The sequence below is a fragment of the Streptomyces sp. NPDC059355 genome (genome assembly GCF_042752335.1).
Classification (GTDB): Bacteria; Actinomycetota; Actinomycetes; order Streptomycetales; family Streptomycetaceae; genus Streptomyces.
Genome location: NZ_JBHYXN010000018.1, coordinates 23,348 through 138,690, shown reverse-complemented (window position 1 = coordinate 138,690; position 115,343 = coordinate 23,348). Strand labels below are relative to the sequence as shown.

General features: G+C 71.5%; 95 protein-coding genes and 2 pseudogenes (1 of these 97 cut by a window edge). 39 read left to right on the top strand and 58 right to left on the bottom strand.

What is annotated here, in order from left to right:
- From ACFXGI_RS19200 to ACFXGI_RS19185, 4 genes are all read right to left on the bottom strand, one after another.
- Window positions 1-394, bottom strand: the start of a protein-coding gene (locus ACFXGI_RS19200; protein WP_384707717.1) for an Ig-like domain-containing protein. 851 nt of this gene lie to the left of the window's left edge; the window shows 394 of its 1,245 coding nt (coding positions 1-394); its start codon is at window positions 392-394; its stop codon lies off the left edge, out of view.
- Between the two features lie 111 nt (window positions 395-505).
- Window positions 506-1,228: a L,D-transpeptidase family protein gene (locus tag ACFXGI_RS19195; protein WP_384707714.1), complete on the bottom strand. Its 723-nt coding sequence runs from the start codon at window positions 1,226-1,228 to the stop codon at window positions 506-508.
- A 127-nt stretch (window positions 1,229-1,355) separates the two neighbouring features.
- Window positions 1,356-3,545, bottom strand: a complete 2,190-nt coding sequence (locus ACFXGI_RS19190) for a choice-of-anchor A family protein (protein ID WP_384707711.1) — start codon at window positions 3,543-3,545, stop codon at window positions 1,356-1,358.
- A gap of 188 nt (window positions 3,546-3,733) precedes the next feature.
- Window positions 3,734-4,954: an Ig-like domain-containing protein gene (locus ACFXGI_RS19185; protein WP_384707770.1), complete on the bottom strand. Its 1,221-nt coding sequence runs from the start codon at window positions 4,952-4,954 to the stop codon at window positions 3,734-3,736.
- Between the two features lie 181 nt (window positions 4,955-5,135).
- Here ACFXGI_RS19185 and glgX point away from each other — a divergent pair, with 181 nt between their 5' ends.
- Window positions 5,136-7,433, top strand: coding sequence for a glycogen debranching protein GlgX (glgX, locus tag ACFXGI_RS19180; protein ID WP_384707708.1), 2,298 nt, complete (start codon window positions 5,136-5,138; stop codon window positions 7,431-7,433).
- 135 nt (window positions 7,434-7,568) lie between these two features.
- Window positions 7,569-8,291 (top strand): CDP-alcohol phosphatidyltransferase family protein, encoded by a 723-nt coding sequence (locus ACFXGI_RS19175; RefSeq protein WP_384707705.1) that lies wholly within the window; start codon window positions 7,569-7,571, stop codon window positions 8,289-8,291.
- On the opposite strand, the gene ACFXGI_RS19170 is transcribed toward ACFXGI_RS19175, so the two are convergent.
- The gene (locus ACFXGI_RS19170; protein ID WP_384707702.1) at window positions 8,272-8,742 is read right to left on the bottom strand and encodes an adenylyltransferase/cytidyltransferase family protein; all 471 of its coding nucleotides are present in this window, start codon (window positions 8,740-8,742) and stop codon (window positions 8,272-8,274) included. The genes ACFXGI_RS19175 and ACFXGI_RS19170 overlap by 20 nt on opposite strands.
- A gap of 172 nt (window positions 8,743-8,914) precedes the next feature.
- Between ACFXGI_RS19170 and ACFXGI_RS19165 the strand changes: the two genes are divergently transcribed.
- The 3 genes from ACFXGI_RS19165 to ACFXGI_RS19155 are packed head-to-tail and all read left to right on the top strand — an operon-like array spanning window position 8,915 to window position 13,121.
- Window positions 8,915-10,120, top strand: a complete 1,206-nt coding sequence (locus ACFXGI_RS19165; protein WP_384707767.1) for a glycosyltransferase family 4 protein — start codon at window positions 8,915-8,917, stop codon at window positions 10,118-10,120.
- Window positions 10,117-11,901, top strand: a complete 1,785-nt coding sequence (locus tag ACFXGI_RS19160; protein ID WP_384707699.1) for a lipopolysaccharide biosynthesis protein — start codon at window positions 10,117-10,119, stop codon at window positions 11,899-11,901. Before ACFXGI_RS19165 ends, ACFXGI_RS19160 begins: the two co-directional genes overlap by 4 nt.
- The gene (locus ACFXGI_RS19155) at window positions 11,898-13,121 is read left to right on the top strand and encodes a hypothetical protein (protein WP_384707696.1); all 1,224 of its coding nucleotides are present in this window, start codon (window positions 11,898-11,900) and stop codon (window positions 13,119-13,121) included. The genes ACFXGI_RS19160 and ACFXGI_RS19155 overlap by 4 nt, the downstream gene beginning before the upstream one ends.
- Window positions 13,122-13,152: 31 nt before the next feature.
- On the opposite strand, the gene ACFXGI_RS19150 is transcribed toward ACFXGI_RS19155, so the two are convergent.
- Complete coding sequence (locus ACFXGI_RS19150; protein ID WP_384707694.1) at window positions 13,153-14,673, bottom strand: hypothetical protein; 1,521 nt, start codon at window positions 14,671-14,673, stop codon at window positions 13,153-13,155.
- Window positions 14,674-14,788: 115 nt separating this feature from the next.
- On the opposite strand from ACFXGI_RS19150, the gene ACFXGI_RS19145 reads away from it, so the two are divergent.
- Window positions 14,789-15,328, top strand: a complete 540-nt coding sequence (locus ACFXGI_RS19145; RefSeq protein WP_384707691.1) for a WcaF family extracellular polysaccharide biosynthesis acetyltransferase — start codon at window positions 14,789-14,791, stop codon at window positions 15,326-15,328.
- Window positions 15,325-16,440 carry a glycosyltransferase gene (locus ACFXGI_RS19140; RefSeq protein WP_384707689.1) on the top strand — a complete coding sequence of 372 codons (1,116 nt, stop codon included), beginning with the start codon at window positions 15,325-15,327 and terminating at the stop codon, window positions 16,438-16,440. The genes ACFXGI_RS19145 and ACFXGI_RS19140 overlap by 4 nt, the downstream gene beginning before the upstream one ends.
- Window positions 16,441-16,444: 4 nt before the next feature.
- Here ACFXGI_RS19140 and ACFXGI_RS19135 read toward each other — a convergent pair whose 3' ends face one another.
- The 4 genes from ACFXGI_RS19135 to gmd all read right to left on the bottom strand — a co-directional run bounded on the left by ACFXGI_RS19135 (window position 16,445) and on the right by gmd (window position 21,578).
- On the bottom strand, window positions 16,445-16,657 hold the full coding sequence (locus ACFXGI_RS19135; RefSeq protein ID WP_384707685.1) for a hypothetical protein: 213 nt from the start codon (window positions 16,655-16,657) through the stop codon (window positions 16,445-16,447).
- Window positions 16,658-16,782: 125 nt separating this feature from the next.
- Window positions 16,783-17,460, bottom strand: a complete 678-nt coding sequence (locus tag ACFXGI_RS19130) for a hypothetical protein (RefSeq protein ID WP_384707683.1) — start codon at window positions 17,458-17,460, stop codon at window positions 16,783-16,785.
- Between the two features lie 82 nt (window positions 17,461-17,542).
- Window positions 17,543-20,320, bottom strand: coding sequence for a LamG-like jellyroll fold domain-containing protein (locus ACFXGI_RS19125; protein ID WP_384707680.1), 2,778 nt, complete (start codon window positions 20,318-20,320; stop codon window positions 17,543-17,545).
- A 244-nt stretch (window positions 20,321-20,564) separates the two neighbouring features.
- Window positions 20,565-21,578: a GDP-mannose 4,6-dehydratase gene (gene gmd, locus ACFXGI_RS19120; RefSeq protein ID WP_030857276.1), complete on the bottom strand. Its 1,014-nt coding sequence runs from the start codon at window positions 21,576-21,578 to the stop codon at window positions 20,565-20,567.
- A gap of 207 nt (window positions 21,579-21,785) precedes the next feature.
- On the opposite strand from gmd, the gene ACFXGI_RS19115 reads away from it, so the two are divergent.
- Complete coding sequence (locus ACFXGI_RS19115) at window positions 21,786-22,730, top strand: GDP-L-fucose synthase family protein (RefSeq protein WP_384707677.1); 945 nt, start codon at window positions 21,786-21,788, stop codon at window positions 22,728-22,730.
- A gap of 22 nt (window positions 22,731-22,752) precedes the next feature.
- On the opposite strand, the gene ACFXGI_RS19110 is transcribed toward ACFXGI_RS19115, so the two are convergent.
- Window positions 22,753-24,240, bottom strand: coding sequence for a sugar transferase (locus ACFXGI_RS19110; RefSeq protein ID WP_384707674.1), 1,488 nt, complete (start codon window positions 24,238-24,240; stop codon window positions 22,753-22,755).
- Between the two features lie 380 nt (window positions 24,241-24,620).
- On the opposite strand from ACFXGI_RS19110, the gene ACFXGI_RS19105 reads away from it, so the two are divergent.
- Window positions 24,621-26,891, top strand: a complete 2,271-nt coding sequence (locus tag ACFXGI_RS19105) for a M4 family metallopeptidase (RefSeq protein WP_384707671.1) — start codon at window positions 24,621-24,623, stop codon at window positions 26,889-26,891.
- Window positions 26,892-27,647: 756 nt separating this feature from the next.
- On the opposite strand, the gene ACFXGI_RS19100 is transcribed toward ACFXGI_RS19105, so the two are convergent.
- Both ACFXGI_RS19100 and ACFXGI_RS19095 read right to left on the bottom strand, forming a co-directional pair.
- Window positions 27,648-28,094, bottom strand: a complete 447-nt coding sequence (locus ACFXGI_RS19100) for a hypothetical protein (RefSeq protein WP_384707668.1) — start codon at window positions 28,092-28,094, stop codon at window positions 27,648-27,650.
- Between the two features lie 166 nt (window positions 28,095-28,260).
- Complete coding sequence (locus tag ACFXGI_RS19095) at window positions 28,261-29,805, bottom strand: DHA2 family efflux MFS transporter permease subunit (RefSeq protein ID WP_384707665.1); 1,545 nt, start codon at window positions 29,803-29,805, stop codon at window positions 28,261-28,263.
- Window positions 29,806-29,953: 148 nt separating this feature from the next.
- Between ACFXGI_RS19095 and ACFXGI_RS19090 the strand changes: the two genes are divergently transcribed.
- On the top strand, window positions 29,954-30,976 hold the full coding sequence (locus ACFXGI_RS19090) for an Lrp/AsnC family transcriptional regulator (RefSeq protein ID WP_384707662.1): 1,023 nt from the start codon (window positions 29,954-29,956) through the stop codon (window positions 30,974-30,976).
- 28 nt (window positions 30,977-31,004) lie between these two features.
- Here the strand turns inward: ACFXGI_RS19090 and glgP are convergent, their stop codons facing one another.
- Both glgP and ACFXGI_RS19080 read right to left on the bottom strand, forming a co-directional pair.
- Entirely contained in the window at window positions 31,005-33,659 is a 2,655-nt protein-coding gene (gene glgP, locus ACFXGI_RS19085) for an alpha-glucan family phosphorylase (RefSeq protein WP_384707659.1), read from the bottom strand.
- Window positions 33,660-33,869: 210 nt separating this feature from the next.
- Window positions 33,870-36,614 carry a PKD domain-containing protein gene (locus ACFXGI_RS19080; protein ID WP_384707656.1) on the bottom strand — a complete coding sequence of 915 codons (2,745 nt, stop codon included), beginning with the start codon at window positions 36,612-36,614 and terminating at the stop codon, window positions 33,870-33,872.
- 536 nt (window positions 36,615-37,150) lie between these two features.
- Here ACFXGI_RS19080 and ACFXGI_RS19075 point away from each other — a divergent pair.
- The 4 genes from ACFXGI_RS19075 (at window position 37,151) to glgB (ending at window position 44,714) form a co-directional block, all read left to right on the top strand.
- Complete coding sequence (locus tag ACFXGI_RS19075) at window positions 37,151-39,145, top strand: alpha-1,4-glucan--maltose-1-phosphate maltosyltransferase (RefSeq protein ID WP_384707652.1); 1,995 nt, start codon at window positions 37,151-37,153, stop codon at window positions 39,143-39,145.
- Entirely contained in the window at window positions 39,142-40,836 is a 1,695-nt protein-coding gene (gene treS / locus ACFXGI_RS19070) for a maltose alpha-D-glucosyltransferase (RefSeq protein ID WP_384707649.1), read from the top strand. The genes ACFXGI_RS19075 and treS overlap by 4 nt, the downstream gene beginning before the upstream one ends.
- 153 nt (window positions 40,837-40,989) lie before the next feature.
- Window positions 40,990-42,435 carry a maltokinase gene (locus ACFXGI_RS19065; protein WP_384707646.1) on the top strand — a complete coding sequence of 482 codons (1,446 nt, stop codon included), beginning with the start codon at window positions 40,990-40,992 and terminating at the stop codon, window positions 42,433-42,435.
- Complete coding sequence (glgB, locus tag ACFXGI_RS19060; protein WP_384707643.1) at window positions 42,432-44,714, top strand: 1,4-alpha-glucan branching enzyme; 2,283 nt, start codon at window positions 42,432-42,434, stop codon at window positions 44,712-44,714. The genes ACFXGI_RS19065 and glgB overlap by 4 nt, the downstream gene beginning before the upstream one ends.
- On the opposite strand, the gene trxA is transcribed toward glgB, so the two are convergent.
- Window positions 44,704-45,060 carry a thioredoxin gene (gene trxA / locus ACFXGI_RS19055; RefSeq protein WP_384707640.1) on the bottom strand — a complete coding sequence of 119 codons (357 nt, stop codon included), beginning with the start codon at window positions 45,058-45,060 and terminating at the stop codon, window positions 44,704-44,706. The genes glgB and trxA overlap by 11 nt on opposite strands.
- Window positions 45,061-45,074: 14 nt before the next feature.
- Window positions 45,075-45,470, bottom strand: a complete 396-nt coding sequence (locus tag ACFXGI_RS19050; RefSeq protein ID WP_030857249.1) for a MerR family transcriptional regulator — start codon at window positions 45,468-45,470, stop codon at window positions 45,075-45,077.
- 336 nt (window positions 45,471-45,806) lie between these two features.
- Between ACFXGI_RS19050 and ACFXGI_RS19045 the strand changes: the two genes are divergently transcribed.
- The gene (locus ACFXGI_RS19045) at window positions 45,807-46,505 is read left to right on the top strand and encodes a helix-turn-helix domain-containing protein (protein WP_384707636.1); all 699 of its coding nucleotides are present in this window, start codon (window positions 45,807-45,809) and stop codon (window positions 46,503-46,505) included.
- Window positions 46,506-46,678: 173 nt separating this feature from the next.
- Here the strand turns inward: ACFXGI_RS19045 and ACFXGI_RS19040 are convergent, their stop codons facing one another.
- Complete coding sequence (locus ACFXGI_RS19040; RefSeq protein ID WP_384707633.1) at window positions 46,679-47,704, bottom strand: ATP-dependent 6-phosphofructokinase; 1,026 nt, start codon at window positions 47,702-47,704, stop codon at window positions 46,679-46,681.
- Between the two features lie 302 nt (window positions 47,705-48,006).
- Between ACFXGI_RS19040 and pta the strand changes: the two genes are divergently transcribed.
- The 3 genes from pta to pyk all read left to right on the top strand — a co-directional run bounded on the left by pta (window position 48,007) and on the right by pyk (window position 52,863).
- On the top strand, window positions 48,007-50,100 hold the full coding sequence (gene pta, locus ACFXGI_RS19035; RefSeq protein ID WP_384707630.1) for a phosphate acetyltransferase: 2,094 nt from the start codon (window positions 48,007-48,009) through the stop codon (window positions 50,098-50,100).
- Between the two features lie 53 nt (window positions 50,101-50,153).
- Window positions 50,154-51,371 (top strand): acetate kinase, encoded by a 1,218-nt coding sequence (locus tag ACFXGI_RS19030; RefSeq protein ID WP_384707627.1) that lies wholly within the window; start codon window positions 50,154-50,156, stop codon window positions 51,369-51,371.
- Between the two features lie 61 nt (window positions 51,372-51,432).
- Window positions 51,433-52,863, top strand: coding sequence for a pyruvate kinase (pyk, locus tag ACFXGI_RS19025; protein ID WP_384707624.1), 1,431 nt, complete (start codon window positions 51,433-51,435; stop codon window positions 52,861-52,863).
- 123 nt (window positions 52,864-52,986) lie between these two features.
- Here the strand turns inward: pyk and ACFXGI_RS19020 are convergent, their stop codons facing one another.
- From ACFXGI_RS19020 to ACFXGI_RS19005, 4 genes are all read right to left on the bottom strand, one after another.
- Window positions 52,987-54,291, bottom strand: coding sequence for a hypothetical protein (locus tag ACFXGI_RS19020; protein WP_384707621.1), 1,305 nt, complete (start codon window positions 54,289-54,291; stop codon window positions 52,987-52,989).
- Entirely contained in the window at window positions 54,281-54,820 is a 540-nt protein-coding gene (locus ACFXGI_RS19015; protein ID WP_384707618.1) for a DUF6114 domain-containing protein, read from the bottom strand. The genes ACFXGI_RS19020 and ACFXGI_RS19015 overlap by 11 nt, the downstream gene beginning before the upstream one ends.
- 108 nt (window positions 54,821-54,928) lie before the next feature.
- A complete protein-coding gene (locus ACFXGI_RS19010; RefSeq protein ID WP_030857233.1) occupies window positions 54,929-55,579 on the bottom strand; it encodes a DUF6230 family protein in 651 nt (216 codons plus the stop codon).
- Window positions 55,580-56,175: 596 nt separating this feature from the next.
- Window positions 56,176-57,183 carry a tetratricopeptide repeat protein gene (locus ACFXGI_RS19005; protein ID WP_384707614.1) on the bottom strand — a complete coding sequence of 336 codons (1,008 nt, stop codon included), beginning with the start codon at window positions 57,181-57,183 and terminating at the stop codon, window positions 56,176-56,178.
- 242 nt (window positions 57,184-57,425) lie between these two features.
- Here ACFXGI_RS19005 and ACFXGI_RS19000 point away from each other — a divergent pair, with 242 nt between their 5' ends.
- On the top strand, window positions 57,426-58,052 hold the full coding sequence (locus ACFXGI_RS19000) for a TetR/AcrR family transcriptional regulator (RefSeq protein WP_384707611.1): 627 nt from the start codon (window positions 57,426-57,428) through the stop codon (window positions 58,050-58,052).
- Between the two features lie 89 nt (window positions 58,053-58,141).
- Here ACFXGI_RS19000 and ACFXGI_RS18995 read toward each other — a convergent pair whose 3' ends face one another.
- The 4 genes from ACFXGI_RS18995 to ACFXGI_RS18980 form a co-directional block, all read right to left on the bottom strand.
- Window positions 58,142-59,842 (bottom strand): methylmalonyl-CoA mutase, encoded by a 1,701-nt coding sequence (locus tag ACFXGI_RS18995; protein ID WP_384707608.1) that lies wholly within the window; start codon window positions 59,840-59,842, stop codon window positions 58,142-58,144.
- Between the two features lie 97 nt (window positions 59,843-59,939).
- The gene (locus ACFXGI_RS18990) at window positions 59,940-60,269 is read right to left on the bottom strand and encodes a DUF3817 domain-containing protein (protein ID WP_384707605.1); all 330 of its coding nucleotides are present in this window, start codon (window positions 60,267-60,269) and stop codon (window positions 59,940-59,942) included.
- Between the two features lie 59 nt (window positions 60,270-60,328).
- Window positions 60,329-60,835, bottom strand: coding sequence for a MarR family winged helix-turn-helix transcriptional regulator (locus tag ACFXGI_RS18985; RefSeq protein WP_030857223.1), 507 nt, complete (start codon window positions 60,833-60,835; stop codon window positions 60,329-60,331).
- Window positions 60,836-60,856: 21 nt separating this feature from the next.
- Window positions 60,857-62,101 (bottom strand): MFS transporter, encoded by a 1,245-nt coding sequence (locus tag ACFXGI_RS18980; RefSeq protein WP_384707601.1) that lies wholly within the window; start codon window positions 62,099-62,101, stop codon window positions 60,857-60,859.
- A gap of 85 nt (window positions 62,102-62,186) precedes the next feature.
- Between ACFXGI_RS18980 and ACFXGI_RS18975 the strand changes: the two genes are divergently transcribed.
- On the top strand, window positions 62,187-63,188 hold the full coding sequence (locus tag ACFXGI_RS18975) for a DUF5937 family protein (RefSeq protein ID WP_384707598.1): 1,002 nt from the start codon (window positions 62,187-62,189) through the stop codon (window positions 63,186-63,188).
- Between the two features lie 251 nt (window positions 63,189-63,439).
- Here the strand turns inward: ACFXGI_RS18975 and ACFXGI_RS18970 are convergent.
- From ACFXGI_RS18970 to ACFXGI_RS18960, 3 genes and pseudogenes are all read right to left on the bottom strand, one after another.
- Window positions 63,440-64,324: pseudogene (locus ACFXGI_RS18970) on the bottom strand (glycosyl transferase); the annotation flags it as partial.
- A 95-nt stretch (window positions 64,325-64,419) separates the two neighbouring features.
- Window positions 64,420-64,710, bottom strand: coding sequence for an MTH1187 family thiamine-binding protein (locus ACFXGI_RS18965; RefSeq protein ID WP_030153812.1), 291 nt, complete (start codon window positions 64,708-64,710; stop codon window positions 64,420-64,422).
- Window positions 64,707-65,057 (bottom strand): DUF3817 domain-containing protein, encoded by a 351-nt coding sequence (locus tag ACFXGI_RS18960; RefSeq protein WP_030153811.1) that lies wholly within the window; start codon window positions 65,055-65,057, stop codon window positions 64,707-64,709. Before ACFXGI_RS18960 ends, ACFXGI_RS18965 begins: the two co-directional genes overlap by 4 nt.
- A gap of 172 nt (window positions 65,058-65,229) precedes the next feature.
- Here ACFXGI_RS18960 and ACFXGI_RS18955 point away from each other — a divergent pair, with 172 nt between their 5' ends.
- The 6 genes from ACFXGI_RS18955 (at window position 65,230) to ACFXGI_RS18930 (ending at window position 68,757) form a co-directional block, all read left to right on the top strand.
- Entirely contained in the window at window positions 65,230-65,868 is a 639-nt protein-coding gene (locus ACFXGI_RS18955; protein WP_053689446.1) for an AIM24 family protein, read from the top strand.
- Window positions 65,868-66,518, top strand: a complete 651-nt coding sequence (locus ACFXGI_RS18950) for an AIM24 family protein (protein WP_384707594.1) — start codon at window positions 65,868-65,870, stop codon at window positions 66,516-66,518. The genes ACFXGI_RS18955 and ACFXGI_RS18950 overlap by 1 nt, the downstream gene beginning before the upstream one ends.
- Window positions 66,515-67,345 (top strand): AIM24 family protein, encoded by an 831-nt coding sequence (locus ACFXGI_RS18945; protein WP_384707591.1) that lies wholly within the window; start codon window positions 66,515-66,517, stop codon window positions 67,343-67,345. Before ACFXGI_RS18950 ends, ACFXGI_RS18945 begins: the two co-directional genes overlap by 4 nt.
- Before the next feature lie 64 nt (window positions 67,346-67,409).
- Window positions 67,410-67,886, top strand: a complete 477-nt coding sequence (locus ACFXGI_RS18940; RefSeq protein WP_384707764.1) for a MarR family winged helix-turn-helix transcriptional regulator — start codon at window positions 67,410-67,412, stop codon at window positions 67,884-67,886.
- Window positions 67,887-68,024: 138 nt separating this feature from the next.
- Window positions 68,025-68,588 carry a PepSY domain-containing protein gene (locus tag ACFXGI_RS18935; protein ID WP_384707589.1) on the top strand — a complete coding sequence of 188 codons (564 nt, stop codon included), beginning with the start codon at window positions 68,025-68,027 and terminating at the stop codon, window positions 68,586-68,588.
- A gap of 94 nt (window positions 68,589-68,682) precedes the next feature.
- Entirely contained in the window at window positions 68,683-68,757 is a 75-nt protein-coding gene (locus tag ACFXGI_RS18930) for a 50S ribosomal protein bL37 (protein ID WP_099895366.1), read from the top strand.
- An 80-nt stretch (window positions 68,758-68,837) separates the two neighbouring features.
- On the opposite strand, the gene meaB is transcribed toward ACFXGI_RS18930, so the two are convergent.
- Window positions 68,838-69,797: a methylmalonyl Co-A mutase-associated GTPase MeaB gene (gene meaB, locus ACFXGI_RS18925; RefSeq protein WP_384707586.1), complete on the bottom strand. Its 960-nt coding sequence runs from the start codon at window positions 69,795-69,797 to the stop codon at window positions 68,838-68,840.
- Between the two features lie 58 nt (window positions 69,798-69,855).
- Window positions 69,856-71,052 carry an acetyl-CoA C-acetyltransferase gene (locus ACFXGI_RS18920; protein WP_384707583.1) on the bottom strand — a complete coding sequence of 399 codons (1,197 nt, stop codon included), beginning with the start codon at window positions 71,050-71,052 and terminating at the stop codon, window positions 69,856-69,858.
- Window positions 71,053-71,188: 136 nt separating this feature from the next.
- Between ACFXGI_RS18920 and mce the strand changes: the two genes are divergently transcribed.
- From mce to ACFXGI_RS18885, 7 genes are all read left to right on the top strand, one after another.
- Entirely contained in the window at window positions 71,189-71,617 is a 429-nt protein-coding gene (gene mce, locus ACFXGI_RS18915; protein WP_229336428.1) for a methylmalonyl-CoA epimerase, read from the top strand.
- Between the two features lie 192 nt (window positions 71,618-71,809).
- Window positions 71,810-76,345, top strand: coding sequence for a polarized growth protein Scy (gene scy / locus ACFXGI_RS18910; RefSeq protein ID WP_384707580.1), 4,536 nt, complete (start codon window positions 71,810-71,812; stop codon window positions 76,343-76,345).
- A 193-nt stretch (window positions 76,346-76,538) separates the two neighbouring features.
- Window positions 76,539-77,477: a cellulose-binding protein gene (locus tag ACFXGI_RS18905; RefSeq protein WP_031150487.1), complete on the top strand. Its 939-nt coding sequence runs from the start codon at window positions 76,539-76,541 to the stop codon at window positions 77,475-77,477.
- Window positions 77,478-77,626: 149 nt separating this feature from the next.
- The gene (locus ACFXGI_RS18900) at window positions 77,627-78,646 is read left to right on the top strand and encodes an ABC transporter ATP-binding protein (RefSeq protein WP_384707576.1); all 1,020 of its coding nucleotides are present in this window, start codon (window positions 77,627-77,629) and stop codon (window positions 78,644-78,646) included.
- A 2-nt stretch (window positions 78,647-78,648) separates the two neighbouring features.
- Window positions 78,649-79,428 (top strand): ABC transporter permease subunit, encoded by a 780-nt coding sequence (locus ACFXGI_RS18895; RefSeq protein ID WP_384707573.1) that lies wholly within the window; start codon window positions 78,649-78,651, stop codon window positions 79,426-79,428.
- Between the two features lie 188 nt (window positions 79,429-79,616).
- Window positions 79,617-80,744, top strand: coding sequence for an ABC transporter ATP-binding protein (locus ACFXGI_RS18890; protein ID WP_384707570.1), 1,128 nt, complete (start codon window positions 79,617-79,619; stop codon window positions 80,742-80,744).
- Window positions 80,741-81,583, top strand: coding sequence for an ABC transporter permease (locus ACFXGI_RS18885; protein ID WP_384707567.1), 843 nt, complete (start codon window positions 80,741-80,743; stop codon window positions 81,581-81,583). Before ACFXGI_RS18890 ends, ACFXGI_RS18885 begins: the two co-directional genes overlap by 4 nt.
- Before the next feature lie 13 nt (window positions 81,584-81,596).
- Here ACFXGI_RS18885 and ACFXGI_RS18880 read toward each other — a convergent pair whose 3' ends face one another.
- Window positions 81,597-81,923, bottom strand: a complete 327-nt coding sequence (locus ACFXGI_RS18880; protein ID WP_030857183.1) for a hypothetical protein — start codon at window positions 81,921-81,923, stop codon at window positions 81,597-81,599.
- Between the two features lie 241 nt (window positions 81,924-82,164).
- On the opposite strand from ACFXGI_RS18880, the gene ACFXGI_RS18875 reads away from it, so the two are divergent.
- The gene (locus ACFXGI_RS18875) at window positions 82,165-83,184 is read left to right on the top strand and encodes an LLM class flavin-dependent oxidoreductase (RefSeq protein ID WP_384707564.1); all 1,020 of its coding nucleotides are present in this window, start codon (window positions 82,165-82,167) and stop codon (window positions 83,182-83,184) included.
- A gap of 62 nt (window positions 83,185-83,246) precedes the next feature.
- Here the strand turns inward: ACFXGI_RS18875 and ACFXGI_RS18870 are convergent, their stop codons facing one another.
- A complete protein-coding gene (locus ACFXGI_RS18870) occupies window positions 83,247-83,639 on the bottom strand; it encodes an SCO5389 family protein (protein ID WP_030153794.1) in 393 nt (130 codons plus the stop codon).
- Window positions 83,640-83,858: 219 nt separating this feature from the next.
- Here ACFXGI_RS18870 and nucS point away from each other — a divergent pair, with 219 nt between their 5' ends.
- The gene (nucS, locus tag ACFXGI_RS18865; RefSeq protein WP_384707561.1) at window positions 83,859-84,530 is read left to right on the top strand and encodes an endonuclease NucS; all 672 of its coding nucleotides are present in this window, start codon (window positions 83,859-83,861) and stop codon (window positions 84,528-84,530) included.
- 40 nt (window positions 84,531-84,570) lie between these two features.
- Here nucS and ACFXGI_RS18860 read toward each other — a convergent pair whose 3' ends face one another.
- The 4 genes from ACFXGI_RS18860 to ACFXGI_RS18845 all read right to left on the bottom strand — a co-directional run bounded on the left by ACFXGI_RS18860 (window position 84,571) and on the right by ACFXGI_RS18845 (window position 89,124).
- Complete coding sequence (locus tag ACFXGI_RS18860) at window positions 84,571-87,003, bottom strand: ATP-binding protein (RefSeq protein WP_384707558.1); 2,433 nt, start codon at window positions 87,001-87,003, stop codon at window positions 84,571-84,573.
- A 191-nt stretch (window positions 87,004-87,194) separates the two neighbouring features.
- Entirely contained in the window at window positions 87,195-87,518 is a 324-nt protein-coding gene (locus tag ACFXGI_RS18855; RefSeq protein WP_030857175.1) for an STAS domain-containing protein, read from the bottom strand.
- Window positions 87,519-87,690: 172 nt separating this feature from the next.
- Window positions 87,691-88,539, bottom strand: coding sequence for a 3-hydroxyacyl-CoA dehydrogenase family protein (locus tag ACFXGI_RS18850; protein WP_030153790.1), 849 nt, complete (start codon window positions 88,537-88,539; stop codon window positions 87,691-87,693).
- A 159-nt stretch (window positions 88,540-88,698) separates the two neighbouring features.
- Entirely contained in the window at window positions 88,699-89,124 is a 426-nt protein-coding gene (locus ACFXGI_RS18845; protein WP_384707554.1) for a hypothetical protein, read from the bottom strand.
- 220 nt (window positions 89,125-89,344) lie between these two features.
- On the opposite strand from ACFXGI_RS18845, the gene ACFXGI_RS18840 reads away from it, so the two are divergent.
- On the top strand, window positions 89,345-89,917 hold the full coding sequence (locus ACFXGI_RS18840; protein WP_384707551.1) for a cob(I)yrinic acid a,c-diamide adenosyltransferase: 573 nt from the start codon (window positions 89,345-89,347) through the stop codon (window positions 89,915-89,917).
- Here the strand turns inward: ACFXGI_RS18840 and ACFXGI_RS18835 are convergent.
- Window positions 89,914-90,508, bottom strand: a pseudogene (locus tag ACFXGI_RS18835) (hypothetical protein). The gene ACFXGI_RS18840 and the pseudogene ACFXGI_RS18835 sit on opposite strands and share 4 nt — an antisense overlap.
- 178 nt (window positions 90,509-90,686) lie before the next feature.
- On the opposite strand from ACFXGI_RS18835, the gene ACFXGI_RS18830 reads away from it, so the two are divergent.
- The 3 genes from ACFXGI_RS18830 (at window position 90,687) to ACFXGI_RS18820 (ending at window position 94,582) form a co-directional block, all read left to right on the top strand.
- On the top strand, window positions 90,687-91,907 hold the full coding sequence (locus ACFXGI_RS18830; RefSeq protein WP_384707548.1) for a sensor histidine kinase: 1,221 nt from the start codon (window positions 90,687-90,689) through the stop codon (window positions 91,905-91,907).
- A complete protein-coding gene (locus ACFXGI_RS18825) occupies window positions 91,904-92,557 on the top strand; it encodes a response regulator (RefSeq protein WP_384707546.1) in 654 nt (217 codons plus the stop codon). The genes ACFXGI_RS18830 and ACFXGI_RS18825 overlap by 4 nt, the downstream gene beginning before the upstream one ends.
- A gap of 201 nt (window positions 92,558-92,758) precedes the next feature.
- Window positions 92,759-94,582, top strand: coding sequence for a glycosyl hydrolase family 18 protein (locus ACFXGI_RS18820; protein ID WP_384707761.1), 1,824 nt, complete (start codon window positions 92,759-92,761; stop codon window positions 94,580-94,582).
- 94 nt (window positions 94,583-94,676) lie between these two features.
- On the opposite strand, the gene ACFXGI_RS18815 is transcribed toward ACFXGI_RS18820, so the two are convergent.
- The 20 genes from ACFXGI_RS18815 to thrB all read right to left on the bottom strand — a co-directional run bounded on the left by ACFXGI_RS18815 (window position 94,677) and on the right by thrB (window position 114,979).
- Window positions 94,677-95,123, bottom strand: a complete 447-nt coding sequence (locus ACFXGI_RS18815; RefSeq protein WP_384707543.1) for a DUF2550 domain-containing protein — start codon at window positions 95,121-95,123, stop codon at window positions 94,677-94,679.
- A gap of 128 nt (window positions 95,124-95,251) precedes the next feature.
- On the bottom strand, window positions 95,252-95,626 hold the full coding sequence (locus tag ACFXGI_RS18810) for a F0F1 ATP synthase subunit epsilon (RefSeq protein WP_030857159.1): 375 nt from the start codon (window positions 95,624-95,626) through the stop codon (window positions 95,252-95,254).
- 164 nt (window positions 95,627-95,790) lie between these two features.
- Window positions 95,791-97,233 (bottom strand): F0F1 ATP synthase subunit beta, encoded by a 1,443-nt coding sequence (atpD, locus tag ACFXGI_RS18805; protein ID WP_384707539.1) that lies wholly within the window; start codon window positions 97,231-97,233, stop codon window positions 95,791-95,793.
- Window positions 97,233-98,150, bottom strand: a complete 918-nt coding sequence (locus ACFXGI_RS18800) for a F0F1 ATP synthase subunit gamma (protein ID WP_384707536.1) — start codon at window positions 98,148-98,150, stop codon at window positions 97,233-97,235. Before ACFXGI_RS18800 ends, atpD begins: the two co-directional genes overlap by 1 nt.
- 20 nt (window positions 98,151-98,170) lie before the next feature.
- A complete protein-coding gene (gene atpA / locus ACFXGI_RS18795) occupies window positions 98,171-99,766 on the bottom strand; it encodes a F0F1 ATP synthase subunit alpha (RefSeq protein ID WP_030857153.1) in 1,596 nt (531 codons plus the stop codon).
- A 132-nt stretch (window positions 99,767-99,898) separates the two neighbouring features.
- Complete coding sequence (locus ACFXGI_RS18790) at window positions 99,899-100,714, bottom strand: F0F1 ATP synthase subunit delta (protein ID WP_384707533.1); 816 nt, start codon at window positions 100,712-100,714, stop codon at window positions 99,899-99,901.
- Window positions 100,711-101,250: a F0F1 ATP synthase subunit B gene (locus ACFXGI_RS18785; protein WP_030857149.1), complete on the bottom strand. Its 540-nt coding sequence runs from the start codon at window positions 101,248-101,250 to the stop codon at window positions 100,711-100,713. The genes ACFXGI_RS18790 and ACFXGI_RS18785 overlap by 4 nt, the downstream gene beginning before the upstream one ends.
- A gap of 41 nt (window positions 101,251-101,291) precedes the next feature.
- Window positions 101,292-101,528, bottom strand: a complete 237-nt coding sequence (locus ACFXGI_RS18780) for an ATP synthase subunit C (RefSeq protein ID WP_030153776.1) — start codon at window positions 101,526-101,528, stop codon at window positions 101,292-101,294.
- 76 nt (window positions 101,529-101,604) lie between these two features.
- Window positions 101,605-102,429 (bottom strand): F0F1 ATP synthase subunit A, encoded by an 825-nt coding sequence (gene atpB, locus ACFXGI_RS18775; RefSeq protein ID WP_383347819.1) that lies wholly within the window; start codon window positions 102,427-102,429, stop codon window positions 101,605-101,607.
- A 225-nt stretch (window positions 102,430-102,654) separates the two neighbouring features.
- A complete protein-coding gene (locus ACFXGI_RS18770) occupies window positions 102,655-103,092 on the bottom strand; it encodes a hypothetical protein (protein ID WP_366101089.1) in 438 nt (145 codons plus the stop codon).
- 285 nt (window positions 103,093-103,377) lie between these two features.
- The gene (locus ACFXGI_RS18765; protein ID WP_384707758.1) at window positions 103,378-104,712 is read right to left on the bottom strand and encodes an MraY family glycosyltransferase; all 1,335 of its coding nucleotides are present in this window, start codon (window positions 104,710-104,712) and stop codon (window positions 103,378-103,380) included.
- 104 nt (window positions 104,713-104,816) lie between these two features.
- Window positions 104,817-106,046, bottom strand: a complete 1,230-nt coding sequence (glyA, locus tag ACFXGI_RS18760) for a serine hydroxymethyltransferase (protein ID WP_384707528.1) — start codon at window positions 106,044-106,046, stop codon at window positions 104,817-104,819.
- Between the two features lie 107 nt (window positions 106,047-106,153).
- Window positions 106,154-106,840: a protein-tyrosine-phosphatase gene (locus ACFXGI_RS18755; protein WP_384707525.1), complete on the bottom strand. Its 687-nt coding sequence runs from the start codon at window positions 106,838-106,840 to the stop codon at window positions 106,154-106,156.
- Window positions 106,837-107,484 carry an L-threonylcarbamoyladenylate synthase gene (locus ACFXGI_RS18750; protein WP_384707522.1) on the bottom strand — a complete coding sequence of 216 codons (648 nt, stop codon included), beginning with the start codon at window positions 107,482-107,484 and terminating at the stop codon, window positions 106,837-106,839. Before ACFXGI_RS18750 ends, ACFXGI_RS18755 begins: the two co-directional genes overlap by 4 nt.
- Window positions 107,485-107,533: 49 nt before the next feature.
- The gene (gene prmC / locus ACFXGI_RS18745; RefSeq protein ID WP_030857135.1) at window positions 107,534-108,379 is read right to left on the bottom strand and encodes a peptide chain release factor N(5)-glutamine methyltransferase; all 846 of its coding nucleotides are present in this window, start codon (window positions 108,377-108,379) and stop codon (window positions 107,534-107,536) included.
- 73 nt (window positions 108,380-108,452) lie between these two features.
- Entirely contained in the window at window positions 108,453-109,532 is a 1,080-nt protein-coding gene (gene prfA / locus ACFXGI_RS18740; RefSeq protein WP_384707519.1) for a peptide chain release factor 1, read from the bottom strand.
- 111 nt (window positions 109,533-109,643) lie between these two features.
- Window positions 109,644-109,862: a 50S ribosomal protein L31 gene (rpmE, locus tag ACFXGI_RS18735; RefSeq protein ID WP_030153765.1), complete on the bottom strand. Its 219-nt coding sequence runs from the start codon at window positions 109,860-109,862 to the stop codon at window positions 109,644-109,646.
- A 190-nt stretch (window positions 109,863-110,052) separates the two neighbouring features.
- Window positions 110,053-111,153: an LCP family protein gene (locus tag ACFXGI_RS18730; RefSeq protein WP_384707516.1), complete on the bottom strand. Its 1,101-nt coding sequence runs from the start codon at window positions 111,151-111,153 to the stop codon at window positions 110,053-110,055.
- Between the two features lie 306 nt (window positions 111,154-111,459).
- Window positions 111,460-113,619 carry a transcription termination factor Rho gene (rho, locus tag ACFXGI_RS18725; RefSeq protein ID WP_384707513.1) on the bottom strand — a complete coding sequence of 720 codons (2,160 nt, stop codon included), beginning with the start codon at window positions 113,617-113,619 and terminating at the stop codon, window positions 111,460-111,462.
- Between the two features lie 433 nt (window positions 113,620-114,052).
- Window positions 114,053-114,979: a homoserine kinase gene (gene thrB / locus ACFXGI_RS18720; RefSeq protein WP_384707510.1), complete on the bottom strand. Its 927-nt coding sequence runs from the start codon at window positions 114,977-114,979 to the stop codon at window positions 114,053-114,055.
- Between the last annotated feature and the right edge of the window lie 364 nt (window positions 114,980-115,343).

Genomic DNA, 115,343 nt, shown 5'->3' with positions numbered 1-115,343 from the left:
CGTGCACCTTGTACTCGGTGGCGGCGGCCAGGTTGCGGGCGGGCTCCCAGCTCGCGGCGTCCGCGGCGAGCTTGCCCTCGACGGCGTTGCCCTTGGTGTCGGCGACGGTCACCGTGGTGAGCTTGCCGCCGGTGGTGGTTATCTTCAGGATGCCGCTGGTGGCGACCTCCTTGGCGCCGTCGTCCGGCTTGACGCTGACAACCGCCTTGGACGCCTCGGTGCCGGTCTTGCCACCTCCGCCGGCGCCGCTGTTGTCGCCGCCTCCCCCACCCGAGTTGCCGCCTCCGCTGCACGCGCTGGTGAGCAGCAGTGCCGCTCCGAGCAGGAGGGCCGGCAGGCCGGTGCGGCGGGCGCGGCCGCGTATCGGCTGCAGGTTCACTCTTCTTCTCCCCATGTCCCCCGCGCGCGGACTGTCGCGCGCATGTCGACAGGAAATCACACGGGGGGATCACGAAGAGAAACGGTCTTGTCACCGTTCCGTCCCAAGCGGGGGGAACGGGAGGCATCAGTCCTCCGTACCGGGTTTGGTGCCCCAGACGTAGACGGCGTCGCCCTCGTCCAGCAGGTTCCACAGCCGTTCGGCGTCCGGCACGGAGAGGTTGACGCAGCCGGCCGAGCCGCCGTGCGCGTAGAGGTCGCCGGGGCGGCCGTGCAGGGCCTGGCCCCCGTCGAAGAACTGGGCGTACGGCATGGGGGCGTTGTCGTACAGGGTGGACTCGTGGTCCTTGCTCCGCCAGTAGATCTCGTGCAGGCCGGGGCGGGTCTCCTGGTCGTCGCGGCCGGTGCGGATGGGCACGGGCGGGAAGACCACGCCGCTGCCGCGCTGCACCCACAGCAGCTGCCGGTCAAGGTCCACGCAGGTCACCCGGCCGGTGCGGACGGGGCAGGCGCCGTCGGCGTTGGGGCGGGCCCGGGCGGCCACGGCGACCATCGTGCGGTAGGTGGCGAGGCCGGGATAACCGTCCGCGGGTGTGATGCCGTTGGCGCTCTGGAAGGTGCGGACGGCCGCGCAGTCGGCCGGGGACTGCGTCCCGTCGACGGGGCGCCCGAGGTGGGCCTCGAGCTCGCGCTGGTAGGGCCCGGTGCCGGCCGTACAGGCGGGCTCGGGGGCGGTCGCCCCACGGGCGGACGCCGGGGCCGGTGCGGTGAGGGCGAGTACGGCGACGGCCAGGACGGCCGCGGCCGCACCTCGTACCGCGGGTACGAGCACGGGTGCGCCTGCGGTCATACGGGCCTCCTCGGGCCCGCCGGCCGGGCCGCCGGGGCCCAGCCAACCCCGACCGGAGCCGGGGGGCCCGCGCGGGTGCGCCGGTGGGGTGAGCGGGTCACCTCACCGGCGCATCGGCGGGGTCGGATCAGCCGCGGCCGCCGCCCTTGCCTCCCTTGCCGCCGCCCTTGCCCTTGCCGTGGTCGTCGCGCCGGTTGTCCACCGTCACCACCAGCTTGTGCCCGGGGGTCCCCTCGTCGAGCCGCAGCGGACCCGTCACCCGGTCGTCCGGCAGCACGTAGCCCTCGGGCACGTCCGTCTCCCGCAGGTAGTACGCGCCCGCCTCCAGGTACGCGAAGGTGCAGACGCCCGCTCCGTCCGTGGCGCAGCCCGCCTTGACCAGGACGTCGGCGTTGATGCCCGCCGTCTGCAGGCCCGCGGTCCCGTTGGTCTCCTTCCAGACCTCGAACACGGCGCCGCGCAGCGGCCGCTTGGTCTTGGCGTCCTTCTTCAGGACCTCCAGCACCCCGCGGTACTCCTTGCTGTTGACCACGGTCGCCGTGATCCCGGCGGTGACGTCCGCCTCGGTGAGGACCACGGTGGTCACCGGCTGCGCGGGCAGCTCGTAGCCGGCGGGGGCGACGGTCTCGCGCCAGTGGTAGGTACCGGGCTCGACCACGCGCTCGCACCGGCCGTCGGCTCCGGTCACGCAGGTGTTCTCGACGAGCGTGTCCGGGGAGCCGCCGGCGCCGTCCGCCTGGAGGCCCGTCCGGCCGTTGGTCTCGCGCCACAGCTGGAAGGCGGCCCGGGCGAGCGGGGTCGTCCCGTCGGCGTCGACCTTGTGGACGGCGACCTTGCCGGTGGGCGCCGGCGGCGGCACCTTCACGTTGTCCACCACGTACCGCGCGCCGGCCGTGGCGTTCTCGGCGGTCAGCGTCAGCGGGAAGACGCGCTGCTCGGGCAGCACGTACCCGTCGGGGGCCGCCGTCTCGCGCCAGTAGTACGTGCCGAGCTCCGACTCCCGGGCGCAGAGGCCTTCGGCGGGGGTGACGCAGTCGGCGACCTTGGCGTCGGCTTCGCCCGTGAACTGGGCGCCGCCCACACCGTTGGTCTCGCGCCACAGCTCGAAGTGCGCACCGGCCAGCGGCTTGCCCGTCTCGTCCCGCTTGAGGACCGAGACCGATCCGGTGACGGGTACGGGCGGGGTCACGGTGCAGTCGGGCAGCTCGCCGTTGAAGGGGTACGCGTGGAACTCCTGGCCGCCGCCGAGACCGTCGACGCTGGTGTGCGTGAGCGTGCCGGTGGTGAAGAAGCGGCCGTTCATGCCGGGCAGGGTGACCGTGGTCTGCGAGGCCTGCTCGCCGATGAGGACGGCGCCCTGGAACTGGCCGCTGCCCTGGAGGTGAACGGTCGTGGCGTCCGGGAAGTTCCACAGCAGCCGGGTCCGCAGCGCGTTCCAGGGGCTGTGGGCGTCGTCGATGGCGCCGCTGTAGGTGCTGATGGTGCGGTCGGTGCCCAGGACGTTGACGAGGACGGTGGCGTCCGCCGGAATGCGGTCGAAGCGGATCCCGACGGCCCCGCCCGCTCCGCCACCGCCACCGCCACCGCCGGACACCATGTCGAAGTCGACGTTGAAGATCTGGAGCCTGGAGACGTCGTCCCCGGTGAAGACCGTGGTCCCGGAGGCGTTGACGGCCGTGCCGGTGGCCGTACGGGGCCGCCCGTCGACCCGCGCGTAGCACTTGCCGGCGGCGGTGAGCCGGTCGCGCAGGCCCTCGTACTTGGACACGGCGGCCGTGTCCTGGACCAGCGGGCCGGTGACCCGGCCGGGGCCGGGTGCGGTGCCGGCGTACCGGACCACGCCGCCGTCGGAGATCAGCCGCTCACCGGCGGCGATCAGGACGTTCCGGCCGGTGGCGAGGAAGTCCGAGCCGGTCGGGGGCTGCACCAGGGAGCCCGCGCCGACGATGCCGATGTTGTAGGCCTGGCCGGCCTGGGCGTCCTTGTCCTGGTCGAAGCTGCCGAGGACGACCACCTTGCCCTCGGCCTCGGCGGCGCGTGCGCGGACCCGGAAGTCCCCGCCGACGAAGACGTTCACGGCGTCGTCGTACCCCTTGGCCGCGGTGCCGACGTCGACCGGGGGGAACGGGTCGGGGCACCGGCCCGGGACACAGGGGCCGAGGCCGTCCGGCAGCGGGGCGCGCAGCGCGGCCCGCACCGGTGCCGCGTGTTCCCGCACCGTACGGCCGGCCCCCGGGACCGCCGCGAGGGCCGTGGAGGACCCGGCGGCCAGAACGGCCCCGACCGCGAGCCCGAGGGTCCAGTTCCTTGCTGACATGACGCTCCGTCCGTCTCCTGGCGCCGCCGCGCTGCCGCGCCGCTCGGCTGGAGCAAGCTGAGCGCAGGATCAGGGGTGTCGGACGGAAGGACACACTCGGGCTGCGACATTGCGGTGCGACAATCACTCGACTGGTGTGCGTCCGGGGCGCATGCGGGGCTCGTCCCGCCTGCGCCCGGCGGGCGCCGTCAGGTGATGGCGGAGCCCGCGACCCAGTCCGCCCAGGACATGTTCCAGCCGCCCAGCCCGTTGTTCGGGGCGACCGTCTTGTCCTGCGAGTTCACGACCTCCACCACGTCCCCGACCAGGGTGCGGTCGAAGAACCAGCCGGCCGGGGTGTCCGAGCCGCCGCCCTTGTCGTCGCGCAGTCCCACGCAGCCGTGGCTGGTGTTGGAGGAACCGAAGGTGTCGGGGCTGGCCCAGTAGTTCCCGTGCAGGAAGGTCCCGGAGGTGGTGAGCCGCATGGCGTGCGGGACGTCGGGGATGTCGTACTCGCCGCCGAACCCGACGGTCTGGCCGTTCATCCGGGTCACGTCGAACATCTCCAGCACCACCATCTTCCCGTTGTAGGTGGTGTTCTTGGGGGCTCCGGCGCTGATCGGGAGGGTTTGGACCAGCTTCCCGTCGCGGCGGACCTCCATCGTGTGCGCCTCCGCGTCCACGAGGGAGGCCTGGGAGCGGCCGACCGTGAAGGTGATGGACTTGTCCTGGATGCCGTACGAGCCGGGCGCGCCCTGCACGTCCCGCAGGTTCATGGTGACGGTGACCTCGGTGCCGGGCTTCCAGTACGTCCTGGGCCGGAAGTCGAGGCGCTCCTTGCCGAACCAGTGGCCGACGATCTGCACCGCGGGCCTGGAGGTGACGGTGATGGCCCGCTCGACGTCGGCGCGGTTCGCGATCGAGCGGTTGAAGTTGAAGGAGACGATCATGCCGGTGCCCACGGTGGAGCGGTTCTCGGGCTTGAAGTAGCCGATGAACCGTTCCTCGGGGACGTAGGTGGTGAAGGTGGTGTGCCGGGCCTGGCGGCGGTTGTGGCCGTCGAGGGCGACCGCGTCCACGGTGTACTTGGCGGCGAGCGCGAGCCGGCCGTCCTCGACGTCCGGGCTCCAGCTGAGGCCGTCGGGGGCGATGGAGCCGGGTACGCGCTCCTCCTGGGCGTCCTCGACCTTGGTCACCACGACCCGTTCGAGGCGGCCCTCGGGCACTCTGACGGTCAGCGGGCCCTCGGCCGGGACCCCCTTGGCGTTGTCCTCGGGGGTGATGCGGATGGCCTCGTCGGGCGACCGGGGCTTGCCGGGAAGCTGGATCTCGACGGGGGAACCGCCGCTCGCGGTGCATCCGGCCAGGCCGCCCAGCAGGCCCGCCCATACCGCCACGGCGGCCAAGCCAGCCGCCGCCCGCCTCGTCAGAAGTGTCACGATCCCTCCAACGACCGGGGCCCTCCGGGGGAAACGTGAGCGCGGGCCACGTTCCGGGCAGATCTCTCCGGGCAGAACAGTGGGAAGGACCAGACGGGGGCGGGCTCCGGCAGGGACGCCGGAGCCGCACGTGCCTTCCCCTGCCGGTACCCAGGAGCCGTGGAGGCGGGCAGTGTCGAGCGCAGCCGAGCAAGAGGCGGTGGATACCGCCGCCATGGAGTCAGTGACCTCAGTGGAGTCGCCCGCCCCGCACGTCAACGGCCAGTGGAGCGGGCCGGTGATACAGGGTCGGGAGTCGGCCTTACAGGCCGTCACGCGCCCGGGGCCCCCGGTGTGGCCCGGGTCCTCGCACCCCCTGGGGGCGCGCTTCCGTACCGGCCCGGACGGGACGGCCGGCACCAACTTCGCGTTGTGGGCGCAGGGCGCGGAGTCGGTGGAGGTGTGCCTCTTCGACGCGGAGGGCGCCGAGACCCGGTGTGCGCTGACCGAGCTGACGCACGAGATCTGGCACGGCTTCCTGCCCGGGGTGCGCCCGGGGCAGCGGTACGGGTTCCGGGTGCACGGCCGCTGGGACCCCTGGACGGGGGCCCGGTTCAATCCGGCCAAGCTGCTGCTGGATCCGTACGCCCGGGCCGTCGACGGGGACTTCACGCTGCCGCCGGAGGTGTATGGGCACGTCCGCGACTGGCCGCAGCAGTACATCGCGGACACGGTGCGCGACGACCGCGACTCGGCGCCGTTCGTCCCCAAGGGGGTGGTCGTCCACGATGACGACGACTGGGCGGACGACGTCCGGCCGAAGACCCCGTGGGCCGATTCGGTGATCTACGAGCTGCACGTGCGCGGGTTCACGATGCGCCATCCGGGTGTTCCCGAGGAGCTGCGCGGCACGTACGCGGGCCTGGCCCATCCGGCGGCCCTCGAGCACCTGGTGAAGCTGGGCGTGACGGCGGTCGAACTGCTGCCGGTGCACCAGTTCGCGCACGAGGACCACCTGCTGCGCCGGGGTCTGCGCAACTACTGGGGCTACAACTCGGTCGGCTACTTCGCCCCGCACGCGGGGTACTCGTCGAGCGGTACGGCGGGGCAGCAGGTCGGGGAGTTCAAGCGGATGGTGCGGGCCCTGCACGCGGCCGGGATCGAGGTCATCCTCGACGTGGTCTACAACCACACGGCGGAGGCGGGAGAGCTGGGCCCGACGCTGTCGCTGCGCGGGATCGACAACCGGGGCTACTACCGGCTCCAGCCCGACCAGCGCCGGTACTCCGACTACACGGGCTGCGGGAACACCCTGCACGCGGGGCGCCCGCACGTGCTGCGGCTGATCACGGACTCGCTGCGCTACTGGGTGACGGAGATGGGAGTGGACGGGTTCCGCTTCGACCTGGCGGCGGCGCTGGCCCGCTCGATGCACGACGTGGACATGTTGTCGCCGTTCCTCGCGGTGATCGCCCAGGATCCGGTGCTGCGGCGGGTGAAGCTGATCGCCGAGCCCTGGGACGTGGGCTCGGGCGGCTACCAGGTGGGGGCGTTCCCGCCGCTGTGGACGGAGTGGAACGACCGCTACCGGGATGCCGTACGGGACTTCTGGCGGGGCGCGCTGCCCGACGTACGGGACCTCGGGTACCGGCTGTCGGGCTCCAGCGACCTGTACGCGTGGGGCGGGCGGCGGCCGTACGCCTCGGTGAACTTCGTGACGGCGCACGACGGGTTCACGCTGCGCGACCTGGTGTCGTACGAGCGCAAGCACAACGAGGCCAACGGGGAGGCGGGCCGCGACGGGACGAACGACAACCGCTCCTGGAACTGCGGGGCGGAGGGGGACACGGACGACGCCCGGATCGGGGTGCTGCGGCGGCGGCAGCTGCGCAATCTGCTGACCACCCTGCTGTTGTCGACCGGGGTGCCGATGCTGGTGGCCGGGGACGAGTTCGGGCGCACGCAGGGCGGCAACAACAACGCGTACTGCCAGGACAACGAGACGGGCTGGGTGGACTGGTCGCTGCTGGAGGATCCGGCCTGGCGGGATCTGTTCGCACTGGCCGCGCGGCTGGTGGCGCTGCGCCAGGAGCATCCGGTGCTGCGCCGGCGGGCCTTCTTCTCGGGGCGGCCCCAGGGCGCGGACGGGCTGCGGGACCTGGCCTGGTTCACCCCGGCGGGCAAGGAGATGACCGAGCGGGACTGGTACGCCCCGGCCGCCGCGCTCGGCATGTACCTGTCCGGGCGGGACATCCCGGGCCGCGACGAGCGGGGGCGGCAGGTCGTCGACGACAGCTTCCTGGCGCTGCTGCACGCCGGGGACCGGCCGGTGGCGTGGGTGCTGCCGGACGCTCCGTGGGCCGCGGGGTACGAGCTGGTGCTGGACACCGCGCGGGAGGACCAGGCCGCACCTCCCGGCACCCGGCACCGGGGCGGGGAGACGCTGACGGTGCCGGCCCGGTCGGTACTGCTGCTGCGGGTGGTCGGCTGAGGAGGGCGGACGGCCGGGTGGCGCGGGTGGTCGGCTGAGCCGGAGCGAGAACCCTCATTCGTCCTGCGATGATGTGGCCTCGTACACACGTGCACCCGTACACGTGTGCCACATCGGCAGGGATCAGGGGTACGCATGGCGAGAGTCGGGACCGCGCTGCGGGAGCTGCGCGGGGCGCAGAAGTCGGCGAAGGGGGTGTCGCTCTATTCGCGGTTCGTCAACCGGCCCGCGGGGCGGTACCTGGCCGCCGTGTCGTATGCGCTCGGGCTGACCCCGAACCAGGTGACGCTGGTCAGCGCCGCCTTCAGCTTCGCCGCCGTGGCCGCGGTCGCGCTCGCCGCACCCTCGTGGGGACTGGGCGTCGCCGTGTGGGCCGCGCTCGCCGTCGGCTTCGCCTTCGACTCGGCCGACGGGCAGCTGGCCCGGCTGCGCGGCGGCGGCAGCGCGGCGGGCGAATGGCTGGACCACGTCGTGGACTGCGCCAAGCTGACAGCGCTGCACACCTGCGTGCTGATCGCGTTCTACCGCTTCCCCGAGGCGTACGGGACGGGCGGGGAGGGCTGGCTGCTGGTGCCGCTGGGCTTCCAGTTCGCCTCGGTCGTCACCTTCTTCGGCGGGCTGCTGACCGAGAAGCTCAAGCCGAAGCCGGCGCCCGGGAGCCCCGCCGCCGCGCCCTCGACGGTGCGCGCGGTGGCGCTGCTGCCCGTGGACTACGGCGTGTTCTGCCTGGTCTTCCTCGCGCTCGGGGGCGGGGAGCTGTTCCGCTGGGCGTACGCCGGGCTCGGCGCGGTCGCCGCGCTGTTCCTGGTGGCGTTCCTCGCGAAGTGGTTCCGGGAGCTCAGCGCCGTTCCGCGCTGAGCGGCTCGGACAGCGCGTCCAGGGCCCGGCGCAGCTGGGTGCTGGACGTGTGCACCGTGTAGGGGAAGTAGACGACGTCGACGCCGACGGACGCGAAGTCCTTCTCCAGCTTGTCCCCCTTGGGAGTGCCCCGCCAGTCGTCGCCCTTGAAGATCACGTCGAAGCGGACCTGCTTCCAGGTCTCCACCTTGTCCGGAACCGTCTCGACGAACGCGGCGTCCACATAGCGGACGCTACGGACGATTTCCAGCCGCTCCACGAGCGGGATCATCGGGCGGCGGCCCTTGGCCAGTTCCGCCATCTCGTCGGAGACCACCCCGGCGACCAGGTAGTCGCACTGACTCCGGGCATGCCGAAGGATATTGAGATGCCCGATATGGAACAGATCGTACGCACCTGGGGCGTACCCGACTCGGTACGGTCTGTGCGCAGGTGCGCCAAGGTCGGACATGTCGCGCTCCGTCATGAGTTACCCCCCAGCGGCCACACCCCCCGGTGTGGCGGATTAGCAGACAATAGCGTGCACGTTCCCCGTGCTGTCGGTGAACGAATAGGGTGACGTGCGCATCATCCTGGGGAGAAGGGGACGTTCAGTGTCGAGATCCGGTCACCGGCGCCTACTGCTGGTTTCCACCAACTACGCTCCCGAGCACGCGGGGATTGGGCCGTACGCCACCCAGATCGCGGAGCACTGGGCGGATCTCGGCCATGACACCCACGTGCTCGCCGGCATGCCGCACTATCCGTCTTGGTCGTTGGAGCCGGAGTACAAGGGGGCGCTCCAGCGCACGGAACAGCGCGCGGGGGTCACAGTGCACCGGCGCGCTCACACCGTGCCGCCCCGCCAGACCGCCGTCAAGCGGGCCCTTTTTGAAGGATCGATTCTGCTGCACGGTGCCGTGGCCCCGCCCCGGATGCCGCGCCCGGACGCCGTCATGGCCCAGATGCCCAGCCTGGCCGGCGGGGTCCTCGCCGCCCGGCTCGCCGCCCGCTGGAAAGTCCCGTTCATCCCGGTCGTCCAGGACCTGATGGGCGCGGCCGCCGCGCAGAGCGGAATCAGCGGCGGCGACAAGGCGGCCGCCGTCGCCGGGCGCGCGGAGGCGTACGCCCTGAAGCGGGCCACCCTGGTCGGCGTGATCCACGAGACCTTCGTGGACCGGGTCGTCGGCATGGGCGTGGACCCGGCGAAGATCCGCCTCGTGCCCAACTGGTCCCACGTCCCGCAGCCCACCCGGCCGCGCGGCCAGACCCGGCGCCACCTCGGCTGGGCGCCCGGCGAGCCGGTCGTCCTGCACTCCGGGAACATGGGCCTCAAGCAGGGCCTCGAAGTGCTCGTGGGCGCCGCCCGCCTCGATCCGGGCGTCCGTTTCGTCCTCATGGGCGACGGCAGTCAGCGCTCGGCCCTGGCCGACCTCGCCGCAGACGTGCCGAATCTGGACATCATCCCCCCTGCCGCCGACGGAGAGTTCCCGGATATCCTCGCGGCGGCGGACGTACTCGCCGTGACGCAGCACGCGGCCGTGCTCGACATGAGTGTGCCGTCCAAACTGACCTCCTACTTCCAGGCCGGCCGGCCCGTCATCGCGTCCGTCGCGGCGGAGGGCGGCACGGCCCAGGAAGTGGAACGCTCGGGCGCGGGGGTGCTCGTACCACCGGAGGACCCCCACGCCCTGCTGAAGGCCGTACGGGCCCTCGCCGAGGACCCCGAGGGCGCGGATGCGCTCGGGGCGGCCGGGCCCCGGCACGTGGCGGCCCACCTGAGCCGTGACGCGGGCCTGACCCGCATCGACGCACTGATAGACGAAGCACTTGGGGGTCCGCAGTCGTGATCGAGACGAACCGCCCTGCGTCCGTCCCGGCGGAGGACGAACCGGACCTCCTCAGGGACCAGTTCAAACAGCTCCTGCGCTACCGCCGCCTCCTCGGGGCGGGTGTCGGCATCGGCCTGCTGGGCGGCGTCTACCTCGGCATCTCCACGTCCGACACCTACGTCGCCACCGCGGACGTCGTACTGCGCGCGCCCACCGACGACCCGTTCAACCCGAGCCTCGCGCCCGACAAGGCGATCAACATCGGCTCGGAGCGCCAGGTCGCGCTCAGCTCCTCCATAGCCAACGAGGCCGCGAAGAAGCTCGGCGTGACCGCGAAGGACTTCGCCGGTCTGCGCAGCGGCCTCCAGGTGACCAACCCGCCCCAGACGATGGTGCTGCGGTTCACCTACACCGCGTCCTCCGCCAAGGAGGCCGCCACCCGCGCCAACGCGATGACCGAGGCCTACCTGCTCAAGCGGCAGGATTCCCTCGACGTCACGCGCGACAAGATGGTCAAGGGCTACCAGGACCAGCGCGACCCGGTCGCCAAGAACCTCGAAGAGCTCGTCAAGCAGATCAACACCATGCCGGCCGGCACGGGCCGCGACGCCGCGTACGCCTCGAAGACCGACCTGCAGAGCAAGGTCAACACCCTCAACAGCAACATCGCCAAGCTCCAGGCCCTGGACATGAGCCCGGGCCGGGTCACCAGCCCCGCGACCCCGCCGTCCGACACCGACGGCCCGGGCCTCGTGATGTCGCTGGCGCTCGGCGCGGCCGTGGGCCTCGCCCTGGGCCTGCTCGCCGCGTGGGTCCGGCTCGTGTTCGACCCGGCGCCGCGCTCCGAGGGCGATGTCGCGCGGGCCCTGCGCGCCCCCGTGCTCGGCTACCTGCCGCGGGCCAAGACCGGCGGCGGACCGCTGCTCGCGGCCGGCGAGGAGGACCCCCGGCTCGCCGAGGAGTTCCGCTCCGTGGCGTTCCGGCTCGCGTACGACTCCCGCTTCGCCGACCGGCGCAGGCTGCTGGTCGTCGCCCCGCGCGGCAGCAGCGAGACCGCCGCCGCGGCGGCCGTGAACCTGGCCGCCTCCTTCGCGGAGACCGGCAAGGACGTCCTGCTCATCGAGGCCGACCTGCGCACGCCGGTACTGGCCAGCCAGCTGCCGACCGGCGCCGGGCGGCCGCGGTGGAGCCAGACGCCGGGCGGCGCGTCCGGCAGCCCGGCGGCCCACGGCGACTCCGAGTGGCCCGACGGACGCCAGCTCGTCGTCGACGCCGGGGAGTCGGGCACCTTCGACCTGATCCCGGGCGAGCCGGTGCGCAACGTGCCCCGCGCGCTGACCTCCCCGCGCGCCACCCGGCTGATCTCCGAGGCCGACTCCCCCAACTCCACGGTCGTCGTGCTCGCGCCGCCCGTGCTCTCGTACGCCGACGCCCTCGCGCTCGTCGACCGCGTCGACGGCGTCCTGGTCGTCTGCGACCCGCGCGCCGTACACCGCACCGACCTGTCCCGGATCCGCGAGCTGATCAGCGGCGCCGGCGGCACGGTGCTCGGCGCGGTGCTGCACGCCCCGCTGCCGGGCGAGAAGCGCGGTCGCGGCGGCAAGTCGAAGGGCGCGCCCGCCGCCCCGGCGCAGGCCTCCCGGCCGTCCGCGCCGCAGGCGCAGCCGCTCACGCGGCAGCCGAACCAGGGTCAGGGGCAGGGGCAGCAGACGCACCGGCAGGCGGAACCCGAACAGCACATCCCGGGTGACGGCACGGACACGGTGGCCCTGCGCACGGTGCGCATGGGCCGCAGATGAGCCGGCGCGGCCTCGCCGCCGTCTCCTCGGTCCTGGACCAGGCCGCGTCCAGCGCCACGAACATCCTGGTGCTGGTGCTGGCCGCCCGGCTGTCCTCGGCGTCCGGTTTCGCCGACTTCTCGATGGTGTACGTGACGTTCAGCGTGCTCCTCGGGCTGAACATGGCGTACGTCGGCCAGACGGTGGTGCTGGAGAAGGACGAGGAGCGGCTGGGCGCGGTGTGCCGCTCGGGCCTCGCGTTCACCGGGGCCGCCTCGGCGGCGGCGGGCGCGGCGCTGGCCCTCGTCGGCCTCGCCGTGCCCGGGGCCGGCGGCTGGGCGTTCCTCGCACTGGGCCTCGTACTGCCGCTGGTGCTCGTCCAGGACGGGCTGCGGTACTGCTTCTCCGCGCTGCGCGCCCCCGAGCGGGCGCTGGCCGCGGACGCGCTGCGGCTGGTGTGCGTCGTGGCCGCGCTGCTGCTCCAGCCCGAAGGGGCTTCGGCGGGGCGGCTGGTGCTGGTGTGGGGGGTCTCGGCGCTTCCGGCGCTCGCGCTGGGGCTGTGGCTGCTGCGTCCGTACGTCCGGGGCTCGGCGGCCGATCTGCGGCCGTACCTGCGGCGGGGGCACCTGGGGCAGCGGTTCGTGGTCGAGTTCGCGGTGGGCAACGGGTCCAGCCAGCTGGCGGTGCTGGGGCTCGGCCTGTTCGCGACCCCACTGGCGGTGGGCGCGCTGCGGGGTGCGACGACCTTGTTCGGCCCGCTGAACGTGCTGTTCAACTCGGCGAACGCGTTCGGCCCGCCGGTGGTGGGCCGGGCGTCCGGCAAGCGGGGCGTGGTCCGGCTGACGGCGGCGATGGGCGGTGCGCTGGCGGCGCTGGGCGCCGGCTGGGGCGCGGTCCTGTACGCCCTGCCCGACGGTGTGGGCCGCCAGTTGCTGGGTGACACGTGGGCGGCGGCCTCCGCCCTGCTCCCGGCCACGGGAGCGCAGTACGCGGTGATGGGCCTGGGCACCTGCGCCCTGTTGACCCTGCGCGTCCTCAACCCGAAGGCGACGCTCTCGTTGCAGGTCGTCTTCTCGCTGCTTTCGGTGGCGCTGCTGCTCGGCGGGTACGCGGCGGCCGGCGTGACCGGCGCCGCCTGGGGACTGGCGGCGGGCTCGGCGCTCAAGGCCGCGGCGGCCTGGCTCCGCGTCTCCCGCGTCCCGGCGCGCGCGCCCGAGCCGCCGGTCACGACGGCCGCCTGACCTGCCGGGCTCCGGTCCTCCCGGGCTCCCGCTAGCGCAGCCTGGTGGACTTGTCCTGCCGGTACGTCGCCACCAGCGCCAGGCAGAGGGCCGCGATCGCCACGCGGCCGGAGGCCTGGAGCAGGGGGCCCCGGAGCAGGATGAACGAATAGCCCGCGACCAGCGGGACCACCACGGAGATCAGGCTGCCCGGAGGCGAGCGCCGCGTGGCGCGCTTCGCGTAGCGGCGGTCCACCCGGGCCGCCGCGTACCCCGTGGCCAGGAGCCCGGCGCCCATGCCCAGCGGGCCGAAGTCCAGCCACAGCTCGGCCCAGATCGGGGACGAGAGGTTGGTGTTGACCGTCCCCATCCACTCGCCGACCATCACACCCGTGTCCTTCGGCTTGCCCGGCCAGACCGAGCGCGGCACCGCGAAGAAGACGGACCCGGCGAGCTGGCTCCCGTACAGGTGCCCGGGACCGGAGTTCGAGTAGGTGATGGTGTTCGCGAACATGCCGATCTGGTCGTAGTCCTTCAGCGCCATCGGCTCCAGGAACGACGTCGTCTCGACCGGCTTGTAGTTCTTCTCGTCGTACCGGAAGCGGTCCGCGAACGGGAACACGAGCAGGGCGATCACCACGGCCATCGACAGCGCCACCCGGTACATCGCGGCGCTCACCGGGAAGACGGTGAACAGCAGCGCGAACATGACCGTGAGGAACCAGTACCGCGGGTTCGAGATCGGGTTGTTGACCACCAGGTTGAGCAGGGCCAGCGCCCCCCAGGTGACGATGATCGACACCTTGCGGCGGGCGTACGTCGAGGTGATGATCCAGCGCGTGTAGACCAGCAGGGCGAGCAGGGCCGGCACGGTGCCGAAGCCGCGCAGCAGGGCCTGGCCGGCCTGGCCGTCGCCGTTGGAGACGCCCGCCTCCTCGATGCCCGCGATGATCTCCTGGCGGCTGGAGAAGAACACCGCCGGGCCGCCGAGCTTCATGATGAACGCGGCGCTGCACAGGAAGGCGAGCCCGGTCAGCAGTTGGAGGCGGCGCCGGTGGGCCATGACCGGCCGCGGCTCCTTCTGGGAGCCGCCGGCCCGCCCGGCCGGCCGGTGGCGGGCCAGCAGGACGCCGACGTCGAACGCCGTGCAGCCGAGCAGGACCAGGCCGATGGCGACGGTGAGGTCGGAGCGGGGGCCGACCACGGGGGTCGGGACCCGGCCGAGGACGGCCTGCGCGAGCGGGGCCACGCCCATCGCCATGTAGACGAAGAGCCAGAAGGAGCCCTGGAGCAGCTTGCGCCGGCTGGTCAGGACCATCGCCGAGAGCCGGGCGCCCGCGTACATCGTGAGCAGGAGCTGGAGCCAGAAGGCGGCGTCGCGCTGGCCGTCGCCCGGCTGGACGGCGACGATCAGCGGCAGGAAGACGGTGAAGCCGAGGATGAGCGGGACGGACAGGGCGCGGGAGAGCAGGGTCCGCGGGGTGGTGACCCGGCCCCACTTGTGCGCGTCCGCCGGCTCGGGGACGGGCGGCAGCGGCGGGGCCACCGAGGGCTTGCGTATGTCCGTTGCCACTGCCGCCCCCGCCCGATGTGCCTGGTCCGCGCGCAGTCTAGTCTGAGCGGGCGGCGTCCTGGGAGGCGCTCCTGCGGAGCGCGACGGGCCCGCAGCGCACGATGAGGGGCGACAGTTGCGTGATCTTCCTGCCTTCACGCTGGCCGGATACGACAAGGGGCGCGGGCTGCTGACGCAGGCGCTCTGGTTCGCGGTGATGAACACGCTGTTCATGGCGTGGTTCTGTCCGGCCCGGCTGCGGGTGGCACTGCTGCGGGCGTTCGGCGCGCGCATCGGCGAGGGCGTGCTGATCCGGCACAGGGTGCGGGTGCTGTGGCCGTGGAAGCTCACCGTCGGCGACCACACGTGGATCGGCGAGGGCGCCTGGCTGCTGAACCTGGAGCCGGTGACCATCGGGGCGAACGTCTGCATCTCGCAGGAGGCCATGCTCTGCACCGGCTCGCACGACCACCGGGCCGCCGACTTCCGCTACCGCAACGCGCCGGTCGTGGTCGAGGACGGCGCGTGGGTGGCCGTACGGGCGACCGTGCTGGCCGGGGTCACGGTGGGCCGCTGCGCGGTGGCGGGTGCCGGATCCGTGGTCCACAGAAACCTTCCTGCACTGACCCTGCAGACGATGGACGGGCAGCGCCGCCCGGTCGAGGAGCCCAAGTGAGAGTCCTGCACGCCGTCACGCTCCACTCCCCCTCGCACGCGTTCGGCGGGCCCGTCCGGGTCGCGCTGAACCTGGCCAAGGGACTGCGGGGCCGCGGCCACGAGGCGCGGCTGCTGGCGCTGGGCGAGGGCTTCCCGGACCCGTGGCCGACCTCGGTGGAGGGCGTCCCGGCGAAGCTGTTCCCGGCCCGGCGCCTCCTCCCCCTGGGCTTCAGCGGGATGACCTCACCGGCCCTGCTGGCCTCGGCGGGCCGGCTGGTCCGGGACGCGGACGTGGTCCACGTCCACCTGGCGCGGGACCTGGTGACCCTGCCGGTGGCCCTCGCCGCGCTGCGGGCCGGCAAGCCGCTGGTGCTGCAGACCCACGGGATGGTGGACCCGAGCGAGAAGCTGCTGGCCAAGGTGCTGGACGCGGTGGCCGTACGGAGGCTGCTGCGCGGCGCGGACGCGGTGCTGCACCTGACCCCGCACGAACGGGAGGGCCTCGACGCGGTGGTGGGCGGCGCGCTGCCGGGGGCCGTCCGGCTGGTGAACGGCACGCCCGCGCAGGAGGAGCGGCCGGCCCCGGCCGGTCCCCCGCGCATCCTGTACTCGGCGCGCCTGCAGGCCCGCAAGCGCCCGGTGGACTTCGTGGACGCGGCCCCGGCGATCCTGGCGGCGCACCCGGACGCGGAGTTCGTGGTGGCCGGCCCGGACGAGGGCGAGCTGGCGGCGGTGCGGGCGCGCATCGCGGAGCTGGGCCTGGAGGGATGCTTCACGGTCCCGGGAGCGCTGTCCGCCTCCGAGGTCCTCACAGAGCTGCGGCGGGCGCACGTCTACGTACTCCCGTCGGTGGACGAGCCGTTCCCGATGTCGGTCCTGGAGGCCCTGTCGGTGGGCGTCCCGTCGGTGGTCACGCACTCGAACGGCCTGGCCCGCGACATCGCCACGGCGGGCGCCGGCCGAGCGGTCCCCCCGGGCCCGGCGGACGTGGCGGAAGCCGTCCTCTCCCTCCTGGACCCCACCGAGAACGCCAAGGCCGGAGCATCGGCCCGCAAGCTGGCCGCGCAGTCCTTCTCGATGGAAGCCGTCCTCGACACCCTCCTACCGGTCTACGAGAAGGCCCTGCGCTGACGGGCTACAGCTCGCGGCGGGTCTCGTCGACCACCGGGAGGACCGCCGCGCGGCGGCGCTTGAAGACGCTCGCGTAGACGGCGAGGCCGATGGCGCCCGCCGCCATCATGATCAGCCCGACGACGTCGAGGTTGACGCTCTCCATCTTCCAGTCCGTCGCGAAGGTGAGGATGGCCCCCACCACGATCAGCGCGATGCAGCCGCCGATGCCTCCCATGTGATTCGCCTCCGCAGTCGTTGTCGTCTGATCGCGCGGCTACCCGGCAAGCGGATGCGAAAACGCCGCCCCCGGCCCGGAGTTCGGGCGGGGGCGGCGTTCGCGTCCGTGCGGGACGGCAGGGGTTACGCCGGGATCCAGGCGTAGCAGCCCGCCGAGGTGAAGGTCGCCGTGCCCGCGGGGATCGCGGCGGTGATCTTGTCACCGGCCTTCAGGGGGGACTCGGGGCCGGAGGCCAGGACCGCGCCGTCCTTGCCCTTCGCCTCCCAGGTGCACGTCGTGGCCTGGGTCAGCGCCCGGTACGTGCCCGCTGCGGGCGACTGGCGGGTGCCGTCCGCGAAGCCCTTGGAGGCCGCGTCCAGGATCGGCTTCTGCTCCGGGCACAGGTACGTGATCGCGTCCTTCGCCCCCGGGATCTCCCCGGCGACGATGGCCCCGGTCGCCGCGTCCTTGTCGCGCTTCGCGGTGCGCTCCACCCGCTGGCAGGACTCCTGGCCGGTCTGGAGGACCGCCGCCGGGTCCATCTTCTCGGGGACCCGTCCGCTCAGGTACTGCTTCTCGTTGGCCTTGAAGCTGCCCGTCTTCGGGGTGAGCTTAGCGTCCGGCAGGACCGGGCCGGTCGGCTTCGCGTCGGGCGAGACCGGCGCCGCCGAGGCGTCCGCCGGGTCCGGGACCGAGGACGCGGCCGGCGGCTTCGGCTTCGCCGCCTCGGCGTCGGCCTTGCCGTCGCCGCCCGAGCTGCAGGCGGTCAGGGTCAGAGCCGCGGCCAGCAGAACAGCAGCCGCAGCGGAGCGTCGGTACATCTTGGGGGCTCCTGTTGTTACGTGGGATAGGGGTGCGGGGCCCGGCTGTGTTTCACGCCGGGCCCCGCATCCGTCTACGCGGTTACTTCGGGCCGAAGGTGAGGACGAGCTGCGGAGCGGCGTCCGCGGCGGTCGACTCCATGGACCAGATCCACAGCGGGTCGGTGCCCGTGCTCGTCAGGGCCAGGCTGTAGCCGGTGCCCAGCACCGGGGTGAGCGCGGCGGTGTCCAGCGGGGTGCTCTGGATCGCCGAGCCGTCCGGCACGCTCGCGAACGAGCCGAGCTCGGTGGCGCCGAGGGCGGGCTTGGTGTTGAACGTCGTGCTCGCGCCGCTCCAGGTGCCGGTGACCGGGACCACGGAGATCTTGTCGGTCGTACCGGCGTTCGCCGGGGTCGACGTCTTGATCTGCAGCGAGGCGGACTTCAGGACCTGCCCGGCCGGCGCGGCCGGCAGGTTGAAGCGCAGGTACGTCTGGTACGCCGACGTGCCGCGGACGGCCAGCGAGGTGCTCGCGCCGTTGGCGGCGCTCGGGGCGCCCTGGTTGACGTAGGTGTCCTCGGTCGCGGAGACCTTGGAGACCGTGTCGGACGGCGCCTTGGCCAGGTCGTAGTGGTTCTTGGCCTGGGCCGCGGTGAGCGCCTTCGGGTAGACGGCCGTCTCGTCGATCTGGCCGGCGAAGAAGTTGCTCGTCGGCTTGGACGGCCAGCCGCTGAGGTTGTCGCCGCCGACGTGCCAGAAGCCCTCGTACGCGACCGAGCTGGTGACGTTCAGCGTGCCCTTGCTCTGACCGTCGACGATCAGCTCCATGCCGCCCGCACCCATGGTGCCGACGACGTGGTGCCACTTGTTGTCGTTGTACGTGTCGAACAGGCCGGTGGTGATGGTGCGGGCGGAGCCGTTGCTGACGCCGAAGACCAGACGACCGGTGTTGGTCATGTAGATCTGCTTGTCGTACGAGCCGCTGTTGCGGTCCGTGTTGCTGCCGAAGCCGATCAGCTTGCCGCCGCGCGTGGTGTTGGTCTTGAACCAGGTCTCGACCGAGAACGCGCTGCCCACCGTCTGACGGTGGTCGCTGTACACCTGCTGGCTGGTGCCGTTGAAGCCCATGGCCGTGCTCGCGCCGCTGATCGCGCCGGGCGTCTGGCGCAGGGCCGGGGCGTTGAGCTGGACACCGCTGGTGTTGCCGGCGACCGAGGAGTCGGCGACGTACGGGCTGACGGTGTCGTCGTAGCGCCAGTACAGGGAGGCGCCGTCGGTGCGGACCTGGTTCGGGTACGCCTGGACCGAGCTCGGGACCGTGACCGCGGCGTTGGCCGACAGGGCGCTGGTGTTGCCCGCGGCGTCGGTGGCCGTCACGCGGTAGGTGTACGACTGGCCGTCCTTGACCGTGGTGTCGGTCCAGGAGGCCTGCGGACGCTGCCACTCCAGGGACTCGGCGGCGACGGTGGCGATGGGGCTGGACGAGCCGTTGCGGTAGATCCGGTACGTCAGCTTGCTGTCGTCGGCGTCGTAGCTGGTGCGCCAGCGGACCTGGACCTCACCGGGCTTGACGCTGCCGGCGCTCGCGACCGGGGTGGTCGGGGCGCCGACGTCGCCGGTGGAGGCGAAGCGGGTCAGCCCCTGCTGCGCCTTGCCGTTGATGGTGGTGAACTCGCCGCCGGACCACAGGTACTTGACGTCGTTCTTCTCGGCGATGGCCAGGGTGCGCGGGCCGATGCCCTCGCCGATGCCGTCATTGGCGGTGGGGTGCCAGCCGAGCTTGCGCGGGCTGCGGACGAAGCCGTCCACGGGCGCGGGGGCCGCGCCTTCGTAGTTGGTCAGCTGCGCGTTGAAGAAGTTGCGCTTGCCGTCGGGGAACTGGCCCTCGAGCGAGCAGTCGTGCGCGTGCGAGGCGCTGTAGAGCACGCCGTCGTACGGCAGGACGGCCTGGGTCGCGCCGAGGCAGCGGTCGCGCCACTTCTCGCTGAAGTCGCTGAGGTTCAGGCCGATGCGGCCGTCGAAGACGCCGCCGCCGGAGCCCTCGTTGCCGGTGTAGAAGCCGGTCGAGTCGGTGGCGATGTCCTTGACCACGGAGTTCGACGGGATGTTGCTGTACGTCTTGGTGACCGCGCCGGTGGTGGCGTTGACGACGGCCAGGGCGTGCGTGCTCTTGCCGTTGATGTCGAAGAAGTCGCCGCCCAGCAGCACGTTCTTGCCGTCCGGGGTGACCTCGACCGCGCGGCCGGGCTCGTCGGCGTTGGCCGTGAAGGGCTTCAGGGCGCCGGAGCCGGCGTCGACGGCGGCGAACCGCTCGCGCGTCTGGCCCTCGACGGTGCCGAAGTCGCCGGCCGCGTACACGGTGTCGTCGGTGACGGCGAGTCCGCGCACGGTGGCGGGGAAGCCCGGGTGGAAGGCGGCCTTGGGGGTGCAGGTCGCGATGTCGATCGCGGCCAGGCTGGAGACCGGGGTGCCGTTGACGGCGCCGAAGTAGCCGCCCGCGTACAGGGTCTTCTTGTCCTTGGAGACCTCGAGGGTGCGCACGGTCGCGCTGCCGTCGCCGATGGTGAAGGCGAGCTTGCACGAGGTCGGGTTGCCCGTCGCGGCGTCGAGCGCCACGAAGTTGACCGCTTCCTGCTCGGCACCGCTGGTGCCGTCCGGCGGGCGGACGGCGGAGAAGGTGCCGCCCGCGAAGACGGTGCCGTTCGCCTCGGCCATCGCGAAGACGATGCCGTTGGGCTGCCAGGTGGGCAGCTCGTCGGCGGTGAATGCCACGGGAGGCGTGATGGCGGACGCCTCGGGCATCAGCACCAGACCTATACCGGTGCCGGCGCCGGCCAGTGACAGGACGAGGGCAGCAGTCAGCCCTCTGGATCTACGCATGAGCCCCCCAGGGCAATCGCCCGGTTTGATGGCTGGAACTATCCGAACAGCCATATGTACTGGCGCAGACTAGGGCTTCTGCGAGGACCCGGTCACCTCCCTTGACCCATTGCATACCAACTTGGAATGAACGGTTCAGGTTGGAGGGCGCACAACGGACATACGGCAGGTTTGCCCCGGCCACACCCACCGATACCAGTGGAGATGACCGGGACACGGCAAATCTAGGGGAAATATAAGGCCTTCAGCGGTCGATACGGACCGTCACGCCCGCCAGCTGGTCCTCGACCTGCCGGATGTCGGCGTCGACCATGATCTGCGCCAGCTCGGCCACAAGCACCGTCGGCTTCCAGCCAAGCAGTTCATTGGCCTTGGAGGCGTCGCCGATGAGGGCGTCCACCTCGCTCGGGCGCTCGTACTTCGGGTCGTAGCGCACGTGCTCGGCCCAGTCGAGGCCCGCGTGGGTGAAGGAGGACTCCACGAACTCGCGGACCGTGGCGGCCACGCCCGTGGCGACGACGTAGTCGGTCGGCTCGTCCTGCTGGAGCATCCGCCACATGGCGTCCACGTACTCGGGGGCGTAGCCCCAGTCCCGGACCGCGTCGAGGTTGCCCAGGTAGAGGTGGTCCTGGAGGCCGGCCTTGATACGGGCCACCGCGCGGGTGATCTTGCGGGTCACGAAGGTCTCGCCTCGGCGCGGGGACTCGTGGTTGAACAGGATCCCGTTGACGGCGAACATGTCGTACGCCTCGCGGTAGTTCACCGTGGTCCAGTACGCGAACACCTTCGCGGCGCCGTACGGGCTGCGCGGGTGGAACGGGGTCTGCTCGTTCTGCGGGGGCGGGGTGGCCCCGAACATCTCCGAGGACGAGGCCTGGTAGATCCGGGTGTCCACACCGCTGGCCCGGATCGCCTCCAGGAGGCGCAGGGCGCCGAGGCCGGTCACGTCGCCCGTGTAGAGGGGGGCGTCGAAGGAGACCCGCACATGGGACTGGGCGCCCAGGTTGTAGACCTCGTCGGGCCGGATCTCGCGGAGCAGGTTCACGAGCGCGACGCCGTCGGAGAGGTCGGCGTGGTGCAGGACGAAGGACCGGTTGGCGGTCTGCGGGTCCTGGTAGATGTGGTCGATCCGCTCGGTGTTGAAGCTGGAGGAACGCCGCACCAGGCCGTGCACCGTGTAGCCCTTGGAGAGCAGCAGCTCGGAGAGGTACGAGCCGTCCTGCCCGGTGACGCCGGTTATGAGTGCGGTCTTGCCCATCTGGGGTCCCCCTGGGGATCGTGTCGGTCTGTTCTGGTGAGCGGGGCCCCGCCCCAGCCGCCCCACCCTTACGAGGCTGGATGCGTACCGTACACGGCCCGCGCCCGCCCCCTTCGCCCGGATTCCGCTCGCGGCGGGCGGGCGGCCCCGCTCCGGCGGCCGGACCTCGTCGGCGGCCCGCGGCGGCGGACTGGCATCATCGGCGGTATGACAAGTTCGCTGCCGCTCCTGCCCCCGAACGCCCGCGTCTTCGTCGCGGGCCACCGCGGCCTCGTGGGCTCCGCGGTCGCCCGCCGGCTCACCGCCGACGGCCACGAGGTGCTCACCCGGGGCCGCGCCGACCTCGACCTGCGCGACGCCGGCGCCACGGAGGCGTACCTGAAGGACGTCCGCCCCGACGCCGTCGTGCTGGCCGCCGCCAAGGTCGGCGGGATCATGGCCAACAGCACCTACCCGGTGCAGTTCCTGGAGGACAACCTCAAGATCCAGCTCAGCGTCATCGGCGGCGCGCACGCCGCCGGGGTCGGCCGCCTGCTGTTCCTGGGCTCCTCCTGCATCTACCCGAAGCTGGCCCCGCAGCCCATCAGCGAGGACGCCCTGCTGACGGGCCCGCTGGAGCCGACCAACGAGGCGTACGCCCTGGCGAAGATCGCCGGCATCGTCCAGGTCCAGTCGTACCGGAAGCAGTACGGGGCCTCGTACATCTCGGCGATGCCGACGAACCTCTACGGCCCGGGCGACAACTTCGACCTGGAGACCTCGCACGTGCTGCCCGCCCTGATCCGGCGCTTCCACGAGGCGGCCGCCGAGGGGCGCGAGGAGGTCACGCTGTGGGGCAGCGGCACCCCGCGCCGCGAGTTCCTGCACGTGGACGACCTGGCGACCGCCTGCGCGGTGCTGCTGAGCAGCTACGACGGGGACGAGCCGGTCAACATCGGCTGCGGCGACGACCTCACCATCAAGGCCCTCGCCGAGACCGTCGCCGACGTGACCGGCTTCCGCGGCCGGCTCGCCTGGGACACGTCCAAGCCGGACGGCACGCCGCGCAAGCTCCTCGACGTCACCCGCCTGACCTCGCTGGGCTGGAAGCCGGAGATCGGGCTGCGGGACGGGATCGCCGCCACCTACCGGTGGTGGCGCGAGCAGGGCTGAGCGCACGTCCGCCGGGCACCCCCTAGTACGCTCCGCGGCCGTCTACGACGGCGCGGAGGGTACGGCCCATGACGTCCACGTCACTGGTGAAGGACCAGTTGTCGACGTACTGCAGGTCGAGCTGGATCGTCTCGTCCCAGGAGAGGTCCGAGCGCCCGCTGATCTGCCACAGCCCGGTCATGCCCGGCCGCACGGTGAGCCGGCGCAGTTCGACCTCGTCGTACTGGGCCACCTCCTCCGGCAGCGGCGGGCGCGGGCCGACCAGCGACATGTGCCCGCTGAGCACGTTGAACAGCTGGGGCAGTTCGTCCATGGAGGTACGGCGCAGCAGCCGGCCCACCCGGGTCACCCGGGGGTCACGGCGGATCTTGAACATCAGGCCGTCGTTCTCGTTGGCCCCGGACAGCTCGTTCTTGAGCCGGTCCGCGTCCACGACCATGGTGCGGAACTTCCACATGACGAACGGCGCCCCGTCGCGCCCGATGCGCCGCTGGCGGTAGAACGCCGGACCGCGTGAGCCGAGCCGGATCGCCAGGACGATGCCGAGGAAGACGGGCGAGAGCAGGAGCAGTCCGACGGCGGCCCCGGTGCGGTCGAGGACCGACTTGAGCAGGGTCTGCACGCCCCGGCTGACCGGCGGCGCCACCCGCAGCACGGCGAGTCCGCCCGCGGAGAGGGTCTCCAGCCGCTTGACGGAGACCTCCACGAGCCCGGGGAAGACGGCGAGTTCCAGCCCCGCGTCGTGCAGCGCCCAGGCGACCTTGCGCAGCCGCTCGCCCGAGATCCGCGCGCCCGGGGCGACCAGGACGAGATCGGCGTGGTGGCTGCGGACGGCGCCGAGCACGGCGGCCGAGTCCGCGTTCGGGGCCTCGGGCACGCTCTCGTCGAGCCGGGCCGCGACGGGCACCCCGCCTTCGAGCGGGCCGGCGCCGACCGGCACCACGCCGACGACGACGTACGGATGGTCGGTGCGCGCGGCCAGGTGCTCGATGACGGCCCCGGCCGCGCCGGGTTCGCCGACCACCAGGACCCGGCTGACGGCGTGCGCCTCGCGGCGGGCCGCCGAGAGGTGGCGGTAGGTCAGCTTGTGGCAGGCCACGGTGACGAGGAGGGCGGGCAGCAGGGCGCCGAGCGCGGACAGCCGCGGGGTGCTCTCGCCGGTCACCACGCGGGCCACGGCCAGGACACCGATGAGAATCAGCCAGTCATGCAGGACGGGCAGCACTCCGCGCGATTCTCCCAGCGCTCGGGAGGCGTAGCGGCGGCGCACCGCCTGCACCCCGGTCCAGGCGAGGGCCGCGCCGAGGGCGCAGTACACCGGCCGGACCTGCTGCGCCGCCTGGAAGACCAGCCCTACGGGGACCGCGGCACCGAGGAAGTCGGCGGTGAAGGCGGCCGGCAGGTACCAGCGGGCCTTGTCGCCGATCCGCCTCACCGGGGCGGCCGCGAGCCCGGCGGACGCCGCCGCGGCTCCGGCCAGTCTTTGCGCAGGAAAATGGACATGCCTCATGGGCCCCCCTGGCACGTGGTCTATGACAGATGCGCGTGCCCGCGGCTTCCCCTGGCTGCGAACAACTGGCGCACCGGGAAACAGTACGACAAACGCCCGTACGACAAATGCCGATTGCCCGAACGGGACCTCTTGTTGCGCAAGTGTTAGCAACCGGTACCAACCGTTCCAGATAACGGACCCCCCTTTCGCACGCGAAGGTGAATGGTTCGGATACCGGATACGTCTTATCGGTCAACGAACCGTTTCCAGCCAACCTTTTGACGCGGCCCTGACATCCACGCCGCCAGCTGGCACTCTTCGATCCGTTCTTCGCACCAGCCTGCTCTGCCCGGAGGCCCACCCAGCTCTCCGGCACCCCCTTGCAGAAGGAGTCTGCGTTGAGTCACACCCCCCACAGGCGTGCCACCGCGGCCGGCGCTCTCGTTGCCGCCGCCGCACTGCTCGCCGTCGGCATCCAGGCCGGCACCGCCTCCGCCGACGCCACCGCGTCGCAGGCACGCAACGCCGCTCAGCCCAACCCGGGTGCGGCCGCCGTCAATCTCAGTCCTTCCGAGCGTGCGACGCTCATAGCGGACGCCAACTCGACCACCGTCCAGGCGGCCAAGGCCCTCGGCCTCGGCGAGCAGGAGAAGCTGGTCGTACGCGACGTCGTCAAGGACGCCGACGGCACCACGCACACCACGTACGAGCGCACCTACGGCGGACTCCCCGTGCTCGGCGGCGACCTGACGGTCCACGCCAAGGCCGGCGTCACCAAGAGCATCACCCGGGCGACCAACCACGAGATCAAGGTCGCCGACACCACGGCCACGGTCACCCCGGCCGCCGCCGAGGGCCAGGCCGTCTCCGCGGCGAACTCCGAGGGCTCCAAGAACGCCAAGGCGTCCAAGAACGCCCGCAAGGTGATCTGGGCCGCCGAGGGCGCCCCCGTCCTCGCCTACGAGACCGTCGTCGGCGGCCTCCAGGACGACGGCACCCCGAGCGAGCTGCACGTGGTCACGGACGCCAAGACCGGCGCGAAGATCACCCAGTGGCAGGCCATCGAGACCGGCACCGGCAACACCATGTACAGCGGCCAGGTCACGATGGGCACCTCGCAGTCGGGCAGCAACTACACGCTGACCGACGCAGGGCGAGGCAACCACAAGACGTACGACCTCAACGGCGGCAGCTCCGGCACCGGCAGCCTGTTCACCAACACGACCGACGTGTGGGGCAACGGCGCCGCGTCCAACCGCGCGACCGCCGGCGCCGACGCGCACTACGGCGCACAGCTGACGTGGGACTACTACAAGAACGTGCACGGCCGCAACGGCCTGCGCAACGACGGCGTGGCCCCGTACAGCCGGGTCCACTACGGCAACGCGTACGTGAACGCGTTCTGGGACGACTCCTGCTTCTGCATGACGTACGGCGACGGTACGAGCAACACGCACCCGCTGACGTCCATCGACGTGGCCGCCCACGAGATGACCCACGGCCTCACCTCGGTCACCGGCAACATGACCTACAGCGGTGAGCCCGGCGGTCTGAACGAGGCGACCTCGGACATCATGGCGGCGGCCGTCGAGTTCTACGCCAACAACCCGCAGGACGTCGGCGACTACCTGGTCGGCGAGAAGATCGACATCAACGGCGACGGCACCCCGCTGCGCTACATGGACAAGCCGAGCAAGGACGGCGGCTCCAAGGACTCGTGGTACTCGGGCATCGGCTCCATCGACGTCCACTACTCCTCGGGCCCGGCCAACCACGTCTTCTACCTGATGTCCGAGGGCTCCGGCGCCAAGGTCATCAACGGCGTGAGCTACAACTCGCCGACCTCCGACGGCCTCCCGGTCACCGCGATCGGCCGTGACGCCGCCGCGAAGATCTGGTTCCGCGCGCTGACGGTGGGCTACTTCAAGTCGAACACCAACTACGCGGCCGCCCGTACGGCGACCCTCCAGGCCGCCGCCGACCTGTACGGGGCGAACTCGGTCACGTACAACGACGTGGCCAACGCCTGGGCCGGCATCGCCGTCGGCGCCCGGCCGCCGCAGTCCGGCGTCTCGGTCACCGCGATCCCGAACCAGACCACCCAGATCAACACCGCTGTGAGCCTTCAGGTCCAGGCGACCAGCACCAACCCGGGTGCGCTCAGCTACGCGGCCACCGGCCTCCCGGCCGGCCTGTCGATCAACTCCTCGACCGGTCTGATCTCGGGCACGGCCACCACCGCGGGCACGTCCAACGTGGCCGTGACGGTGACCGACTCGGCGAGCAAGACGGGCACGACGTCCTTCACCTGGACCGTCGGCACGTCCCAGCAGAACGTGTTCGAGAACACGAACGACTACGCGATCGCCGACAACGCGACGGTCGAGTCCCCGATCACGGTGACCCGCACCGGCAACGCGCCGAGCACCCTCAAGGTGGACGTCAACATCCTCCACACCTACATCGGCGACCTGAAGGTCGACCTGGTCGCCCCTGACGGCAGCGTCTACAACCTGCACAACCGCTCCGGCGGCAGTGCGGACAACATCGTCAAGAGCTACACGGTCAACGCCTCGTCCGAGGTGGCCCAGGGCGTCTGGAAGCTCCGGGTCAGCGACAACGCGAGCCTGGACACCGGCAAGATCGACAGCTGGAAGCTCACCTTCTGACCCCTCCGGGGCAGGTGAAGCCACACGGCTGACCCACTGAAAACGCGGGGCCGTCCGGGAGAGACCCTCCCGGGCGGCCCTGTTCCATGTGCCCCCGCCGTACGGGACCTGCGCCCCGCCGGGCCGGGACCTTCGGCGGCCGTCCGCGGCCGTCCCCGCCACCGTGCGGCGGCCCTGGCTGATCCAGGGCGGCATGGGCGTCGGCGTCTGCGGCCGGCGACCGGCCCGGGCCGAGCTCGCGCGGACCGCGCTCGACCGCTGCTTCCGCCCGGACGGCCCCGGCGAGGACGCGGCCGTCCGGATGCGGACCACCCCGCGGCTGCGCGCCGGGGTCCCCGGTCAGATCCCTGCCCTCGCCGACCGGCTGGCGCGCTGCGAACCCTGCGTGACGCGGATCGCGGTGGAGGCAGGACCGTACGGGTACGCGGCCCGCGCGGTCTGGCCTACCGGTGCGCGGCGGAGCCGGTGGCGTACGTCCGCAAGGGCGGCGACCCGGCGGACACGCGGGGACGGCGGTGCCTGTGCAACGGCCTGCCGGCCGCGATCGGCCCGGCGCAGCGGCGGCCGGCCGGGCGGTGCCCCCGCTGGTGACGATCGGCAAGGACCTGTCGTTCCTGCCGCGGCTCTCCCCGGACGCGCCCCCGTACTCGGCGGCGGACGTGGTGCGCTGGCCGGCGGCGGGGGTGCTTCGACGGGCGCGAGGGTCCGGCCCCCGAGGGGGCCGGACCTCGCGCCCGTGCTCGGCGGACCGGGAGGTCAGCCGTTGTTCCGGAAGGCGGAGCGGAAGTCGTCGTCGTCGTCCCAGCGCGAATCGCCGCAGCCGCCCCGGCGGAAGTCGTCGCGGCAGTCGTCATGGTGGCTGCGGACCGGCACGAAACTCACCGAGAGGACCTCGACGTTGTACACCGTGTCCCCCGGCTGCAGCTCGCGCTCCACCCGGCCGCCGCACGCGCGGTTCGGGTAGAGCAGAGCCCGCGACTCGGTGCCGTTGTGCACCGCCGTCGCGGGGCGGCCCCGCGAGGTGTCCGTCAGTTCGTAGCAGGTGTCGTTGTCCGCCGGGCGGATCTGCGCCCGCTCGTCGTTGTCGATGATGTACTGCAGCCGGCCGAGGTCGTCGTGGCCACCGGCCAGCGACGGGCCGGCGGTCGGCAGGACGAGGGCGAGGGCGCCGAGCAGCGCTGCGGCGGTCGGGCGAAGACGCATGGGGAGGATGTCCGTTCTGTGGGCACGCGATGCCCGTCCGGTGGCACCCAGCGGGCGGAGTCGGGAGCGGTATTCCACGCCGGAGCACTGCGCCATGCGCAACACGTTCGAAGGTTCACCCTCCCGGCCCGGCCACCTTCACCCGTACGGCCCCGCCCGCCGCCCGCTACACGGATGCGCGTTCGGATGCCGAGGAGCCGCCGGCGGCCGGACCGGGGACCGGCGCCGCCGCCCGGGCCGGGGCCTGCGCGGGAGCCTGTGCCGTCGTGCGGACCAGCACCAGCACCAGCAGCGCCCCCGCCAGCCCCATCAGCCCCGAGGTCAGGAACGTCCCGCGCAGCCCGCTCGCGAAGGCCTCCTCGACCCAGACCCGTGCGCCCGGACCCGTCGCCAGCAGCTGCCCGGCCCGCCCGGAGGCCAATGCCTCGGCCGTGCCGTGGCCCTGGCCGGAGCCGGCGAGCCCGTCCCGCAGTCCGGCCTGGAAGACCGCGCCGAGCACCGCGACGCCGAGGGCCATGCCCAGCTGCCGCGCGGTGTTCAGGGCCCCGCCGGCCATGCCCGCCCGGGCCGGGGGCACGGCGCCCATCGCGGCGGCGGCCAGGGCCGGGGTCGCCATGCCCACTCCGAGCCCGGTCACCACCAGCCCCGGGACCAGGACCGGCCAGCCGTCGCCCGCGTCCGTCATCCAGGCCTGGAGCAGCGCGCCCGCCCCGATCAGCAGCATCCCGCCGCCGATGGTCAGCCGCGCCGGAGCTCCGTGCAGCAGCCGCCCGGCCACCGCGGAGACGGCGAACGCGGAGATGCTCAGCGGGACCAGCACCAGGCCGGCGGAGACCGGGCCCATCCCCTCCGCGGACTGCAGCCACAGGGAGACGTACATCAGGTACGAGAACGCCGCGCCCGACAGCAGCAGCGCCCCGGCCATGACGCCGACGAAGGAGCGGCTGCGGAACAGCGAGAGGTCCAGCATCGGGTGGGAGCTGCGCAGTTCGACAAGGACGAACGCGGCGAACGCGGCCACGCCGAGGCCGAAGAGGCCGAGGGTGGCGGCGCCGGTCCAGCCGTTCTCGCCGACCCGGATCAGCGCGTACGTGACGGCCGCGGCCCCGGTGGTGAATGCGGCCATGCCGGGCAGGTCGAGGCCCTTGGCGCGGGGGTCACGGGACTCGGCGACCGACTTCAGCGTCACGTACACGGCCAGGGCGCAGACGGGGAGGTTGATGAAGAAGATCCAGCGCCAGCCGAAGTGCTGGGTGAGCAGCCCGCCGATGATCGGGCCGGCCGCGGCGGCGGCCCCGTTGACCGCGCCCCAGACCCCGAAGGCGACCCCGCGGTCGCGTCCCTGGTAGGCGCTGCTGAGCAGGGCCATGGTGGTGGCGAACATCGCGGCGCCGCCGATGCCCTGGACGGCGCGGAAGGCGATCAGGGCGGCCGGGCCGCCGGCCAGCCCGCAGGCGAGGGAGGCGGCGGCGAAGAGGCCGAGCCCGCCGAGGTAGACGCGGCGGCGGCCGATCCGGTCGGCGAGGGAGCCGGCGCCGAGCAGCAGGGCGGCGAGGGCCAGGGCGTAGCCGTCGACGACCCACTGGAGTCCGGAGAAGGACGTGTGCATGTCGGCGGCCATGTCGGGCAGGGCGACCATCACGATCGTGACGTCGACCAGGAGCATGAACGCCCCGAGGCACACCGCGGTGAGCGGGAGCCATTTGCGCATGGGAGAACTCCTCGGGACCCGGAGGCCCGGCAGGTGATCGGTTCGGGTTGGCGGTGGCTCCAAATTCCCACCCGGGCGGCCGATCCCCCACCCAGACCTCTCCGGTTGCCGGATTTCACTCATCCTGGCCCCTGACATGATGGAAACCATGACGACGCCCGTACAGCTCGATGACCTCGACCGGGGTCTGATGCAGGCCCTGATGATCGACGGGCGGGCCGCCTTCAGCAGGATCGCCGAGGTCCTGGAGGTCTCCGACCAGACGGTGGTGCGCCGCTACCGCCGGCTGCGGACCTCGGGCCTGCTCCGGGTGATCGGGCTGCCGCTGGGCAACCGCGTCGGGCTCTTCGAGTCCTGGCTGCGGGTGCAGTGCGCGCCGGACGCCGCGCTCGCGGTGGCGGAGGCGCTGGCCCGGCGGCCGGACATCTCCTGGGTGAAGCTCGGCTCCGGCGGCACCGAGATCAACTGTCTGACCAAGGCCCGCACCCGCCAGGACCGCGACGGCCTGCTCCTGGACAAGCTCCCGCGCACCCGCCGGGTGACCGGGGTCAGCGCCCACACCATCCTGCGGGTGTACATCGGCGGCCCGACGGGGTGGTGCGGTCTGGACGTGCTGCGGCCCGAGCAGATCGCGGCGCTGGGGCGGGCCCCGGCCAGGCCGCCCGTGGTGCACGGGCAGGAGCAGGAGCGGTACGCCCTGGACGAGGCCGAGCACGCGCTGCTCGCGGTGCTGGCCCACGACGGCCGGGCCGGCTATCCGGAGCTGGCCCGGGCCTCCGGCCTGTCGGAGTCCACCGCGCGCCGGCGCCTGGACCGGCTGCGGGAGCTGCGGGCGCTCTACTTCGACCTGGAGCTCGTCCCCTCGGCCCTGGGCTTCGATGCGGAGGCGACGCTGTTGCTGACCGCGGCGCCGGCGCGGCTGGCGGAGGCGGGCGCCGCACTGGCCGGCCATCCGGAGGTTCCGTTCGCGGCCGCGGTGACGGGCACGGCCAACTTGATGGCCGCGGTGGTGTGCCGGGACACCGACGAGCTGTACACCTACCTGACCGAGCGGATCGGCGCGGTGCCCGGCATCCAGCACGTGGAGGTGATCCCGACCCTGCGCAACATCAAGCGGGCCGGGATGCTGGTGGAGGGCGGGCGGCTGGTGGATCCGCCGCCCGCCCCCTGAACCGCGGAGCCCTGAAGGCCCCCGGCGGCTAGCGCAGGAGCACTCCGCCCCCCGTGCCCGCGTCACCGGTCGCTTCGGTCTCCACCGGGGCCGCGACCAGCCCCAGTTCGGCCGGCGTCGCCAGCATCGGGTGCGCGGGCAGGATCCGTACGGTGTAGCCGTAGGGCCCCGTACGGTCGAGGGCGAGCGGGCCCTCGTACATCCAGCGCCCCTCCAGGTCCGGCCCGGCGGTGGGCTTGAGCGGGAAGGACCGCCCGTCGCGGATCACGTCCTGCGGATCCACCCGCCCGGCGACGGCCTGGACCTCGACGTCCTCGGGGGTGAGCGCGTCCAGCGCCACCCTCACCCGCAGCGTGAGGGTGGCCCCGAGCTCGGCGGTGCCGTTCACCGGGGCCGCGGCCAGCGCCTCCACGTGCTCGACGACGACCCGCGGCCAGGCCGCCCGGACCCGTCCCTTCCACCAGGCCAGGTCCCGTGCCGCGTCCGCGTCCAGGGCCCGGTGGGAGCGCGCGGCCGGCGCGTACAGCCGCTCCACGTACTCCCGCACCATGCGGCCCGCGAGCACCTTGGGCCCCAGCGAGACGAGGGTGCGCCGGACCATCTCGATCCACCGCACCGGCAGTCCGCTGCGGCCGGCCCGGTCGTAGAACCGCGGTGCGACCCGGTCCTCGATCAACTCGTAGAGGGCGCCCGCCTCCAGGTCGTCGCGCCGGTCCTCGTCCGTCCCGAGCCCGTCGGCCGTCGGGATGGCCCAGCCGAAGTCCGGTTCGAACCATTCGTCCCACCAGCCGTCCAGCACGGACAGGTTGAGACAGCCGTTGAGCGCCGCCTTCATGCCGCTGGTCCCGCAGGCCTCCAGCGGCCGCAGCGGATTGTTCAGCCAGACGTCGCAGCCCGGGTAGAGCTTCTGCGCCATGGCCATGCCGTAGTCGGGCAGGAAGACGATCCGGTGCCGCACCCGCGGATCGTCGGAGAACCGCACCAGCTCCTGGACGAGCCGCTTGCCCCCGTCGTCGGCCGGGTGCGCCTTGCCCGCGACGACGATCTGCACGGGCCGGTCCGGGTGGAGCAGCAGCGCGCGCAGCCGCTCGGGGTCGCGCAGCATCAGCGTCAGCCGCTTGTACGAGGGCACGCGCCGGGCGAACCCGATGGTGAGCACGTCCGGGTCGAGCACGGAGTCCACCCAGCCGAGTTCGGCCTGGGCGGCCCCGCGCTGGAGCCACGAGGCCCGCAGCCGGTCGCGCACCTCCTGCACCAGCTGCTCGCGCAGTACGCGCCGCAGGTCCCAGATGTCCTGGTCCGCGATGTCGGCGACCGCGTCCCAGCGCTGGGAGCCGCCCACCGACAGCGCGTCCTCGGTGCGCCCGGCGCCGATCTGGCGGACGCCGAGGCGGACCACCTCGGGGGCCACCCAGGTCGGGGCGTGCACGCCGTTGGTCACGGAGGTGATCGGCACGTCCGCCGGGTCGAAGCCCGGCCACAGCCCGGCGAACATGCCGCGGCTGACCGCCCCGTGCAGGGTGGAGACCCCGTTGGCCCGCTGGGCCAGCCGCAGCCCCATCACCGCCATGTTGAAGACCCCGGGGTCGCCGCCGGGATAGGACTCGGCGCCCAGTTCCAGGATCCGGTCGACCGGCAGGGCGGCCAGCTCCGCTCCGGGCCCGAAGTGCCGGGCGACGAGGGCCCGCTCGAAGCGGTCGATGCCGGCGGGCACCGGCGTGTGCGTCGTGAACACGGTCCCGGCGCGCACCGCCTCGACGGCGGCCTCGAAGCCGAGCCCCTGCTCCCCTTCCAGTTCCCTTATGCGTTCGAGCCCGAGGAAGCCGGCGTGTCCCTCGTTCGTGTGGAACACCTCGGGGTCGGGATGCCCGGTGATGAGGCAGTACGCGCGCACCGCGCGCACGCCTCCGATGCCGAGCAGCATCTCTTGGAGGAGGCGGTGGTCGCTGCCGCCTCCGTAGAGCCGGTCGGTCACCTCGCGGGCGCCGGAGTCGTTGTCCTCGACGTCGGAGTCGAGGAGCAGCAGCGGGACGCGGCCGACGCGGGCCTGCCAGATGTGCGCGTGCAGGGCGCGGCCGCCCGGCAGGCTCAGGGTCACCCGGGCCGGTGCCCCCTCGCCGTCGCGCAGGAGGGAGACGGGGAGCTCGTTGGGGTCGAGGACGGGATAGTGCTCCTGCTGCCAGCCGTCGCGGGAGAGCGACTGGCGGAAGTAGCCGTGCCGGTACAGCAGCCCCACTCCGATGAGGGGGACGCCGAGGTCGCTGGCGGCCTTGAGGTGGTCCCCGGCGAGGATGCCGAGCCCGCCGGAGTACTGAGGCAGGGCGGCGGTGATCCCGAACTCGGGCGAGAAGTAGGCGATCCCGGCGGGCAGCTCGGCATGGTCCTCGTGACTCTGGTACCACCTCCCGCCGTGGACGTAGTCGTCGAGGTCGGCGGCGACGACGGCGAGCCGGCGCAGGAACCGCCGGTCGCCGGCCAGTTCCTCGAGCCGGGGTGCGGAGACCGCGCCGAGCAGCCGGACGGGATCGCCGCCGGCGGCCTGCCAGCCCTCGGGGTCGACGGATTGGAAGAGTTCACGGGTCTCGGTATGCCACGACCAGCGCAGATTGCGCGCGAGATCGGCAAGCGGAAGCAATGGTTCCGGGAGGACGGGGCGCACGGTGAATCGACGGATAGCCTTCACACGTTCTACCTTCGCAGGCGATTGCGGATCGAAGCGGCCGCACCACGCTGTGCGTCCGCGCATCACCCCGGGAAGGCTAGCCTCACCGGGGCCCCGCCTGCCACGGTGCCTCGGGCGCCGGACGTCCCGCCTCGAACACCGCCGCCCCGGACACCTCGTGCGGTGCACGGGCGGCCGGGGCGGCGGGTGTTGCGGATCGGTCGACGGGCGTCAGGGCCGGGTGAAGTAGCCGAGCAGGTCGGTGATCACGTGGGTGCTGCCGCCGTGGCTGTTGGAGACGGAGACGCGGCCGTCGGCCACCGGGGTGGTGACGTGGTTGGGGACGGTGTCACCGGGGCGGGTGTTGAGGCTGCTGGCGTCCGGGCGGGTGGTGCCGTAGCCGTAGACGGTGAGGAAGCCGGGGCCGGTGGTGTCGGTCGCGGTGACGTTCAGCGCGGCGCCTACGGCGCCCTCGGGCAGGCCGGTCACGGTGGTGGTGGCTCCGGGGGCGAGCTTGCCGGTGGTGCGGGTGTCGGCGAGGCGGCGGGGGACGGTCGGGGTGAACAGGGCCCCGGCGTCCTTGCCGTACCAGCCGACGGCGTCGAGGACGAGGTGGGTGGAGCCGGTGTTGGTGTAGAGGGTGATGGTGCCGTCGGGGCCGACGGGGACGATGGCCTGGTTCGACTTGTCCTTGCCGGGTTCGAGGTTGAGGTTCGAGGTGGCGGGCCGCTTGGCCGGGTCCGGGTAGGCGATGACGTGGGCGTTCTCGGTGGAGCCGGTGCCGGTCAGGTTGAAGGCGACGGCGGTGGCGTCGGCGGGGATGCCGTTCACCCCGGCGACCTTGACGGTCCGGGTCTGCCCGCCGCCGAGCGCGCCGCCGCTCGTACGGGTGTCGGCGAGGCGGGTCGGGGCGATCGGGCTGAACCGCTGGCCGATGCCGGGCTGGTAGTAGCCGACGAAGTCGACGACGAGCGCGGCCTTGCCGGAGTTGAGCTGGGCCGAGACCTTGCCGTCGGCGCCGACCGGCACGGTGACGGTGTTGGAGGAGGTGCCGCCCGCCTTGACGTTGACGTTCGAGGTGGCCGGGCGCGGCTGGCCGGAGGGCCACACGCTCAGGTGGGTGTCCTCGTCGGCGCCGGTGACGGTCACGTTGAGGACGGCCGCGGCCATGCTGCCGGACAGGACGTGGTCCGGCACGCTGATCCCGACCGGCAGGACCACGCCCATGGGGCTTCCGCCCCGGAGGGTGGTGCCGGTGGTACGGGTGTCCAGCAGGCGGAACGGCGCCGTGGCGACGTAGCCGGACGGCGCGTAGTCGACCTTCACGCTCCGCGTGGCCGTGGACGTGGCCCCCTTGGTGTCGCGGACCGTGAGCGTGACCTTGTACTCACCGGGCCGGGCGTAGGTGTGACCCGTGCCCGACAGACCGCTCTGGTGCGAGGTGGCTCCGTCACCGAAGTCGAAGTCGACGCTCTCCACCGGCCAGGGCGCGGTGGAGGCCCCGGTCTTGACGTCCACGCTCAGCGGAAGGGTGCGGCCGATCGGGTTGTCCGAGGTCGGCAGAACCGGATCCACGGCGAGGGCGGCGGTGAGCGGACCGGCCGCGGTCACGTTCGTCGACCTCGTGTCGGACACCGTCTCCCCGGCGTCGGAGACGGCCGTCACCTTGACCGCGCACCACGCACAGGGCGCGCTGTAGACGTGCTCGGCCGTGGTCGCCCTGGTCACGGCGGGGGCCGTGCCGTCGCCGAAGTCGTAGTGGAAGGTCAGCGCGCCCGGCCACCGGTTGTCCGCGACGGCCGTCGCCTTCACCGTGGTGCCCGCCGGCGCCCAGTCGGGGTCGAGGTTCAGCCGGACGCCCTTCAGGTGGTCCTGGGTCTCGCGGGCTCCGCGGTCCAGGTACCCGCCGTCCCTGCCGGTGTTCGGGACGCGGGGGTCGTCGGCGGCGGGCCTGCCGTACATGTCGGTGGGCAGGACGCCCGGAGCGGTCGCGTCGGCCGAGTCGACGGTGGGCGAGCCGTCCATCGCGCCGACCTTGTAGCCGTCGGGGGCCGACAGATCGTGCGCGCCCTGGCCGGTGGCGGCCTGGAAGGCCGCCGGGCTCGGGTACGCCTTGCCCGCCCAGGTGTACGGGTTCACCGCCGGCGTTCCGTGGCCGCTGAACACGTTGTAGTCGACGCGCGTGCCCTCGGCCGCGCTCAGCGACACGTCGACGCCGCCCCGCGGACCCGACGGCCGGCAACTGCTGTGGGTGGGCTCGCTGAAGATCACGTTGTTGAACAGTGCGGAGCCGGTCGAGGCGCCGCTGAACGACACGGTCGCCCCGCAGAGGGCGGAGAAGTCGTTGTTGGTGATGACCGTGCCGGGCGCGTCCACCACCGCCACGTTGCTCGCGCCCAGGGTTCCGTTGAGCTCGTTGCGACCGAGGACGGTACCCCGCGCGCCGCCCTCGATCCGAACCCCCCACACCGAGCCGCGGGTGAAGCGCACGTCCGCGCTTGCTTCCCCGACGACGAGGCCGTCGGCCTCGCCCCCGCCGCTCTGGATCCGGTCCAGCTCGATGTCGGTGGACCGGGAGACGCGGATGCCGTCGCCGATGTACATCCCGCGCACCACCACGTGGCCCGCACCAGTGACGCTCAGGCCCTTGCCGAGGTCCACCCGGCTGTAGCCGTCGGCCGCGCCCGACACGAAGGCGATCGGCTTGCCCGGCTCGCCGGAGCGGTCGACGGTGACGGCCTCGTCGTACGGCCTACCCGGTTCGATCCGCACCGTCTGGCCCGGCTTCACGACCCTGGCAGCCGCCGAGATCGTGCAGAACGGGGCCGCCTGCGCACCGGAGCCGGTGTCGGAGCAGTGGGCGTGGCCGTTGTCGACATAGAGCGAGGCCGGCGTATCGGCAGCCACGGCGGCCGGTACACCGAGAAGGGTGACGAGCCCCGCGGTCAGCAGGACCAGCGTACGAGTGGGACGCAACAGAAACGTTCCTTCGAAAAAGGTGAAGTGGAGGTGAAGCGGATTCAGGACATTCCGGCAGCCGGAAGCACGCGCGGAACCCACTGAGACGGCCTCATGATCCTCTCTCCGGGCAGCGCTGTCACTCCGGATAATCCGCCCTCACCGCCCCAAATCCCCGGTCACCAACGGGGCCCGTGGTGCCACTGCGACGGGCGTGTCAGGGCGTACATCCGTTAGTCCCAACCGACTTGACTGAGCCTCGGCAGATGTCGGCCAAGGCCTTGGTCCGGGCCGCGCCACTACGTACGAGTAGTTAACCGAGGGACCTGATTGAGCGGGGTGAGAGTGGGCAGGGCTCCCCGCGTACACGCACGGCACCCCGCCCCACCACCTCTCCCGCCACCCGAGTGAACGCGGACAGGAGCGGCCATGCCCGCAGCCCAGCCGTCTTCTGAGCGGCTAGAAACAGAGCGAACAGAGCGTGCACGACCAGCCGGTGCTCCGGCTGGGTTGTTGTCACCGAGCCCTGCGAACTGCCCCCAGGTGATCCCATCATGATCGGTCGCATTCCCGTGTTGGACGTCCGCCCCGCCGTCGACTGCGGGGCCAGACCCGCCAAGGCGGTCGTGGAAGAGGTCTTCGAGATCTCCGCCACCGTATTCCGCGAGGGCCACGACGCCGTCGCCGCCCATGTCGTGCTCCGCGACCCCAGCGGGCGGCTGCGGCCCCCCGTGCCGATGCGCGAACTGGCGCCCGGCACCGACCGGTGGGGTGCCCGGGTCTCCGCCGAGGCCGAGGGGAGGTGGACGTACACCGTCGAGGCGTGGAGCGACCCGGTCGGCACCTGGCAGGCCCACGCCGCCATCAAGATCCCCGCCGGCATCGACCCCGGGCTCACCCTGCTCGAAGGCGCCGAGCTCTACGAGCGGGCCGGCTCCAGGATCCCGAAGAAGGACGGCCGCGAGCACGTCCTGGCCGCCGCCGAGGCCATGCGCGACGAGGACCGCCCGGTGTCGCTGCGGTACGCCGCCGCCCTCGCGCCCCCGGTCCAGGCCGCCCTCGTCCGGCGTCCGTACCGGGAACTGGTCACCGCCTCCAAGGCGCTGCCGCTGGTCGTGGAGCGCAGGCGGGCCCTCTTCGGCTCCTGGTACGAGATGTTCCCGCGCTCCGAGGGAGCCGTCGTCGAGCCCGGCGAGGAGCCCGTGAGCGGAACGCTGCGGACCGCCGCCGAACGGCTGCCGGCCGTCGCCGCGATGGGGTTCGACGTGGTGTATCTGCCACCGATCCACCCCATTGGGAGTACCTACCGCAAGGGACCGAACAACACTCTTTCGGCTGGAAGTTGGGACCCCGGTGTGCCGTGGGCCATCGGCTCCACCGAGGGCGGCCACGACGCCGTCCACCCCGACCTCGGAACGATCGAGGACTTCGACGCCTTCGTCGCCCGCGCCCGTGAGCTGCGCATGGAGATCGCCCTCGACTTCGCGCTCCAGTGCTCGCCGGACCACCCCTGGGTGGAGAAGCACCCCGAGTGGTTCCGCCACCGGGCCGACGGGACGATCGCGTACGCCGAGAACCCGCCGAAGAAGTACCAGGACATCTACCCGATCCACTTCGACACCGACATGGCCGGGCTCGTCGAGGAGACGGTCCGCATCCTCCGGTACTGGATGGACCACGGCGTCCGGATCTTCCGGGTGGACAATCCGCACACCAAGCCGGTCGTCTTCTGGCAGAAGGTGATCGCGGACATCAACAAGTCCGATCCCGACGTGATCTTCCTCGCGGAGGCCTTCACCCGGCCCGCCATGATGCGCGCGCTGGCGGCGATCGGCTTCCAGCAGTCGTACACGTACTTCACCTGGCGCAACACGAAGGCCGAGCTGACCGAGTACCTGACCGAGCTCGCGGACGTCCGCTCCGCCTCCGTCATGCGGCCGAATTTCTTCGTCAATACGCCCGACATCCTCCACGAGTACCTCCAGCAGGGCGGCCGCCCTGCCTTCGAGGTGCGCGCCGTCCTCGCCGCCACCCTCTCCCCCACCTGGGGCGTCTACGCCGGGTACGAGCTGTGCGAGAACACCCCGGTCCGGGAGGGCGGCGAGGAGTACCTGAACTCCGAGAAGTACGAGTTCCGGCCGCGCGACTGGGCGGCCGCCGACCGCGAGGGCCGCACGATCGCCCCGCTGATCACCGCTCTCAACCGGCTGCGCCGCCGCAACCCGGCGCTCCAGCAGCTGCGCGACATCCATTTCCACACGACCGACAACGACCAGGTGATCGCCTATTCGAAGCACGCGGGCGCCAATTCCGTACTGGTGGTCGTCAACCTCGATCCGCACCACACCCAGGAGGCGACGGTCTCGTTGGACATGCCGGTACTCGGCCTCGACTGGCACGGGTCCCTCGCGGTGCGCGACGAGCTCACCGGCGAGACCTACCACTGGGGCAGGGCCAACTACGTACGACTGGAGCCGGGCCGAACGCCCGCACACGTACTCGCGGCTCTGCGACCGTCCCCGCCCACCGGAGGGTCACCCACCACATGATGATCAACGATCCCGTCCACGACACGTTCGAGGACACCCCCGCGAAGGACCGCGACCCCGACTGGTTCAAGCGGGCGGTCTTCTACGAGGTGCTCGTACGGTCCTTCCATGACAGCAACGGCGACGGCGTAGGAGACCTGAAGGGGCTCACCGCCAAGCTCGACTACCTCCAGTGGCTGGGCGTCGACTGCCTCTGGCTGCCGCCGTTCTTCGCCTCACCGCTCCGCGACGGGGGCTACGACGTAGCGGACTACACGTCCGTACTGCCCGAGTTCGGCGATCTCGCCGACTTCGTGGAGTTCGTGGACGCCGCGCACCACCGCGGCATGCGGGTGATCATCGACTTCGTCATGAACCACACGAGTGACCAGCACGAGTGGTTCCAGCAGTCACGCAAGGACCCGGACGGCCCGTACGGCGACTACTACATGTGGGCCGACAACGACAAGCAGTACCAGGACGCCCGCATCATCTTCATCGACACCGAGACCTCCAACTGGACGTACGACCCGGTGCGCAAGCAGTACTACTGGCACCGCTTCTTCTCGCACCAGCCGGACCTCAACTACGAGAACCCGGCCGTCGTGGAGGAGATCGTCTCGGCGCTGCGCTTCTGGCTCGACCTCGGCATCGACGGCTTCCGGCTCGACGCCGTGCCCTACCTGTACGCCGAGGAGGGCACCAACTGCGAGAACCTGCCGCGCACCCACCAGCTCCTGAAGCGGGTCAGAGCCGAGATCGACGCGCACTACCCCGACACCGTGCTGCTCGCCGAGGCCAACCAGTGGCCCGAGGACGTCGTCGACTACTTCGGCGACTTCACGAAGGGCGGGGACGAATGCCACATGGCCTTCCACTTCCCCGTCATGCCGCGCATCTTCATGGCCGTACGAAGAGAGTCGCGCTACCCCGTCTCCGAAATCCTGGCCAAGACCCCGGCGATCCCGGACCGCTGCCAGTGGGGCATCTTCCTGCGCAACCACGACGAGCTCACCCTCGAGATGGTCACCGACGAAGAGCGCGACTACATGTACGCCGAGTACGCGAAGGACCCGCGGATGCGGGCCAACATCGGCATCCGGCGCCGGCTCGCCCCGCTCCTCGACAACGACCGCAACCAGATGGAGCTGTTCACCGCCCTGCTGCTGTCGCTGCCCGGCTCGCCGGTGCTCTACTACGGCGACGAGATCGGCATGGGCGACAACATCTGGCTCGGCGACCGCGACGGGGTGCGCACCCCGATGCAGTGGACACCGGACCGCAACGCCGGTTTCTCCTCCTGCGATCCGGGCAGGCTGAACCTGCCGGTCATCATGGACCCGGTCCACGGGTACCAGGTCACCAATGTCGAGGCCGCGATGGCATCGCCCTCCTCACTGCTGCACTGGACCCGCAAGCTGATCGAGATCCGCAAGGCGAACCCGGCCTTCGGCCTCGGCTCGTACACCGAACTGCCCTCGTCCAACCCGGCGGTACTGGCCTTCCTCCGCGAGTACGGGGATGACCTGGTGCTGTGCGTGCACAACTTCTCGCGCTTCGCGCAGCCCACCGAGCTGGACCTGCGGTCGTTCAACGGGCGTGTCCCGGTGGAGCTCACGGGTGACGTGCGCTTCCCGCCGATCGGCGAGTGGCCGTACCTGCTCACGATCGCGGGGCACGGCTTCTACTGGTTCCGCCTGCTGGGCGAGTAGCCGCCGAGTACGGGGTGGGCGCGCGAATGGGTCAATCGCCCGCCCCTGTACGGATCATCCTGACCCGACACTTGTACACCGCCGGAGAAGCAACTGACGCGATCCGGGACACTCTCCGCATTCTGTGACGGCCCGGGGAAAGGACGCGACGCCATGTCGGAGGCTGCATCCGCCGGGACGACGAGCACGACCGGACTCAGTCCACTGGAGCCGATGCTCCGGGACTGGCTGCCGCTCCAGCGCTGGTTCGCCGGCAAGGGCCGGCGCATCGGCCGGCTCCGGATGATCTCGGCGGCGGACCTGCTGCCGCCGGGCTCCTCCCCGCGGCTCGTCCACCTGCTGCTGGACGTCGACGGCGACTGCTACCAACTGCTGCTGGGCGTGCGCCCCGCCCTGCCGCCCGCGCTCGCGCCCGCCTTGATCGGGCGGGCCGAGCAGGGCCCGTACGCCGGCCAGTGCGTGTACGAGGGGCTCGGCGATCCGCGGCTGGCGGCGCTGCTGCTGGAACGGTTGCGCGCACCCGGCACCCTCGGACCCCTGCGCTTCGACCGCGACCCGATGGCGCTGATCCCGGCGGCGCTCACCCCGCGGCCACTGTCCGGCGAGCAGACCAACTCATCGCTGATCTACGGGGATTCGTACATCCTGAAGGTGTTCCGCCGGGTCGGCCCCGGGGTCAATCCCGATCTGGAGCTGCCGAGAGCGCTGGCGGCCGCCGGATGCGCGCGCGTCCCCGCACCGGTCGCCTGGTACGAGGCCGCGCTGCCCGGTGGAGAACCGTTGACCCTGGGCGTGCTCCAGCCCTATCTGCGCGGCTCCGACGACGGCTGGCAGCTCGCGCTGGGCCGGCTCCGCGCCGGCGCCGACTTCACCGCCGAGGCGCACGCGCTGGGCCGGGCCACCGCCGAGGTGCACAGCGCGCTCGCCGACGCGCTGCCCACCGTCGCCCTGGGCCCGGAGCAGACGGCCCGGCTCGCCTCCGGGATGACGGCCCGGCTGGCGGCCACCGCCCGCGAGGTGACCGCGCTGCGGCCGTACGAGGCGGGGCTGCGCGGGGCGTTCGACGCGCTGGCCGCGTCCCGCGGGGCCGGGGTGCCCGCCCAGCGGATCCACGGGGACCTGCACCTGGGCCAGACCCTGCGCACCGCCGACGGCAGCTGGGCGCTGATCGACTTCGAGGGCGAGCCGGCGCGGCCGCTGGCCGACCGGCGCCGCCCCGAACCCGCCGTCCGCGACATCGCCGGGATACTGCGCTCGTTCGACTACGCCGCCCGCTCCCACCGCCCGTTCGCCCCCGCCTGGGCGGATGCCTGCCGGGCCGCGTTCTGCGAGGGCTACGCCCGCACCACCGGCCGGGACCCGCGCGAGGACCTCGTCCTGCTGCGCGCGTACGAGACCGACAAGGCGGTGTACGAGGCGCGCTACGAGTCCCGCCACCGCCCCGACTGGCTGCACGTCCCGATGGCGGCGATCCGGCGGCTGGCCGCCGGCGCGGACCGCGGGTTCGGCCGGACGCAGCCGGGCGCCGCCCCCGGCGAAGGCTTCCCCTCGCTCTCCCCCCACCCCCGCCCGCAGCCGCCTAGGAGGCCGCACACGTGAGCCCCGCCCGTCAGTCATCCTCGACCACCCCGCCGCCCCCGCCCCCGGCTCCGGCCGCGGCGCGCAAAGCCCAGGCACCGCGCGCCCGCCGGGCTCCCGCGCACGGGGTGCGGCCGGCGCCCGCGCTCGGGGCCGCGGACCGGGCCCGGCTGCTGGAGGGCCGCCACCACGACCCCCACGGGGTGCTGGGCGCCCGGGCCCAGCGGGGCGGGGTGTCCTTCCGCGTGCTGCGCCCGTACGCCAAGGCGGTCACGATCGTCGCGAAGGGGCTGCGGACCGAGCTCCACGACGACGGCGACGGGCTGTTCTCGGGGCTGCTGCCGCTGACGGGCGTGCCGGACTACCGGCTGCTGGTGGCGTACGACGAGGACGAGATCGAGGTGCACGACCCGTACCGTTTCCTGCCCGCGCTCGGCGAGCTGGACCTGCACCTGATCGGCGAGGGCCGGCACGAGGAGCTGTGGACGGCGCTCGGGGCCCGGCCGATGGAGCACCAGGGCGTGGCCGGCACCCGGTTCACGGTGTGGGCGCCGAACGCGCAGGGGGTGCGGGTCACCGGGGACTTCTCGTACTGGGACTCGGTCGCGTACCCGATGCGCTCGCTGGGCGCGAGCGGCGTGTGGGAGCTGTTCCTGCCGGGGGTGGGCGAGGGCGCGCTGTACAAGTACGACATCACGCGGCCGGACGGCAGCCACACCCTGCGCGCCGACCCGATGGCCCGCGCCGCGGAGGTCCCGCCGGCCACCGCCTCGGTGGTCACCGCGTCCCGCTACGAGTGGCAGGACGAGGAGTGGATGGCGCGGCGCGGGAACCACCCGCCGCACCAGGCCCCCTTCTCGGTGTACGAGCTGCACCTGGCCTCCTGGCGGCCCGGGCTCTCCTACCGGCAGCTGGCCGAGCAGCTCCCCCCGTACGTCAAGGAGCTGGGCTTCACGCACGTCGAGCTGATGCCGGTCGCCGAGCACCCCTTCGGCGGCTCGTGGGGCTACCAGGTCACCGGGTTCTACGCGCCGACCTCGCGGATGGGCGGCCCGGACGACTTCCGCTTCCTCGTGGACGCGCTGCACCGGGCCGGGATCGGGGTGATCGTCGACTGGGTGCCCGCGCACTTCCCGCGCGACGAGTGGGCGCTCGCCGAGTTCGACGGACGGCCGCTGTACGAGCACCACGACCCGCGGCGGGCCGCGCACCCGGACTGGGGGACGCTGGAGTTCGACTACGGGCGCAAGGAGGTCCGCAACTTCCTCGTGGCGAACGCCGTGTACTGGTGCCAGGAGTTCCACGTGGACGGGCTGCGGGTGGACGCGGTCGCCTCGATGCTCTACCTCGACTATTCGCGCGGCGAGGGCGAGTGGACGCCGAACGAGCACGGCGGGCGGGAGAACCCGGACGCGGTGGCCCTGCTCCAGGAGATGAACGCGACGGTGTACCGCCGCTGTCCGGGCGTGGTGACGATCGCGGAGGAGTCCACGGCCTGGGAGGGCGTGACCCGGCCGACGGACGGGGGCGGACTCGGCTTCGGGCTGAAGTGGAACATGGGCTGGATGCACGACACCCTGCGCTACGCGTCGAAGGATTCGGTGCACCGCAAGTACCACCACCACGACATGACGTTCGGGATGATCTACGCGTACAGCGAGAACTACGTGCTGCCGATCTCGCACGACGAGGTGGTGCACGGAAAGGGCTCACTGGTGTCGAAGATGCCCGGGGACTGGTGGCAGCAGCGGGCCATACACCGCGCGTACCTGGGCTTCATGTGGGCCCACCCCGGCAAGCAACTGCTGTTCATGGGGCAGGAGTTCGCCCAGGGCTCGGAGTGGTCGGAGACGTACGGGCCGGACTGGTGGCTGCTGGACTCCTCGTACGCGGCGGCCGCCGACCACCGGGGCGTACGCGACCTCGTGCGCGACCTGAACCGCACGTACACGGCGGCGCCCGCCCTGTGGGAGCGGGACTCCGTGCCGGAGGGCTTCGCGTGGGTGGAAGCGGACGCGGCGGAGGACAACGTCTTCGCGTTCCTGCGGTACGCCCAGGACGGTTCGCAGCTGCTGTGCGTGTCGAACTTCTCGCCGGTGGTGCGGCACGGCTACCGGATCGGCGTGCCGGAGGAGGTGCCGTGGTGGCGGGAGGTCCTGAACACGGACCTGGAGCAGTACGGCGGCAGCGGCGTGCGCCATCTGCAGCCGCTGCGGCCCGAGCCCGTGCCCGCGCAGGGCCGGCCGGCGAGCCTGCGCATGACGCTCCCGCCACTGGCGACGGTCTGGCTCAGGCCGTGACGGCGCCCGCGCCGGTGACCTCCTCGAGCTCCTGAAGGAGCTTGCGCTTGGCGCGGGCCCCGACCATCTGCTTCACGGGCTCGCCGTCACGGAAGACGAGCAGGGTCGGCATGGACAGCACCCCGTACCGGACGACGGTGGCGGGGTTGCCGTCCGCGTCGATCTGCACGACCTTGAGGCGGTCGGCCTCCTCGGCGGCGACGGCGGAGAGCACGGGCGCGAGCTGCCGGCACGGGCCGCACCAGTCGGCGGTGAACTCCACGAGGACGGGCCTCCCGCGCTCGGCGAGCACCTCCGTCTCGAAGTCCGCGTCGGTCACCTCGGCGACACCCTTGGCGTGGATCATGTGGTTCCCCTCTTCTACGGTCCGGTCATTTCACAGCGCGGCGACGCCGCCTCTCCGGCGGCGTCCTCGGCGGCGGCGAGCTGCCGCGCGACCTGCTCCCGTACGTCGGCGAGCTGGCCGATCAGCCCGTCGAGCTCGGCGAGCTTGCGCCGGTAGACGGCCAGGGACGCGGGACAGGAGTCCCCGGCCGGGTGGCCGGCGCGCAGGCAGTCGACGAACGGGCGGGTCTCCTCCAGCTCGAAGCCGAAGTCCTGGAGCATGCGGATCTGGCGCAGCAGCCGCAGGTCGTCCTCGTCGTACGTGCGGTAGCCGTTGCCGGTGCGGCGCGCGGGCAGCAGGCCGCGCGACTCGTAGTACCGCAGGGTCCGCGTGCTGGTCCCGGCCCGCTCCGCCAGTTCGCCGATTCGCATGCCCCGACCGTAATCCTTGACGCCGACGTCAAGGCAAAGAGCGGTTCGGGGTGAGGGGCGGGGCCCTCGCCACCCCCGTATGCGAGGGCCCCGACATGGATCACGCTCGGGGCCGGACTCCGGTTCAGGAGGGGGTGCGGATGATCCGTGAACATCGTGCGCAGGGGTTTCGCGCGGTCGGCCGGAACCGTAGGCTGGCAAATGGATCTAGCACCGTTCCGATTACCGGACGGTCGCCGGGAAACTCGCCCATGGCGTTGAACTCCATAGGACGTTCCTACGAGTTCTGGGCTTGTTTGAACGGTCTGTAGTCGCCACCCCTTGGGCACTCCTACGGTGTGCCCTGTGCACTCCAGCCCTCCCTTCAATGCCCCCGCCGCGCGTCGCCTCCGCGCAGCCCTGGGCATGGCTCCCGGTCATGTCGCCTATGGCCTGCGCGCCCAGTACGGACTGATCGTCGAGCCCGAGACCGTGATGGCCTGGGAGCGCGGTGAGATATCGCCGAGTTCCGCCGAGCTCACGGCGCTGGCCGGCGTCCTGTGGTGCGCCCCCGGCGAGCTGCTCTCCGAGCCCGTGACCCTGCGGGAGCACCGGATGGCCCGCGGCATGGCCGCGGACGAGCTGGCCCGGCGGATCGGGCTGGAGACGGCCGCGTACCAGAAGATGGAGGACACCGGGCGCTGGAAGGGCAACGAACGGCAGTCCGTGGCCCTGGCGCAGGTGCTCGGGCTGTCGCTGGCCCAGTTCGTGGCGGCGACGGGCAAGCAGGACGAGCTCGCGGAGCTGCTGCGCAATGCGGTGACCACGCGCTGGCAGGCGTACGTGAAGCCGCTGGCCAAGCTGCTGCCGGTGCCGAAGCAGCACCTGGAGCCGGTCCTGGAGCGGCTGCACGGGGACTACCAGTCGAAGATGGTGGCCACCCTGAGCTGGGGCGGCGCTTCGGGCGAGGCCGGCACGGGCGACGCGGGCCGCCAGTTCCTGGCCGACATAGTGACCCACTTCTGGTCCTACGCCTCCGGCCCCGGCCCCCGCTAGATCGCCCCTTTCGGGTCTCGCCCGTTCCCGCGGACCGCGGGAACCGCGCGGACCGCCGCGTGCGCGACCGGCCCCGGCCCCGTCCCGCCGTGGACGTGATCGGGGCCGTTCGTCTGCGCGATTCGGGCCGGAGGTCCCGTCCGGGCGGGGCGCAGGGCCCGGGGGCGGATGGGTCAGAAGACCGATTCGGCCTCGTACATGCGGGCCTCGGGGACCGTCTTCAGTTCCGTGACCGCCTGGGCCAGGGGGGCCATCACGATGTCGGTGCCGCGCAGGGCGGTCATGTTGCCGAAGTCGCCGCGGTGGACGGCCTCCACCGCGTGCCAGCCGAAGCGGGTGGCCAGGACGCGGTCGTAGGCGGTGGGGGTGCCGCCGCGCTGGACGTGGCCGAGGATGACCGGGCGGGCCTCCTTGCCGAGGCGGTGCTCCAGCTCGACGGCCAGGCGGTTGCCGATGCCGGCGAAGCGCTCGTGGCCGTACTGGTCGATGGCGCCCTTCTCGTACGGCATGGAGCCCTCGGCCGGGTGCGCGCCCTCGGCGACGCAGATGACGGCGAACTTCTTCCCGCGGGAGAAACGTTCCTCCACCATCTTCACCAGGGCGTCCACCTCGAAGGGGCGCTCCGGCAGGCAGATCCCGTGGGCGCCGCCGGCCATGCCGGACTCCAGGGCGATCCAGCCGGCGTGGCGGCCCATGACCTCGACGACCATCACGCGCTGGTGCGATTCGGCGGTGGTCTTGAGGCGGTCGATGGCCTCGGTGGCGACCATGACGGCGGTGTCGAAGCCGAAGGTGCGGTCGGTGGAGGAGATGTCGTTGTCGATGGTCTTCGGCACGCCGACGACCGGCATCCCGGCGTCCGACAGCATCCGCGCGGCGGTCAGGGTGCCCTCGCCGCCGATCGGGATGAGCGCGTCGATGCCGTAGCGCGTGGCCAATTCCCGGGCGTTCTCGGCGGCTTCGTGCAGCCGCGCGCGCTCCATGCGGGCCGAGCCGAGGATCGTGCCGCCGCGGGCCAGGATGCCGCTGACCTCGTTGATGTCGAGGGGGCGGTGGTGGCCGTCCAGGAGGCCCTTGAAGCCGTCCTCGAAGCCGATGACTTCGTCGCCGTGGCCGACCAGGGCGCGGTGTACGACCGAACGGATGACAGCGTTCAGGCCCGGGCAGTCGCCGCCTGCGGTGAGAACTCCGATACGCATCGTGCTGTGTCTCCTGCTCCTGGTCGTACCGGGCCGTTCGCGTGCGGGCGGACAGCCGTACATCTGAAGGGCGTCGTGTTCGTCATGGTGAAGCGTGTCCGATTGTTCCACGGGCCGGGGGTGCGGCGCGTTCCGCGCCGCTCCGGCCACCAGGCCTTTCGACCCCTCCGGACAGGCCTTTCCCGGCGGGCGCCCTATCTGCCCGCCGAGGTATTGTCAAGAGGTCAGGCCCACCCTAACGGGGAAAAATCCACCACTTCCCCTACATCCACGACATCCACACGATGGGACGGAGACCACGCGTGACGCGCAGCGTGTACGTGACCGGTATCGAGCGGGGGGACGGCCGCCAGGTCGTCGAGCTGGGGATCATGGAGCTGCTGACCCGCCAGACGGCTCGGGTCGGCGTCTACCGGCCGTTGCTCCACGACGGACCGGACCGGCTCTTCGACCTCCTGAAGGCCCGCTACCGGATCGACCAGGACGCCCGGGCGGCCTACGGCATGGAGTATGACGAGGCCTCCGCCATCCTGGCCGAGAAGGGCACCGACGAGCTCGTGTCCCGACTGGTGGACCGCTATCACCGGGTGGCCCGCGACTACGAGGTCATGCTCGTCCTCGGCACCGACTACGCCGATACGAACCTCCCCGACGAGCTGGCGCTCAACGCCCGCCTCGCCAACGAACTGGGGGCCGTCGTGGTGCCCGTCGTCGGCGGCACCAGGCACCCCGCCGAGGCCGTGGGCGCCGAGGCCCGCAACGCCTTCCGCGCGTACGAGAGCCTCGGCTGCCACGTCGTCGCGATGATGGTGAACCGGGTGGCCGCCGAGGACCGGGACGGCATAGCGGAGCGGCTGGCCGCCCGCCTGCCCGTGCCCTGCTACGTGCTGCCGGACGACAAGTCGCTCTCCGCCCCGACCGTCGCCCAGATCACCCGGGCGCTCGGCGCCGAGGTGCTCCTCGGGGACGACGCCGGGCTGGCCCGCGACGCGGTGGACTTCGTCTTCGGCGGCGCCATGCTGCCGAACTTCCTGAACGCCCTGACCCCCGGCTGCCTGGTCGTCACCCCCGGGGACCGCGCCGACCTGGTCATCGGGGCGCTGGCCGCGCACGCCTCGGGCACCCCGCCGATCGCCGGCGTGCTGCTGACCCTGAACGAGCGTCCGGGCCCGGACATCCTGACCCTGGCCTCGAAGCTGGCGCCGGGCACGCCCGTGGTCTCGGTGGCCGGCAACAGCTTCCCGACGGCGGCCGAACTGTTCTCGCTGCAGAGCCGGTTGAACTCCGCGACCCCGCGCAAGCTGGAGACGGCGCTCGGCCTGTTCGAGCGGCACGTGGACACCGCCGAGCTGCGCGGGCTGCTGTCGGTGGCCCGCTCCGAGCGGGTCACGCCGATGATGTTCGAGCACGAGCTGCTGGAGCGGGCCCGCGCCGAGCGCCGCCGCGTGGTGCTGCCCGAGGGCGGCGAGGAGCGCGTGCTGCGCGCCGCGGACGTGGTGCTGCGCCGCGGGGTCTGCGACCTGACCCTGCTGGGCGAGGAGCAGGCGATCCTGAAGAAGGCCGCCGACCTGGGCGTCGACATCTCCGCCGCGCAGCTCATCGACCCGGCGACCTCCCCCCTGCGGGAACGTTTCGCCGAGTACTACGCGCAGGCCCGCGCCCACAAGGGCATGACCGTGGAGCTGGCCCTCGACGTGGTCACCGACGTGAACTACTTCGGCACCCTGATGGTCCAGGAGGGGCTCGCCGACGGCATGGTCTCGGGCTCGGTGCACTCCACCGCCGCGACCATCCGGCCCGCCTTCGAGATCATCAAGACGAAGCCCGACGCCTCGATCGTCTCCTCGGTCTTCTTCATGTGCCTCGCCGACCAGGTCCTCGTCTACGGGGACTGCGCGGTCAACCCGGACCCGGGCGCCGAGCAGCTCGCCGACATCGCCGTCCAGTCGGCGGCGACCGCGGCCGCCTTCGGGGTCGAGCCGCGGATCGCGATGCTCTCGTACTCGACCGGCACCTCGGGCAGCGGCGCGGACGTCGACAAGGTCCGCAAGGCCACCGAGATCGTCCGCGCGCAGCGCCCCGATCTGCTGATCGAGGGCCCTATCCAGTACGACGCCGCCGTCGAGCCCTCGGTCGCCGCGACCAAGCTGCCCGGGTCGGAGGTGGCCGGCCGCGCGAGCGTGCTGATCTTCCCCGACCTCAACACGGGCAACAACACGTACAAGGCCGTGCAGCGCTCGGCGGGCGCCGTCGCCGTCGGCCCGGTGCTGCAGGGTCTGCGCAAGCCGGTCAACGACCTCTCGCGCGGCGCGCTGGTGCAGGACATCGTCACGACCGTGGCGATCACCGCGATCCAGGCGCAGGGCGCGCAGCCCGCGCAGGCACCCACCGCCTGATCCCTCCCCCGCCCTTCCCCTTCCCCTTCCCGCGACAAGGAAAGACGCCCATCGTGACCACCGCATCGCGCGTACTCGTCCTCAACTCCGGCTCCTCGTCGGTGAAGTACCAGCTGCTCGACATGGCGGACTCCACCCGCCTCGCCGTCGGCCTGGTGGAACGGATCGGGGAAGAGACCTCACGCCTCGCGCACGAGCCGCTCACCGGCCCGGGCGCAGGCGGCGGCAAGCGCGAGCGGCTCGGCGCGATCGCGGACCACGAGGCCGCGCTCCGGACCGTCGCGGCGGAGCTCGCCGCCGACGGGCTGGGCCTGGACTCCCCCGAACTGGCGGCCGTCGGGCACCGGGTGGTGCACGGCGGGACCCGGTTCACGCAGCCGACGGTGATCGACGACGAGGTGCTGGCGGAGATCCGGAGCCTGATCCCGCTCGCCCCGCTGCACAACCCGGCGAACGTGACCGGCATCGAGGTGGCACGCGCGCTGCGCGCGGACATCCCGCAGGTTGCGGTCTTCGACACGGCCTTCCACTCCACGATGCCCGAGTACGTGGCCCGGTACGCGATCGACGCCGCGACGGCGGACAAGTACGCCATCCGGCGGTACGGGTTCCACGGCACCTCCCACGCGTACGTCTCGCGGGCGACGGCCGCCCTCCTCGGCCGGCCGTCCGAGGACGTGAACGTGATCGTGCTGCACCTGGGCAACGGGGCCTCGGCCTCGGCGGTCCGCGGCGGGGTGTGCGTGGAGACGTCGATGGGCCTGACCCCGCTGGAGGGTCTGGTCATGGGCACCCGTTCGGGGGACCTGGATCCGGCGGTCGTCTTCCACCTGGCGCGGGTGGGGGGCTTCTCGGTGGATGAGATCGATTCGCTCCTGAACAAGAAGAGCGGTCTGCTGGGCCTGTGCGGCGACAACGACATGCGCGAGGTGCTGCGGCGGGCGGGCGAGGGCGAGGAGTCGGCGCGGCTCGCCTTCGCGGCGTACGTCCACCGCCTGAAGAAGTACATCGGCGCCTACTCGGCGGTGCTCGGCCGGGTGGACGCGGTGGCGTTCACGGCGGGGGTCGGCGAGAACGCGCACCAGGTCCGCGAAGCTGCCGTCGAGGGCCTCGCGGAGCTGGGGCTCGTGCTGGACCCGGAGGCCAACGCCGTGCGCTCTTCGCAGCCGCGGCTGGTGTCGCCGGACTCCGCGCGGGTGGCGGTGGCCGTGGTCCCGACGGATGAGGAACTGGAGATCGCCACCCAGGCGTACGCGCTGGTTACTCGATAGTCACTTGGACTTTCCACCAGACGGAATATTCCGCTACGAAACAAACCGATAGGATCCAGTCATGCGCCGTTCCAAAATCGTCTGCACGCTGGGCCCCGCCGTCGACTCGTATGAGCAGCTGAAAGCGCTCATCGAGGCAGGTATGAACGTGGCCCGATTCAACTTCAGCCACGGGTCCCAGGCAGAACACCAGGAGCGGTACGACCGCGTCCGGAAGGTCTCCGAGGACACCGGGCGCGCGGTCGGCGTCCTCGCCGACCTCCAAGGCCCCAAGATCCGTCTCGAGACCTTCGCCGAGGGCCCCGTCGAGCTGGTGCGCGGTGACGAGTTCACCATCACCACCGAGGACGTCCCGGGCGACAAGTCCATCTGCGGCACCACCTACAAGGGCCTGCCGGGCGACGTCGCCAAGGGTGACCAGATCCTGATCAACGACGGCAACGTCGAGCTGCGGGTGACCGAGGTCGAGGGCCCGCGGGTCAAGACCATCGTCATCGAGGGCGGTGTCATCTCGGACCACAAGGGCATCAACCTGCCGGGTGCCGCCGTGAACGTCCCCGCACTGTCGGAGAAGGACGTCGACGACCTCCGCTTCGCCCTGCGGATGGGCTGCGACATGGTCGCCCTGTCCTTCGTCCGCGACGCCGACGACGTCAAGGACGTCCACAAGGTCATGGACGAGGTGGGCCGCCGGGTCCCCGTCATCGCCAAGGTCGAGAAGCCGCAGGCCGTCGAGAACATGGCGGCCGTGGTCGACGCCTTCGACGCGGTCATGGTGGCCCGTGGCGACCTGGCCGTCGAGTACCCGCTCGAGAAGGTCCCGATGGTCCAGAAGCGGCTCATCGAGATGTGCCGCCGCAACGCCAAGCCGGTGATCGTCGCGACCCAGATGATGGAGTCGATGATCACCAACTCCCGCCCGACGCGCGCGGAGGCGTCCGACGTCGCCAACGCGATCCTCGACGGCGCGGACGCGGTCATGCTGTCGGCCGAGTCCTCGGTCGGCGCGTACCCGATCGAGACGGTCAAGACGATGTCGAAGATCGTCACGGCGGCCGAGGAGGAGCTCCTCTCCAAGGGCCTCCAGCCGCTGGTCCCGGGCAAGAAGCCCCGCACCCAGGGCGGCTCCGTCGCCCGCGCGGCCTGCGAGATCGCGGACTTCCTCGACGGCAAGGCGCTCATCGCCTTCACGCAGTCCGGTGACACCGCCCGCCGGCTGTCGCGCTACCGCGTGACCCAGCCGATCCTGGCCTTCACCACCGACGTCAACACCCGCAACCAGCTCACGCTGAGCTGGGGCGTCGAGTCCTACATCGTCCCGCACGTGGACACCACCGACGCGATGGTCGACCTGGTGGACGGCGAGCTGCTGAAGCTGGGCCGCCACAACGCCGGCGACACCATGGTCATCACCGCCGGCTCGCCCCCCGGCGTCCCGGGCACGACCAACATGGTCCGCGTCCACCACCTGGGCGGCCAGTCCCCGGCCTGACCCCGGCCGCACCTTCGCCGCACAGAGACCGAGGGCGGCACCCCGAATCCCTGACAGGGACCGGGGTGCCGCCCTCGGTGCGTTGCGCGCGGCGCGGGACGCCGTACGCGGGGCCGTACGGGACTACTCGGGCGGGCCGACGTAGTTGTGGAGGCCCGGGACCGTGAGGGTGCCGCCGAACTGGCCGGCCTGGACGACCTTGACGTTCGAGAAGAACGCGAACGGGACGTTCAGGGGCGGCGGGCTGTTCGGGGTGAACTCGATCGGGATCAGGCCGAAGAGGTTCCCCTTGAGGCTCTCGGTGTACATCGTCACCGTGCCGCCGCGGATCTTGGAGGTGGAGCCCGGGCGGGACTTCAGGTGGGCGACGTTCCCGCTCTTGCCGACCGTCTGGTAGAGGTCCTTGATGTCCAGCGAGTCCGCCGTGAACTTCAGGACCTTCTTCGTCTTGCCGCCTGCCGTCTTCACCTCGACGATGCCGTGGTAATCGAGGCCGTAGAGGGTCAGCAGCGAGCTGTCGAGGTACCAGGGCTCGTCCGGCAGGAGCGGGATGCCCGGCTCCAGCTCGGCGTCGGCCAGCGCCTTGGCGTCGTACGTCGGGCAGGGGAAGGGTTGCTTCCCGTCCGCGTCCTTCGCCTCGTCGGACTTGTCCTTGTCCTCGTCGGCCTTCTTGCCCGTCTCGTCCTTCGGCGTCTTCGCGGTGTCCTTGACGTCCTCGGACAGCTCCTTGACGTCGACGCCGGCCTTCTTCGCGGCGTCGCGGATCGCGTCCGCGGCCGGGTCCGGGGCCGGGCCCGGGGCGGGCTTCGTCGGAGCGGGCGCCGTCGGGGCGGACTTGGTCGGCGTGGGCGTCGGCGTCGGGGTGGCCGAGGGGTGCGCGCCCAGGATCGGGGTGGTGATCCCGTCGACGATGCCCTTGACCTTGTCGCCGATGCCCAGGGGGTCCAGCGGGTTCGGGGTCTCGGACGGGGACGCGGTGGCGGCCGGCCCGGCAGGGGCCGAGGGGGCCGTCTGCTTCGACGCGGTGCTCTCCGCCGACTTGCTGGCGGACGGCTTCGGGGCCGAGGGGGTGGCGCCGGGCTTCGCGGCCTTCGACGCACCCGGAGAGGGGCTCGCGGAGGGCGACGAGTTCGGCGAGGGCGACGTGGACGTCGACGGGCTCGGAGAGGCCGACTCCGCGGGTTCGTCGGACCGCGTGACGCACGGGCCGGGCGCGAAGGGAATCTCCTCGTCGGCGAGCGCCAGCTTCGGCGCCATGCCCATCCCGACGAAGACCGCGGTCGGCATGGCCGCCAGCGCCATCGTCTTGCCGACGGGTATCTGGATCTTGTTCAGCAGCGACTTCCGGGGCGCCGCGTGCCGCGGACCCCTTCGTTCACGGGACTCTGCGCTCGGGGTCACGTCCCGCTGCGTCTCGTCACCCCGCACTGTTCCTCCCGCCATCGGCGTGGGCAGTCGTCTCGGTCGCGTAAGCCGTTTCCGTCTCGCGGGGGCCGGGCACTCCCAGGGGGCCGTCCGCGAACTCCTCCGTCTTGGCCGGCGCCGCGTCCTGCGGCTTGCCCGGCGACCACGAGAGCGCGAGGGCTCCGCCGATCAGGGCGAACAGGAAGCCGAGGAAGAAGCCGCCCAGGTTGGACACCGGCAGGGAGACCAGCGCGAGCAGGATCGACGCCACACCGGCGAAGACCCGGATGCCCTGCTGGAACCAGAGGGCCAGGCCGAGCGTGATCAGCAGGACACCGATGATCAGCGAGCCCGCGCCCGCGGTCGTCGCCATGGCGATGGTGACGTTGCCCAGCCGGAGGTCCGCGTACGGGAAGTACGCGATGGGAATGCCCCCGATGAGAGTGAAGAGACCCGCCCAGAAGGGCCGGCCGCCACTCCAGGCGTGGAAGCGGTGGTACACCGCGGTGAGCCATGCGTCGTCTGCGGCGCGAACCGGGGCCTGGGGGTTCATGGACAACAGCTCCCTGGAAACGGTGGTACGGAGATCTGGGGGAAGCCCGGCGGGACGGGCGGCGGCCAAGGCCGCCACCCGCCTCCACCGGTCACGCCCCGGGACGGACTACTTCTCGTCCTGGTAGCACGGCTGGTCGCCGCTGAGCAGGCGCAGCTTGAGGTCGGGCAGCGTGAAGGTACCCGCCGTCGTCGCCCACGCCTTCTGACGCACGTTCGTCAGCACGGCCTTCTTGGCGCGCTGGGAGAACAGCGAGCCGTTCGCCACCGTGCCGGCCTGCGGCGCGGTGGGGTGCGTGTCGTCCTTCGCCGCGCCGACCGCGACACCGATGTCCAGGTCGGTGAACGTGGCGTCGGTGTCGAGCTCGGCGACATCCAGGTAGATGTTGTCCGCGACGGCCGGCTTGCCCTTGTTGCCCGTCCGCAGCTGCATCGTGATGTTGCCGAGGCCGGGAATCGGGGTCACCAGCGACTGGCACATGTTGGTGATCTCGGCGTGACGGAACCCGGAGATGGTGACCGGGTGCGCCGCGTCCTTGCCGTCCAGACCCTTGCCCTTGGCGACGCTGCCGTACTGGAGCAGGTCGTCACCGTCGAGCTTGTCGGCCGAGACCTTGAAGTCCTGGCCGGAGACGCTGAAGGACGCCGCGAGGGCACCCTGCGCCAGACCCACACCGACCGCGGCGGTGGCCGCGATGCTCGGCACCATGACGAGCGCGAAGCGCTTCCATCTGGTCCCGCCACGAACCTGAGAACTCATTATTCGTTCCTCCTTCTCGGACGTACATCTCCGGTCCGGGCCGTACCCGTCCTGGGATGGGAGAAGTGCTACGTCCTCGGGAAGAAGCGCAGGCGGCCGAGCCGCGGCAGAGCCGCGTCCGACACACCGGCGTTCACCCCCGAGCGACAACCACTGGGTCACGCGTTCACGCAACCAGGAGGACAGGCTCCGCCGGTGAGGCGAAGACCCCCCTGTCCAGCAGCCGGCGCCCCTGGCACCGGCCGGCCCGGTGGGGACCCTACGCCGCGGCTCCGACGAGCGGGACTGCGGGAAGGACCGAGCGTCGCCGATCGTGGTCCATTCCAGGCCGGGGCACAAGGGGGTTCGTTACTGGCGGGTAACGGCAAGATAACCAGGGGTCGACCCGGCGCCATCGGGTGACGACGCTGGGTGTCACCAAGGGCCACGACACAGTGGTGGATTTACGAACACACCGGACAGTTCACGGGGTTCCACTTACTGCGAGTAACAGCAGCCGCAATTGCCAAGTTTTGGCAAAGTGCGGCTGCTGTTTGGCTATGTGTCAATAAATCGTCGGTACTCCGCCGATCTCCCGGACACCGCGGGCCGAGCTCCTAGAACAGCACCCTCGCGAGCGCCGTACGGGCCGCCCCCACCCGGGGGTCGTCCGCCCCGATGACCTCGAACAGCTCGAGCAGCCGGACCCGTACCGCGTCCCGGTCCGCACCCGCCGTGACCCGGACCGTGTCCACCAGGCGCCCGAAGGCGTCCTCCACGTGACCGCCGACCAGGTCCAGGTCCGCCGCGGCGATCTGGGCCGCCGGGTCCTTCGGATCCTCGGCCGCCGCCGCGCGCACCGCCTGCGGGTTCATGTCCTTCACCCGGGTGAGCAGCTCGGCCTGGGCCAGGCCCAGCGCGGCCTCGGTGTTGGCCGGGTCGTCCGCCAGTACGTTCTTGTACGCCTGCACCGCGCCGCCCAGGTCACCGGCGTCGAGCGCGACGACGGCCGCTTCCAGCAGCGCGTCGTGCGGTCCCGCCGGGACCTGCGCCTCATCGGCGGCCGGGGCGCCCGCGGGGCCGCCCTCGGCGCTCGGGTCCACCTCGATGCCGATGATCCCGAAGCGCTCCTCGGCGACCTGGACCAGCTGGGCGAGGGTCGCGCGGATCTCCTGCTCGGGCGCCACGCCCTGGAACAGCGGCAGCACCTGGCCCGCGACGACGGCGAACACGGCCGGAATGCCCTGGATGCCGAACTGCTGCATCAGCATCTGGTTGGAGTCGACGTCGACCTTGGCCAGCAGGAGGCGGCCGTTCGCCTCCACGGTCAGGCGCTCCAGCAGCGGGCTGAGCTGCTTGCACGGCTCGCACCACTCGGCCCAGAAGTCCAGGATGACCGGGACCTCGGCGGAGAGCTGGAGGACGTCGCGTTCGAAGCCGGCCTCGTCGACGTCGATCACGAGCGCGGACGGCGGCACGGCACCGGCGGACGCGGGCGCGCCGCCCTGGGCGACCTGCCGGGCCGCTTCGGCACGGGCCTGCTCGGCCTTCGCCTTGGCCTCGCCGGCCGCCTTCACAGCGGCGAGGTCGACGACGCCGCTCATGGACATGTTTCTGGGCTGCATGCGTACATCCTCCCCCGTGTGCGCGCGCGGACGAAAAAGATCGGCCGAAATGCCTTCTTGAGTACCCTCGGTGGTGCGTTGTTGGCGCCGGGTCCCCACCTGGCGCCGGTAGCTCTTCGCGTGGTCGTCGCTCTTACGCTACGAGCCGTAGCGTAACTCCCCGCGCCCCTTCGCGCCCCGTGATCTGAACCACAGCATTTCGGGGCCCGCCGCTTTGGCTACCGACGGGTATGGTCTCGGCCATGCGCAACGCCAGCTCCCCGACCGGACGCACCGGACGCCCCCGCAGCGCCGCCGCGGACGCCGCGATCCTCGCCGCGACGCGGGACGCGCTGGTCGAGCTGGGCTGGTCGAAGCTGACGATGGGCGACGTCTCGACCCGGGCCGGGGTCGCCAAGACCACCCTCTACCGCCGCTGGGCGGGCAAGAACGAGCTGGTCGTGGACGCCGTCGCGGTGCTCTTCGACTCACTCGAACTCCCCGACCGGGGCTCCCTCGAAGCCGACATAGAGGACGTGGTCCTCCAGTTCGCGGCGCTGCTGCGGCGGCCGGAGGCCCGTACGGCCCTGATGGCGGTCGTCGCCGAGTCCACCCGGGACGAGGCGCTGCGCGACCGGATCCGGTCGGCGATCGTGGACCGGCAGAAACGTCTCGTCGTACTGGGTCGCGAACGGGCCCAGGCCCGCGGCGAACTCCCGTACGAGGAGGACGAGGAGCTCGCCTGCCGCACCACGGACCTGATCTTCGACGTGATCGCGGGGACGGTGGTGCACCGGGCGCTGGTCAGCTCCGAGCCGGTGGACGAGCTCTGGGTGGCCACCTTCACGGCCCTCCTGATGCACGGCCTCCGGGGCCCGGCGCACGCCTGACCCGCGGCCCCGCCGCGAAACGGCGAAGGCCGGGCGCCGGCACCCCCTGAGGGGCGCCCACGACCGGCCTTCCACCGCTCGGAAGGGGATCAGAAGCCCGGCGGCTCCGTGTAGGTGCCCCACTCGTCCCGCAGCACGTTGCAGATCTCCCCGAGCGTGGCCTCGGCGCGCACCGCGTCCAGCATCGCCGGAATCATGTTCGACCCGTCGCGGGCGGCGGCCAGCATCGCGTCCAGCGAGGACTTCACCTTCGCGTCGTCGCGCCGCGCCTTGCGCGCCGCCAGGTGCTCCACCTGTACGCGCTCCACCTCGTGGCTGACGCGCAGGATCTCCAGGTCCCCGGTCACCGACCCGTGGTGCACGTTGACGCCGACGACCCGCTTGTCGCCCTTCTCCAGGGAGCGCTGGTACTGGAACGCCGACTCGGCGATCTCCCCGGTGAACCAGCCGTCCTCGATGCCGCGCAGGATGCCCGAGGTGATCGGCCCGATCGGGTGCTGCCCTTCCGGGTGGGCGCGCAGACCGCGCTCCTTGATCTGGTCGAAGATCTTCTCGGCGTCGGCCTCGATGCGGTCGGTGAGCTGCTCCACGTACCAGGAACCGCCCAGCGGGTCGGCCACGTTGGCCACCCCGGTCTCCTCCATCAGCACCTGCTGCGTGCGCAGGGCGATCTCGGCCGCCTGCTCGCTCGGCAGCGCGAGGGTCTCGTCGAGGGCGTTGGTGTGCAGCGAGTTGGTGCCGCCGAGAACGGCCGCGAGGGCCTCGACGGCGGTGCGTACGACGTTGTTGTACGGCTGCTGTGCGGTCAGCGAGACGCCGGCCGTCTGGGTGTGGAAGCGCAGCCACATCGACTTCTCGCTCTGCGCCGCGTACACCTCCTTCATCCAGCGTGCCCAGATCCGGCGGGCGGCGCGGAACTTGGCGATCTCCTCGAAGAAGTCGAGGTGCGCGTCGAAGAAGAAGGAGAGGCCGGACGCGAAGTGGTCCACGTCAAGACCGCGGGACAGGCCCAGCTCCACGTACCCGAAGCCGTCGGCGAGGGTGTACGCGAGCTCCTGCGCGGCCGTCGCCCCGGCCTCGCGGATGTGGTAGCCGGAGACGGACAGCGGCTTGTACGCCGGGATGCCCTTCGCGCAGTACTCCATGAGGTCGCCGATGAGGCGCAGGTGCGGCTCCGGTTCGAAGAGCCACTCCTTCTGGGCGATGTACTCCTTGAAGATGTCCGTCTGCAGCGTGCCGTTGAGCACGGCCGGGTCCACGCCCTGCCGTTCGGCGGCGACCAGGTACATGCAGAAGGCGGGCACGGCCGGGCCCGAGATCGTCATCGAGGTGGTCACGTCGCCCAGCGGGATGTCCTGGAAGAGGACCTCCATGTCGGCGGCGGAGTCTATGGCGACCCCGCAGTGGCCGACCTCGCCCAGCGCGCGCGGGTCGTCGGAGTCGCGCCCCATGAGGGTCGGCATGTCGAAGGCCACGGAGAGCCCGCCGCCGCCGGCGGCCAGGATCATCTTGTAGCGCTCGTTGGTCTGCTCGGCATTGCCGAAGCCCGCGAACTGGCGGATGGTCCAGGTCCGGCCGCGGTAACCGGTGGCGTGCAGGCCGCGGGTGTACGGATACTCCCCCGGCCAGCCGATGCGCTCGAATCCCTCGTACGCGTCGCCGGGGCGGGGCCCGTAGACGGGTTCGACGTCATCCCCGGAGAGCGTGGTGAAATCGGCCTCGCGCTTGCGGGCCTTGTCATAGCGGGCCTGCCAGCGGCGGCGGCCCTCCTCGATGGCGTCAGCGTCCATACCCATGAATTTACTAGGACGTCCTAGTAAATGTCGATGGGAAACCCCGGAGAGTATCTCCGGGGTACCGGTGCGCGAGTCGCGCTCCAAGACACCGCTAGGCGTCGGCGGTGGCCAGATCGCCCTCGACGAGCGGCTCGACCTCGGCGCGGACCTTGCGCTCGACGAAGAAGGCGGCCAGCGGGATCGTGCCGGAGACCAGCACCCACAGCAGCTTCGGGAACGGCCAGCGGGCCTTGGACCCGAGGTCGAAGGCGAACACCAGGTAGATCATGAACAGCACGCCGTGCACCTGCGAGACCGCGAGGGTCAGGTCGGCGCCGGTGTCGAAGCCGTACTTGAAAACCATGCAGGTGCAGAGGATCAACAGCATGACCGCGGTCAGATAGGCCATGACCCGGTAGCGGGTCAGCACGCTCTTCTTCATGCCGATGAGCCTAACCGTCCGTTTTGCTCGATCTTGACGGGGGCCCCGCGACCGCCGGCCTACTCCTCGAAGTCCGCGGCGGCGACCCTCAGGGGCCTCAGGAGCGCGAAGATCTCCTGGCATTCCTCGGCGTCGTACGCGCGGAGCCCGAAGTCGACCGCCATCAGGTCGGTCGTCGCCGCCTCGACGACCTCGCGGCCCTTGTCCGTGATGGACGCGAGCGTGCCGCGGCCGTCGTTCGGGTTCGGCCGCTTGGCCACGAGCCCGGAGCGCACCAGGCGGTCCACCGTGTTCGTCACCGACGTCGGGTGGACCATCAGCCGCTCGCCGATCTTCGACATCGGCAGCTCGCCGGCCTTGGAGAAGGTGAGCAGCACCAGCGCCTCGTACCGCGCGAAGGTCAGCCCGTACGGCTTGACCACCGCGTCGACCTCGCCGAGCAGGATCTGGTGCGCGCGCATGATCGAGGTGATGGCGGCCATCGAGGGCACAGGTCCCCAGCGGCGCTGCCAGAGCTCGTCGGCGCGGGCGATGGGGTCGAAGGGGAGGCTGAGCGGCTTGGACACGCACCCGACCCTACCGGGCGGTCATTTGGCGGCGGGCCCCGTCTCATTCTTCGGTCGGCCGTCCCGCGGGCCCGCGGACCGCAGTTCGGCGAGGAGGAGCAGGACCACCGCCGTGCCGAGCACGCCCGCGCCCGCTACGACCGCGTGCACCGGCAGGAACTCGGCGGCCAGCCCGGCCAGGGCCATGCCGACGCCCTGGAGGGTCATCAGCCCGGTGCTCAGCAGGGTCATCGCCCGGCCGCGCAGTCCGTCGGGGACGGCGTCGACGTACCACTGGTCGAGGCCGAGGGTGTAAGCGTGCGCGAGCCCGGCGAGCAGCAGGGCGGCGAGTACGGCCACCACCCCGGGCCGGGCCGCGTACACGAGCAGCGGCAGCAGGCCTGCGGCCGCGAGCGGGGCCACGAGCCGGGAGCGGGCGCGCGGGCCGAGCACCGAGCCGGCCCACAGTTCACCCGCGATGGTGCCGACGGGCAGCGCGCACATCATCACTCCCAGGGCCGCGGTGCCGGCTCCGATGCCGTCGGCGTACGGGACGAGCAGCGCCTCGGGGGCGATGGCGAAGACGGGCGGCAGCCAGAACAGCAGGGTCAGGGCGCGCAGCCGGCGATCGCCGAGGACGGCGCGCATCCCGGCGAGCGGGGAGGTGCGCTCGGCGGCGGCGCGGGCCTGCCGCACCGCCGTGCCGAAGCGCAGCAGCAGGGCCGAGCAGAGGAATCCGGCGGCGGTCAGCGCGATGGCGGCGCGCGGGGCGAGGACGGTGAGCAGCAGCCCGCCGAGCCCGAAGCCGATGAGCTGGGCGCTCTGGGAGACCATCCGCATCAGGGAGCGGCCGAGGACGTAGACGTCGCCGGAGCCGAGGATGTCGGCGAGGGAGGCGTTGCGGGTGCCCTGGAAGAGAGGCGCGACGAAGGCCATGGCGCAGCGCAGGACGAGCAGAGCGGCGACGGGGGTGCCGGGCAGGACCATGGCCGCCGCGCAGGCGGCGCAGACGAGGTCGCAGCCGACGAGGACCCGGCGGGCGGGCCTGCGGTCGGCGATCCCGGCGAGGAGGGTGCCGCCGAGGGCGTAGGGGAGGAAGCCGAGGGCGAAGGTGAGCGCGCTCATCAGCGGCGAGCCGGTGGCGCGGAACACGAGGACGGTCAGGGCGATCTCGGCGACGACGATGCCGAGGACGGACAGCAGGTGCGCGGCGAACACGGGCCGGAACTCCCGGACCCGGAAGACGGACCGGTACCCGCCGGCGGCCTCGTTGACGGTGGTGGACATGCGGCGAGCCTGCGGGGCTACGGTGGGGGTGGCGCAGTGATTCGGCCTCTGCCGAATCGCCGCGCACGACCTGGAGGGGGGAGCCTTGGCCTTTCATTTCCGGTTCGGAGCCGGGGACCTGCTGCGGTGCCGGTTCTCCGTCTCGCCGCGCTGGGAGACGCAGGAGGCGGTGCGGACCCTGCTGCGGCCGGGGCGGCAGCAGTACCACCTGCCCTGGCTGCGGGGCATCCGCGCGGCCGCCGACGGGCTGGACCTGCGGCCGCTGTGGCTGCTGATGCCGCGCGCCGGCCACAACCCGGACTTCCTGAGCCCGCCGCCGCTCGGGCCCTCCGTCACCTTCGAGGAGGAGCTGGAGCGGGTCCGGTCCGCTGCGGCCGCCGATCCGCGGGCCGTACGGGAGGACCTGCGGCGCGCCCTCGTCTGTACCCCGGGCGCCGCCGAGAGCGACCTCGGCCGGCGGATGCTCGCCGATCCGGCCCGTGCGGTACGGGAGCTGGCCGATCTGTACGAGCAGGCCTGGACCGCGCTGATCGCCCCGCACTGGCCGCGGCTGCGGGCCCTGCTGGAGGCCGACATCCTCTTCCACTCGCGGCGACTGGCGGCCGGCGGACTGGAGGCGCTGTTCGACGGCCTCCACCCGGACCTCCGCTGGTCCGACGGGACGCTCACCATCGACCGCCCCGCCCACCACGACCGCTCCCTGGACGGGCAGGGCCTGCTCCTGATGCCGAGCGCGTTCGTGTGGCCGGAGGTGGTCGGCGGGTACGACCCGCCCTGGCAACCGACGCTCGTGTACCCGGCGCGCGGCATCGGCGCACTGTGGACGGCGTCGGCGGGACCGACCCCGCAGGCGCTCGCGCGGCTGCTGGGCCGGGGCCGGGCCGACGTGCTGTGCGCCCTCGACGAGCCGGCCTCCACCACCGCGCTGGCCCACCGCCTCGGGCTCGCCCCGGCCACGGTCTCGGCGCACCTGAAGGCCCTGCACGGCGCGGGGCTGCTGATCTCGGCCCGGCACGGCCACCAGATCCTCTACGAGCGCACCCCGCTCGCCATCGCCCTGACGACGGGCAGCGCGCCCCGGACGTAGGCACGCCCGGTGTCGCGGACGGGGGTTACCGACCGTCATATCACGATATGCCGGTCTGCAATTCCGCCATTCCGTGCGCCGACCCTTCGAGGAACCCGGATGCCAGGCCGACCCCGCCCCAGATCCCTCGCCGCCGCGCTCGGCCTCGCGCTGCTGATCGCCGCGGCCCCGGGCTGCGGGAGCGAGGAGTCCGCCCCGTCGCACGCGCCCGCGGAGGCGCCGCCCGAGGCCGAGGCGCGGGCCGAGCCCGCCGGATCCCCGTACTGGGTGGACCCGGAGAGCGAGGCGGCCCGGCAGGTCGCCGCCTGGAGGTACTGCTGGGATTCGGCGGCCTTGGTGACGGCGCCGGTGTAGTTGCCGTACACCTGCGGGCCGACGACGAAGGCGATGTCCGGGTCGCGGAAGTAGCCGAGCATCCGCTCCAGGAAGTTCGGCAGCGGGACGTGGTCGGTGTCGACGGAGGCGAAGAACTCGTAGTCGTCGCCGTGCGCGACCAGCCAGGCGTTGTAGTTGCCGTGCTTGGTCCGCTTGCGGTGGGGGCCCTTGCGGGTGTTCCAGCCGGCGACGCCCTTGCGGGTGAAGTGCCGTACGCCGAGCTCCGCGCACAGGGCCCGGACCTCGGGGTCGTCCCCCTCGTCGAGCAGCCATACGTCGAGCGGGCCGTCGTGCCGCAGGGCGACCGCCCCCAGGAGGGTGGCCCGCACCATGGCGATCGGCTCTTTGCCGGGGACGTACGCGGTCAGGAAGGCGACCTTGGTGCCGGGTCGGGGCGGCACCGGTACGGGGTCGCGGGCGGCCATCGTGGCGTGGGCCACCGACAGGACGTTGATCAGCACGAAGAGCATGATCAGTGCGATCGAGCAGAGCATCGCGGCGTCGAGCCGGATCAGCCAGCGCTCGCCGCCCTCGCGGACGGTCCGGTGCGTGGGCCAGACGAGGTAGAGCAGCAGCCCGGCCGCGGCGACGGGAGCCAGAACCATGAGGAGCACGGCGCGTATTCGGGTGCGGAGCTGCTCGCGCGAGAGCAGGGAGCGGTAACCCACGCGGTAGGGGCCGGTGGTGGCGGTGCGGTCCGGCTCCGCGAACGGACCGGCGAGGCGGCTGTGGGTCTCGTAGTCGAAGCCTTCCGGCCGCACGGCCCCTCCAGTGCTCGAAGCCCAGGGTTATACCACCACAAAAGGTGACAAACCCTGGGCGTGTCGAACGGGGCTCGGCCGAACGGCGGGCCGGACTAGGCCAGGTGGCGCTCCACGGTTTCCACCTTGGACGTCAGCCCGTCGACCACCCCGGGGCGGATGTCGGCCTTGAGGACCAGGGAGACCCGCGGCGCCCGCTCCTCCACGGCCGCCACCGCGCGCTTGACCACGTCCATCACCTCGTCCCACTCCCCCTCGACCGAGGTGAACATGGCGTCCGTGCGGTTCGGCAGTCCCGACTCCCGTACGACGCGCACCGCGTCGGCCACGTACTCGCCGACCTCTTCACCGACCCCCAGCGGGGTCACCGAGAACGCGACGATCACGCCGCGTTCGCCGCCTCGCGCCGGGCGCGGGCCGCCATGACGCTGTCGGCCTCCTCGCGCTTGAGGAGCTTGTCGCCGTAGAGGCCGCCGAAGGGCAGCAGCGCCAGCAGGAAGAACAGGGCGACCTTCTTGACCGGCCACTTCGCCTTGTTCCACACGTCCAGCAGGAAGACCGCGTAGATGACGAACAGGATCCCGTGCAGGATGCCGAGCGGCATCATCAGGTAGTCGATGTCGGAGATGCGGCTCAGCACCGATCCGAAGATCAGCAGGGCCGGGAACGACAGCGCCTCCGGTACGGAGATGAGGCGCAGCCGGTGCAGGGCGGAAGCGGTCTTGATGTCCACGATGAACCTTCGGGGTGGTGGCCGGGGGTCCGTTCCAGTCTCTCAGCCGCCCTGCCCGATCTTGCGGCGGGGCCGCCGCGGGGCCGCGTCCCGAGTGTGCGGGATGCCGCAGTCGCCGGATATCGGCCACCGGGCCCTGTTCGCCTTCGCCCGCTGCCGATAACGTCATCCCGTGGCTCAGTTCCGACTCCAAGGCAGCAAGGTGCTCGCCGTCGACCTGACCGGGGATGCCGTGAAAGCGAAGAACGGCTCCATGGTCGCGTACGACGGTCAGATGGCCTTCAAGAAGATGACCGGCGGCGGCGAAGGCCTCCGGGGCATGGTGACCCGTCGACTGACGGGTGAGCAGATGACCGTGATGGAAGTGCAGGGGCACGGCACCTGCTTCTTCGCCGACCGCGCGAGCGAGATCAACCTGGTGAACCTGCGCGGTGAGAAGCTCTACGTCGAGTCCAGCAACCTGCTGTGCACCGACGCCGGCCTGCGCACCGGCACCACCTTCACCGGCCTGCGCGGCGGGGCGACGGGCAACGGCCTGTTCACCACCACCGTCGAGGGCTCCGGGCAGGCGGCGATCATGTCCGACGGCCCGGCGGTCGTGCTGCGCGTCAGCGCCCAGTACCCGCTCTCCGTCGACCCGGGGGCGTACATCGCGCACACCGGGAACCTCCAGCAGTCCTTCCAGTCGGGGATCAACTTCCGGACCCTGATCGGCGAGGGTTCGGGCGAGGCCTTCCAGATCCGCTTCGAGGGCGAGGGCCTGGTCTACGTGCAGCCCAGCGAGCGCAACACCATCGGGGGCGACATCTGATGCCGTTCCGCGAGATCAACTCGAAGATGGTCGAGGCCCAGGTGATCCCGGGGCAGAGGATGTTCAGCCAGCGCGGCGCGATGCTCGCGTACCGCGGCGACGTCTCCTTCACCCCGAGCCTGACCGGCGGTCAGGGCGGGGTGATGGGCATGATCGGGCGCCGCGTGGCGAACGAGCAGACTCCGCTGATGGCGGTCGAGGGCAGCGGCACCGTGATGTTCGGCCACGGCGGCCACCACATCCAGGTGATCAACCTGACCGGCGAGACCCTGTACGTCGAGGCCGACCGGCTGCTCGCCTTCGACGGCACGCTCCAGCAGGGCACGATGTTCATGGGCTCGCAGGGCGGTGTCATGGGCATGGTCCGCGGTCAGGTGACCGGCCAGGGACTGTTCACCACCACCCTCAAGGGGCACGGCTCGGTCGCCGTCATGGCCCACGGCGGGGTCATCGAGCTCCCCATCACCGCGAACCGGCCGATCCACGTCGACCCGCAGGCGTACGTGGCCCACCACGGGGACGTCAGGAACAAGCTCTCCACCGCGCTCGGCTGGCGGGACATGGTGGGGCGCGGCTCGGGCGAGGCCTTCCAGCTGGAGCTGTCGGGACAGGGAGCGGTGTACGTGCAGGCCTCGGAGGAGAAGCTGTGAACTTTGGTCCTGTCATCGGCGGGCCCGGCGGCCCGACGGTCTTCGACCCGCACACCCTGCCCTCCGACGACAACGTGAACTCCTACACCTTCTGCGTGGAGCTCAAGGGGAGCCAGTGGTTCCTGCAGAAGGGCAAGATGATCGCCTACTACGGGCGCATGGAGTTCAACGGCGTCGGCAACGGCCGCTTCGACCGGCTGCTGCGCACCAGCTTCCACTCGCCGATGCACGCCGCCGACTGGGTGGTGGCCGAGGGCCAGGGCAAGATGCTGCTGGCCGACCGGGCATTCGACGTGAACTCGTACGACCTGGACAATGGAAACCTGACGATCCGGTCGGGCAACCTGCTGGCCTACCAGCCCACGCTCGCCCTGAAGCAGTCGATCGTGCCGGGGTTCCTGACCCTGATCGGAACGGGGAAGTTCGTGGCGGCGTCCAACGGACCGGTGGTGTTCATGGAGCCGCCGCTGCGCGTGGACCCGCAGGCGCTGGTGGGCTGGGCGGACTGCCCGTCCCCCTGCCACCACTACGACCACGGCTACATGTCGGGCGTCCTCGGCGGTCTGCGCTCACTGACGGGCATCGGCGGCAGCTCCGGCGAGGAACACCAGTTCGAGTTCGTCGGGGCCGGGACGGTGCTGCTCCAGTCTTCGGAGATGCTGATGGCGGAGCAGGCGATCGGGGCCGTCGGCGCCGGCGCGGAGTCGGCGGGCGTGCCCGGGGCCGGGTACGGCGGCGGCCACGGGCAGCAGGGTCCGCTGGGACAGCTGGGCGTGCCGCGGATGCCGGGGCAGCTGGGCGACCTCCAGCGGCGCCTGGGACTCTGACATATTCCACCTTCCCTTTTTGTACGTAATTCAACTTCTTAGGTAGAGTTCATTCATGGAGACCATGGAGACCGAGACGGCCACACGCTGGCTGACCGAGGCCGAGCAGTGCACCTGGCGCACCCACCTGGACGTCAGCAGGCTGCTGATGCACCAGCTGGAAAAGGATCTCCAGCCCTTCGGACTCACCAACAACGACTACGAGATCCTGGTGAACCTCTCGGAGTCGCAGGGCCACCGGATGCGGATGAGCGATCTCGCGACGTCGACGCTCCAGTCCAAGAGCCGGCTGTCCCACCAGATCACCCGCATGGAGACGGCGGGCCTGGTCGTCCGGGTGAACTGCGAGTCCGACCGCCGGGGGCTGTACGCCGTCCTGACCGACGGGGGCATGGAGCTCATGCGGAAGGTCGCCCCGCACCACGTGGCGTCCGTCCGCCGGCACTTCATCGACCTGCTGCCGCCGGAGGCCCTGGCGGCGCTGCGCGCCTCGCTGGAGCCGGTCGCGGCGCACCTGCGCGACGAGCGCGGCATGGCCTGACAGCGGCCCCGTACCGCGCGGACGGCGCCCATCCGGGGTGCCGTCCTCGGTGGCGGCCCCGAGAATGAGTGGTAACGCTCGCTCGCCGGCCGCCCGCCGAGCAACCGTAAGCGCATGGCCGGCCAGAGGAGGTCAGCCATGCACGGCAAGCACAAGGCTTACGTCGCGACGGCCGCGGCCGTCGTCCTGGTCGCCGGGGGCCCGGCGGCGGCCGCCGCCGCGCACACCACCGGCGCGGCGAGAACCGCCCCCGCGGCCGCCCCGGTCCGCGCCGACGTGGACGCCGCGGGCGCGGTCGCCGCGGCGCTGAAGAAGTACCCCGGCGTCGTGGAGTCCCTCGACAAGGACGGCGCCGTCTGGCACGTCGACGTCATCGGCAAGAACGGCAAGCACGCGGAGCTGACGGTCGACACCCGCAGCGGCAAGGTGTTCACCGAGAACGCCGACAACGACGACAGCGGCGACGGCGGGAACAAGGCGCTGCGCGGCGCGAAGGTCACCGCCCAGCAGGCGATGAAGGCGGCCGTGGCCGCCCATTCCGGCCAGGTCCGGTCCGTGGAATGGGACGACGATGACGACAACGGCTCCCGCTACTGGAACGTGGAGATCCAGTCCGGGAACAAGACCACCAACGTCCACGTCGACGCCACGTCGGGCAAGGCGACGGTGTCCGGATCGGACTCCGACAACGACGGCAACTGAACCGCGCCGGTCCACGGGTTCCCGTGCGGACCGGATCGGGCGCCCCTAGACTGGCGAACGCCCGGATTACCCCGATCTTCGAGGGAGTGGCGTCATGGCCAAGCGCGGCAACAAGAAGCGAGCACGCAAGAAGAAGAAGGCGAACCACGGCAAGCGTCCCAACGCCTGACCGGTCCGCCCCCGGACGTACGAGAGCCGCGCCCCGGAAGACCGGGGCGCGGCTCTCGCGTGCGTACTCCGTACGGCCGCTCAGGATTCCGTCAGCGTCGCCAGGAGCATGTCCGAGGCCGCGTACGGGTCCAGCTCGCCGGCCGCGACCCGGGCCGCGAGGGCGTCGAGGTGCGCGTCCCCGCGCACGTCGGCCATCCGGGCCCGCAGGGTCGTCACCGCGATGGTCTCCACCTCGCGCGCGGCCCGGGCCGTACGGCGCTCGGCCAGCACCCCGCGCTCGTCCATCCACGCCCGGTGCTTCTCCAGGGCCTCGACCAGCTCGTCGATGCCCTGGCCGCGCGCCGCGACCGTCTTGACGATCGGCGGCCGCCAGTCGCCCGCGCCCCGGGACTCCCCGAGGCCCAGCATGTGGTTCAGCTCCCGGGCGGTGGCGTCGGCGCCGTCCCGGTCCGCCTTGTTCACCACGTACACGTCGCCGATCTCCAGGATGCCCGCCTTGGCGGCCTGGATCCCGTCGCCCATCCCGGGCGCCAGGAGCACCACCGAGGTGTCGGCCTGCGAGGCGATCTCCACCTCCGACTGCCCGACCCCGACCGTCTCGACCAGGATCACCTCGCAGCCCGCCGCGTCCAGCACCCGGATCGCCTGCGGGGCGGCCCAGGCGAGACCGCCCAGGTGCCCGCGGGTGGCCATGGAGCGGATGTAGACCCCCGGGTCGGAGGCGTGGTCCGACATCCGGACCCGGTCCCCGAGCAGCGCACCGCCGGAGAACGGCGAGGACGGGTCGACGGCGAGGACGCCGACCCGCTTGCCGGCCTTGCGGTAAGCGGAGACCAGCGCCGAGGTGGACGTGGACTTGCCGACGCCCGGGGAGCCGGTCAGGCCCACCACGTACGCCCCGCCCGTCAGCGGGGCCAGGGCCGCCATCACCTCGCGCAGCTGCGGGGACGCCCCCTCGACCAGCGAGATCAGCCGGGCCACCGCTCTCGGCCTGCCCTCACGCGCCTGGGCCACCAGCTGGGGGACGTCCACCGTCATACGTGCTGCGCTCCTCGGTTCGGGTAGGGGTCAAGGACTGCCTCTTCGGACTGCCGCCTCACGGCACGCGGACGATCAGGGCGTCGCCCTGGCCGCCGCCGCCGCACAGCGCGGCCGCGCCGACCCCGCCGCCCCGGCGCTTGAGCTCCAGCGCGAGGTGCAGCACCACGCGGGCGCCGGACATGCCGATCGGGTGGCCCAGGGCAATGGCGCCACCGTTGACGTTCACCCTTTCCGGGGCGACGCCGAGGTCCTTCATTGACTGCACGGCGACCGCCGCGAAGGCCTCGTTGATCTCGATGAGGTCCAGGTCGGAGACCTGGAGGCCCTCCTTCTTCAGGGCGTGCAGGATCGCGTTCGACGGCTGCGACTGCAGCGAGTTGTCGGGACCGGCCACATTGCCGTGGGCGCCGATCTCGGCGATCCACTCCAGACCCAGCTCCTCGGCCTTCGCCTTGCTCATCACGACCACCGCGGCGGCGCCGTCGGAGATCTGCGAGGAGGTGCCGGCCGTGATCGTGCCGTCCTTCGCGAACGCGGGGCGCAGCTTGCCGAGGGACTCGGCCGTGGTCTCCGGGCGGATGCCCTCGTCCTGGGAGAAGAGGACCGGGTCGCCCTTGCGCTGCGGGATCTCGACCGGGGTGATCTCGGCGTCGAAGACGCCGTTCTTCTGTGCGGCGGCGGCCCGCTGGTGCGAGGTGGCGGCGAACTCGTCCTGCGGGGCGCGCTCGATGCCCAGACGGGCGTTGTGCTTCTCCGTGGACTCGCCCATCGCGATGTTCTCGAAGGCGTCGGTGAGGCCGTCGTAGGCCATCGCGTCCAGCATCTCGATCGCGCCGTACTTGAAGCCCTCTCGAGACTTCGGCAGCAGGTGCGGGGCGTTGGTCATGGACTCCTGGCCGCCCGCGACCACGATGTCGAACTCGCCCGCGCGGATGAGCTGGTCGGCCAGCGCGATCGCGTCGAGGCCCGAGAGGCACACCTTGTTGATCGTGAGCGCCGGGACGTTCATGGGAATGCCGCCCTTGACCGCCGCCTGGCGGGCCGGGATCTGGCCCGCACCGGCCTGCAGCACCTGGCCCATGATCACGTATTGCACCTGGTCGCCGGCGATGCCCGCCCGCTCCAGGGCGGACTTGATGGCGAACCCGCCGAGGTCGGCGCCCGAGAAGGACTTCAGCGAGCCGAGCAGCCGCCCCATGGGGGTGCGGGCCCCGGCGACGATCACTGACGTGGTGTTGTTCGTTCCGGACATGGAGCACAGCCCCTTGAAGATGAGGGTGAACGAGGGTTTACATGAATGTACTGAGCAGTACCCGCGCCGTCACCGGCCAGTCGGTGTGATCGCTGGCACGTTGCGTGACCGCCCTCCGCAGCGGTGCACTGGTCCCATGCTGACAAGAATCGACCACATCGGGATCGCCTGCTTCGACCTGGACAAGACTGTCGAGTTCTACCGTGCCACGTACGGCTTCGAGGTGTTCCACACCGAGGTCAACGAGGAGCAGGGAGTGCGCGAGGCCATGCTCAAGATCAACGAGACCTCCGACGGCGGCGCCTCCTACCTCCAGCTCCTCGAACCCACCCGCGAGGACTCCGCAGTGGGCAAGTGGCTGGCAAAGAACGGCGAGGGCGTGCACCACATCGCCTTCGGCACCGAGGACGTCCAGGGCGACTCGGAGGCCATCCGCGGCAAGGGCGTCCGGGTCCTCTACGACCAGCCCCGCACGGGCTCCATGGGCTCCTCGATCACCTTCCTGCACCCCAAGGACTGCCACGGAGTCCTCACCGAACTGGTCACCTCGAACCCCGACCACTGACGGACCACTGATGGCCCGATTCCCCGGCCGGTAGAGTGGCCATGGCTCGGCCGGGGTTCGGTGCGGAGACGGGGTCGGGGCCTGTGACCCCTGCCCCGGTATCTGACACCATTCCCCGGGGGCGTCGTTCAGCGGGCGAGCGATGCTCAATTGGGAGTGAGCTTGCGACCAGGGGACGGATGGGACCGCGCTGTGCGGGGCTACGAAAGCCAGGAGAGCCATCAGGCTGAAGCCGACCATCTCTCGCGCTTCGAAGCCGAGATGGAGCGGCTGAAGAAGGAGCGCGGGAAGGCCGTCCAGCACGCCGAAGACCTCGGCTACCAAGTCGAGGTGCTGCGCGCCAAGCTCCACGAGGTGCGCCGCAATCTGGCGTCCCGCCCCGCCTACGACGGCGCGGACATGGGCTACCAGGCGGAGCAGCTGCTCCGCAACGCCCAGATCCAGGCCGACCAGATGCGCTCGGACGCCGAGCGCGAACTGCGCGATGCCCGGGCGCAGACCCAGCGCATCCTCCAGGAGCACGCCGAGCACCAGGCGCGCCTGCAGGCCGAGCTGCACGCCGAGGCCGTCAACCGCCGCCAGCGCCTGGACCAGGAGCTCAACGAGCGCCGCCAGACCGTCGAGGCGCACGTCAACGAGAACGTGGCCTGGGCCGAGCAGCTGCGCGCCCGTACGGAGTCCCAGGCCCGCCGGCTCATGGACGAGTCGCGCGCCGAGGCCGAGCAGTCACTGAACGCGGCCCGTGCCGAGGCCGCCCGCGTCGCCGAGGAGACCCGCCGCCGGCTGACCGCCGACGCCGAGGCCGCCCGTACGGAGACCGAGGCGACCCTGCTGCGCGCCCGCAAGGAGGCCGAGCGGCTGCTGACCGCCGCCTCCGCGCAGGCCCAGGAGGCCACCGAGCACGCCGAGCGGCTGCGCACGAGCAGCAGCGCCGAGGCCGAGCAGACCCGGCAGCAGACCCTCGACCTCGGCCGGGTGGCCGAGCAGCGGGTCCAGGAGGCCGACGGCGCCCTGCGCACCGCGCGCTCCGAGGCCGAGAAGCTGCTCGCGGACGCCAAGGAGAGCTCCGCCCGGCAGCTCGCCTCGGCGGAGTCGGTCAACGAGCAGCGCACCCGCACCGCCAAGGAGCAGGTGGCCCGGCTAGTCGGCGAGGCCACCAAGGAGGCCGAGGTCCTCAAGGCCGAGGCCGAGCAGACCCTCGCCGACGCCCGCGCCGGCGTGGAGCGGCTGCGCGCGGAGGCCGCGGAGCAGGCCCGCGCGGCGGCGGCCGAGGACACGGCCGCCCAGCTGGCGAAGGCGGCCCGCACCGCTGAGGACGTGCTGAACAAGGCCTCGGAGGACGCGCGGGCCACCACCCGCGCCGCCTCCGAGGAGGCCGAGCGGATCCGCCGCGAGGCCGAGTCGGAGTCGGAGCGGCTGCGCGCCCAGGCGGCGGCCACGGCCGACGAGCTCAAGGGCGCGGCGAAGGACGACACCGAGGAGTACCGGGCCCGGACCGTCGAGCTCCAGGAGGAGGCCCGGCGGCTGCGCGGCGAGGCCGAGCAGCTGCGCGCCGAGGCCGTCGCCGAGGGCGAGCGGATCCGCGGCGAGGCCCGCCGCGAGGCCGTCCAGCAGATCGAGGAGGCGGCCCGGACCGCCGAGGAGCTCCTCGGCAAGGCCAAGTCGGACGCGGACGAGCTGCGCGGCGGCGCGAGCGCCGAGAGCGAGCGGGTCCGCGCCGAGGCCGTCGAGCGGGCCACCACCTTGCGCAAGCAGGCCGAGGAGACGCTGGAGCGGACCCGCGGCGAGGCGGAGCGGCTGCGCGCCGAGGCCGAGGAGCAGGCGGAGTCCGTACGGGCCGAGGCCGACGCGGCGGCCCGTACGCGGCGCGAGGAGACCGAGCAGGCCCTCGCGGCGAAGCGGGCGGAGGCCGACGAGGAGCTCGTACGCCTGCACACGGAGGCCGAGAGCCGGCTGGGCACGGCCGAGCAGACGCTGCGCGACGCCCGCGGGGCGGCGGAGAACATCCGCCGGGAGACCTCGGAGGAGGCCGACCGGCTGCGCGCCGAGTCGGCGGAGCGGATTCGCACCCTCCAGGCGCAGTCGCAGGCGGAGGCCGACCAGCTGCGCACGGACGCGGCGGAAGACGCCGGCCGCACCCGCGCGGAGGCCGAGCAGGTCGCCGTACGGCTGCGCAGCGAGGCGGAGTCCGAGGCGGAGCGGGTGCGCTCGGAGGCGCAGGAGACCGCGGACCGGCTGCGCGCGGAGGCGAAGGCCGCCGCCGAGCGGGTCGCCGCGGAGGCCGCCGAGGCGCTGGCCGCCGCGCAGGAGGAGGCCGCCCGGCGCCGCCGGGAGGCCGAGGAGACCCTCGCGTCGGCCCGTACGGACGCGGACAGCGAGCGGGCCCAGGCCCGCGAGCAGAGCGAGGAGCTGCTGGCCTCGGCCCGCAAGCGCTCCGAGGAGGCGCAGGCCGAGGCGGCCCGCCTGACCGAGGAGGCGGAGCGGCGCGCCGCGGAGCTGGTGTCGGCGGCGGAGGCCACGGCCCAGCAGGTGCGGGACGCCGTTGCCGGTCTGCACGAGCAGGCCGAGGAGGAGGTCGCAGGGCTGCGCAGCGTCGCCGAGCACGCGGCGGAGCGTACGAAGACGGAGGCCGAGGAGGAGGCCGCGCGGGTCCGCGCGGACGCCTACGACGAGCGCGAGCGGGCCACCGGGGACGCCAACCGGATCCGCACCGAGGCGCGGGCCGAGACGGACGCGGCGAAGGCGCTGGCCGAGCGTACGGTGGGCGACGCGATCGCCGAGGCGGAGCAGCTGCGCGGCGACACCGCCGAGTACGCGCAGCGCCTGCGTACGGAGGCGACGGACGCGCTGGCCGCGGCCGAGCGCGATGCGGCCCGCACCCGGGCCGACGCCCGGGACGACGCGAACCGGATCCGCGGCGAGGCGGCGGAGGCCCTGGAGTCCTCGCGCGCCGAGGGCGGCCGGATCGTCGCGGAGGCGACGGCGGAGGCGAAGCGGCTGACCGACGAGACCGAGGCCGCGAACGCGGTCACGGTCGGCGAGGCCGCGGCGGAGGCCGACCGGCTCACCACCGAGGCGGTGCTGGCGGCCGACGCCACCCGCGCCGAGGCGGCGGGCACCCTGGACGAGGCCCGCTCCGAGGCCAACCGGCTGCGTACGGAGGCCGCCGAGCAGGCGGACCGGCTCATCACCGGGGCCGCGTCCGAGGCGGACAAGCTCACCGAGGAGACGCGCGCTGCGAACGAGAGCGCGGTCGGCGAGGCGACGGCGAAGGCCGAGCGGCTCACCCGCCAGGCGTCCGACATGCTGGCCGCGGCCGAGCGGGACGCGGCGCGGGTCCTGGTCGACGCCCGCAACGAGGGCGACCGGCTGGTCGACGAGACGCGTGCGGCCAACGAGGCCACGGTCGGCGAGGCCGCGGCCGAGGCCGAGCGGCTGCGCGCCGAGGCGGCGCGGACCCTGGACGACGCCCGTGCGGAGGGCGGCCGGATCATCGGCGAGGCCACCGCGGAGGCCGACCGGGTCACGGTCGCGGCGAACGAGACGCTGGCGAGCGCCGAGCGGGAGTCGGAGCAGACGCTCGACGACGCGCGCGCGGAGGCCGGCCGGCTGCGCGGTGAGGCGGCCGAGCAGGCGGACCGGCTCATCACGGAGGCGGCGTCCGAAGCGGACCAGCTCACCGAGCAGACCCGCAAGGACAACGAGCGCACGGTCGGCGAGGCACAGTCCGAGGCGGAACGGCTGCGTGCGGAGGCCTCGGATGCCCTGGCCTCGGCGCAGGAGCACGCGACCCGTACCCGCTCGGAGGCCGAGCGCGTCAAGGCCGAGGCGGCGACGGCTGCGGAGCGCACCCGTACGGAGGCCCGCACGGAGTCCGAGCGGCTGCTGGACGAGGCCCGCGAAGCCGCCAACAAGCGGCGCAGCGAGGCCGCGGAGCAGGTGGACCGGCTCATCACCGAGGCGGCGTCCGAGGCGGACATGCTCACCAACGACGCGCAGGCGCAGGCCCTGGCCGCCACGACGGCGGCCGAGGAGCAGGCCGACGCGATGGTCGACGCGGCGCGCAAGGAGGCCGTGCGGATCTCCTCGGAGGCGACCGTCGAGGGCAACTCCCTGGTGGAGAAGGCCCGTACGGACGCGGACGAGCTGCTGGTCGGTGCGCGTACGGACGCGGCCGCCATAAGGGAGCGGGCGGAGGAGCTGCGCTCCCGTGTCGAGGGCGAGGTCGAGGAGCTGCACGAGCGGGCCCGCCGTGAGTCCGCCGAGCAGATGAAGTCGGCCGGCGAGCGCGTGGACAAGCTGGTGCGGGCGGCGACCGAGCAGAGCGTCGCGGCGGAGGCGAAGGCCAAGGCGCTGGTGTCGGACGCGAGCAGCGAGGCGAGCAAGGTCCGCATCGCCGCGGTGCGCAAGGCGGAGGCGCTGCTCAAGGAGGCCGAGCAGAAGAAGGCCGAGCTGTCCCGGGAGGCCGAGAGCGCCCTCGCGGAGGCGAATGCGGAGGCCGAACGGCTGGTCGACGAGGGCCGCCGTGAGCTGGCAGTCCTGGTGCGCAGGCGCGAGGACATTCAGGCGGAGATCTCCCGTGTCCAGGACGTTCTCGAGGCGTTGGAATCATTCGAGGCGCCTTCGGCCGGCGGAAAGCCGACGGTCGGCGGTCAGGGCGCGGGGGGCGTGAAGGCCGGAGCCTCAGCCGGTTCCACTCGTTCGGGTGGGAAGGGTTCGGAGGGCTAGCAATCGATCGGGATGTGTGTTCCTGATGAAGGTTCAGGCGGACGAGTGACAAGCATTCTGTCGCCTTGCCACTCAAAAGGGGTGTCATTGTCCAGATCAAACGCGGATTGACTCGATGACACGCCGCTCGGGCGCCTAGGATTCCCCTAACACCTCACGTAGCACCTCATCGGTCTCATTCGACAGGAACCCCATGAGCGACACTTCCTCCCCCTTCGGCTTCGAGCTCGTGCGGCGTGGTTACGACCGCGGTCAGGTGGACGACCGCATTACCAAGCTGGTCTCCGACCGCGACAGCGCCCTTGGACGTATCAACTCTCTGGAAAAGCGGATCGAGGAGCTGCACCTCGAGACGCAGAACGCCCAGGCCCAGGTGAGCGACGCCGAACCGTCGTACGCCGGCCTCGGTGCCCGGGTCGAGAAGATCCTGCGCCTGGCCGAGGAGGAGGCGAAGGACCTGCGCGAGGAGGCCCGTCGCGCGGCCGAGCAGCACCGCGAGCTCGCCGAGTCGGCTGCCCAGCAGGTGCGCAACGACGCCGAGTCGTTCGCCGCCGACCGCAAGTCGAAGGCGGAGGACGAGGGCGTCCGCATCGTCGAGAAGGCCAAGGGCGACGCCTCCACCCTGCGCTCCGAGGCCCAGAAGGACGCCGCCTCCAAGCGCGAGGAGGCCGACGCCCTGTTCGAGGAGACCCGCGCCAAGGCCGCCCAGGCCGCCGCGGACTTCGAGACGAACCTCGCCAAGCGCCGTGAGCAGTCCGAGCGCGACCTGGCCTCGCGTCAGGCCAAGGCCGAGAAGCGCCTCGCGGAGATCGAGCACCGCGCCGAGCAGCTGCGCCTGGAGGCCGAGAAGCTCCGTACGGACGCCGAGCGCCGCGCCCGCCAGACGGTGGAGACCGCGCAGCGCCAGGCCGAGGACATCGTCGCCGACGCCAACGCGAAGGCGGACCGCATCCGCAGCGAGTCCGAGCGCGAGCTGGCGGCGCTCACCAACCGCCGCGACTCGATCAACGCCCAGCTCACCAACGTCCGCGAGATGCTGGCGACGCTGACCGGTGCGGCCGTCGCGGCGGCCAACCCGATCGTCGACGACGAGCCGGTCACCCGCGGTGTTCCGGCGCAGCAGAGCCGCTAGTACGCGCGGTAGCACGCGCGGCAGTTCACCGGCGGTCGACCGGTCGGACGGCCTCCGTCTACCGACCCGTGGACGAACGTCCTGCCCGAGGGCCCTATGTCACCTGTTTGAGGTGGCGTGGGGCCCTCGGGCGTTCTAGCGTGAGCGGCATGATCGAGCTTGAGGGCCTTACCAAACGATTCGGCGCGAAGACCGCCGTGGACCACCTCAGCTTCCAGGTCAGACCGGGGGTGGTGACCGGCTTCCTCGGCCCCAACGGGTCCGGGAAGTCCACGACCATGCGCATGATGCTCGACCTCGACAACCCGACCAGCGGTACGGTCCGGATCGACGGGAAGCACTACCGGGACCTGCCGGAGCCGCTGAAGCACATCGGTGCACTGCTGGACGCGAAATCCATGAACGGCGGCCGCAGCGCTTACAACAACCTTCTCTGTCTTGCCCAGTCGAACCGCATCCCGGAGCGCCGGGTCGCGGAGGTGCTGGATCTTGTCGGGCTGACAGCCGTGGCGAAGAAGAAGTCGAAAGGATTTTCGCTGGGCATGGGTCAGCGGCTGGGAATCGCCTCCGCCCTGCTGGGCGATCCGGAGATCCTCATGTTCGACGAGCCTGTCAATGGTCTGGACCCGGAGGGAATTCTCTGGATCCGAAATCTTATGAAGGGGTTGGCGGCCGAGGGCCGGACGATCTTCGTGTCCTCCCACCTGATGAGCGAAATGGCGCTGACCGCGGACCATTTGATCGTCATCGGCCAAGGAAAGCTTCTGGCCGACATGTCGATGGCTGATTTCATTCACAAGAACTCGCGCAGCTACGTCAGGCTGCGCTCCCCGCAGCAGGAGCGGCTCAAGGACGTCCTGCACGAAGCCGGGATCGACGCCATCAGCGTCCCGGCCACCGGCGTGCTGGAGATCGACGGCGTCGCCGTGGAGCAGCTCGGCGAGCTGGCCGCGCAGCACCAGATCGTGCTGCACGAACTCAGCCCGCAACGGGCTTCACTGGAGGAAGCGTTCATGCGCATGACGGCGGACTCCGTCGAGTACCACGCCCACGCACCGGGAGAACCGGGGCTGCCTCCGGGGCCCGGCCCCGCGGATAACCCGGCCCGGCCGGCCGACGTCCCCGCGTGGGGCGCCGGGTACGAGGCGACGCGCAAGGGCGGTCAGTGACCATGTCCTCCTTCCCCGCCGTTCTCCGGTCCGAGTGGACCAAGATCCGTACAGTCGCCTCCACCACCTGGACCCTGGTCGCGGCGCTGGTGGTCACGGTCGGCGTGAGCGCCGGCCTGTGCGCCGTCTTCAACGCCACCTTCAACGACATGCCGAAGGAGCAGCAGGTCACCTTCGACCCGACCCTGGCCAGCTTCGCGGGCATGACCCTCGGCCAGCTCGCCATGATCGTCTTCGGTGTGCTGGTGGTGGGCACCGAGTACAGCTCGGGCATGATCCGCACCTCGCTGGCCGCCGTACCGAGCCGGGCGAGCTTCCTGGCCGGCAAGCTGATCGTGGCCACCGGCCTCGCTCTGGTCGTGGGCCTGGTCACCAGCTTCCTGTCCTTCTTCCTGGGACAGGCCATCCTGGGCGACCGCAGCATCGGCATCGACGCGCCGAACGTCCTGCGCGCCGTGATCGGCGCCGGCCTCTACATGGCCATGATCGCCCTGTTCTCGATGGGCGTGGCGACGATCCTGCGCAGCTCGATGCTGTCGCTCGGCATCCTGATGCCGTTCTTCTTCCTCGTCTCGACGATCCTCGGGGCGGTCAGCGCCACCCGGAAGGTCGCCCAGTACTTCCCGGACCAGGCCGGCTCCAAGATCATGCAGGTGATCCCCGGGGCGATGGACAGCGGCGAGGCCCCCTACGGGCCGTGGGGCGGCTTCGGGATCATGGCGCTATGGGCGCTGGCCGCCGTGCTCGGGGGCTACCTGGTGCTGAAGAAGCGCGACGCCTGATCCCCGCGTACGTGAGGCGTCCGTCCCGTGGCGGACGCCTCACGTACTACGGGTCATCCCCGGGTCGGAGTCAGGGACAGCTCAGGGATCGGGTCCGGGGTGGAACCGCAGGCGACTCGATATCCTCTTAACTCTTACGCGGACGAAAGCCGTCCGGTCCTGGCAAGGGGCAGAGCAGAGGCAGAGCAATGATCGAGGCTGTCGGCCTGACCAAGCGCTACGGCGCCAAGACCGCCGTCGACCAGCTGTCCTTCCAGGTCAGGCCGGGTCACGTGACGGGATTCCTGGGGCCGAACGGCTCCGGGAAGTCCACCACCATGCGCATGATCCTCGGCCTGGACCGGCCCACCTCGGGCAGCGTGACGATCAACGGCCTGCCCTTCCGGCAGCTGCCGAACGCCCAGCGGCACGTCGGGGCCCTGATCGACGCCAAGGCCGTGCACGGCGGCCGCCGCGCCCGCAGACACCTGCTCTCCCTCGCACAGCTCTCCGGCATCCCCGAGAAGCGCGTGGACGAGGTGCTGGCCGTCGTCGGCCTCCAGGACGTCTCCCGGCAGCGTACGAAGGGCTTCTCGCTCGGCATGGGCCAGCGGCTCGGCATCGCCGCCGCCCTCCTCGGCGATCCCCAGGTGCTGCTCTTCGACGAGCCGGTCAACGGGCTCGACCCCGAGGGCATCCTCTGGGTCCGCACCCTCATGCGCCGGCTCGCCGCCGAGGGCCGCACGGTGTTCGTCTCCTCACATCTGATGAGCGAGATGGCGCTGACCGCCGACCACCTCATCGTGATCGGCCGCGGGCGGCTGCTGGCCGACATGGGCACCCAGGAATTCATCGCGCACAACTCGGCCGGATTCGCGCGGGTGCGCGCGGCCGACAATGATCACGCTGGCCGGGATGCGCTGGGTGAAGCCCTGACCAAAGCCGGCGGCCGGGTCCTCCAGGAGCCCGAGGGAACACTGCGCGTGACCGGCCTGGAGCTCTCCCGGATCTCCGACCTCGCCCACGAGGCCGGCGTACGGCTGTGGGAGCTGTCCCCGCACCGGGCCTCGCTGGAGGAGGCCTACATGCGGATGACCCAGGCCGACGTGGAGTACACCTCCACCGAGGACCCCCGCGCCGAGCTGTGGGAGCCCGAGCCGCTGACCGTCCCCGCCTGGGAGGACGAGCTCAAGGCGCCCGAGGTGCCGCGGGGCGCCTTCTTCGCTCCCCCGCCGCCCGGAGCGGGCGGGCAGCCCTTCCTGATGCCCAGCAACCCCGGCGAGCTCGCCGGCACCGACCGGACCACCACCGAGGACACCCGCGAGGAAACCCGATGACCGGCCCCACGAACACCGCGGGCACCGCGGACCGGCCGAAGAGCTACAGCTCGCCGCTGCAGACGCCCCGGCCGCACCTCGGGCACGCCGTGGCCTCGGAGTGGACCAAGCTGATCTCGGTGCGCTCGACCGTGTGGACGCTCGGCTCGCTGGTGCTGCTCGTCGTCGGCATCGGGGTGCTCGCCGTCTCCGAGTCGCGCTCGAGCGACTACCAGGAGGTGCCGCTCACGGCGCCCGCGCTCTTCGGGCTGCTGGTGGGGCAGATCCCCGTGCTGGTGCTCGGCGTCCTGACGATCACCTCCGAGTACGGCACCGGCATGATCCGTACGACCCTCACCGCCGCCCCCGACCGGGCACGGGTGCTGACCGCGAAGTACCTCGTCTTCGCCGGCGTCGCCTTCGCGACCGTCGCCGGGTCGGTGGCGACCGTGGGCCTCGCCTCCGCGATCCTGCGGGGCGGCGCCGGTGCCGGGGCGCACGGCGCCGGCGAATGGGCCCACGCGCTGGCCGGCTGCGTCTACGTCACCCTGCTCGGGGTCCTCGCCCTCGCGATCGGGGCCATGCTGCGGCACTCCGCCGGAGCGATCGCCGTGATGCTGGGGCTGGTCACACTGCCACCGGTGATAGGCGGCATGCTCAGCATGTGGGCGACCCTGGCCCCGCTCGGCAGCGTCATCCTCCGGTACAACGCCCCGGTCGCCCTCATGAGGCTGTTCGGCCTGCCGGACGCCGACACCGGGAACTCGCCCGACGGCGTGACCCAGGTCCTGCTGATCCTGCTGGTGACGGGCGCCGCGGTGGCGGGCTCGTACGCGGTGGTCGGCCGCCGCGACGTCTGAGCGCCGGTACGCGTCAGTACTTGGGAGCGTTCCTGGACCGCTGCACCCTGGAGGTGCGGCGGTCCTTCGCGTTCCAGCAGGCCTTGTGCCAGTGCCGGCGGTCGTCCACGCCGCCGTACTCCGGCCAGGCCACCAGGTGCGGGGTGCCCGAGGGGATCTCCTGGTCGCAGCCCGGGCAGCGGTAGCGCTTGCCCGCCGCGCTCGCGCCCGCGACGTGCCGGACCTTCCACTCCTCGCCCTGGTACTCCTCCGTGCGCTCGAGCCCGTAGCGGTCGAGGCCGGTGCTGGGGCGTTCGTCCGGAGTCTCGCCGCCCCTGGGGCGGTTGTGGCGCGGTGACACGTATACCTCACGTATGGGCGGACGGAAGTGACTTTCTCCCAGACTACGCGCAGCGAGGGCGGGTACCCGCAGGGTGGCTGACAGAGGTCGGCCGGCCGCGACGCGCTTGCAGTCGGCTGTCCTGACTATCCCAATAACTTTCGTGTCAGGCCGTGCCTTTGGCACGTGTCAGACGTTGTTGCCATCAGATGAGCCGGTCCACCTGGGGGAGGCCGCGTCAGCCACGAGGAAGGCAAAGGCGATGCGTGTAGGAGCGTTTGTACTGGCGGCCCAGTTCCCGGGCCAGGGGCAGGGGGAGGCGCTGCACCGGGCGGTGCGGACCGCGGAGGTGGCCGAGGAGGCGGGGCTGGACTCGGTGTGGCTCGCCGAGCACCACTTCGTCCCGTACGGGGTCTGCCCGTCGGCGGTGACCCTGGCGGCCCTGCTGCTGGGGCGTACCCGGCGGCTGCGGGTGGGCACGGCGGTGAGCGTGCTGCCGAACACGCACCCGGTGGCCCTCGGGGAGCAGGCGGCGCTGCTGCACCTGACCTCGGGCGGCCGCTTCACCCTGGGGGTGGGCCGGGGCGGACCCTGGGTGGACCTGGAGGTGTTCGGCGGCGGCCTGGACGCCTACGAGAAGGAGTTCCCGGAGGGGCTCGACCTGCTGCGGCGCTGGCTGGCCGAGCCTCGGGTGGCGGCCGGCGGCGAGCGGTACGGGTTCCGCGAAGTGGCCGTCGTACCGCGCCCGTCGGAGGCGCTGGACGGGGACGGATCAGGGCCGGAAGTGATCGTCGCGTGCACCTCCCCCGCCTCGGTGCGCCTCGCCGCCGAGCGGGGGCTGCCGATGCTGCTGGGCATGCACTGCGGGGACGAGGACAAGGCGGAGATGGTCGCGCTGTACCGGCGTACGGCCGCGGCCGCGGGCCGCGATCCGCACGCTCCGCACGTGTCGGCGGGCGTGTGCCAGCTGGCGGACCGTACGGCGGACGCCCGCGAGGCCCTGCTGAAGGCGATGCCGGGCTGGCTGAAGCAGGGGCTGGACGCGCACGTGACGGTGGACGGCCGGGAGCGCGCGATGCGGGACCCCGTCGCCTACACCGAGCTGCTGTGCGACCTGCACCCCGTGGGTACCCCGCGGCTGGCGGCGAACCGGCTGGCCGCGACCTCGGAGCGGACGGGCATCACGCGTTTCGCGCTGCTGGCGGAAGGCTCCGGGGATCTCGCCGCGACGGAGGAGAACGTACGGCGCCTCGGCGCCGAGGTCCTGCCCCGTCTCGGTTGAGGCTGCCGCCCCGGTATCAATGGCACCTCCCCCGATACGGAGCGGCAGCGAAGTACGGTCGGTCAGCAGTCCCGGAGCTCGGGCGACTGGTTGAGCAGCTGGCCGCGGATCGAAGTGAACTTGGCAAGCCGGTCGTCCGACGAGGGATCCAGCGGGAACACGGCCACCCGGTGGCAGTTCTGGAACGCCAGGCGCACCCCGAAGTGCCGCTGCAGCGCGCCGCGTATCGCGTCACTCGCGAGAGCGCGCAGCAGCTGTCCACGCGCCTGCTCGTCGGGCGGCGGCGTCTGGTTGTCGGCGAACTCTCCGCCGTCCACCTTCAGCTGGGCCACCAGCGAGCTGATCATCTCCCATGCGAAGGGCAGGGAGGTCCGGACGCAGTCGACGAAAGCGGCTTCGTCGACCTCGCCTCGCTCGGCCTGTTCGAGTAGGGCCGGTGAGACGTCGAGCGACATGGGTTCTCCTCTCGCGACCCCGGCCGTTGGGTTGCCGGAGTCTTACGGGCAGGGAAGGAGGTCGCGACGCAGAGTGCACGCTCCGCCACCTCCCGCTCACCACGGTAGGCGCCCCATGGGTGGCGCACCAGGAGAATGCGCATACAACGCGCCATCCTCGAACGGGGCTTTCGGGGGCGAATCGCGTGGAGGGCTTCTCGTCGAGTAGCGTTGCCGACCATGCGTCTCGTCATTGCCCGCTGCTCCGTCGACTACGCGGGCCGGCTCACCGCCCATCTGCCCTCGGCACCCCGTCTGATCCTCGTGAAGGCCGACGGCAGTGTCTCGATCCACGCGGACGACCGGGCGTACAAACCGCTCAACTGGATGTCGCCCCCCTGCACCCTCAAGGAGGGGAGCGGGGACGAGGCCGGCGTCTGGACGGTCGTCAACAAGGCGGGCGAGAAGCTCATCATCACCATGGAGGAAGTCCTCCACGACTCCTCCCATGAACTGGGCATCGACCCGGGTCTCATCAAGGACGGTGTGGAGGCACACCTCCAGGAGCTCTTGGCGGACCGCATCGAAACGCTGGGCGACGGCTACACGCTGATCCGGCGCGAGTACATGACGGCGATCGGTCCGGTGGACATCCTGTGCCGGGACGCCTCCGGCGCGACGGTGGCCGTGGAGATCAAGCGGCGCGGCGAGATCGACGGCGTCGAGCAGCTGACCCGCTACCTGGAACTTCTGAACCGGGACCCGCACCTGGCGCCGGTGCGCGGCATTTTCGCGGCCCAGGAGATCAAGCCGCAGGCCCGCGTTCTGGCCACGGACCGCGGCATGGACTGCGTGGTGCTGGACTACAACGCCCTCCGCGGCATCGAGGACGACAAGCTGCGCCTGTTCTGAGCGCGCGGCGGTGCGCCGGGCCGGACCCGGCGCGCCGCTGTTACGACGTCGCCGTCGGGCTGGCCGGTGTGGCCGTCGCGGTGGGCGTCGGATCCGGCTGCGTGGGCGTGGGCGTCGGAGCCGGCGGTGTCGGCGACGGGTCCGGGGTCGGCGGCTTCGGCCCGTCCGGAGACGGCTTCTGCGACGGCGGCGGCGTGACCGGCTTGCGCGACGGCGGCCGCGGCGGCTGGTTCGGGTCCGGGGTGAGGGTCGACTCCGGGGAGCCGGGGTCGGAGGCGTCGGGGGCCGGGGTTCCCGGGTCCGGTGCAGGATCGTTCCCGCTCGTTCCCGGCACGCCCGGCACCGATGCCCCGGGCGTCGGCGTCGAGGACGCTGCCGGGCCGTCCCCGCCCGCCGGGGTCCCGGGGTCGTCCGAGCCCGACATCGCCAGGGCCATGACCGTGCCCAGCGCCACCACCGTCAGCGCCCCCGCCGCCGCCAGCAGCACCGGCCTGCGCAGCGGCTGCCTGCGCGGCGCCCGCATCGGCCCGGCCGCGGGCACCACCGGCGGCGCCGGCTTCGGGTTGAGGGGGAAGGCCTCCTCGAAGACCTCCGTGAGGGTCGTCGGAGCCTCGGAGCTCCCGATCACCGGCACCACGGATGCCACCGGCGCCACGGGCGCGGTCACGGCCTCGGCCACCGGCAGCACCGTCGTCACGGCCTCCGCGGCCGGCGCGGTTCCCGCCGTCGGCACGGACGCCGGCGCCAGTGCCGGCGGTTCCAGCCGCAGCGGCGGAGAGACCTCCACGCCCGCCTTCTCACGGTCGGCGACCAGTGCGAGCGCCCGCCGACCCGCCACCGTGCCCCGCTTGTCGGCGAGCGCGCCCTTCAGGCCTATGGAGGCCTCCAGTTCGGCCCGCGCCCGGTCCAGCCGCCCCTCGCACAGCGCGAGTACGCCGAGCTCGTGGTGGAAGTACGCCTGCTCCGCGACCTCTCCGGCCTTGCGCGCCGCCTCGGCCCCCGAGCGCAGCACCCGCTCCCACGCCTCCCAGTGCCGCGAGGCCGCGAGCGCCGGGGCCGCGGTCCGGGCCAGCAGTACGGCGGCCACCACGTCCGCGCCGGCCAGCGCCGCCAGCACCGCGTCGGCCTCCGCCGCGACCCGGTCCGGGGTCACCGAGGCGTGCCCGGTCCACCAGGCGTAGTGGCGGGCGGCCGTACGGGCCTCCTCCGCCGCGGTGTCCCCGTACGCGGCCTCCTCCAGCTGCCGTGCGACCCCGGCGGCCAGCCGGTAGCGGGTGCCGACCGGGGTGAGCAGTCCGCAGCCCAGCAGTTCCGCGACCGCCGCGTCGGCGTGGGTGTCCCCCACGAGCGCCGGCAGGTGGGCGTGGTGCGGGAGCTCCCCGCCCAGCGCGCACGCGATCCGCAGCGCCGCCCGCGCCGACTCGCTGACCCGGGAGGCCAGCAGCTCGGCGGGGGCCGCGCCCTCGGCCAGCGTCGGCAGCGGTACGACCGCGGCGTCGCGCGGCCGCTCCTCGAAGACCCCGGGCTCCTCGTCCTCGTCGCCGGCCGAGGAAAGGTTTCGCTCGTCGCGCTGGCGCAGCAGCGCCGCCGCCTGGACGAAGCGCAGCGGCAGTCCCTCGGACGCGAACCGCAGGTCGCCCGCCCAGGCGGTCTCCTCCTCGGTCAGCGCCCGGCCTATGCCCGCTTCGAGCAGTTCCACGCAGTCGGCCCCGCCGAGCCCGCCGAGGAACATCTCCTCCAGGTGCGAGCCGTCGGAGGGGGCGCGGGTGTCGGGGGTGGCGGCCAGCAGGTAGGCGCACTCGGGGGTGGCGCTCAGCAGCTCGTCGAGGGCGGCGCCACCCATCTCCAGGTCGTCGAGGAGCACGATGGCGCCGATGTCCCGTACGCGGGAGAGGAGTTGGGTCCGCTCGGGCCGCTCGTGCGAGGCCTCGTACACGGCGGCGTACAGGGCGTGCAGCAGCTCGCCGGCCTGCTGGTGCCCGTACCCGCTGAGCCGTACGACGCCGTCGGGCGCCAGGCGCGTGCAGTCGGCGGCGACCGCGTCGAGCAGGGAGCTGCGGCCGGAGCCGGCGGGTCCGGTCAGCCGTACGGAGCGGCCGCGGCCCAGCAGTCGTACGAGGCGCTCACGCTCCTCCTCGCGGGCGAGGAGCGGCGGGGCCGGGGCGGCGGGGCCGGGCAGGACGGGCGGCCGCGCGGCGGCGTCCCGGGCGGCGCGGCCGGCGGCGTCGCGCTTGGCGGGGGCGCTGCCGCCGGTGCCGGGGCGGCGCGGTTCGATCTCGCTGCCGTCGACGGGGTTCACGGTGAGCGTGAAGTCCCCGGCGGTGAGGGTGACGACGCGTGCGACGGCGGACCCGGCGGCGGCCGGTGCGGGTGCCGCGGCGGCCGTCGCAGGAGGCGCGGGCGCCGTCGTTGGAGGCGCGGGCGCCGCCACGGGCTGCTCCACCGGTTCGGGCTGCCCCTGCGTGCGGTCCATGACCTAGTCCCCCGATCGCGCCCTGCGCCGTAGCCGTCGTGTCGTACCGTCCGGCCTTCGCACATTCCGCTGTCGCTACGGGTCCGGTTTCCGCCCGAACCCTAGACGGTGCCCGGTCCTGCACGGAACCGCAGGGGTGCCATCACCACCGGACCGTTACGTTTCCGCAGGAAGGGTGGCCGGTGACCGCGTCAGACCCTCGGGAGGGATTCCGCTTCCAGCCCGCCCTCGATCGCGAGGATGCGGTGCAGCCGGGTGGCGACGAGGAGGCGCTGCATCTGCGGCGGCACCCCGCGCAGGACGAGGCGGCGGCCGGTCCGGCCGGCCCGCCGGTGGGCTCCCATGATCACGCCGAGCCCGGTCGCGTCCCAGGAGTCGAGCCCGGCGAGGTCGAGCACGAGGTCGCCGTGGCCGTCGTCGAGGGCGGTGTGGAGGGCCGTACGGGCGTCCGCCGCGCTGCGCACGTCGAGGCGGCCCCCGACAGCGAGTTCGGCGTGGTCGCCCCTGATGTGCATATGTGCTCCCGGCAGTCCTGGGTACGGGTACGTAGGGATCCGACTGGTCCGCGGTCGGCAACTCTCACTGCATCTGACTGCCGTTCGGGCAGAGAGGTTGCCGACTGTGAGCGAACCGATACCTAATTCACCCGTGCGGGTGCGGATATTCGAACTGGCGCTCAGTGTCTCTTCAGTGCTTGTAGAAGCCCTGGCCGCTCTTGCGGCCGATGTCGCCGGCGTCGACCATGCGGCGCATGAGCTCCGGCGGCGCGAACTTCTCGTCCTGGGACTCGGTGTAGATGTTGCTGGTGGCGTGCAGCAGGATGTCGACGCCGGTGAGGTCGGCGGTGGCGAGCGGCCCCATGGCGTGGCCGAACCCCAGCTTGCAGGCGATGTCGATGTCCTCGGCGGACGCCACGCCCGATTCGTACAGCTTCGCCGCTTCGACGACCAGCGCGGAGATCAGACGGGTCGTCACGAACCCGGCGACGTCGCGGTTGACGACGATGCAGGTCTTGCCGACGGACTCGGCGAACGCGCGGGTGGCGGCGAGGGTCTCGTCGCTCGTCTTGTAGCCGCGGACGAGCTCGCAGAGCTGCATCATCGGGACGGGCGAGAAGAAGTGCGCGCCGACGACGCGCTCCGGACGCTCCGTCACGGCCGCGATCTTGGTGATCGGGATGGCGGAGGTGTTGGACGCGAGGATCGCGTCGTCGCGTACGAGCTTGTCGAGTGCACGGAAGATCTCGTGCTTGACCTCGAGCTTCTCGAAGACGGCCTCGACGACGATGTCGGCGTCGGCGACCGCGTCGAGGTCGGTGGTGGTCTTGATGCGGGCGAGCGCGGCCTCGGCGTCCTCGGCCGTCATCCTGCCCTTGGAGACGAACTTGTCGTACGAGGCCTTGATGCCGTCGGTGCCGCGGGTCAGCGCGGCGTCGGTGACATCACGCAGTACGACGTCCCACCCCGCCTGAGCGGAGACCTGAGCGATTCCGGAACCCATCAGTCCGGCACCGATGACGGCGAGCTTCCCAGCCACTGCACACCCCACGTTCTTCCATACGGCCCAGTCTCGTAAGCCTCTCCGGCGGAGACTAGCGCCAGCGAGGGTTCGTGTGACCGCGAAGTAACACGCGTCACGTCTCAACTGACGGACATCACACCGATCCGGCCCAGCCGCCCGCCGAACGCAGGCAGTTCACTCGCCACCCCCTGAGCGGTACCGCTCCTCGATGGCCTCCAGCCGTCCCACCTCCCGCTCGGCGGCGTCCACGTGGCCCAGATCCAGGGCCATCCGGCCGCGGGCGGCGAGGTAGCGGATGTCCTCGCGGGCCCGCGCGTCGACGGCGGGGTTCTCGCACAACCGCCGCGGGAGGACACGCAGGGTGAGGGTGTGCCGGTCGAGGCGGTCACGCTGCCCACACGAGAGCCGCGGCCGGAGCACGTCCTTGAGGTAATCGCGCACCTGCGCGTCCTCCTCGGCGGGCCGCAGCGGACCGGGGCGGTGCGGATCGCCCTCGAACGCGTGGAGCGCGACGGCGAGCCAGATCGCGGCGTCACCGCTCGCCGCGTGCGGGTCGTCGGCGTCCACCGCCTCGCGGACGGCACGGGCCTTGCTCTCCACCTCCGCACGCTCAGCCGACCCCCGGGGATGGCGGGAGGCCAGGAACCCCGATACGACATCGACCCACTTGGCCGTTTCGGCCTGTCGCCAGAGGGCGAACATATCCGTCAAAATACGATCTCTCCGCTTCCGGGCCCGTGCGGGCCTCGACCGCGGACGTTAGCCGGGCGGCGGGTGGTCCCGCCTGCCATTTCTGCGGGCGGCTCACTACGCTGGCCGCATGGTGAACCTCACGCGCATCTACACCCGCACCGGCGACAAGGGCACGACCGCTCTCGGCGACATGAGCCGGACGGCCAAGACCGATCTGCGGATCTCCGCCTACGCCGACGCCAACGAGGCCAACGCGGCCATCGGTACGGCGATCGCCCTCGGCGGACTGCCGACGGATGTCGTGAAGGTCCTGGTACGGGTGCAGAACGACCTGTTCGACGTCGGCGCCGACCTCTGCACCCCGGTCGTCGAGAACCCCGAGTACCCGCCGCTGCGCGTCGAGCAGTTCTACGTCGACAAGCTCGAAGCCGACTGCGACACCTTCAACGAGCAGCTGGAGAAGCTGCGCAGCTTCATCCTCCCCGGCGGCACCCCCGGCGCGGCCCTGCTGCACCAGGCCTGCACCGTGGTCCGCCGCGCCGAGCGCTCCACCTGGGCCGCGCTGGAGGTGCACGGCGAGGCGATGAACCCGCTGACCGCGACCTACCTCAACCGCCTCTCCGACCTCCTCTTCATCCTGGCCCGTACGGCCAACAAGGAGATCGGCGACGTCCTCTGGGTGCCCGGCGGCGAGCGCTAGGGAGTGTCCGCCCCTGAGAACCACCGCTCGGCCGCGGCCCGCTCCTCCCGCTGCTCCGCAGCCGGGGGCTTGCGCGGCCAGAACGTGTACGTGGCGGCGATCACGGCCTGGATGCCGAGCACCCGCAGGGCGGCGTACTGCCGGCCCTGCAGGGCGCCGGCGCCGGCCGCGTCGCCCGCGTACCGGATCGCGCCCTGCAGCAGCCCGAGCGCGACGGCCGCGACGGCCGGCGTGCGCGTCCACAGCTTCCGCTCGTGGACCGCCCTGGCCCTGCCGCACTTCGGGCCGGGCGGCTTCGGACCCCCGGCGAAGCGGTACGCCGCGTGCCGGTCGAGCCACTTCACCGTGCAGTGGCCGTAGCCGACGGTGTAGCCGATGTAGAGCGCGGCCAGGCCGTGCGTCCAGCTCGGTTCGCCCCCCGTTCTCGAGGTCCACCGCGGTGGCCACCAGCAGGACCAGCTCCAGCAGCGGCTCGCACAGCAGGACCGCCGCCCCCGGCCTCGGCATCTTCGCGAGGCAGCGCAGCGCCGGTCCGCCGGCCGGCAGCACCCAGAAGCCGACCTCGCAGGCGATGATCAGTGCGACGAGCACCGGATTCCCCCTTCCGCCGGCGCTTCGACAACCACGGAATCCAGCCTCCCGCCCGATCTCCCGCCCGATCCGGACCGCTTCGTCGCCGCCGGTGACGAACCGTGACTGCATCCTTCGGTGTACTCCCGCACCGCCCGGCCTCCGCCCGGGCGGCGACGCCCGGCCCTGCCCCACCCTGTTGGATGGGACCGTGACCCCGACCACCGCCCCTGCGCCGCCCGCCAGGACCTTCCGCCCCCACCGCGACGACGTGCTCCTCGCGGTGTTCAGCGTGCTCGCGGGCCTGCTGCTCTGGTCGCTCGGCATCTACAGCACGAACAACCGGCACTTCCTCCCCCCGTGGGCCGCCCTCGTCCCCCTCCTCGTGCTCGGCCCGATGGAGCTGCTGCGCCGCACCGCGCCCCGCGTCACCCTGGCCGTCGGCACGATCGGCGTGATCGCCGACCAGTTCACCGTGGGCAACCTCGGCACGGTCCTGATCTTCACGGACCTGATGTACGCGGCGGTCGTCTACGGGAAACCCACCATGGCCCGGCGGCTCCCGATCACCACCGGCCTGGTCACCATCGCCGTCACCATCACCTCGGTGGCCTGGCTGCGCACCCCGCAGGCCCTGATGATCGGCGTGATCACCGGCATCGTCAGCTTCGGCCCGGCCCTGACCGGCGCCACCCTGCGCAACCACCGCGAGGCCGCCGAGGCCGCCCGGCTGCGCGCCGAGCAGACGGCGCTGCTGGCCGAAATGGACCGCAGCCAGGCCGTCGTCGCCGAGCGCGCCCGGATGGCCCGCGAGCTGCACGACATGGTGGCCAACCACCTGTCCGCCATCGCCATCCACTCCACGGCCGCACTGTCCATCGACTCCCCCGCGACGAGCCGGGAGGCCCTCGGGGTGATCCGGGAGAACAGCGTGCAGGGGCTCGCCGAGATGCGCCGGCTGATCGGACTCCTGCGGGACGCGGGCGCCGGGCAGGAGGCGGTCGCCACGCCCTCCCTCGACGGGCTCGACGCCCTGCTGGCACAGGCCCGTGTCAACGGCGCCGCGAGCGGGCTGGACTTCGCGCTCCTGGACGACCGGCCGCCCGGGGAGCCGCTGCCGGCCCCCGTGGAGCTGGCGGCGTACCGGATCGTCCAGGAGTCGCTGACGAACACCCTCAAGCACGCCGCCCCGGGCCCGGTCCGGGTCCGCGTGACACGTGCGGACGGACTGCTGACCGTACGGGTGGAGTCCCCGTACGGGGACCGGCCGGGCCCCCGCGCGCCCGGCTCGGGGGCCGGGCTGATCGGCATGCGGGAGCGGACGGAACTGCTGGGCGGGGGGTTCTCGGCGGGCCGTACGGGATCGGTTTGGCTGGTGCGGGCGGATCTGCCCGCGGAGGAGAAGGCGGTGGCCGGATGAGCATCCGGGTGGTGGTGGCCGAGGACCAGAGCGCGGTACGGGCGGGACTGGTGCTGATCCTGCGCAGCGCGGGCGACGTCGAGGTCGTGGGCGAGGCGGCGGACGGTGAGGAGGCGGTGCGCCTGGCGCGGGAGCTGAGGCCGGACCTCGTCCTCATGGACGTGCAGATGCCGAGGCTGGACGGGGTGTCGGCGACCCGCCAGGTGGTCGCGGAGGGGCTGGCGGACGTACTCGTCCTGACCACCTTCGACCTGGACGAGTACGTGTTCGGCGCCCTGCGCGCGGGGGCGGCGGGCTTCCTGCTGAAGAACGCGGAAGCGGCGGAGCTGATCGAGGCCGTACGGACGGTCGCGCGCGGGGAGGGCCTGATCGCCCCGGCGGTGACCCGGCGGCTGATCGCCGAATTCGCGGCTCCGCAGCCCGTGAAGGTCCCGGTGGCCCCGGAGACGGCCGCGGCGGTGGCCTCGCTGACGCGGCGGGAGCGGGAGGTGCTCGGCTGTCTGGGCGAGGGGCTTTCGAACGCGGAGATCGCGCTGCGGCTGGAGATGGCGGAGGCGACGGTGAAGACGCACGTCAGCAGGCTGCTGGGGAAGCTGGAGCTGCGGAGCCGGGTCCAAGCGGCCGTCCTCGCGCAGGAGTTGGGCCTCTAGAGGCACACCGGAGTGAAGGTCTGGACCTCTTGACGGTTGGTCCAGACCTTTCTACGCTCGCGGCAACTGTGGTGAGCGTGCCATGACAAGCGTGCTCACGGGCGGCGCAGGTCCCATCCCCAGTCCCGGTCGGCCCCACGGCCGGGACGGACCTACGGAGGAGCACCCTTGAGCACAGCAAGCTCGGCACCCCCACCCCGCATGCGACTGCTGCGAAGGCTCGCCGCGAGCGTGGCCGCCTTCACCCTGCCCATCGCCGGACTCGTGGCCCTGGCCGGCCCCGCCGAGGCCGCCGCCTCCGCGACGGCCACGTACACGAAGGTCTCCGACTGGGGCACCGGCTTCGAGGGCAAGTGGACGGTGAAGAACACCGGCACCACCACCCTCACCAGCTGGACCGTGGAGTGGGACTACCCCTCCGGCACGACGGTCACCTCCGCCTGGGACGCCACTGTCACCAGCTCCGGAACCCACTGGACCGGCAAGAACGTCGGCTGGAACGGCACCCTCGCCCCCGGTGCCACGATCAGCTTCGGCTTCAACGGCGCCGGCTCCGGCGCCCCGAGCGGCTGCAAGGTCAACGGCGGCTCCTGCGACGGCGGCTCGACCCCCACCGACAGCCCGCCGTCGGCCCCCGGCACCCCCACCGCGAGCGGGGTCACCGACACCTCGCTGACCATCGGCTGGGCCGCCGCCACCGATGACAAGGACGTCAAGAACTACGACGTCCACCGCGGCGGCACCAAGATCGCGACCGTCACCGGTACGAGCTACACCGACTCGGGCCTGACCAAGGGCACGGCGTACACCTACAGCGTCATCGCCCGCGACACCGCCGACCAGACGGGCCCGGCCTCCGGCTCCGTCTCGGTCACCACGACCGGCGGCGGCACCACGCCCCCGGACCCGGGCGGCAAGGTCAAGCTCGGCTACTTCACCGAGTGGGGCGTCTACGGGCGCAACTACCACGTGAAGAACCTGGACACCTCCGGCTCCGCCGCGAAGATCACCCACATCAACTACGCGTTCGGCAACGTCCAGGGCGGCAAGTGCACCATCGGTGACGCCTACGCCGACTACGACAAGGCCTACACCGCCGATCAGAGCGTCGACGGCGTCGCCGACAACTGGGACCAGCCGCTGCGCGGCAACTTCAACCAGCTGCGCAAGCTCAAGGCGAAGTACCCGAACGTCAAGGTGCTGTGGTCCTTCGGCGGCTGGACCTGGTCCGGCGGCTTCGGCCAGGCCGCTGCCAACCCGGCCGCGTTCGCCGACTCCTGCTACAGCCTGGTCGAGGACCCGCGCTGGGCGGACGTCTTCGACGGCATCGACATCGACTGGGAGTACCCGAACGCCTGCGGCCTGTCCTGCGACACCAGCGGCGCCGCCTCCCTGAAGAACGTCCTGTCCGCTCTGCGCACCAAGTTCGGCAGCAGCAACCTGGTGACCGCCGCGATCTCCGCCGACGGCTCCAACGGCGGCAAGCTCGACCTCGCGGACTACGCGGGCGCCTCCCCGTACGTCGACTTCTACAACGTCATGACGTACGACTTCTTCGGCGCGTGGGACGCCAAGGGCCCGACCGCCCCGCACTCCCCGCTCACCTCGTACGCCGGCATCCCGATCGCCGGCTTCAACTCCGAGGCGGCGATCACCAAGCTCAAGGGCAAGGGCATCGCGGGCTCGAAGCTCAACCTCGGCATCGGCTTCTACGGCCGCGGCTGGACCGGCGTCACGCAGGCCGCCCCCGGCGGCACCGCCACCGGGCCCGCCCCCGGCACGTACGAGCAGGGCATCGAGGACTACAAGGTGCTGAAGAACAGCTGCCCGGCCACCGGCACCGTCGCCGGCACCGCCTACGCCAAGTGCGGCAGCAACTGGTGGAGCTACGACACCCCCGCCACCATCGCCGGGAAGATGAGCTGGACCAAGCAGCAGGGTCTCAGGGGCGCCTTCTACTGGGAGTTCAGCGGGGACACCGCGAACGGCGAACTCGCCAACGCGGTCCACACCGGGCTCCAGTAGGCACCACCGCCCCCGGTGAACGACGAAGCCGGGAGACGGGGTCCGCCCCCCGTCTCCCGGCTTCGTCACGACATGAGGCCCTCAGGCAACATTCTCAGGCAACATTCACCCGTTGGCCGGGAGGCGCCGCCTCCAGCCAGGCCAGGAAGCCGGTCAGCGCGTCCTCGCTCATCGCGAGCTCCAGGCGGGTCCCCTGGTGGAGACAGCCGAGCACGACGGCGTCGGACAGCAGTGCCAGCTCCTCCTCGCCCTCGGGGGCGCGGCGGGCGACCACCTCGATGGAGGAGCGCTCCAGCAGGCGGCGCGGCCGCGGGGAGTACGAGAAGACGCGGAACCACTCGATGCGGTCACCGCTGTAGCGGGCGACCCCGTACACCCAGCCCTTGCCGGAGATGTCGGGTTCCTCGGACACGCCCCAGCGCAGACTGCAGTCGAACGTGCCGCCGGACCGCTGGATCAGTCTGCGGCGCAGCCCGAACACAAACAGCCCGATCACCACCAGGGCTACGACCAGGCCGCTCACAAGCAGAGCGAGGAGCATCTTCACCGACCTCCTCGCTCATCGAATACCTCAAACGAAAAACGACCTGCATCGCCTCAGCCGCGACCCGGTCTGGAAAATTCCAGACCGGACCGCGGCTGAGGTCTCAAACCTGTTCGGTACGGGGCTCAGTGCCCCGTGACCGCGCGCAGCCGGACATCGGCGCGACGCTCGGCGGCCCCATCGGCCTCCGACTTCGCGCGCTCCAGTGCCCGCTCCGCCCGCTGGACGTCAATCTCGTCAGCGAGCTCGGCGATCTCGGCCAGCAGGGACAGTTTGTTGTCCGCGAACGAGATGAAACCGCCGTGCACCGCGGCGACGACAGTATTGCCCTCGCTGGTACGGATGGTCACCGGGCCCGATTCCAGCACACCGAGAAGCGGCTGGTGACCGGGCATGACGCCGATGTCGCCCGACGTGGTGCGGGCGACGACCAGGGTGGCCTCGCCGGACCAGACATTACGGTCCGCCGCGACCAGCTCGACGTGCAGCTCAGCAGCCAAGGTGGCTCCTCGGGTCACCACCCGGCGGGTAAGCCGGGTGTTGGGTCAAATTCTAATGGGCGTGGGGAGAGGGACGGGACACACCCGCCCCTCTCCGTCTGCAGACACTGTCAGCTTCGCTGGCGGCCTGCGAACCGGAAGCGCCCCGCGAGGAGCGCGCCGGATCAGGAGACGCCCAGCTCCTTGGCGTTGGCCTTCAGGTCCTCGATGCCACCGCACAGGAAGAACGCCTGCTCGGGGAAGTGGTCGTAGTCACCATCGCAGATCGCGTTGAACGCGGTGATCGACTCGTCGAGGGGAACGTCCGAACCGTCCACGCCGGTGAACTGCTTGGCGACGTGGGTGTTCTGCGACAGGAAGCGCTCGACGCGACGGGCACGGTGGACGACGAGCTTGTCCTCCTCGCCCAGCTCGTCGATACCGAGGATCGCGATGATGTCCTGGAGGTCCTTGTACTTCTGCAGGATCCCCTTGACGCGCATCGCCGTGGCGTAGTGGTCCGCCGCGATGTACCGCGGGTCGAGGATGCGGGACGTCGAGTCCAGCGGGTCCACGGCCGGGTAGATGCCCTTCTCGGAGATCGGACGGGAGAGAACCGTCGTCGCGTCGAGGTGGGCGAAGGTGGTGGCCGGCGCCGGGTCGGTCAGGTCGTCCGCGGGGACGTAGATCGCCTGCATCGAGGTGATCGAGTGACCGCGGGTCGAGGTGATGCGCTCCTGCAGCAGACCCATCTCGTCAGCCAGGTTCGGCTGGTAACCCACGGCGGACGGCATGCGGCCCAGAAGGGTCGACACCTCCGAACCGGCCTGGGTGTAACGGAAGATGTTGTCGATGAAGAAGAGCACGTCCTGCTTCTGCACATCGCGGAAGTACTCCGCCATGGTCAGACCGGCCAGGGCGACGCGCAGACGGGTGCCCGGGGGCTCGTCCATCTGGCCGAAGACGAGCGCCGTCTTGTCGATGACGCCGGAGTCGGCCATTTCCTCGATGAGGTCGTTGCCCTCACGGGTACGCTCACCGACGCCCGCGAAGACCGACACACCGTCGTGGTTGTTGGCGACGCGGTAGATCATTTCCTGGATCAGAACGGTCTTGCCGACACCGGCACCACCGAACAGACCGATCTTTCCACCCTTGACGTACGGGGTGAGAAGGTCGATGACCTTGACGCCGGTCTCGAACATCTCGGTCTTCGACTCGAGCTCGTCGAAGCGGGGCGCCTTGCGGTGGATGGGCCAGCGCTCGGTGACCTCGGCGTTCGCCTCGGGGTAGTTGAGCACCTCGCCCAGGGTGTTGAAGACCTTGCCCTTGGTGAAGTCACCGACGGGGACGGTGATGCCCTCGCCCGTGTCGGTCACCGCGGCCTGGCGGACCAGACCGTCGGTGGGCTGCATGGAGATCGTGCGGACCACGCCGTCACCCAGGTGCTGGGCGACCTCGAGGGTCAGCGTCTTGAGCGCACCGTCCTCGGCCGGGTCGGCGACCTGGACCTTCAGTGCGTTGTAGATGTCGGGCATCGCGTCGACGGGGAACTCCACGTCGACGACCGGGCCGATGACCCGGGCGACGCGGCCCGTGGCGGCGGCCGTCTCAACAGAGGTCGTCATTACTTGTCACTCCCCGCGGTCGCGTCGGCCATGGCGCTGGCGCCACCGACGATCTCGCTGATTTCCTGGGTGATTTCGGCCTGGCGGGCCGCGTTGGCAAGCCGGGAGAGGCTCTTGATGAGGTCTCCGGCGTTATCGGTCGCCGCCTTCATCGCGCGGCGGCGGGCGGCGTGCTCGGAAGCGGCCGACTGCAGCAGTGCGTTGTAGATACGGCTCTCGACGTAGCGCGGCAGAAGGGCGTCGAGGACGTCCTCCGCCGACGGCTCGAAGTCGAACAGCGGAAGGACCTCGCCCTTCGTACCGCTCTCCTCCGCAGCCTCGTCGAGGCTGAGCGGCAGCATCCGGCCGTCGACCGGGTTCTGCGTCATCATCGACACGAATTCCGTGTAGACGATGTGCAGCTCGTCGACGCCACCCTCGGCCGTCTCCGTCTGGATGGCCTCGATCAGCGGCCCGGCGACGCGCTTGGCGTCGGCATAGGCCGGGCTGTCGGTGAAGCCGGTCCACGAATCCGCGACCTTGCGCTCGCGGAAGCCGAAGTAGGCCAGACCCTTACGGCCGACGATGTAGGTGTCGACCTCCTTGCCCTCGCCGCGCAGCCGCTCGGTGAGCCGCTCCGCCTGCTTGATGGCGTTGGAGGAGTAGCCGCCGGCCAGACCGCGGTCGCTCGTGATGAGCACGATCGCGGCACGGCTCGGCTGCTCGACCTCGGTCGTCAGGGCGTGCTTGGTGTTCGAACCGGTCGCCACCGCGGTCACCGCACGGGTGAGCTCGGTCGCGTACGGCATCGACGCCGCCACCTTGCGCTGCGCCTTGACGATGCGCGAGGCGGCGATCATTTCCATCGCCTTGGTGATCTTCTTGGTCGCCGTGATGGCACGGATGCGACGCTTGTAGACCCGGAGCTGCGCTCCCATGAGTCAGGTCCCTTCCGTCGTCACTTGGAGACGTTGACGGCCGGTGCGTCCTCGCCCAGGAGCTTGCCGTCCGAGGTCTCGAACTGGCGCTTGAAGCCGGCGATGGCGTCCGCGATGGAGGACAGGGTGTCGTCCGACATCTTGCCGCCGTCCGCGATGGAGGTCAGGAGGTCCTTGCGCTCACGGCGCAGGTGCTCCAGCAGCTCCGACTCGAAGCGACGGATGTCGTTGACCGGGACGTCGTCCATCTTGCCGGTGGTGCCGGCCCAGACGGAGACGACCTGCTCCTCGACGGGCATCGGCTGGTACTGGCCCTGCTTCAGCAGCTCGACCAGGCGCTTGCCGCGCTCCAGCGAAGCCTTCGAAGCGGCGTCCAGGTCGGAACCGAAGGCGGCGAACGCCTCCAGCTCACGGTACTGGGCGAGGTCCAGGCGCAGACGGCCGGAAACCTGCTTCATGGCCTTGTGCTGGGCCGAGCCACCGACGCGGGAGACCGAGATACCGACGTTCAGCGCCGGGCGCTGGCCCGCGTTGAACAGGTCGGACTCCAGGAAGCACTGGCCGTCGGTGATGGAGATGACGTTGGTCGGGATGAACGCCGACACGTCGTTCGCCTTGGTCTCGACGATCGGCAGACCGGTCATCGAACCGGCGCCCATGTCGTCGGAGAGCTTCGCGCAGCGCTCCAGCAGACGGGAGTGCAGGTAGAAGACGTCACCCGGGTAGGCCTCACGGCCCGGCGGGCGGCGCAGCAGCAGCGACACGGCGCGGTAGGCGTCGGCCTGCTTCGACAGGTCGTCGAAGATGATCAGGACGTGCTTGCCGGCGTACATCCAGTGCTGGCCGATGGCGGAACCGGTGTACGGCGCCAGGTACTTGAAGCCGGCCGGGTCGGACGCCGGGGCGGCGACGATCGTCGTGTACTCGAGCGCACCGGCGTCTTCCAGGGCGCCGCGAACGGACGCGATGGTCGAGCCCTTCTGGCCGATGGCGACGTAGATGCAGCGGACCTGCTTGTTCACGTCGCCGGAGCGCCAGTTGTCGCGCTGGTTGATGATCGTGTCGACGGCCAGAGCGGTCTTGCCGGTCTGACGGTCGCCGATGATCAGCTGACGCTGGCCACGGCCGACGGGCACCATGGCGTCGATGGCCTTGTAGCCGGTCTGCATCGGCTCGTGCACCGACTTGCGGACCATGACGCCCGGAGCCTGAAGCTCCAGGGCGCGACGGCCTTCGGTCGCGATCTCGCCGAGACCGTCGATCGGGTTGCCGAGCGGGTCGACGACACGGCCGAGGTAGCCCTCGCCGACGCCGACGGAGAGCACCTCACCGGTGCGCTGCACCGGCTGGCCCTCCTCGATACCGCTGAACTCGCCGAGGACGACCGCACCGATCTCGCGCTCCTCGAGGTTGAGGGCGAGACCGAGGGTGCCGTCCTCGAACTTCAGCAGCTCGTTCGCCATGGCGGAGGGCAGGCCCTCCACCTTCGCGATGCCGTCGCCGGCAACGCTGACCGTTCCGACCTCCTCGCGCGAGGCCGCGTCCGGCTGGTACGACTGGACAAAGTTCTCCAGTGCGTCCCGGATCTCCTCCGGCCGGATCGTGAGCTCCGCCATCTGGGTTCCCTGCTCTCCTTGTTGGGCCTGAAGCTTCTTAGGGGTCTGGGGGCGACCCCCAGGAATCTTCTGCAAGTTCTGCACGGCCCAACCGGGCCGCTAGGAATGCTTCTGTTCTATTGCTGGCTGAGGTCAGCCGGCCATGCGGCGGGTCGCCTCTGCGAGGCGGTCCGCGATGGTGCCGTCGATGACCTCGTCGCCGACCCGCACCGTGATCCCGCCGAGGACCGCGGGGTCCACGTCGAGGTTCAGGTGCATCTGGCGGCCGTACAGCTTGGCCAGCACCGCGCCGAGACGCTGCTTCTGCACGTCGCTGAGCGGAACCGCGGTGGTCACGGTGGCGACCATGCGGTCACGGCGCTCGGCGGCGAGCTTGGAAAGGGACTCGAGTCCCGCTTCCAGGCTACGTCCACGCGGGTGCGTGACGAGACGCGCGACCAGGCGCTCGGTGACGGCGTTCGCCTTGCCGCCGAGCAGGCTGCGCAGCAGCTCGCTCTTGGCGGAGGCGGTGGCGCCGCGGTCGGTCAGCGCGGCACGCAGCTCGGTGCTCGAGGCGACGATCCGGCCGAAGCGGAAGATCTCGTCCTCGACGTTGTCGAGCGCGCCACCCTGCTGGGCCGCCGTGAGGTCGGCGTTGGCCGCCAGCTCCTCCAGCGAGTCCACCAGGTCGCGGGACTGCGACCAGCGCGACCGCGCCATGCCGGACAGCAGGTCGAGGGTTTCCCCGCCCACCTGGCCGGACAGCAGCCGGCCGACCAGCTCGGCCTTGGCCTCGCCGGACTGCGCCGGGTCCGTGATGACCCGACGCAGCGAGACCTCACGGTCGAGCAGCGCGGTGACGGCTGCCAGCTCGCCGGCGAGCTTCGCCGCGTCGACGGACGTGTTGTCCATCAGCGCGTCGAGACGCTCGCGCGCGGAGGCCAGCGCCTCGCGGCTCGCTCCGTTCATCGGGCCGCCTCGGCCTTCTCCTCAAGCTCGCTGAGGAAGCGGTCGATCGTGCGGCTCTGGCGGGCGGCGTCCTCGAGGGACTCGCCGACGAGCTTGCCGGCCAGGTCGGTGGCGAGCTTGCCCACGTCCTGACGCAGCGCCTGAGAGGCGGCCTTGCGGTCGGCCTCGATCTGGGCGTGGCCGGCAGCGATGATCTCCTCACGCTGCCGCTGGCCCTCTGCGCGCAGTTCTTCCTTGAGCGCAGTGCCCTGCTCCAGCGCTTCCTGGCGCAGGCGCGCGGCCTCGTGCCGGGCTTCGGCGAGCTGGGCCTTGTACTGCTCCAGCACGCTCTGGGCCTCGGTCTGAGCGGCCTCAGCCTTCTCGATACCGCCCTCGATCTGCTCGCGGCGCTCGTCCAGAACCTTGTTGATGTTCGGGAGGAGCTTCTTCGCGAGGAAACCGAAGACGATGACGAAGGCGATCAGACCGATGACGAGCTCGGGGATCGGCGGGACGAGCGGGTTTTCCGTCTCGGCCGCGAGAACCAGGAGGTTCACATCAGTGCCTTTCGTCTAATCGGACTAGTGGTCGCGGTTCGTCAGCTGTAGACGAACGGCATGACCAGACCGATGAGGGCGAGCGCCTCACAGAAGGCGAAGCCGAGGATCTGGTTGGCGCGGATCAGACCGGCAGCCTCGGGCTGACGGGCGAGAGCCTGCGTGCCGTTACCGAAGATGATGCCGACGCCGACACCCGGGCCGATGGCCGCGAGACCGTAACCAACGGAGCTGAGGGAGCCGGTGACGCCATCGGCGGCAGCGAGGATCTGGGACATGCCAGTTCTTCCTTCTCTTTCACGGACCGGTGGGGGTTGGCCACCGGACGACAGGGGGTTTGGGGGAGGGCCTGACTCAGTGGTGCTCGGCGAGTGCGCCCTGGATGAAGCTGCAGGCCAGGAGGACGAAGACGTAGGCCTGGACAGCCTGGATGAAGAGCTCGAACGCCGTCATCACGATGACCATGATGAAAGAGACGCCGGCGTAGGCGATCCCGATCCCGTTCAGCAGGTACCAGCTGGCGATGGTGAACAGCAGCAGCAGGGTGTGACCGGCGAACATGTTCGCGAACAGTCGGACCGCGTGGGTGAAGGGGCGCACCAGGACGTTCGAGAAGAACTCGATGACCATGACCAGGGGCAGCACGCCGCCGAGCGACTTGTCGTAGCCCGTCAGGTTCTTGAGTCCGCCGACGAAGCCGTGACGCTTGAACGTCACCGACATCCAGATGAAGTAGACGACCAGCGCGAGCGCCGCCGGGTACGCGATGATCGCGGTCACCGGGAACTGGGCCACGGGGACGATCGACCAGACGTTCAGCACCCAGACGAAGAAGAACAGCGACACCATGAAGGGGACGTACTTCTCGCCCTCCTTCTTGCCGAGCGTCTCGTAGACGATGCCGCGGCGCACGAAGTCGTAGCCGGCCTCGGCGACCATCTGCAGCTTGCCCGGTACGACCTTCGGCTTCCGGAACGCGGCCCAGAAGAAGGCGACGATGATCACTGAGCCCAGGAGGGCCAGCAGCATCGGCTTGTTGAAGTACACACTGGTGGTGCCGGCTTCGCCCCACAGCGGCTCGAAGAGGAACGAGTGCAGGCCCGGGCCGGGGAAGCCACATCCGTCGAAGATGTGACAGTCGGTCTCGAAAGCGAGCACCTGCGTCAGGTCAGCACTCACCGCGGGCTCCTTCAGCGTGGCGCATAGGTACGGCAACCTCGTTGTGTCGGCGCGGCGCACAGCCGCTGTTCGGCACTGGACTGGTGTTACGGGTGTGGGGGCGGCGATCAGGCATCGAGCCTCGCGATGGAACAGGCGTCAGCTCAGATGCCCGCGCCCGCAATGCCGCAGTTGGCACCGGACGATAGCAGCATCTCGAACGCGCCCTTATTCCGGCCCTACCCCTCACGACTTCGGCCCCGAATTTTCGGGCTTGTCGCCCTTCGTCGAGTCCGGTTCGACGTAGAGGATCTTGGCCTTCATATGAGCACGGGTCTGTGCGCCGATCCACACGAGGGTGGTGGCGACGAGCGTGATCGCGAAAGCCTTGGGGTTGAACAACGTCGTGTTCTTGAACACCGCGACAAAGACGAACAGCAGCAGGATCTGGGCCGTGTAGAGCATCAGCCCCATGGCCTGGAACAAGTGCGGCAGCGATTTCGCGGTGCGTTGCAGAACGACGAATCCGATGCCCATGAACAGCATCACGACCAGGGTGGCGATGACTGCGCCAAGGGCCCCCTTGCCGCCTGCCACCACGGCGCTGATGACGGCGGCGAGAGCGCCGGCGACAGCCGTGGGTACAGCGGCGTGCAGGAGGGATCGGACGTCATCTGACCGCATGGCGGTTTGCTCCGCGTGGTGGTGGGGGCACGGACTCGTACGGGAACTCGTACGGGACGAGCGTAAGCCCGGTCCGAGATCGAACCTCGGGCCGATGGGCCGTCGCACTACGGTCCTTCGGCTCTGTCGCCGGGTTTAGTGAACGGTATCACAAACTATTTGATGAGAGCTTTACCTGCGTAGTGTGCTGACTGTCACACATGAGAGCTAACCCGCCCGTGTGTGCGCGACAAGCCGCCATTGTGTGTGCTAAAGGGGGTTCATGTCCGACATGTACCGCGGGCGTCAGCGCGTCGACTCGGCCTTACGCCGGTCGGGGAAGCGCGAACGGGGGCCTACCGCGGTCGCTCCGTTGACGCCCGAGACGCCGACCCGGATCGGCCCGGCCGGCTCCGGCTCCCGGCCCGAGGCATCCAGCGCGGCCGCCTCGGCGGCGCGCTCGCGGTGCCGGTAGCGCGGCGGGACCAGACCCTCGGCCCAGCGCGGGGCGCGCGGGGTGAAGCGCGGCAGGAGCAGCAGTACGAGGCCCAGCGCGCTCAGGCCGACGATGGCGAGCACGATCCACATCGAGGCGGAGTGCACCGAATACGCCACCGCGCCGAATGCGATCAGCCCTGACCAGAAATACATGATCAGCACCGCGCGGCTGTGCGAATGCCCGAGTTCCAGCAGCCGGTGGTGCAGGTGCCCGCGGTCGGCGGCGAAAGGCGACTGGCCCTTCCACGTACGCCGCACGATGGCCAGGACCAGGTCCGCCACCGGGATCGCAATGATGGTCAGCGGGAGCAGAAGCGGAATGAAGACCGGGAGCATCGCGTGCACCGCGTTGCGCTCACCGCCGGCGAACAGGGCCATGGTGTCCGGGTCCACCTGCCCGGTGATCGAGATCGCGGCGGCGGCCAGCACCAGACCGATGAGCATCGATCCGGAATCGCCCATGAAGATCCGCGCCGGATGCATGTTGTGCGGCAGGAAGCCCAGGCACATGCCCATCAGGATCGCCGCGAACAGGGTCGCGGGCGCGGCCGCCTCGATCCCGTACCCGAACCAGATCCGGTACGAGTAGAGGAAGAACGCGGCGGCGGCGATGCAGACCATGCCGGCCGCCAGGCCGTCGAGCCCGTCCACGAAGTTCACCGCGTTGATGGTGATCACGACGAGGGCCACCGTGAGCAGGTTGCCCTGCCACTGGGTCAGCGCGACCGTCCCGATACCCGGGACGGGGATCCACAGGATGGTCAGACCCTGGATGACCATCACACCGGCGGCGATCATCTGCGCGCCGAGCTTGATCAGGGCGTCGATCTCGAACTTGTCGTCGAGGACGCCGACCAGCCAGATCAGGGCGGCTCCGGAGAGCAGCGCCCGCGGCTCGTTCGACAGCTCGAAGACGCCGTTGAGGTTGCGCAGGTGGTCCGCCACCAGCAGCCCCGCGCACAGTCCGCCGAACATGGCGATGCCGCCGAGCCGCGGAGTGGGCTCGCGGTGCACGTCGCGGGCGCGGATCTCCGGCATCGCACCGGCCGCGATCGCAAACTTCCGCACGGGCCCGGTGAGCAGGTAGGTCACCGCGACCGTGACGCAAAGCGTCAGCAGATATTCACGCACGGGCTGCCCCAGATGTATCGCCGGCCATCTCAGCCCCACACATTAGCTGCGATGTACCCCTCATCGAGGACGCGAGGGGGCGCTATCCCGGTTGCGGTACGCCCTGTTTACCCCCATTACTCCTCGTACGGGGGAAATTCGCGCGTCAGCTCGGACACTTCCGCACGGGGGTTCGCGCCTCCCCCGCGCATCGCGGCGGTGAACAGCGCGGCGATCCGGGCCATCTCGGGCTCCCGCATGCCCTGGGTGGTGACGGCCGCCGTACCGAGCCGGATCCCGCGCTGGTCCCCGTACGGGAGGGCACAGGTGTCGAGCACGATGCCGGCGGCGGCGAGCCGGCCGCGCGCGGTCGGACCGTCCACGCCGAGCGGCGCGGGGTCGGCGGTGATCAGGTGGGTGTCGGTGCCCCCCGTCGTCACCGCGAACCCGTGGGCCGCGAGCTCTTCGGCCAGCACCCGCGCATTGGCCACCACGCGATGGGCGTACGTGGTGAACGCCGGCGCCGCGGCCTCGCCGAAGGCCACCGCCTTGGCCGCGATGGTGTGCATCTGGGCGCCGCCCTGGGTGAAGGGGAACACCGCCCGGTCGATCCGTTCGGCGAACTCGGATCCGCACAGGACCATCCCGCCGCGCGGGCCGCGCAGCACCTTGTGCGTCGTCGCGCAGACGACGTCGGCGTACGGCACGGGGCTGGGCGCGGCTCCGCCGGCGACGAGCCCGATCGGATGGGCGGCGTCCGCGATGAGGTACGCCCCGACCTCGTCGGCGATCTCCCGGAACACGGAGTACTCGGGGTGGCGGGGGTAGGAGATCGAGCCGCAGACGATGGCCTTGGGCCGGTGCATGCGGGCGAGGCCCTGCACCTGCTGGTAGTCGATCAGGCCGGTCTCGGCGTCGACCCCGTACCCGACGAAGTCGAACCAGCGGCCGGAGAAGTTGGCGGGAGAGCCGTGGGTGAGGTGGCCGCCGTACGGGAGCCCCATCGCGAGGACGGTGTCCCCGGGCCGCAGCAGCGCGGCGTAGGCGGCCAGCACGGCGGAGGAGCCGGAATGCGGCTGTACGTTGGCGTGCTCGACCCCGAAGAGCGCCCGGGCCCGCTCGACGGCCAGCCCTTCGGCGAGGTCGGCGTACTCGCAGCCGCCGTGGTAGCGGTGGCCCGGATAGCCCTCGGCGTACTTGTTGGCGAGCGCCGAGCCGAGGGCCGCCAGTACGGCGGGCGAGGTGAAGTTCTCGGCGGCGCTCAGCTGCAGGTTGTCGGCCTGCCGCTGCGCCTCCCCCGCGAGCACGTCGGCCATCTGCGGATCCTGCTGCCGCAGCAGGTCCGGGGGCGGGGTGATGACGCTCATGGCGCGACTCCAGTGGGCTGTCCCGAATAGCCCCACTCTAGGTCGCCCTGTCCCGCTCTGCCCGTTTCAGCAGGCCGAACCTGCAGGGCCGAGCACCCCTGGAGGGGTCAGCGCGGAGGGTTGACGCCCGTCAGGGCCGTGACCACAGGGTCCAGCGCCTGGTTGATCTCGTCGCCGATCGAGCGGAAGAAGGTGATCGGCGCCCCGTACGGGTCGTACACCTCGTCCGCGTCGGGCGACGGCGCCAGCAGCCACCCGCGCAGCGCCGCGGCAGCCCGCACCAGCGCACGGGCCCGCTCCGCGACCCCGTCGTCCAGCGGCGGCAGCGTGGCCGGATCTATGGCCCGCACCAGCCGCGTGAACTCCTTCAGCGTGAACGTCCGCAGCCCCGCCGAATGTCCCATCGAGATGACCTGCGCCCGGTGGTCCCGCGTGGCGGTCAGCACCAGGTCCGCCCGTATGACGTGCTCGTCCAGCAGTTCCCGACCGGTGAACCCGGTCGCGTCCGCCCCGAAGTCCTCGAGCACGGCCGCCGCGTTCGCCTCCATCGGGGCACCCTCGTGGCCCCAGGTCCCCGCGCTCTCCACGATCAGGTCGCCGGCCGGAATGCCGCCCAGCCGGTGCGCCAGCGCATGCCGGGTCAGCCGCTCGGTGATCGGCGAGCGGCACACGTTCCCGGTGCTGACGTGGAGGATGCGGAACGTGTCCCCGCCGGCGCCCGCCGGGTGGGGGTCCCCCCAGCCGCGGTCGCCGGAGGTGTGCCCGCTTGCTATGCCACGCCCCTCAGGGCTCACGGGGCCACCTCGAGGTCGGGTACGACCTCCCGCAGCTGCTCGGCGGTCAGCGCCCCCTCGCGCAGCAGGACGGGAACCTTCCCCGTGACGTCGACGATCGACGACGGCTGGATCCCCGGAGTCGGACCGCCGTCCAGGTACACGGACACGGAGTCGCCGAGCATCTCGCGCGCGGCGTCGCAGTCCTCGGGCGCCGGGTGCCCGGTCAGGTTCGCCGAGGACACGGCCATCGGACCGACCTCGGTCAGCAGCTCGATCGCGACGGGGTGCAGGGGCATCCGTACGGCCACGGTCCCGCGGGTCTCCCCCAGGTCCCAGGCCAGCGACGGCTGGTGCTTGGCGACGAGCGTCAGCGCGCCCGGCCAGAAGGCGTCGACGAGCTCCCAGGCCTGCTCGGAGAAGTCCGTGACGAGCCCGTGCAGGGTGTTCGGGGAGCCGATGAGCACGGGGGTCGGCATGTTGCGGCCGCGCCCCTTGGCGGCGAGGAGGTCGCCGACCGCCTCGCCGCTGAAGGCGTCCGCGCCGATCCCGTACAGGGTGTCGGTGGGCAGCACGACAAGCTCGCCGCGGCGCACGGCGGATGCGGCTTCACGCAGACCCGTCTTGCGGTCCGTCGCGTCGTTGCAGTCGTATCGCCGGGCCATCAGCGGGACTCCTCGTGCAGCAGGGGGGTGGAGGGGTGGGTCGCGCCCGTCACGGCATGGCCTTGCGGGCGGTGGCGAAGCGCGGGCGGTTGTTCAGGTCGGGGTGGTCTGCGGCGTCGGCCCAGCCGCGCTCCTCGGCGAAGATCCACGGGACCTGACCGCCCTGGGTGTCGGCGTGCTCGATGACGACGATGCCGCCGGGCCGCAGCAGCCGGTGCGCGGTGCGCTCGATGCCGCGGATGGTGTCGAGCCCGTCCTCGCCGGAGAACAGCGCCATCTCGGGGTCGTGGTCGCGGGCCTCGGGGGCGACGTACTCCCACTCGGTGAGCGGGATGTACGGCGGGTTCGAGATCACCAGGTCGACCTGGCCGTCCAGCTCGGGCAGGGCGCGCAGCGCGTCACCCTGGTGGACGGTGACCCGCGATCCCTCGGCGTTCTTGCGGGTCCACCGCAGGGCGTCCTCGGACAGCTCCACCGCGTGCACGCGCGAGCGCGGCACCTCCTGGGCCATGGCCAGGGCGATGGCGCCGGAGCCGGTGCACAGGTCCACGATCAGCGGCTCGACGACGTCCATCGCCCGGACGGCGTGTATGGCCCAGTCCACGACCGACTCCGTCTCGGGCCGGGGCACGAAGACCCCGGGCCCCACCTGGAGCTCCAGGTACCGGAAGAAGGCGCGGCCCGTGATGTGCTGGAGCGGCTCGCGCGCCTCGCGGCGGGCGACGGCCTCCCAGTAGCGGGCGTCGAAGTCCGCGTCCTTGACGTGGTGCAGTTCCCCCCGCTTGACGCCGTGCACGAAGGCCGCGAGCTCCTCCGCGTCGAAGCGCGGTGAGGGCACGCCGGCGGCGGCCAGCCGCTGGGTGGCCTGGGCCACCTCGGCAAGCAGCAAGTTCACGCTGGTCCTCCGGGCTGCTGTCGTACGGGGGTGGTGCGGGGGCGGTGCACGGTGAAGCGGGTCGAGCGGGGGATCAGCGCGCGGACGCCAGCTTGGCGGCCGAGTCCGCGTCGACGCAGGCCTGGATCATCGGATCGAGGTCGCCGTCGAGCACCTGGTCCAAGTTGTACGCCTTGAAGCCCGTCCGGTGGTCCGAGATCCGGTTTTCCGGGAAGTTGTACGTACGGATCTTCTCGGAGCGGTCCACGGAGCGCACCTGGCTGCGGCGCACGTCGGAGGCCTCCTGCTCGGCGGCTTCCTGGGCGGCGGCCAGCAGGCGCGACCGCAGGATGCGCATCGCCTGCTCCTTGTTCTGGAGCTGGCTCTTCTCGTTCTGGCAGGAGGCGACCACACCGGTCGGTACGTGCGTGATGCGCACGGCCGAGTCGGTGGTGTTGACGGACTGGCCGCCGGGGCCCGACGAGCGGTACACGTCGATGCGGAGGTCGTTCGGGTTGATCTCGACCTCGACCTCCTCGGCCTCCGGGGTGACGAGCACGCCGGCGGCGGAGGTGTGGATGCGGCCCTGGGACTCGGTGGCCGGAACACGCTGGACGCGGTGCACGCCGCCCTCGTACTTCAGGCGGGCCCAGACGCCCTGGCCGGGCTCGGTGGCCCCGTTGCCGCCCTTGGTGCGGACGGAGACCTGGACGTCCTTGTAGCCGCCGAGCTCGGACTCGGTGGCGTCGATGATCTCGGTCTTCCAGCCCACGCGCTCGGCGTAGCGCAGGTACATGCGCAGCAGGTCGCCGGCGAACAGGGCCGACTCGTCGCCGCCCGCGCCCGCCTTGACCTCGAGGAGCACGTCCTTGTCGTCGCTGGGGTCGCGCGGGACCAGCAGCATGCGGAGCTTCTCGGTGAGCTCCTCGCGCTGCGCGGTCAGCTCCTTCACCTCGGCCACGAAGTCGGGGTCGTCGGCCGCGAACTCCTTCGCCGTCTCGATGTCCTCGGCGGACTGCTTCCAGGCACGGAAGGTCGCGACGATCGGGGTCAGCTCCGCGTAGCGCTTGTTGAGCTTGCGCGCGTTGGCCTGATCCGAGTGGACCGAAGGGTCGGCGAGCTTCTTCTCAAGATCGGCGTGCTCGCCGACCAGTTCCTCGACCGCCTCGAACATCGGGGGCTCCTGGGGTGAAAAGTACGAAAAAGGGCTGCGGGACGACAAAGGCGCCGGTCCGGCTGCCCCCGTGTGGACAGGGTGCAGCCGGAGTCCGGCGCCGGGGGCTCGCTACTTCGAGCCGGCAGCCTTGCCGAAGCGGGCCTCGAAGCGGGCGACACGGCCACCGGTGTCGAGGATCTTCTGCTTGCCCGTGTAGAACGGGTGGCACTCGGAGCAGACCTCGGCACGGATGGTGCCCTCGGTCAGGGTGCTACGGGTGGTGAACGACGCGCCACAGGTGCAGCTGACCTGGGTCTCGACGTACTCGGGGTGAACATCGCGCTTCAAGGTGTCTCCTAGATTCGGGAGGGCGCCGGGTCGCAGGGGCCGAATTGCGCACTGCGTGAACCGGGGCCGACAGACCAGTCTGCCAGGACCGGGCTGCCTGTCAAAATTCTGAGGACGCCTCCCTCAACGAGAGGGGTACGACATCTATTCCGCTCCCCGGCGGGAAGCATCTGATCAGGCATTTTGCGCGTCACTGCACGATCTGTCCGGCGGTGCCCTTGTCACCCATGGAGTTCGCGGTGGCCTCGGCGGGGACCGGCTGCTCGGCCAGCAGGGCGTCCCAGACCATCTTGGACTCCTTGGCCAGCGGGGCGACCCGGTCGGCGTCACGGGGGTCCGGGCCCACGGGCAGGGTGATCATCTTCATGTCCTGGGCATCGATGCCCTGGAGGCTCTGGGCGAAGCCCATCAGGGACTTCACGTCGCCGAGCGACTTGTCGGTGGTGAGCGCCTTGGTGCCGGTGTCGGCGAGGTCGAGCAGCCGCTTGGGGTTGTCGAAGACGCCGACGCCCTTGACCTGCTTGATCAGGGCCTTCATGAACGCCTGCTGCAGCTGTATTCGGCCCAGGTCGGAGCCGTCGCCGACGGTCTTGCGGGTCCGTACGAGGCCGAGGGCCTGCTCGCCGTTGAGCTTGTTGGGGCCGGCCGGGAGGTCGAGGTGGCTCCCGTAGTCCTTGATCGGCTTGTTGGTGGTCAGCTCGACGCCGCCGAGGTTGTCGATGATCTTCTTGAAGCCCGTGAAGTCGACCTCGATGTAGTGGTCCATGCGGACCCCCGACATCTTCTCGACGGTCTTGACCGCGCAGGCGGCCCCGCCGATGGTGAACGACTCGTTGAACTGGGAGCGCGAGCTGCCGCGGTCGGTCTTGCCGTTGCCCAGCGTGCAGGCCGGCCGGTTGACCATGGTGTCGCGCGGTATCGAGACGACGGTGGCCTTCTTGTGGCCCTCGTAGAGGTGGACGATCATCGCGGTGTCGGAGCGGGCCGAGCCGCCGTCGTCCGGCCCGTACTCGGAATTGGCGCCGCCGCGGGAGTCGGAGCCGAGGACGAGGATGTCCATCGAGCCGTTGTCCACGTTCTGCGGGCGGTCGGTGCCGAGCGCCTGGTCGATGTCGACCGTCTTGAGGTTCCCGTTCAGGTGGAAGTAGAACCACCCGAGACCCGCCCCGCCCAGCAGGACCACGCCCGCGGCGCTCCACGCGGCGATGACCAGGGCCCCGCGGCGCTTCGGCGGTTTCCGTCGGCGCCGGCCCGCGGCACGCCTGCCGCCGCCCCTGCTGTCGCCGCTCATGCTCTCCTCAGTCCTGAGTACGTTCCCTCTGACACAGACGGACGAATGCCGTCCAGGGTTCCACGGCCGGAAGACACCTCCTGCGAGGGCACTGCGGCGGCCGGGACGGGACGAACGGCCCGTGCATCGTCGGGCACACCCCCGCCCACCTGCGGCTTTTCAGAGGGACGTACCGCGCGGCGGGAAGGTTCACGCGAGCGGCGGGTGTGTCGAAGCTCGCACCCGCGGGCACAACGCAGGACCGCCCCCACCGCGGCTGCGGTGGGGGCGGTCCGGTGATGCCGTGTACGGCGACGGATCGACGGATCAGTCGTCGTTCTTGCCCGACGGGGTCGTCTTGGCGATCTGCATCAGGAACTCGGCGTTCGACTTCGTCTGCTTCATCTTGTCGAGAAGCAGCTCGATGGCCTGCTGCGAGTCGAGCGCGTGCAGCACCCGGCGCAGCTTCCAGACGATGGCGAGCTCCTCGCTGTTGAGGAGGATCTCCTCCTTGCGAGTGCCCGACGGGTCGACGTCGACGGCCGGGAAGATGCGCTTGTCGGCGAGCTTCCGGTCGAGCTTGAGCTCCATGTTGCCGGTGCCCTTGAACTCCTCGAAGATCACCTCGTCCATGCGCGAGCCGGTGTCGACCAGCGCGGTGGCCAGGATGGTCAGCGAGCCGCCGTCCTCGATGTTGCGCGCGGCACCGAAGAAGCGCTTCGGCGGGTACAGCGCGGTCGAGTCGACACCACCGGACAGGATGCGGCCGGAGGCGGGCGCCGAGAGGTTGTACGCACGGCCCAGACGGGTGATGGAGTCCAGCAGGACGACCACGTCGTGACCCAGCTCGACGAGACGCTTGGCGCGCTCGATGGCCAGCTCGGCGACGGTGGTGTGGTCCTCGGCCGGGCGGTCGAAGGTCGAGGAGATGACCTCGCCCTTGACCGACCGCTGCATGTCGGTGACCTCTTCCGGACGCTCGTCGACCAGGACGACCATCAGGTGGCACTCGGGGTTGTTGACGGTGATCGCGTTGGCGATCGCCTGCATGATCATGGTCTTACCGGTCTTCGGCGGGGCCACGATCAGGCCTCGCTGACCCTTACCGATCGGCGACACGAGGTCGATGATGCGGGTGGTCAGCACGCCCGGGTCGGTCTCCAGACGGAGCCGGTCCTGCGGGTAGAGCGGGGTGAGCTTCTGGAACTCCGGGCGGCCACGGCCGGATTCGGGCGCCATGCCGTTCACCGAGTCCAGACGCACGAGGGCGTTGAACTTCTCGCGGCGCTCGCCGTCCTTGGGCTGGCGCACGGCACCGGTGGTGTGGTCACCCTTGCGCAGACCGGCCTTGCGGACCTGGGCGAGGGAGACGTACACGTCGTTGGGGCCGGGCAGGTAGCCCGAGGTCCGGATGAACGCGTAGTTGTCGAGGATGTCGAGGATGCCCGCGACGGGGATCAGCACATCGTCGTCGGCGACCTGCGGCTCGCTCGGCGCGAACTCGTCGCGGCCACGGCGGCCACGGCGGTCGCGGTAGCGGCCGCGACGGCCGCGACGACCGCCCTCGTCGTCGAAGTCGTCCTCGGGACCGTTGCCCTGGGGAGCCTGACGGTCCTGGCGGCCCTGCTGCTGACGGTCCTGGCGGCCGCCCTGCTGCTGACGGTCCTGACGGTCGCCCTGCTGCTGGCGGTCCTGGCGGTCGCCGCGGCCGCCGCCCTGACCCTGGCCGGTCTGACCGCCCTGGCCGGTGCCCTGGCTCTGGCCGGCCTGGCTCTGGCCGGCCTGGCCCTGGCCGGCCTGGCCCTGGCTCTGGGCGCCCTGGCCCTGGTCGTCGGTCTTGGCGCCGCGGTCGCGGCGGTCGCGGCGGCCGTCGCCGCGCTCCGTACGGTCACCGCGGTCGCGGCGGTCGCGTCGGCCGCGGCCCTCGCCCTCCTGGGCGGGTGCGGAGACGGCGGTGGCGGCCTCGGCCTTGGCGTCGGCCGGAGCGGTCGCGGTGGCGGTCTCGGTCTTGGCCTCGACCTGCACGGCGGCGGGGGCCGCGGTCTCCGGGCTGCCGGAGGGGGCCGTGGCCCGACGGCGGCGGCGCTCGCCGGCCGGCGCGTCGTCGGAGGCCGGCTGGCCCGGGATCTCGATCTGCGCCTGCGCGGCGGGCTTCTCGGCGGGCGCCTCGGCGGCGGCCTCGCCCGTACGGGCCTTGCTGGTGGCGCGGCGCTTCGGCTTGGCCTCGGCGGCGTCGGCGGCGGGAGCCGCGGCCTTCGGGGCACTGCTTCCCGCCTGCGCCTCCTTGATGACCTCGATCAGCTGGCTCTTGCGCATCCGCGCGGTGCCCCTGATGCCGAGGCCCGACGCGACCTGCTGGAGCTCGGCCAGGACCATGCCCTCGAGGCCGGTGCCGGAGCGGCGACGCTTGGGGGCGGCGCCCGCGGCGGGGGCACTGGTGTCGACAGTGGTGTCGGCAGCGCCCATCAGATCGGTGGTGTCGCTCACGAAGGGTCCTTCCCTGGAGCGGACGTCGGCCTGTCTGGCTCGGCGACCGGTTGTGCTGTCCGACAACGGTCCATGGCTTGATGGGTCATGGGCCGCGGCCGGGGCGGTGGTCCGCCGAAAGAGGAACGGCGGAAAGAAACGTGCATGGGTGGTTCCGGCGAGAAGCCCCCGAGCTGGAAGCGTGGGAATATCACGCCGATTCCGGAGCGTGCTCGAAACTGCTGGAAGCGATCAAAGCAGTCGGGGAGGCTCCCGGAAGAAAGGTGGTCCCGGATGGGGACACTGAGCACCGAGCCATGGCGGCTTCGGCTGCGCACTTGAGACTAACACTACCGGATCCAACAGATATTCCCCCTCTCAATCACCGGCAATCGCGCCTACGACGCGGGCGGCCTGCCCTGGCCGCCCGCCCCCGGCGGGTCTGCCCTACGACCTAGCCGCCCTGGGTTCCCAGCGGCAGGACGCTCGCGCCCGCGGCGTCGAGGGCGAGCCGGTTCGCCGCCCACCCTTCGCCCGCGAGCTGCGCGACCTTGTCGGCCGCACCGTTGTCGACCAGCGCGAGGACCGTGGGGCCCGCGCCGGAGATGACCGCGGGGATGCCGTCCGCCCGCAGCCGGTTGACGAGTGCCACGCTCTCGGGCATCGCCGGGGACCGGTACTCCTGGTGGAGCCGGTCTTCGGTGGCCGGCAGCAGCAACTCGGGACGCCTGGTCAGGGCTTCGACGAGCAGGGCCGCGCGGCCGGCGTTGACGGCCGCGTCTACGTGCGGGACGTTGCGCGGCAGCAGGCCGCGCGCGGTCTCCGTCAGGACCGGCTTGGAGGGGACGAAGACCACCGGAACGATGGAATCGGCGGGCTCCATACGGATCGCCTTGGCGCTGCCGCCGTCCATCCAGGCGAGGGTGAATCCGCCGAGGAGACAGGCGGCGACGTTGTCGGGGTGGCCCTCGATCTCGGTGGCCAGTTCGAGCAGGGCCGCGTCGTCCAGCCTGGCCTCTCCGCCTATGGTCACCGCGCGGGCGGCGACGATGCCGGCGCAGATGGCGGCGGAGGAGGACCCGAGGCCGCGGCCGTGCGGGATGCGGTTGGCGCAGACGACTTCGAGGCCGCGCGGCTGCCCGCCCAGCAGGTCGAAGGCGGTGCGCATGGAGCGTACGAGCAGGTGGCTCTCGTCCCGCGGGAGGGTGTCGGCGCCCTCACCCGCGATGTCGATGTTCAGGCCGGAGTCGGCCACCCGGACGACAACGTCGTCGTAGAGCCCCAGGGCCAGACCGAGGGCGTCGAAGCCCGGGCCGAGGTTGGCACTGCTGGCGGGGACGCGCACCCGTACGGCGGCGGCGCGGAACGCTGGACCGGCCATCGTCCGATGACACTCCTTGTGACTGTGCGAGACGAGATCTTCGCTGGCTCGCTGCGAATGTACTGGAGAACGTACGACACCCGAAGGCCCACTGGGCAGCACCACGGTCATATGCGCGGTGGCGGATGTAAGTACAGCGTATCGAAGGAAGGTTCTCTCGCGACATAGGGCGCACAGGAGGCGCACGATGCGTGTCGATTCCTTCCGGTGGATTCCGGTGGATTCCGCCGAATGCCGTTGACTTTTGTGCTGTACGGCCCGAGTTGCCGGAGTACGGGAGCCGCCGGGGGGCCTTACGGAATCAGGCCCCGGGGGGGTTTGGGTCGGACCCCGGGGCGGCCGGGGCATCTATCGCCGCGGCGGG

Bases quoted from the DNA above. Each gene is read 5' to 3' on its own strand.
- ACFXGI_RS19195 (WP_384707714.1), bottom strand. From the start codon at position 1,228: ATGACCGCAGGCGCACCCGTGCTCGTACCCGCGGTACGAGGTGCGGCC.
- ACFXGI_RS19190 (WP_384707711.1), bottom strand. From the start codon at position 3,545: ATGTCAGCAAGGAACTGGACCCTCGGGCTCGCGGTCGGGGCCGTTCTG.
- ACFXGI_RS19175 (WP_384707705.1), top strand. From the start codon at position 7,569: ATGGCGAGAGTCGGGACCGCGCTGCGGGAGCTGCGCGGGGCGCAGAAG.
- ACFXGI_RS19170 (WP_384707702.1), bottom strand. From the start codon at position 8,742: ATGTCCGACCTTGGCGCACCTGCGCACAGACCGTACCGAGTCGGGTAC.
- ACFXGI_RS19155 (WP_384707696.1), top strand. From the start codon at position 11,898: ATGAGCCGGCGCGGCCTCGCCGCCGTCTCCTCGGTCCTGGACCAGGCC.
- ACFXGI_RS19135 (WP_384707685.1), bottom strand. From the start codon at position 16,657: ATGGGAGGCATCGGCGGCTGCATCGCGCTGATCGTGGTGGGGGCCATC.
- ACFXGI_RS19130 (WP_384707683.1), bottom strand. From the start codon at position 17,460: ATGTACCGACGCTCCGCTGCGGCTGCTGTTCTGCTGGCCGCGGCTCTG.
- ACFXGI_RS19125 (WP_384707680.1), bottom strand. From the start codon at position 20,320: ATGCGTAGATCCAGAGGGCTGACTGCTGCCCTCGTCCTGTCACTGGCC.
- gmd (WP_030857276.1), bottom strand. From the start codon at position 21,578: ATGGGCAAGACCGCACTCATAACCGGCGTCACCGGGCAGGACGGCTCG.
- ACFXGI_RS19115 (WP_384707677.1), top strand. From the start codon at position 21,786: ATGACAAGTTCGCTGCCGCTCCTGCCCCCGAACGCCCGCGTCTTCGTC.
- ACFXGI_RS19110 (WP_384707674.1), bottom strand. From the start codon at position 24,240: ATGAGGCATGTCCATTTTCCTGCGCAAAGACTGGCCGGAGCCGCGGCG.
- ACFXGI_RS19100 (WP_384707668.1), bottom strand. From the start codon at position 28,094: ATGCGTCTTCGCCCGACCGCCGCAGCGCTGCTCGGCGCCCTCGCCCTC.
- ACFXGI_RS19095 (WP_384707665.1), bottom strand. From the start codon at position 29,805: ATGCGCAAATGGCTCCCGCTCACCGCGGTGTGCCTCGGGGCGTTCATG.
- ACFXGI_RS19090 (WP_384707662.1), top strand. From the start codon at position 29,954: ATGACGACGCCCGTACAGCTCGATGACCTCGACCGGGGTCTGATGCAG.
- ACFXGI_RS19075 (WP_384707652.1), top strand. From the start codon at position 37,151: ATGATCGGTCGCATTCCCGTGTTGGACGTCCGCCCCGCCGTCGACTGC.
- treS (WP_384707649.1), top strand. From the start codon at position 39,142: ATGATGATCAACGATCCCGTCCACGACACGTTCGAGGACACCCCCGCG.
- ACFXGI_RS19065 (WP_384707646.1), top strand. From the start codon at position 40,990: ATGTCGGAGGCTGCATCCGCCGGGACGACGAGCACGACCGGACTCAGT.
- trxA (WP_384707640.1), bottom strand. From the start codon at position 45,060: ATGATCCACGCCAAGGGTGTCGCCGAGGTGACCGACGCGGACTTCGAG.
- ACFXGI_RS19050 (WP_030857249.1), bottom strand. From the start codon at position 45,470: ATGCGAATCGGCGAACTGGCGGAGCGGGCCGGGACCAGCACGCGGACC.
- ACFXGI_RS19040 (WP_384707633.1), bottom strand. From the start codon at position 47,704: ATGCGTATCGGAGTTCTCACCGCAGGCGGCGACTGCCCGGGCCTGAAC.
- pyk (WP_384707624.1), top strand. From the start codon at position 51,433: ATGCGCCGTTCCAAAATCGTCTGCACGCTGGGCCCCGCCGTCGACTCG.
- ACFXGI_RS19015 (WP_384707618.1), bottom strand. From the start codon at position 54,820: ATGAACCCCCAGGCCCCGGTTCGCGCCGCAGACGACGCATGGCTCACC.
- ACFXGI_RS19010 (WP_030857233.1), bottom strand. From the start codon at position 55,579: ATGAGTTCTCAGGTTCGTGGCGGGACCAGATGGAAGCGCTTCGCGCTC.
- ACFXGI_RS19005 (WP_384707614.1), bottom strand. From the start codon at position 57,183: ATGCAGCCCAGAAACATGTCCATGAGCGGCGTCGTCGACCTCGCCGCT.
- ACFXGI_RS19000 (WP_384707611.1), top strand. From the start codon at position 57,426: ATGCGCAACGCCAGCTCCCCGACCGGACGCACCGGACGCCCCCGCAGC.
- ACFXGI_RS18995 (WP_384707608.1), bottom strand. From the start codon at position 59,842: ATGGACGCTGACGCCATCGAGGAGGGCCGCCGCCGCTGGCAGGCCCGC.
- ACFXGI_RS18990 (WP_384707605.1), bottom strand. From the start codon at position 60,269: ATGAAGAAGAGCGTGCTGACCCGCTACCGGGTCATGGCCTATCTGACC.
- ACFXGI_RS18980 (WP_384707601.1), bottom strand. From the start codon at position 62,101: ATGTCCACCACCGTCAACGAGGCCGCCGGCGGGTACCGGTCCGTCTTC.
- ACFXGI_RS18950 (WP_384707594.1), top strand. From the start codon at position 65,868: ATGCCGTTCCGCGAGATCAACTCGAAGATGGTCGAGGCCCAGGTGATC.
- ACFXGI_RS18940 (WP_384707764.1), top strand. From the start codon at position 67,410: ATGGAGACCGAGACGGCCACACGCTGGCTGACCGAGGCCGAGCAGTGC.
- ACFXGI_RS18935 (WP_384707589.1), top strand. From the start codon at position 68,025: ATGCACGGCAAGCACAAGGCTTACGTCGCGACGGCCGCGGCCGTCGTC.
- meaB (WP_384707586.1), bottom strand. From the start codon at position 69,797: ATGACGGTGGACGTCCCCCAGCTGGTGGCCCAGGCGCGTGAGGGCAGG.
- ACFXGI_RS18920 (WP_384707583.1), bottom strand. From the start codon at position 71,052: ATGTCCGGAACGAACAACACCACGTCAGTGATCGTCGCCGGGGCCCGC.
- mce (WP_229336428.1), top strand. From the start codon at position 71,189: ATGCTGACAAGAATCGACCACATCGGGATCGCCTGCTTCGACCTGGAC.
- ACFXGI_RS18905 (WP_031150487.1), top strand. From the start codon at position 76,539: ATGAGCGACACTTCCTCCCCCTTCGGCTTCGAGCTCGTGCGGCGTGGT.
- ACFXGI_RS18900 (WP_384707576.1), top strand. From the start codon at position 77,627: ATGATCGAGCTTGAGGGCCTTACCAAACGATTCGGCGCGAAGACCGCC.
- ACFXGI_RS18895 (WP_384707573.1), top strand. From the start codon at position 78,649: ATGTCCTCCTTCCCCGCCGTTCTCCGGTCCGAGTGGACCAAGATCCGT.
- ACFXGI_RS18890 (WP_384707570.1), top strand. From the start codon at position 79,617: ATGATCGAGGCTGTCGGCCTGACCAAGCGCTACGGCGCCAAGACCGCC.
- ACFXGI_RS18885 (WP_384707567.1), top strand. From the start codon at position 80,741: ATGACCGGCCCCACGAACACCGCGGGCACCGCGGACCGGCCGAAGAGC.
- ACFXGI_RS18875 (WP_384707564.1), top strand. From the start codon at position 82,165: ATGCGTGTAGGAGCGTTTGTACTGGCGGCCCAGTTCCCGGGCCAGGGG.
- ACFXGI_RS18870 (WP_030153794.1), bottom strand. From the start codon at position 83,639: ATGTCGCTCGACGTCTCACCGGCCCTACTCGAACAGGCCGAGCGAGGC.
- nucS (WP_384707561.1), top strand. From the start codon at position 83,859: ATGCGTCTCGTCATTGCCCGCTGCTCCGTCGACTACGCGGGCCGGCTC.
- ACFXGI_RS18860 (WP_384707558.1), bottom strand. From the start codon at position 87,003: ATGGACCGCACGCAGGGGCAGCCCGAACCGGTGGAGCAGCCCGTGGCG.
- ACFXGI_RS18855 (WP_030857175.1), bottom strand. From the start codon at position 87,518: ATGCACATCAGGGGCGACCACGCCGAACTCGCTGTCGGGGGCCGCCTC.
- ACFXGI_RS18840 (WP_384707551.1), top strand. From the start codon at position 89,345: ATGGTGAACCTCACGCGCATCTACACCCGCACCGGCGACAAGGGCACG.
- ACFXGI_RS18825 (WP_384707546.1), top strand. From the start codon at position 91,904: ATGAGCATCCGGGTGGTGGTGGCCGAGGACCAGAGCGCGGTACGGGCG.
- ACFXGI_RS18820 (WP_384707761.1), top strand. From the start codon at position 92,759: ATGCGACTGCTGCGAAGGCTCGCCGCGAGCGTGGCCGCCTTCACCCTG.
- ACFXGI_RS18815 (WP_384707543.1), bottom strand. From the start codon at position 95,123: ATGCTCCTCGCTCTGCTTGTGAGCGGCCTGGTCGTAGCCCTGGTGGTG.
- atpD (WP_384707539.1), bottom strand. From the start codon at position 97,233: ATGACGACCTCTGTTGAGACGGCCGCCGCCACGGGCCGCGTCGCCCGG.
- ACFXGI_RS18800 (WP_384707536.1), bottom strand. From the start codon at position 98,150: ATGGGAGCGCAGCTCCGGGTCTACAAGCGTCGCATCCGTGCCATCACG.
- atpA (WP_030857153.1), bottom strand. From the start codon at position 99,766: ATGGCGGAGCTCACGATCCGGCCGGAGGAGATCCGGGACGCACTGGAG.
- ACFXGI_RS18790 (WP_384707533.1), bottom strand. From the start codon at position 100,714: ATGAACGGAGCGAGCCGCGAGGCGCTGGCCTCCGCGCGCGAGCGTCTC.
- ACFXGI_RS18780 (WP_030153776.1), bottom strand. From the start codon at position 101,528: ATGTCCCAGATCCTCGCTGCCGCCGATGGCGTCACCGGCTCCCTCAGC.
- ACFXGI_RS18770 (WP_366101089.1), bottom strand. From the start codon at position 103,092: ATGCGGTCAGATGACGTCCGATCCCTCCTGCACGCCGCTGTACCCACG.
- glyA (WP_384707528.1), bottom strand. From the start codon at position 106,046: ATGAGCGTCATCACCCCGCCCCCGGACCTGCTGCGGCAGCAGGATCCG.
- ACFXGI_RS18750 (WP_384707522.1), bottom strand. From the start codon at position 107,484: ATGGCCCGGCGATACGACTGCAACGACGCGACGGACCGCAAGACGGGT.
- prfA (WP_384707519.1), bottom strand. From the start codon at position 109,532: ATGTTCGAGGCGGTCGAGGAACTGGTCGGCGAGCACGCCGATCTTGAG.
- ACFXGI_RS18730 (WP_384707516.1), bottom strand. From the start codon at position 111,153: ATGAGCGGCGACAGCAGGGGCGGCGGCAGGCGTGCCGCGGGCCGGCGC.
- thrB (WP_384707510.1), bottom strand. From the start codon at position 114,979: ATGGCCGGTCCAGCGTTCCGCGCCGCCGCCGTACGGGTGCGCGTCCCC.